The organism is Weizmannia sp. FSL K6-0777, assembly GCF_038593185.1.
Taxonomy (GTDB): domain Bacteria; phylum Bacillota; class Bacilli; order Bacillales; family Bacillaceae_C; genus Weizmannia; species Weizmannia faecalis.
In genome coordinates, this window is sequence record NZ_CP151971.1 from 2,190,005 (window position 1) to 2,305,347 (window position 115,343).

Consider the following 115,343-nt stretch of genomic DNA (forward strand, 5'->3'; position numbering starts at 1 on the left):
TACTTCGCGAAACGTTACGCCGTTTTCAAGCGCTGTTCCGTAAACCGGCACTGCCGCTTCGTTCAGTTTTTCAATCCACATGTTTAAATCGCCTTTTAAAAGCCCGACGTGGAGATGGCTTCCTTGTGCCGCACGCAACACTTTCGGGCTGTACGGATCCGCCGTGCCCTTGCCGAAAATAACGGCATCAAACCCGGCTGCGTCCGCCGTCCGGATCATCGTTCCTGTATTGCCGGGATCCTGCACGGCATCAATTAAAAGATAACGCCTGCCGATGATTTTGGACGGCTGTTTTTTCATCCGGCACACGGCAAAAATGCCTTGCGTCGTTTCTGTATCGGCAAGCGTTTTGCTGATTTCATGCGTGACAGTGGTTACCGGCACCCCTTCCGTATTCCAGCGGTTTGGCAGGTCCACGCCTTCTTCAACAATAATTTCTGTCACTACTTCTTCTTTCAGCGCTTCTTCGACGAGATGGAACCCTTCCAGCAAATAAGTAAATGTTTTTTCGCGTTCTTTTTTCGCGGTGAGTTTTTTCCAATGCTTTACTTGCGGATTTTGCAAGGATTGTATGTATTTCAACGTGTTTGCTCCCTTTTCGTTAAGTTTTCCTTGGAATAGTATACATAAAAATTGTGGCCATGTGAAATGCTAGCAGTGAAAGTGATCAAAGGAGCTGAACCGAAATGGATTTGGACTTGCGGAAAGCAGTCATTCACAATGTAAAAGAGGACACGCAAGATCAGTTAAAAGATACGATTGTCGATGCCATTCAAAGGGGCGAAGAAAAAATGCTCCCGGGGCTCGGCGTCCTCTTTGAAGTCATTTGGAACCATGCGGATACACAGGAACAAAAAATGATGCTGGAAACGCTCGAGCAGGGGCTGAGCCAGGCGTAACAAGGGAGCGGAAAAAGCCGCTCCTTCTATATGTGCACCGGCTCTTCCAATCCGTTTACAGTTGCAATGAATGACGGCAAATTTCTTTTATGCCAGCCGTAACCGATTAGCACTTTGTTTAATCGGAAAACAGCCGTACCATCCGAAGTCCCAACATACAGTCTGTGGTAAGTAAGCTTCGGAACAGTTTTCATGCTTGTGATCTTTTCTCCCGGAATAAATGCCGTTTCGTCCGGTAACATATTGCCCGTAATATTATTGATTGGAATGACGGTCAGCCCTTGTTCACTATAGCTGATCACATTATACTTTGTCCCCAGTGCTCCCGCCGGCCCTCTCAGCAAATAATCCGAAAACGATGGCAAAATGATCCCGCAAACCGTACACTTCTCCGCTGTTTTATCATATCTGCCAGCCTCTGTTAAAAAAGCAACAAAATCCTTTTCTTTCAACTCAACTTTCGCAGAGTGAAATTGGCAAATAAGCTTTGATATAACTAGGTAGGCCAGAGATCCACTGTTCCAGTTGACTTTGAATTAACTTTTTAAATCTTTTATTGGTCTGTTTTAGTGCGTCTTGAAGAAGCTCGATTAACTGCTGCAATGCAACAGCCCAATCAAGTTCATTTACTTCGTCGCAAAGTTCATAAAACAGCCTGCCTATTGTTCTTTGATCGGTGTTGCAGCGGTTTTGCCACGATAGCACGATAAAACGTGCAAATACAATAGTGGTATGGCTGATTAACCCATCATACGAGCGACTTTGGAGCTCTTTTTCAAGTTTTAAAAGCGATTTTGTCGTCTTAAAGAACACTTCAATATCCCAACGCATCCCATAGATTCGAACAATTTCCTGTTCGGAAAGGGTGCAGTCCGTACTGAGGAGGGCAAGCCATTCACTTTTCTTGTTTCTGTTTTGAACGAATATAACTTTTACAGGAGTTCCATTCGCCATAACGGTACGGATAGAGCGAAGGATACCCTTCTTCGACTGTAGGGGTTGAGCCAGGCGATAGAGCTGCTTTAACGAAACCAGCTTTCCGTCAACGTTATATCGTTGTTTTGTTTCCTTGACCATGCCAATCACGTCTAAACCTTGTTCCACAATGGCTTTGACAAGTGGAGGCAAAGTAAACCAAGAATCCATTAGAACATAGCTTGCATTTATTCCACTGGCAAGCGCTCGTTTGAGCATACTAGGGATCTGTTCGGGTTCTGACTGTAAAGCATTTTTACGGCGTTTATACCCACAGGTACGTTTATCAATTTGTTCAGAGATTCCATTAATCTGAGCCTTCTTGGAACTGAGTAAAGAGAAGTCAATGGGCATGAAGGTGTAGCCGTCCGACCAGCCTAAAGTTAACATGCGAAATCCTTTATAAAAACGCATTTTAAGAGAAGCGTGGTCAAAGCAACGAGCCAGCAGTTCTACTTTTTGACTACGATTTCGATAAAACGATGAGTCATCAACAATGAAGACTTTAGGACGACTTTTGTCAGTAAGGCGTTCTACTTTGCGAATAGTAAATGTGCTCAAAAGAAGTAAAAACTGCCGCCAGTTGAACGTCGATTGGTTTAAGAAACGATACACGGCATCCTTGGCTGGGAATTGATCTGCTTTCTTTGACTCAAGAAGAGAAAACCAATTCTTGTGTTGGAAAATCAAGCAGAAAACAAGTTGAAACAAATAAGAACAACTAAAACCAAAGGATTTTTTTATGCCAGCATGGCGTAAGTGCTTCTTCATTTCAAGCTCAGAAAAAACAGAATCAAGTTCTTTTGGTAGTTGATTGTATTGGCAATTTTGGTCTATCATGTAGAGGACACCTCTTCTATGTGGTAGTGATTTTTTGTCAATCTCACTATACCAAGGAACGAGGTGTTTTTCATTTTATATTCATTTTGTCAAACAACATAATGGATAGACTTAAAGTTCAATACAGCCAACGATTAGCACTTATTTTATTGGTGCGAAAGTTGAGTTTCAACATGAAAAATTCCTCCCTCTATAAATGTTGATGTATCAACGGTTTAAGCCGTTAGTGGGGTGTCAAAAAAATATTTTTTGGCACGCTTCCTAACAAAATTTTTATATTATGTGAAACTATTCCAACATACGGGTACGCTACGCGGTCACTACTGGATAATAATGGGAAGTAGTGATAGGAAATTATACGATGCACAATGGATCTCTGCGTAACTTATGATGACGTACCCTCCCATGTCTCTGGGCATCTGTGTGCCTACATTCCTTCGTTCGGTCTAGTCATAAGGCAGAGGCTAGCGAAGCTCCTTTAGGGACCCGAGGTCGAATGGAAAAAATAGTGCCAGCTTCTCCGTGTCATCCTGTTGTCTAGCTCTTACTAAGGATGTGAGGCCTTATTCAGCCTCTGCGAGACCAGGAATATCCCTCATCATTCGCTGTGCGTCGAACGGTTTGTGCTTCGTGCTAATTCCGTGTAACACTTTTAATAGCTTACCGCATAGAACCACAATGGATTGTTTCTTGCGTAACGGATTAACCTGACGGTTTGTGTAGTATTCATGTAGCTTTCTAAAGGCTTCATTATGGCGAATCATCGGCATCATTACCCGGAAAAGGAGGGCACGCAGTTTTCTTCTGCCTCTTTTGGAGATGCGTTTTTGCCCTTTGTGCAGACCGGAGGAGTTTTCACGTAACGTTAATCCCGCGAGTTTAATTAATTGGCGTGGATCTTGATAATGTGAAAAGCTTCCGATTCCAGCTAATAAGTCGACAATCGTTGTATCTCCAAGCCCTGGTACCGTTGATAGCCATTCGTACTCTGCAGATATTTTTACAAGTTCAATTAACTGCCCTGTAATACTTTCGATATCTTGTTCTAGCTGATGGTAACGGCGGACAAGTGTGGCAATTTCAATACGGGCCATCTCAAGTCCTTCTGTTACTCCGATAGAGCCAGCCGCGACTTCAATAAGACGGACTGTTTTTGGTCTTTGAGGGGATTTTAGCCCCTCAACCTTACGAAAAAGGGATAGAACTTCATCGGGCTGTTTCTGGTAAAGATCACTTGGAAATGGTGTGCATTCAAGTGCAGCTAAAGCCATCTTCCCAAAAGACGGAAACACCTGTACAAACTCTGGGAAATAGCGATCTAACCAACGAATAATCATGTTTTTGACAGCCCCTAATTCCTCTGTCAATTTACTTCTGAACGTCGACCCAACGCGAAGTTCGGCTTCCATGCCTTTTAAGATACGTGGGTAACTGAAACGTCCATCCTTAACTAAACGGGCAATAACCAATGCATCTTTGCGGTCATGCTTGGTTGGCAAATTGTCGTCCAACTCCTTTGATCGCTTTACATGCATAGGGTTTACCATGACCAAGGGAATACCCCTTTCCTCAAGAAAGTAGGCCAAATTGAGCCAGTAATGCCCTGTGGGTTCAATTCCCACAATGACTTCCGATTTCTCGTGTTCTTTCATTGCGGCTAAAACGCGCTGATAGAACAGTTCAAATCCATTTCCTGCTTGGGGCACAGAAAATGATTTTTGGAGCACTCGCCCACGGTCATCTACAATGCAAGCGTAGTGTGTACGCTTGGCAATATCAATTCCCACTACAAGTGTTTGTTCGGTGACTTGATTAATTTTCTAATTTTGTTTAAAATCCATTATGGAGTCCTCCTTGGTTACAAATTAGGGGTCATTCGTTGTGAGATGACACCCCGCATCATACCAGGAGGGCTCTTTTTGTTCAAGTCTCCGAAAGTCCTTCTAACAGGAATGCTCCTTATAAATCAGTTCCCTTTATAAGAATTATAAAACTTGAGTGAGAGAACTTTTTGTTAAACATAGAGGAAATAATAGCATCGTTTAGGAACCTTGAGTTAACAGATGATCTCTTATAACCTTTACAAGCATTTGCCAGCACTATAAACAATAAGGTTTTACCCTCTCACCCCTGATGATTCCTGCTAAATTCAGCATTGGTATTCCTGTGCGAAGAACTACCCGTTAAACTCCTGTCCCCGGCTTCCATGAGCTTCTTCATCGCCCTGTCACATCGCGGCGGCTTTCTTCAACGAGTTGGAGGGCTTTTCGGTCGAATGCATGGAGTTTTTCATTCCACTCGTCTGCAAATTTCCGTGAAGCTTCCGCGCTTTCATATAGCGGTCCAAGTCAGGAACGGGAATGGATACTAATCTAGGGCTGCCTGCCTTGTTTGGCTTTCCTCAAGTTCCATCTTTGCCATTTTGCGGATGAGATCACCTTTTTCCACTATCCGCTCCCCTTTCACAGTAAAACATTTCCACCGCCGGCGCGCAAACCGGCGGTGTTTCCGTGTTAAGCCGTTTTTCTTCTTTTCTTCCTTACCGTGAGTTTTCTCAAATAATAAGTGAGCACAACAAATGCGGACATGATGCCTGTATATGTGAGAAGGACAGTCAAGACATTCGCGCTGCCACCATCATGATCCCCTCCTCCCCTGCGGTCACCGTCTGCAAAATCTGGCTTCTTTTCATTTGCAAAAGCCGGTTTCTGCCCGTTCGTGAAATCCAGCCTTTGCCCGTTTGTAAAATCCGATTTTTGGCCGCTTTTGCCATTAAAATCGTGATGCCCTTCCATTTCACTGTTGCCCGTGCTTCCGCCAAAAATAGAGGCGGCGCTTGCCATGCGGTTCAGGAACCCTGTTTGTATGATTTCGCAGGAGCTGAACACAAGAATCAGGGTAGCGGCGACTTTTGCAACATAACCTGCCCATTTGTTTTTCGCCTTGAAATGGACCATCCTTTTAAATACATTGACCACCCAGTGCCAATGCAGCCCGACATGCACGCCAACAAGAATCAGCACAAGGAAAGAAACGGAAATATGTGTTGTTTTGAACCAGCCTTCATTTCCAAGGTTGATGTTCGGAAAAACAACGCGTGAAATAATGATGCCGCTGATAATAATGAAACACATGGAAATCAGCAGCAACAGATTGAGCGCGTAACTCCCGCGCGCTTTCCACGGTAACCTTTTGTCAAACATTTTCAGCGTAACATTTTTTACCCAGTTTAAATTCAGGCAGACATGCGTCAAAAACACGACGCCGAACACAAGCCCTGCAATTTCATGGTACGCAAGTCCGCCTAAAACATTTTTGTTAAAGAACAAAACAAACATGATTGCCATGAACAAATCAATGGCAAATTTAGCATAATTTTTTTCATCTTCAGCTCCACCCCGGCACATTTGATATCAAAAATATAGTGCCATATTCTTAAATTCAACTTAAAAACATAATTTTTTGCAAAACAACCTTTGACAAAGTATGTGTCAAGTTTTTCTCGATAGTATTTAAATATCGGGTTTTCAAGACACTCTTTTTTGTACACTTTTCGGCTACCGCGCTTCGCTTGCTCTCCTGGATAAGTGGCAATAATTTTCCAAATTAATGCCACTTATCTAGGCTGAAATTAATACCCAAGAATTTTGCTTAAATGCCCCATTGCAGATGAATGGCTTGTATATAAAGCGACAGATCCATGTTTCACCCCGATTGACGGACGTACTGGCTGTTTAATTAGCTCTGATAACCTTATTGCTTGTTTTAATTCCCTTTGTTTTTTCCCACTTCTTGTACGGTGTTTCAAATAAGCTTCCCTCAATGTCTGGTTAAGAATCCCTTGTTTAATTTTCACCATGGCTTCTGCGCCTTTTTTGCTCCAATGCATGCCCCTTTTCTTCATTCTGAATGAGATATGCCTTTGGTTTGATTCCATCGCCCCTAGGCCTCTTGCACCTTCTGGCACGTTTTCAACCTTGTCTCTCCAGTCAAAAATGCGTTCCCAATTTTTCAAGATATACGAACGGAATTCCTTGATTTTCTTAAGGCTCTTTTCATCAGTCAATGTGCTCTCATACGTATCCAAATATAACGTGAATCGGTCACAGTCACGCGTTTTAATTGCTTTTCTAGTTTGCTCTTTAATCTCGCTTTTTCCGCCCCCAAATGTCCTTACAATGGCTTGTGCAACGTGGTAGGTATCCAGCTGGTTGAGCACCGGATATTCCGACTGTGAGAATGCTGTTTGAAACCGTTCAGCTGTGTACCCCGCACCTCCATCACTATTTGTAATGACACGAGCTTTTTCTAGGGAATAGGTGTTGGCTGCTACAGCTTGGACTTCATCCCAAAATGTCTGGATGGATTTCGTCGTCATGATAACAACGGGATGGTGTAGAGAGACTCTTTTGCCATTGGTTTCCCATCCTTCATAGAGAATGGCGTGGTGGACTTCCAAACCCTGTTTCTTTTCTAGTCCCCGGACGAATATACCATCAGCTTCGGAAAACAGGTAATCTACCTTCTTTCCCTCAGGTAGTGAATCAGCTATTTCTAGCTCTTCTACAAGTGCCTTGTCGGCTTCAGCTTGCGTTTTCCCTACGTGTTTCACCATGTTCCCTACAGTTGTGTGACTCAGACTTATTGCTGTCCATTCTTTTAAAATATCAGCTACCTCCCGATAGGTGTTCTCACTTGCCAACTCTGCCACCTTTAACTCCACTAACGGGCTGTATCGTTGGTATGGTAAAAGCCCTAACCATTCATCCAGAGGATAATGTGAATTCCCTTTCTGGTCATGCATTAGTGAACGTTTAAAGGTCACATTTCCAAATAAAAACTGAATGCTTCTGTTATCACTCCGGCAGTACTCCCAGCCATCCTCCAGCTTTTTCTGCTTAATTGTTTTATCTAACGTCTCAAATATTTCCCCAACCCATTGCGTAAAGGCATTCTGGATCAGAATTTTAACTTGTTCTTCAAATTCAATAAGACTTTTTGTATCCTTTAATAATCTAGCAATTATTGATATAATATCCATAGGAAGACCTCTTTCTAAATGTATTCGCCCACAAGCGTACATTTAAATGATAGAGCGTCTTCCCATTTTTTTCCACTCATCTGCCCTTCGAGTAAAATTTTACACATACTTTGACAAAACGTATACAACTGTATACAATTACTTGTGTATACAACTGTATACAGAAAGGAGCACATATATGAGATCATCAATTGGACCGGGAGGAAAATTTGAAGGGCCTTGCCATCCGGGTGAAGAGGAACATGGCAGAAGAAAACACCATCATCACGGTGCGAAAACATTCCGCCGTGGAAGGGCAATCGAGTTTCTAAACAGGCTGAACATCAAGCGGAACACATTGAAAGAGCAGCTTGCAACACCGGAACTGCAATCCATTAACCCGGTGATTGTCGGCGAGTTAAAGGCAATCGAAATGGTCATCAACGAATTTACAGAGCTGTTTGAAATCCGCGAAGAGGAAATCAGAGAGAAAGCAGCCGGCGCGGAAGAAAAATCAGATAACGAAGAAAAACCGGACAAAGAAGAAAAAGAGGGGTGAACAAGGTTTTATGTTTGTACAATTACGAAGAATGACGGTAGCAAAAGGACATGCAGATCAGGTTATCGAACGATTCAGTAAACCGGGAATCATCGAACAACAGGAAGGCTTTGTTGATATAAAAATCATGCAGAAAAAACAAGGGCGCGGCGAAGAAGAAGTGATTGTCATGATCACATGGGAATCAGAAACGCACTGGAAACAGTGGGAAAAGAGCGATGTCCATATCGCAGGACATAGGGCAAACCGCGGCAAGTCAAAACCGGACTATATGCTCAATATGGAACTCGGCATGTATGAAGTGAAAGCGGTGAAAAAAGCAGCAGGAAAAGCAGAAATTTCCGAGTGAAAAACTCGAGCGAAAAGGGAAGGCCGGCTGTAAGCCCTTTTAATAAAAAGCTGGCGAACCAATTCTAATCAGAGCCCCAAGTAGCCGAACGGAGAAAAAATGAGACTGAACGCCAAATAGATAGGCCGACCCGCATTTTGTCCTTCATTAATCTGATGAAGGACATTTTGCTAGTTGCCGCACCAGCATTTTGTCTTTCATCCACCCGGTGAAGAACATTTAGAAGATCGCAGCCTCTCGAACTGTCTTTCATCCACCCGCTGAAAGACAGTTCAAGAATCCTGGCCGACCATTTTGTCTTTCATCTCCCTGAAAGAAGATATTTCACAGTCCCCGCTGTTTTTTTGCAATACCTTTACGCACAATTGCGTGCAACATAGTTGGCGCATGCAAAACCCGTGGCGAAACCGCACACGGGCTTTTGAACAACAGATTTATTGCACGCTAGAACTATATCCCCCGGGACTTTGCTGCTTTCTCCCAGCTATAGTAAACCCCTAAACTCACCACACCTAAAACGAGCGGCAACCACCACGGATAAGAAAAGGACGGGCCGATTTTCGGCATGAATTTATCCAGCAAAATAACGCCGCCCAGAAAAACAAAGATTACGGCATCTATTTTCAAAAAAGTTAGGATTTGCACCTTTTTTGTCTTTTCCTTAAACAAACTCTTTTTCAAGATACGAAAGATATACCAAATGGCAAAGATCACGTATAGCCCGGCAATGAAAAAGTTCAGGGCCGCGGGTACAGGATAAAACGGCGGCAAAGGTCTGGAAAAGAACCGTTCAACAACAAAAGCAGTAATGCCATTAATGACCAAATCAATCCCCAAAAGCAAGATCATTATCCTGATTGTAAAAGAAACCATATTGCGTTTGTTTTCTTTCGGCAGCTGCCTGATGATTTCGTCGGCAAATGCTTTCGGGTCACCGCCGAACATTTGCGCAGCTGTCTTGTTTTCTTTTTGGCCTTCGAGCAGATGGTCAAGCAGTTCCATCAGCACTTCTTCTGTTTGCTGCTCGGACAAAACGGTTTGCAGGCGAAGGTAGTCAAGCATATCGTTGTAAAATTTTTTGTTCTCAGGTGCCAGTTCCTGCCGTTTACGGTTGTTTTCCTCAATCAACTGTTTTACACTAAGCATCCTCACTTCTTCCTTTCAATAAAAGATTTACAGGGGCTGCGATTCGCTGCCACTCTGCCGTAATCTCATCCAGCGCGGATTTTCCTTTTTCCGTCAATTCATAATATTTGCGGCTCGGCCCAGAATCGGATGGCTGCATCTCTCCATGGATCCAGCCGTTCTTTTGCAGGCGTAACAGAACCGGATAGAGCGTCCCCTCGCTAATTTCCTGGAGGCCTAATTGCTGAAGTTTTTTTGAAAGAATGTAGCCATAAACCGGTTCTTTTTCAATCACAGCCAGCACACAGCCGTCTAAAATGCCTTTCAGTAACTGGCTTCGAATGGACATCCCTCCACCCCCATTTCAACTACTTTGTTATGCAAGTTAGTTTATCAAAAAATGAACTACTTTGCAATGCAAAATAGAAAAAAACAATAATAAAATCCAGCGGCAGGCTAACCGCTGGAAAAATTTTATGATTGCTTTTTTCGCTTGGAAAAATAATGAAGGAAAAAGGACAGAATCATATAGGCTAAAATCAAAAATACGACATAATTGGCCCAAAAATTTTCAAGGTTCAACACATTCAGTGTGCTCAGCCCTTTCTGGATGCCCATTACAATGAGCACCGTCACCGCAAACATGAAAAATAATTGCACATAGCGTTTCATAGCCGTCCCTCCCAAATAAAGATAATCACTATGATTATCTTAAAAAACGGTCCGGCCGATGACTGTGATCTGGATCATAGCAAAGCCGGTTGTTTATGGCATTTATGTGAAAAATGTCGTACTCCGAAAAAGAACGGATGCTTTAAAAGATGGCGCCTGTTCCATGGTATAATCAATTGGGAAGAATCCTTCATTTATGGAAGAGGTTTTTAGAAAACCCTCTCTAAAAAACTAAGAAAACAGCATCCCTTTTCGGTGCTGTTTTGTGTGAAAGGACGATTATCAATGAAAAAAGAAAAAGCAGTCGTTGTTTTCAGCGGCGGCCAGGACAGCACCACCTGCCTTTTCTGGGCAAAGAAAAAGTTTCAGGAAGTGGAAGCCGTTACGTTCGATTACGGGCAGCGCCACCGTCTTGAAATAGAATGTGCAAAGAATATAGCGGAAGAGCTCGGGGTAAAGCAGCATATTCTGGATATGCAGCTGTTGAACCAACTCGCCCCGAACGCGCTGACGAGGGAAAGCATTACCGTGAAAGCAGGGGCAGACGGGGAGCTTCCGAATACGTTTGTGCCCGGGCGGAATTTGCTGTTTCTTTCTTTTGCCGGGGTGCTTGCCAGCCAAATCGGCGCAAGGCATATCGTAACCGGTGTGTGCGAAACGGACTTCAGCGGTTACCCGGACTGTCGCGATATTTTCATCAAATCTTTAAACGTCACCTTGAACCTTTCAATGGACCAGCAGTTTGTCATTCATACCCCGCTCATGTGGCGTAACAAAGCAGAAACATGGGCGCTCGCGGATGAACTCGGGGCATTTGATTTTGTCCGTGAAAAGACGCTGACCTGCTATAATGGCATCATCGCTGACGGCTGCGGGGAATGCCCGGCGTGCAAATTGCGCAAAAGAGGGCTGGAGCAATACCTGGCCATCCGGAACGGGCAGTCTGAATGACGATTTCGTTGGAATTGTGGTAAAATAATGAAAAAAGGAGGCGGGGGAATGGCTGAAATCAAAACAGTATCGATCATTGGGTTAGGCGCGCTCGGTATTTTATTCGGGCATCATTTATCGAAAAAAATGCCGGCGAAAAACTTGCGGATCATCGCTGACCAACAGCGCATTGAACGATATGAGCGGGAAGGCGTTTATTGTAACGGCGAAAAATGCCACTTTCATTATGTCACACCGGAAGAAACAGTGGAGCCGGCAGATTTGGTGCTATTTACGGTCAAATTCAACGGACTGGACGAGGCAGTTGAAGCAGTCAAACAACATGTCGGGCCGGATACGGTGATTTTGTCTGCCTTAAATGGGATCTCAAGCGAAGAAATCATTGGCCGTACATATGGAATGGACAAAATGTTATACTGTGTCGCCCAGGGGATGGATGCCGTCAAAACCGGAAACCAGCTGACATATGCGCATATGGGCATGCTTTGCTTCGGCGAAAAAGAGCCGGGCCTTTTTTCGGACAAAATGAAAAAAGTGGCCCGCTTCTTTGAGCAAACGGATTTGCCATACGAAGCCGATACCGAAATGATGAAAAGGCTTTGGGGCAAATTCATGCTCAATGTCGGCGTCAACCAGACCGTCGCCGTTTACAAAAGCAATTACGGCGAAATCCAAAAAGACGGCCCTGCACGCGAGATGATGATTGCCGCCATGCGGGAAGTTGAGGCATTGTCCGAAAAAGAAGGGTTTCCGCTTACGGAAGAAGATCTCCGTTACTGGCTGAAAGTGGTCGGAAACCTGAGCCCTGCCGGTAAGCCGTCAATGGCGCAGGATGTGGAGGCAAAACGGTACAGCGAAGTCGGCCTGTTTTCCGGAACCGTCATCAAACTCGGCAAAAAATACGGCGTTCAAGTTCCGGTTAACGAGGAACTGAACCGGCGCATCCGGGAAATCGAAAGCACTTATACCGCAGTACATTGACACGGATCACCAAAAAGGGGAGCTTTCAGGAAAGCTCCCTTTTTGGTATGGCATACAATTGCCTGCTGTTTGTAGATGGAGGCTAGGGAAGGCAGTCATAGAAGCGCCCTATATGAAGAAAGGAAACTTTTTTCTGCGTTTCCTTAACTTAGAGGTCCTCTATGTGAAGGAAGAGCCTCGTTTTTGCTTGCTTCCTTAACGTAGACGCGCTCTACGTGAAGATAGACCGTCTTTTTTCCGCGCTTCCTTAACATAGACACGCTCTATGTTAAGGAACAACCTCAATTTCCTTCGCTTCCTTAACGTAGACGCACTCTATGTGAAGATAGACCGACTTTTTTCCGCGCTTCCTTAACATAGACACGCTCTATGTTAAGGAACAACTTCAATTTCCTTCGCTTCCTTAACGTAGACGCACTCTATGTGAAGATAGACCGACTTTTTTCCGCGCTTCCTTAACATAGACACGCTCTATGTTAAGGAACAACTTCAATTTCCTTCGCTTCCTTAACATAGACGCGCTCTATGTAAAGAAAGGACTCATTTTTTCCACGCTTTCTTAACGTAGACGGGCTCTAGGTTAAAGAAGAGGACCATTTTCCTTCGCTTCCTTAACATAGACGCGCCCTATGTGAAGGAAGGCTGCCTTTTTTCCACGCTTCCTTAACGTAGACGCACTCTATGTGAAGAAAGACCCTCAATTTCCCCCGCTTCCTTTACGTAGATGCCCATGCCGCAAAGAACATGGCGTTAGCAGAAGGCAACGCGACTTGCCAGAATCACGCACGGCTACATGAAGGTTCCATAGATAATTGCCGTCTTCTTTCATTTCGTCGTCCTTGCTGCAAAGAACGCGGCACGGCAGAAGAATGAAGCGTGACTACTTTCGTCTGCTGATTGAATGCGTGAAACCTAAAGGGCAAGGCGTTTTGTATTTGCCTCGTGGACCATCCCGTTAAAACCGAAAATGTTTGGGCAAAATCGGTCCTTTATTTTTGATTACCATAAGGAAGACTGGTCAATACTTTAATCGGGGAACAAAAAACCGAGAACAATCATTGACCTTCGATTGCTTGTGGTTGTCACCAAGAACATCCGGAAACCGCCAGCTGGCTTGAATGGCACATAGCAACATAGCAAGCAGGAATTTTGACTTTCCGGAGTGGTTTTCTTATCATGATCTAGCATAAAATATAAATGGAAGCAGGTCGATAGAATGACAAAAGTTGGAATTTTGCTTGGTTCTTTGCGGAAAGCATCTTTTTCAAGAAAACTTGCGGAAAATGTAGCAAACCTTTTTCCTGAAGGGTATGAAACGGAATTTGTCGAGATTGGAAAGCTCCCTTTATACAATCAGGATTTTGATGACCATAACCAGGTTCCGGCCGAGTATACGACATTCCGGGATACAGTAAAAGGGCTCGATGCGGTGCTGTTTGTAACACCGGAATACAACCGCTCCATCCCGGCTGTATTAAAAAATGCAATCGATGTTGGTTCGCGCCCGTACGGCCAAAGTGTATGGGATGGGAAACCGGCGGCGATTATCAGCCAATCCCCTGGAAACTTAAGCGGGTTTGGTGCCAACCATCATCTGCGCCAGTCGCTTGTTTGTCTGAACATGCCAATCCTCCAGCAGCCTGAAGCTTATATCGGCAATGTTACTGCACTGTTTGATGAAAACGGAAAAATTGTGAATGAAGGCACAGTCCGGTTCCTGCAATCATTTACAGATGCATTTGTTGATTTAATTAAAAAATACAAAGGCTGATGTACCCATCGGAAGCTGAAAAACAGCGGGATCCCTTTTCCAAAAGGGTTCCCGCTGTTTTTCGCCATTGGGCCTTTCCTTGATTGTTTAAAAGCAGGGGAAAATTTTACTTTATTTTATTTTCCCCATTAAAATTTTTCTCCTTTTGCCGATCAATTTATTAGGGATTCCGCAAGCAACAAAAAGATTAAATCTTTTTTAAGTCTTTTTTTCTACACTACATACAGATTTAAATGATGGAGGATCGTTATGTTAAAGAATGTTAAAAAGATTTCATTCAAGATCATTATGCTCTCAGTGCTCAACTCTGTGATTGTGATTGCCATTAATATTGGGGCATCGGTTTACGGAAATATCGGCAAGGGAAACAGCGGCACCGGAAACCACGTGCCCCCGGCCGGAATCGCAATCATACCGACAAATGTTTTAATCGGTCTTTTCATTTCCCTTATCATCGGTATCATTCTTTCATACATACTGGGTAGGGTAATCTCAAAACCGATCCTGCAAACGGCCGAACTGGCAGAACAGACAGCGGCACTTGATTTACGGGAAGAAAATGGGTCTTTCGATAAAATTCAGTCTTTTCAGGATGAAACGGGCAAGCTTGCCAGGGCGCTCAGGCAAACGAGAATCTCTTTAAAAGAAGTGGCCAAACGGTTGAAGGAATTTTCATCAAAGGTCGCTACCCATACGGATACCCTCTCAAAAAGAACGGAAGAAAGTTTTCAATCTATCAATCAAGTAGCCTCTTCCATTGATGAATTTGCGCAAGGGAACAGCCAGCTGTCGGAAACCGTCCATGACATCAATAAAACTTTAAACGAGGTGATCAATCTCATTGAAACCATTACGCAGGAAGCTGCCAACGGGGCAGAACATGCAGCTGCTTCGCTTGACGCCGTAAAAGAAGGGCAGAATACGATTGACCATCAGTTCAAAAAAATAGATCAAAATATTGAAATCACAGCGACGGCAAACGAGTCTATTACAGAACTGAGCGGGATGATCGACCAGGTCCAGGCATTTGTCAATGTCATCACTTCCATTGCAGAACAGACGAACCTGCTTGCATTGAATGCTTCCATTGAGGCGAGCCGGGCCGGGGATGCCGGAAGAGGTTTTGCGGTTGTTGCCGGCGAAATTCGCAAACTGGCGGAAGGATCATCAAAAGCAGCCCGGGAAATTAAAGACCTGATCGCCACGACAACGAAAAAGTCGAATGCAGCTGTTGAAAATATTAGCAAAGCAAACGCCTTTATACATGAACAAAAAGATGCGTTCCACAAAACGGAAGCTGCTTTTCATCAGATTCAACATACTTACAGCAACATTGTTGGCAGTTTTCAGCATACCGCAGAAGGGATTGAAACGATCAACGAAAAATCAAAACAAATTTCGAAGCGGATTCAGGAGATAACTTCTACAGTTGAAAATTTTGCGGCAAGTTCCGAAGAGATGTCTGCTTCCGGCCAGGAACAGCGGGCCTTTACAGAGATTATTTCACAATCAGCGAAAGAATTGCAAGAGCTGGCTGGCAAGCTGGATACCGAAATGAATAAATTTAAAGTCAGCTGACGATAAACAGGCAGTGTGATCAACATGCAAGATGTGACCACACTGCCTGTTTTGATGTTCATATTTGAATGGGAATGGATCAAATCCGGCAAAAATCAGGAATGTTCCCGCTTGGGGTACCCGCAAGTCCGGCAGCGGGCGCTTTTAGAATCATGCTTCATGCATTCTGACAATGATTTTTCCTCGTACGTGGCGGCCTTTTAAGGTTTTCAAACCGGCCGGCAGTTCCTCACGCGGGAGCACTTGGTTGACCATCGGATTCAGCGTCCCTTTTTTCACACGCTGCATCAATTCATCCGCCATAAAAGCCAGGTTTTGCTTTGCCCGGACGGAGCCGCTCGCATGGGCTGCACCGAGGGCGACTTCATGAATCGATGGCGCAAGCGTGAACGGCTTTATGCCGGATAAGTCCGGGGCGCCTGCAATATATGCGAGCTGGCCGGAAAAAGCGAGCCGCTTCAAATCTTCGGTCGCTTCGGCGGAACTGACAGTGTTCAATATCAGGTCCATCCCTTCCCCGTCCGTCTCTTCCATGATTCTTTTTGTGACATCTTCTGTATGATAGTCTATCGCTGTATCTGCACCGAGCGATTTGACCCATTCGTGATTGGCGGCGGAAGCGGTGGTGAATACTTTTAACCCGAGTTCTTTCGCGAGCTGAATGGCAAATCCGCCAACTCCGCCGGCGCCGGCATGGATCAAAATCGTTTGCTTGTCAGTATGGTTTAATTTTTGCACCACTGCCTGATATGCGGTCATCCCGGCACAAAGCACAGCTACCGCTTCGTCATAAGAAACGCCATCAGGGATTTTTGCGGCTGCATTTGCATCAATGGCCGCAAATTGTGCAAATGCCCCTTTCCGGTTCAAATCGGTGTGGCATGCTATCCGGTCACCTGTTTTAAAACCAGACGGATCCGGGCCAACTTCAACAACTTCCCCCGCAAGATCGACACCGGTTATATGCGGATACACCCAGTTCGGATTGCCGGATTCAATCAATTGGTAGTCAACCGGGTTTAAAGCGGTGCTCATCACTTTCACAACAAGCTGTCCTTCACCTGCACGGGGATCCGGCACTTCTCCCCATGTGAGGTCGTCAATGCTTGCAGGTTTCCCGATAAGCCATCCTTTCAATTTCCGGTTCCTCCTTAATAAGCGCCTTCTGAATATGTCAATTCATAACTGTGGCTGTAAATTTCCACTAAGTTGCCGAACAGATCTTCGCAGTAAACCATCCAGTAAGGCTTTTTCCCCGGATAATATTCACGGATCGGCATCCGTTGTTTACCCCCGTGCGCTTTTATTTTTTCCACGAGGCCTTCTACATCCGGATCCTGGACGGCATAATGGAAAATGCCCGTTTTCCAGTACTCGAAGTTATTGTCAGGTGTTTCATTGTTTTTGAACTCAAACATTTCAACACCTGTTCCGTCGCCCATTGCCAAGTGTGCGATGCGGAACGACCCCCAGCCAGAGCCGAAAACATCTTTGCACATGATGCCAATGGCGCTGTCGTCTTCTTTAATTTCAGATGGTTCCATGATCACGTACCAGCCCATCACCTCGGTATAAAATTGAACGGCTTTGTCCAAATCAGGAACGGAAAGGCCGATATGTGAAAAAGATCGTGGATACGTCATTTTTTTATCACTCTTTTTTTGGTTACTATACTAGTATAGTATGCGACAATCCATTTTAAAAATGAGACGCATTTTTTCTTGATCCTGTTCTTGAACATTTACGCAGGCCCATTTTCATTCTTTTACCGGTTCCAATCCGTTTAGAAATGGCTCGGTCCATGTCCTCTCCCGCAGCCTATTCTGTGGACCCGAATTCGCCTTTCCCTCTTTTGGGTTCAGCTAACCGTTTCCAGGGCGCGATCGTCATTTGGGCAATTCGTAACCCTTTTTCCACTTTGAACGGATTCCCCATCCTCAACCTATCTTGAACAGCTAGCCGGCAAATCTGCAAACGCTCCTGAAAACATCTGTAGGGACGTTTTTTGCCTGTTGGAAAGCAAGTTTGATCATGCAGTGCCACTTCACACGACAGATATGCTTGTCCCTCTATTCGTTTTCTTTATCCGGTGTTTTATCACTCAGCTCTTTGTCCGGCGTTTTTTCGTCCGGTTTGCCCCGATTGTTCCTGACTTCTTTTTTGCAGATTTCAAATGGCTCTGCCGTTTCATGGACCACGGATTCAATCGCTTTTATTTCTCCCGTGATAGCCCGGCTGATAGACTGCAGTTCCGGTTTGGGAAGCTGCCGTTTTAATATGTTGTGTTTGACGTTCAGCCTGTTTAAAAACGCGACATGCGGTTGAAACATTCGCTTTGAATACCGCTCCCAGTAGGATAAAAGCACTACTGCCAGCATCCCGATTTGGGGCGAGAAAACTGGTTCATCGAGAAAGCCGGTCAGGACGATTACCGGCAGGCTGAGCAGAAAAATGTTCAAGTAACGATAATTTCTTTTTATGAAAAATAATCTGCCCAATTTGCACACCCCCATGGCTAACACAGCAAGAAAAGCAATACCGCCAATTGCCCCGTATTCGACAAAAAAACCGATAAAAATATCATGGGCGTGGTAAATATTTTTATGGAACAGGCTGGCATATACTTTCCCGAAACCAAGTGGTGTTGTGCCAAACAAAAAGTGGGTTTCAAAAATTTTATAGGAATGATACCAGATCTTTTCCCTGCCCGTTAGAGAACCTTCAATGGAATGAACTCTCGGGATGACCGCCGCAAGCTTGCCTGCTCCGAGCGCCAGAAACAGAAGCCCGCCTCCAAAAATCCATTTATTCCATCTGAAAAAGAAAATAAAATAAATGCATATCATCGAAATAAAACCGGCCCGTGATCCAGTATCAAAGACGCCTTTACTAAGGAAAAAAAGCGGGATACATTTCCAAATCAAGTTTTTCCAGTCTTTCTTGCCCGCGTCTTTCAGCATCTCCGCAAACAGAAATGAAATCCCGATCAGTAGCAGAAACATCGTGAAATTCGGATTGTAAGTACTGCCGATTAATCTGTTGTAATGTTTAAAACCGAACAGCTCCGTGCCGGTCAGAAATGCCAGCACTGGGTCATCCGACAACATTTTTGGAAGCCAGCCAATGAAAATACCATAAAGGCCACAGCCGATCACAATCCAGCGGAAATGCTTGAATCTGCCCCTTGTTCCGCTGTCCATAATTTTAAGGAAAATTCCCCAGTAAAACAAAATCCTTAAGCTTTCAGCAAGAAGGAGCGGTTCTCCCATTTGCACAGCCGCTCCGGTGGTTGCTGCCAAAAGACAGAGAAAGAAAAAGGAGACAGGGGAAGATGAAAACAACCGTTTATTTTTGATATGCCTGTACAGTTCCGAAAGGCTGAATACAAGCATGATAAACAGACCAACAGGCGGGAGCGCAAAACACAATACTGCAGCCAGTTCAAATGCATGCTCTTTTATAAAGTGTATTAAACTGTTCATAGGATTCCTCGTTATTCGGATCTAATTGCTCAGGAACCACTATACCATGCACAGATTAAATTTCGTTGAAAAAATCTCATGAAAAGAAATTTTATTTTTCATTTATTTTGGCAATCCCAGTGGATCCGAACCCGCCTTCCCCTCTTTCGGATTCTGCTAACTGTTCCGTAACACTTACGGTGACAGACATGACGGGTGCGATAATCATTTGGGCGATTCGCATCCCTTTTTCAACTTTGAATGGCGTCTTTCCAAAGTTGATTAAAATGACTTTAATTTCTCCTCTGTACCCCTCATCAATCGTACCCGGGCTGTTTAAAACGGTGACCCTGTGTTTTAAAGCGAGCCCGCTTCTCGGCCTGACCTGCGCCTCTGTTCTGCGCGGCAGCTCGATGGCAATGCCGGTACGGATCAGTTCCGCTTCCCCCGGTGCAATGTTTTTTTCTTCGATGGAATATAAATCCAACCCTGCATCTCCAGGATTGGCCCTTTGCGGCAGTTGTGCATCAGGATGCAATAATTTTACCTTTAAAACATCATCCATTGAAATCGCTCCTCGTATAGTTCTTCCATGATTATATCAAACTAAAACAGGTTTTTACTTTTTTCCGGGAATCCGGAAATTTTTTACCAGAAGGGGGACTATTCTTGGTTAAAATGACGAAAAAGATGCCAAAAATTCCGGCAGAGCCTGAAATGACAATCGCATCCGACCAAAAAGAATTTCAGCCGGGCGAGTCAGTGGACGAACATGCCAATTTGGAAGCTACAAACGAAACTTTGAACCAGGAAGAAATCAGACAGCAGACGGAAAATTTATAATGCTTTTTTTAAAAAACAGAGCCCCCGGCATGCCGGAAGCTCTGTTTTTTGATTATAATGCTGCTTTTGCTTTGTTTGCCAGTTCGGCAAATGCTTGTGCATCGTTCACAGCGAGGTCGGCAAGCATTTTGCGGTTCACTTCAATGCCTGCCTGTTTCAAACCGTGCATCAAACGGCTGTAGGAAAGGCCATTGATTCTTGCCGCAGCGTTAATACGGGTAATCCACAGTTTGCGGAAATCGCGTTTTTTCTGGCGACGGTCGCGATACGCATACATGTAGGATTTCATCACTTGCTGATTGGCAACTTTAAATAATGTATGTTTTGAACCATAATAACCTTTGGCTAATTTCAGAACTTTTTTGCGTCGTCTGCGGGTAACTGTACCGCCTTTTACACGTGGCATAATCTTTTCCTCCTAATTGAAAGCTTTGTTTTCTTACAGATTGTCGAGCATTTGGCGGATGCGTTTCATGTCGCTTTCGGATACAAGCGTTGATTTACGCAGCTGGCGTTTTTGTTTTGTCACTTTATTTGCGAACAAATGGCTTCTGTAAGCGTGGGAACGTTTCAGGCTGCCGGAGCCGGTTTTCTTAAAACGCTTGGCAGAGCCGCGGTGTGTTTTCATTTTTGGCATGATTAGTCCTCCTTAAGTTGACGTTACTTCTTCTCTGTTTTTGGTGCGAGCACTAAGAACATGCTCCGTCCGTCCATTTTCGGTTTGGATTCGACCGTGGCGACTTCGGCACATGCTTCTGCAAACCGGTCGAGGACGCGCTGCCCGATATCTTTATGGGTAATGGCGCGGCCTTTAAAACGGATCGAGGCTTTTACCTTATCGCCTTTTTCCAAAAACTTAATGGCATTGCGGAGTTTTGTATTAAAGTCATGTTCTTCGATGGTCGGGCTCAAACGAACCTCTTTTACGTTAATGATTTTTTGCTTTTTCCGTGCTTCCCTGTCTTTTTTCTGCATCTCGAAACGGTATTTTCCGTAGTCCATGATGCGGGCAACAGGCGGTTTTGCGTTTGGCGCAACAAGTACAAGGTCAAGGTTGGCACGTGCCGCAATCTCCAATGCTTCGTTCCGGGATTTAACTCCCATCTGTTCGCCGTTTTGGCCGATTAAACGGACTTCGCGGGCACGAATGCCTTCGTTCACCATCATGTCTTTGCTAATAATGAGCCACCTCCAAGATAATTTCAAACAAACGTGTGAATATTTCGCTTGCGAAAAAGCCCTGAACGTACTGCACACGAAAAAAAGCGCAGGGAACACACCCGCGCTTATGATCACGATCATTGATAGATACCTGACAACTGCACCATTGCGTCAACAGGTGAGAAGCGGGCTGCTCCTTCTTTTCACAAACTTATATTCAATTTCACTCAATTATTGTATCACTTTACCGTATCCATGTCAATTTGCAAGAATCCCGGAAAATCTGTTTAACTTTTTTTGGCTCAACATGCGTTATTTTATCAAAACGGCAGAGAAATCGCAAGTGTTTTTTTGGTCTCCTCTCTGAAGTGCTTAATGAAAATGCTTGTCTTTGTTGAAACAAAAGCTTCTAAAAATAAAGCTTTTACATCAAGCCTGAGCATCTATTTACATGCTTTTTTCGGTAGGCAAGAGAGCGGCATTTTATATAAAATGAACGGAAATTGGATCAAATGTAAATCAATTTTTCATTTTCCCCTCCTAACCATGCCACCGGTTTCAATCCATTTTTCTGAATGATGGTTGTACCTTCCATTTATCTCCTTTTTTATCTACTTAATTTCACATACGTATGGTCAATCTCCACAACTTTTGGCAGTTTTCTCATTCTTCCGCTTCCCATATAAAACAGTGCCAGGACAAACAACCCTATTCCAAAAAAGCTCATGGTAAGCTGGACAGAAGTGATCTTGGCCATCACGCCGCCGATCAATGATCCTGCCGGCATCGCAAGCGATAGCAAACTCACGTTGATGGTATTGACCCGCCCTAACATTTGTTCATCAGGCAATTGCTGAAATATGGCAGAAAACAAAACATTGATGGCACCAATAGATAACTCGGAAATAAACATAAGCGTATAAACATACCATATCGAAACATTGCTCAATAAAATCATGAAAAGCCAGGACAACCCGGAGAGCAAAAAGCCTGCAGCCAATATTTTGCCAAACGGAAATATCCGGCTGATTTTATCCGCGCCTGCCGCTCCCGCCAAAGCCCCTAAACCCAAAGCCGCTGTCATGATGCCGTAGGATGAAGCGCCTTCGCCCGCAGTATTGGCGAAAGAAGGCAATACGACCATTACAATTGCGAAAAAAAAGTTTAAAAACAGCAAGGGGATTAATAATTGCAAGATGAAAGGCTGTTTGACAAACGATAGGCCTTCTTTAAAATCCCGTTTGTACGCCTGCCATTCTTCCCGTACGCTCCCGGTTTGCTTGCTTCTTTTTACCTGTACTTTTAAAAACAAAAACAGAATGGATGAGAGTATAAAAAGAAGCGAATTCATCCCGAGCACCATCGACATCGAGAAAGCGGCGAGGATAAACCCGGCAATCCCATTAAAGAAAAAATCCGAACCCTTATATGCAATGGACATGAGTGAATTGGCCTTGACGAGATCTTTCTTTTCCACGGCTTTCGGCAATAATACGCTTTCTAACGGGTAAGTCAGTTCCGATAAAAACGAAAGAACCGGGATGGAAAGCAACAGCAGCCAGACATTCATGATGCCAGACTTGCTTAAAACAACAAGAAAAAGCAGTAAGCCGGCTTGTAAAAAGCTTGCTGTAACCAGCAATTTTTTTGCATTTATTTTATCAAGAACCGGGCCGTAAAATAAACTCAGCACCTCTGTCATTGAAAATAAGAATCCGGCAAATCCGGTATAAACCGTCGAGTTCCCCCCTAATTTTAAAACCATCCACATCATCGCAATATAATAAACACTATCCCCGATATTGGTGAACAGCCTGCCAAAAAACAACGCATTAAAATGACGATTCCGAAATAAGTCCATTAGGCTCCGTCCCCTTCCCCTGTGCCAACCCATTTTTTCCTCTATTATATAATAAAAAGCACCCTGCAAACCTTTTTGTGGTCCTTTAGGGTGCGTGATTTCTTGTCTGTTTTACCGTTTTATTTCTTCTTTTATCTTGCTGAGGAATGTGTCCACCGGCACCGTTTCCGTTTGTTTCTCGCCGTATTTGCGAACATTGACCGCATTGTCTGTGGCTTCCTGGTCGCCGACAATGAGCGCGTACGGGATTTTTTGCACTTGGGCTTCACGGATCCGGTAGCCCAATTTTTCATCGCGGGCATCAAGTTCAGCGCGGACCCCTTCCGCCTTGAGCGCTTCTTGGACTTTCCGCGCATAGTCATAATGGGCATCCGGTGATACCGGGATCACTTGTACTTGAATCGGCGCAAGCCATGTCGGAAACGCCCCTTTGTATTCCTCGATTAAATAAGCGACAAACCGTTCCATTGTCGAGACAACGCCGCGATGGATGACAACCGGGCGGTGCGGCTTACCGTCTTCCCCGACATACGTCAGGTCAAACCGTTCCGGGAGCAGGAAGTCAAGCTGCACGGTTGACAATGTTTCGTCTTTGCCAAGCGCCGTGCGGACCTGGACGTCGAGCTTCGGGCCGTAAAATGCGGCTTCGCCTTCCGCTTCGTAATAGTCAAAACCAAAATCATCCATCGTTTCTTTCAGCATCGCCTGTGCCTTGTTCCACATTTCATCATCATCATAATACTTGTCCGTATTTTCCGGGTCACGGTACGACAGGCGGAACGAGTAGTCGGTAATGTTGAAATCTTTATATACCTCAAGAATCAGTTCGACCACGCGCTTGAATTCTTCTTTAATCTGGTCCGGACGCACGAAAATATGGGCATCATTCAATGTCATGCCGCGCACCCGTTGCAGGCCGGAGAGCGCACCTGACATTTCATAACGGTGCATGAGCCCGAGTTCGGCAATCCGGATCGGCAATTCGCGGTAGCTGTGGATCGTATTTTTATACACCATCATATGGTGCGGGCAGTTCATCGGACGCAACACGAGTTCTTCATTGTCCATTTTCATGACCGGGAACATATCTTCCTGGTAATGGTCCCAGTGGCCGCTCGTTTTATACAGGTCCACGCTGCCAAGCACCGGCGTATAGACGTGGTCATAGCCGAGTTTGACTTCCTTGTCGACAATATACCGTTCAATGGTGCGGCGGATCGTTGCGCCTTTTGGCAGCCAGAGCGGCAGGCCTTGTCCGACTTTTTGCGAGTTCGTGAAAAGTTCGAGTTCTTTCCCGATTTTCCTGTGGTCGCGTTCTTTTGCTTCTTCCAGGAATTTCAAATGGGCTTCGAGATCTTCTTTCTTGAAGAAAGCCGTCCCGTATATGCGCTGCATCATTTTGTTGTTGCTGTCGCCGCGCCAGTATGCACCGGCAATGTTTAATAACTTGAATTCCTTAATTTTTCCGGTTGATGGCACATGGACGCCGCGGCACAGGTCAACAAATTCGCCCTGTTCATAAACCGTGACCGTTTCGTCCGGAATCGCATCAATCAGTTCAAGCTTGTATTCATCATGTGCAAATATTTTTCTGGCTTCGTCACGGGATACGACTTTGCGGACAATTTCAAGATTTTCCGCAACAATTTTTTTCATTTCCTTTTCAATTTTCGGCAAGTCTTCCGGCGTGAGCGACACTTCAAGATCCATGTCGTAGTAAAATCCGTTTTCAATTGCAGGGCCGACGCCAAACTTGACATTGCCATACAGGCGGCGGACAGCCTGTGCCATCAAGTGTGCCGTGCTGTGGCGCAAGATTCCGAGCGCATCTTCATGCTCAGGGGTGACGATTTCAATTGCGCCGTCTTCTTCAATCGGTGTGCGCAAATCGAGCAGTTTGCCGTTCAGTTTGCCGGCGAGCGCCTTTTTCCTGAGGCCCGGGCTGATCGATTGGGCAATCTCTTCCGTTGTTGTTCCAAATGGAAATTCCTTTAAAGCACCATCTGGAAAAGTGATTTTTACGATCTCTGCCATATGTCCCACTCCTTTAAAAATTAAGCTGTCACGCGGGCGGCCTGCACGAGGCTGCTTTTTGCAGGCATCCGTACGAGCACGTCCGCACGAAAACACAGCCAAAAAATAAAAAACCCGCCCCCGGCAAGGGACGAGTTTTGTACACGCGGTTCCACCCTCATTTCCGCACGTCTTTACGCGCGGCTTGAGTATGATAACGGAAATATCCGTCAGCCGCTACTGATTTTGTTCACGACTGAAGTTCGGAGGCGGTAAGCATCCTGTCCGTGCCGGAAAGCTTGCAGCCTGAGGCTTTCCTCTCTGAAAGGCGGTAACAGAATCCTGTTGTCCTCGTCATCACATTGACTTTTTCATTTCCAATTGATTATGTAAGTAATTATAGAAGTTTGCAATGAAAAAATCAAGGGATGGCGATTGATTTTGTTGCCGTGCTGCATTTGCCCCCGGTTCAAGCCCCCTTTTTATTCACTGGCGGCGAATTGATCGTGCATAAAATGCATCCGGCTTTTCACGGCCACCCGTTCTTCAAAAATATTGCATATCGTACGAATCAAAGCCTGGTCCGGCGTATCCGTATAAATTTCAATCCGGCTGGGCGCAATCGATAAAAGCGGTGCAATTGTGACTGAGTCAATATAGACAGGGTGGTTGGACAGAAGCCTGCGGTCAATCAATCCGTTCAGTTCTTCCCTCGTCATTTCCCGGAATTGGCCGTTGTAAAATTTCACCTGTTCCCCGAGGCAAAGCTTTATTTTTTCCCTTTTTGGTTCTTTTTGCTTTAAGTAATCCCTAAGGCTTTGCACAAAAATCTGGTATTCCTGTTCCATTTTGTATTCGTCAATCGCAATGCCGATGTATCGGTCAAGACAGTCAAAATAGCCTTTTAAGCGGAACGTCAGCACGGAAGCGAGCGGCAATGTGCACGATTCGCCAACCAGCGGTGCGACCGCTCCTTCAATAGCGGCGCGTTCGTCGATCTCACCCGCCAGATCCGTCAGCTCCGGCCGCTCTCCTTTCAGCATGCCGTCTACGATTTCGAGTATCCGGTTTTGCTCTTCTTCCGCCTGAAAAAAATAGGCTTGTTTCAGTTGGTTACAAATCCACTCGTTTCTTTTTTTCTTCATGATGAAATTTGCAACGGCTGCCTGCAGTTCCTGTTTATTGCCGGCCGCTTCCACAACATAATGTATTTTCCCATGCAGCACTGCTTCCCGGATTTTCACAGTGCGCCGTTTTTCCTTTGCAAAATATGCTTTTATCCATAATGCATCATCCTTGTCCCTGATCAGGAATTCCAATCCAAGCCCCCCCTGTACGGTAAAACATTCTCGTTTGCTTTACCTTATGTATATGAAGCGGCATCAGCAAATAGAAGACGGGAAAGCGTTACGAAATGAAAAAAGCGGGCCCCCTCATGCAAGGGTCAGGCCCGCTGGTTCGGCCCCTCCATCCGGACAGGGGCGCTTAAATATTTGATGCGCTCGAGAATGCGCGCTGCTTTCAATTCTTCCTTTTCCCCGCGCTGGGTATAAGTGAAATGGTACTCTAAATCCTCATAGCTGAAATTGGATGTAAAAAAAGTGGGAAGGTCTTCCTGCATCCTGTATTGGAGAATCGGGCCGAGCACTTCATCCCGCGTCCAGCTCGAGTTCGTTTCCGCACCGATATCATCCAACATCAATACGGGCACTTGCTTCACCGTATCCAGCTTTTCCCCGGTGGAGTGGTCGCCGATCGAGTCCTTCATTTCGCGGAAAAACTCAGGCACATACACGATTAAAGAAGAGACCTGTTTCCGGTCCGCCAGCTCGTTCGCAATTGCACCAAGCAAATACGATTTGCCGACGCCGAAATTGCCGTATAAATATAGTCCCTTCATTTTTTTGCCCGGCTCGTATTCACGGACAAAGCGATGCGCAAAATCGTATGCATCAAGACGCCCCATTTGTTCAAGGAAAAAATCACCAAAGGACGCCTCCAATATTTTTTTCGGCATGTGCATGCTTTGGATCAGCCTGCGCGTTTTATTGCGCTCATCCTCCAATATTTTCTTCTGGCACCTTTTATAGTGGATCTCAATATTGCCATGTTCAATAACGAGTTCCGGCACATACCCTTTCATCATATTCACGCATTCGCCAAGGCTTTTGCACCGGCTGCAATTTTTTTCCTGTGAAATGAATTCGTACAGTTTCATCCAGCTTTTTTCAATCATCGATTTTGTGACTTCACCGTGGTGTGCATCCAAAAAAGCGCGGATGTCGGGATGCGTGATGATTTCCTGCTTCATTTCTTCATAACGCTTGCGGAAACTAGGATTGGATGAAAGCCTTTTGAGTGTCTCATTTATGTTTTCCACCGCCTTCACCCTTTCTTGTATTGTTCACGTATTTTTTCAAGCCTTTTTCTTTTTTCTTCCATTGACTCGCCATCGGCTTGGACCGCGGTCGCAGTGGTTTTTTGGTCTTCTTTTTTAAACCAGTCCGGCAGCTTTTCAACCCGGACCGGCTTTCTCCGTCCGGTGCCGTTCTTCTCTTTATTGTTCAGCCATTGTTTGTACTGGCGGTCTTCTTTTTTGGCAAACGCCATCGCTTCCTTGGCGGTTTTCAGTTTTTTGCGCGCCCAGTGGGAAGCCACTTTTTCTAAATAATTTTTCGACAGCTTCATATCGGTTTTAAATAAAACATATTGGATTAGTACATTTACAACCCCAAGGGGAAGCTGCTGGGCAAACATGACTTCTTCAATGGCGGCAAGATCTGCTTTCGCCGGTTCGCTGCCGCCCGAAAAATCGATCAGCATTTGTCTCGGAGAAGTCGTTTCCAGGTAGCGGAGGAATTTCTCCTCATCGTTTTCCGGCTCTTTTTGTTCTTTCGCATCCGCTTCTGGCTGGAAGCGGTCAACAAGGCGTGGCAGTTCGTCATGATGTTCAATCTGGTACCAGCTGCGCGCGATTTTCCGCAAATCCTCCACCCGGATTTCCAAGTCTGCCGTCAATGCCTGGAGCAAAATTTTCTTTATGTCCAGCTCATTTAAACCGTATAAAAATGAAAGCTTCACAATCGCTTCTCTGACTTCCGGCGTAATGGCACGCAGCGGAATCAGTTCATCACGTAAGTTTGCATATAAAAGGTCAAAATTAAAATGGGTGTTTTCGATTTTTATGACCGGGGCGGCGGTTTTTTCGATATAGCGGCGGTTTTCTTCCAGCCGGCTGAGTTGCTGCGCTTCCGCCTCATTCAGCACTTCGGGGCCGATTTTTGCGGCATACACATCCTGGAATGAGCGGGTGATGTCCCGGTACTCACCCGGTTCTACGGCGCGGTCGGAGAAGAAGTGTTTCAACCGCTGGAAATGTGTTCTGCCGAGCTGCCGGTACAGGAAAACATTTAACAAACCGTCGTTGAAAAACTGTTCCGGGGACAGGGGCGGCTGCAGTTCGTATATAAACATGCGGATGTCGTCCGTTTGTTTCATATATGTTTTCAAAAGCCCAATGCCTTCAAGCTTCAGCCGGGCTTCGTAAATTTCAGACAAATTCATGGATAAAAAGCTCATCAGATGGTAATGGTTCCAGTCTTCGGACCAGAGCCGGCCGACTTCCACTTCATTCCATAATGTCATATACAGGCTGTAACATTGCGGCCCGATTAACGGCTGGTACAGGAGCGAAATGACCTTTTGATCGTAGTCCTGAAGCAGGCCGTTTGACGATGCACGATAACGGTCAGCTGGCTGTATTTCATTCCAAATCGGTTTCATAAAAGGCACTCCGTTTAAGCATTCTTGTTGAGCAATTCTTTCAGTTCATCGAGAAAAACATTCAAGTCTTTAAATTGGCGGTAAACGGAAGCAAAGCGGACATAGGCCACTTCATCCACTTTCGACAGCCTGTCCATCACCATTTCCCCGATCAGGGTGGAACTGACTTCTGTATATCCTTGCCTGCGGATTTCTTTTTCGATCTCCATGGAGATTTTTTCAAGCTGGTCCAGCGACACAGGCCGTTTTTCACACGCTTTAATCAGCCCGCGCAAAATTTTCTCACGGTTAAATTCTTCGCGGTTGCCGTCTTTTTTCACGACAATGAGCGGGGTTTCTTCCACTTTTTCAAACGTGGTGAAGCGGTACGAGCAGTCTTCGCATTCACGCCTTCTGCGGATGGAACGGCCTTCGTCCACCGGCCTTGAATCGATCACACGCGTATTGTTGCTATGGCAAGACGGACATTTCATATGAACCCCCCGTTCTGATACATTCTTACTACCATCATATATAAAAGAAGGCGAATAGACAACAGAAAGGTTTATCCTATTCCCGAAAGAAATTTATACATGCAGAACATATTGGATGTATCTTCTGTTTGTATATCCGGAAAAGTCCTCACTTTTCATCTATCCATCAATAGAATAGAAAGGTTTACACTTCTATTTCGTCAGCGTCCCGCACAAGTCATCCTCCGGCGCGGCTCTGAAAACTGGTAACGAAAACGGAGCAGGCTGGTGCTGCTCCGTTCGGCTTAGGCAATATTGATTTTCCCGGTTTCTTCCATTTTTTCCGCGACGAGCTGTGCCAGTTGTACGACGCGGCAAGAATAGCCCCATTCATTATCGTACCAGGCCAGCACCTTGACTTTGCTTCCATCCATGACCATCGTGGATAAGCCGTCGACAATGGCCGAGTACGGATTTGTCGTATAATCCGAAGAAACGAGCGGCACTTCTGTATAGTCCAAAATGCCTTGCAGCGAGCCTTTCGCCGCCGCCTTAAATGCATCATTCACTTCTTCCGCCGTCACTTCTTTTTTCAAATCGACGACAAGGTCCACTAGCGATACATCCGGGGTCGGAACACGCAGCGCCATGCCGTGTAGTTTCCCTTTCAGTTGCGGGAGAACAAGGCCTAACGCTTTTGCCGCCCCGGTTGTCGTCGGAATGATCGATTTGCCACAGGCCCGGGCACGCCTTAAATCTTTATGCGGATTGTCGATATTGTTCTGGTCATTCGTATAAGAATGGACTGTTGTCATCAGGCCGTTTACGATCCCGAATTGTTCATCAAGTACTTTCGCGACCGGTGCCAGGCAGTTTGTGGTGCAGGAAGCGTTCGAGATAATATGATGCCGCTCGATATCTAAAACGTTTTCATTTACCCCTAAAACAATCGTGACATCTTCATTCTTCCCGGGCGCTGTCAACAGTACTTTTTTCGCGCCTGCCTGAAGATGGAGCGCGGCTTTTTCCCTTGCATTGAATTTTCCGGTTGCTTCAATTACCACATCAATATCCATTTTTCCCCACGGCAGTTGGGCCGGATTGCGTTCCGCCAAAAGCCGGATGCGTTTGCCGTTCACAATGAGTGCTTCCTCTTCTTCCACTTCCACTTCTCCGGGAAATACGCCGTGGATGGAGTCATATTTAATCAAATGTGCCAGTGTTTCCGCCGGATAGCAGGCATTCACCGCCACAATATTTAAAGCGTTATCCATCATGGCTTTTCTGAAAACCATTCTGCCGATGCGGCCGAAACCATTAATCGCAATTTTTGTTTCCACAGTGCAGACAACTCCTTCGAATAATAAATGACATACTTTTAATCCATTATTCATCAATTAGTATATCATATTTTAAAAGTTATGTAGCGTTATTCCCCTATTTTTGCATAAAAAAAACCATGATGTACCCATCATGGAACGAGCTGCCAATCTGACACGATTTTTTCAAGCTGCTGTTTTGTTTCCTCCAGGCTGCCATTGTTGTCGAGCACCGCATCCGCCAGTGCCTTTTTTTCGCTCAGCGGCATTTGCGCCCGGATCCGCATCTGCGCTTCTTTTTCTGAAAGGCCGTTTCGGGTCATTAATCTCTTTAACTGCGTCTCTCCATCCACGTAAACGAGGATGGTGCGTTCAACCATATAGGTAAGCCGGCTTTCAAAAAGAAGCGGGATATCCAGAAAGACAGTTTTTTTCCCATTTTCAATTGCCCGGTCCTTTTCCCGCGTCATCCAGGCCCGGACTGCAGGGTGGACAATGCTGTTTAGTTTCATCCGGAGTGCTTCATCCGCAAAAATGAGTGCCCCGAGTTTTTTCCGGTCAAGCGTGAGATCTTGCAGCAAAATCCCTTCGCCGAACGCTTCAATGATTTGTTCATACGCAAGTTCGCCGGGTTCGACCACTTTTCTTGCGGCAATATCCGCATCGACAATCGTAAACCCTTTTGTTTTCAGCATATTGGACACCGTGCTTTTGCCGCTTGCAATCCCGCCTGTTAAGCCGATAATCTTTGCCATACTCCCACCTGCCTTGTTAAAACTTGCATATACCGATCAAAATGAGGAGAACACCTGGTATAAAGGAAATTTTCCGGATCCATTGCAGCCGGGAAAACAGCATGCCGAGCCGGATGCCGGAAGAGACAAGCAAAAAGCTCATGCCGGCAACAAGGAAACTGAGCAGAAACGGGGAGTAGCCCATGATGCCCGCACCGATCCCGGCACCGAATGCATCGAGCGAGAGCGCAATCCCAAGCATGACCGCTTCGATTCCCGTAATGGCCCCGGAACGGTCAAAATCCGCGCTCGTCGGTTTTTTCAAAATATGGATGACGACGCCCAATGAGCGGATTTCAAAGTTGAGCACGACCTTTTCCCCGGGTTCTTCTTTTTCGTCGTTTGACCGGAAAAACTGGACCATCACCCATGCCCCGATCAAAATTAAAATCACGCCGCCAATCCGGTTTGCCGTTTCCGGGCGAATCCAATGGAGTAGGCTCTTCCCGAACAGCACGGAAAGAAATAAAGACGCCCCCGAACAAACGGCGATGATGAGGAGGGACTTAAGCGGAATCTTCATCTTCCGCAGCCCGTATGTAAAACCTGTGCTGAAATTATCCATGCTGACCGCCAATGCCAATAGCAAAATCGAAAGCCGGAAACCCACGGCCATCGCCCCTTCCGTTTTGCATCGCTGCTATTAGTGTATGGAGGGGGCCTGGCCAATGTTCAACCTGTTATCTGCGTTTCTTTTGGCAATTCGGGCAGTAATGGGTGCCGCGGCCTGCTGTAACCATCTTTTCAATCGGGGTGCCGCATTTCCGGCACGGCTCCCCTTTCCGGCCGTAAACATACAGCTCGAGCTGGAACATGCCCATCTGCCCTTGCGAATTCACATAGGAACGGACCGTGCTGCCGCCTTTTTCAACGGCTTCCTGCAACGTTTGGACGATCTCGCTGTGTAAAAGATGTACGTCTTTTTTTGTCAGTGACTTTGCTTTCCGCTCCGGATAGATGCGGGCACGGAACAAGGCTTCGTCCACATAAATATTCCCGAGCCCAGAAATGACCGTCTGATCGAGCAAACAGGTTTTGATATTGCGTTCCGTTTTCTTTAATTTGTCGTATAAATATTTTTCCGTAAACGCATCGGATAACGGCTCAGGGCCGAGTTTTGAAAGCGGGAGAGAGGACAATTCCTCCCCCTTTAAAAACAAATGCATCGTCCCGAATTTGCGGACGTCTTTATACCTTAGTTCCTTTCCGGATTGAAAATGAAAAATCATATGCGTATGCTTTTCAACCGGTTCATTTTGGTCATAAACCCGGTACCGTCCTTCCATGCGCAAATGGGAGACAAGCGCGTAATGGTCCGTGTAAAAAATGAGAAATTTGCCGCGCCGCCCGAGCGAACGGATCGTTTCACCGGCCAGAGCATCGGCAAACGCCTCTGTGTGAAGCGGCTTTTTGACCATTTTTGGCAAAAGCACCGTTACGCTTTCAATCGTTTCGCCGGCAACGAGCTGTGCCAGCGTTCTTCGTATCGTTTCCACTTCCGGTAGTTCCGGCATGCTTGATTCCTCTTTCCTTTCTTTGTTGCCTGCAGCTATTTTGCATCAAACCAGGTCGGCCCGTATGCGGAATCCACTTTCAGGGGAGCGGCAAGATCTACGGCATGCTCCATCACTTCCGGCACAATTTCTTTCAGCACTTCAATCTCTTCTTCCGGCGCTTCGAAAATCAGCTCGTCATGGACCTGCAGCAGCAGCCGCGCCCGCAGTTTTTCTTTTTTCAGCCTTTTTGCCATATCGATCATCGCTTTTTTAATAATATCAGCTGCACTTCCCTGGATCGGTGTATTCATGGCCGTCCTTTCAGCAAAGCTGCGCAAGTTGAAATTCCGGCTTGTAATTTCCGGCAAGTAACGCCGCCGCTTTAAAAGGGTGGAGACATAGCCTTTTTGCTTGGCTTCCCTGACAATTTCATCCATATATTCCTTAACGCGCGGGTAGGACGCAAAATACCGTTTGATAAATTCGCCGGCTTCCTTGCGGGAAATGCCGAGATTTTGCGAAAGCCCGTAGTCGCTGATGCCATATACGATCCCGAAGTTGACCGCTTTTGCCTGGCGCCGCATCTCAGACGTTACTTCTTCCGCTTTCACATGGAAAACTTCCATCGCCGTTTTCGTATGGATATCCATGCCTTCGCGGAACGCTTCAATCAGCTTTTCATCGCCGGAAATATGGGCGAGCACCCGCAATTCCACCTGCGAGTAATCCGATGAAAAAATAAGCCAGCCTTCTTCCGACGGGACAAACGCTTGACGAATTTTCCGGCCTTCTTCCATGCGGATCGGGATATTTTGCAAATTCGGATCCGTCGAGCTGAGGCGGCCGGTCTGCGTCAATGCTTGGTTAAAACGCGTATGGACTTTGCCATCTTGGTGGACCACTTTTAAGAGCCCCTCAATATAGGTGGACTGGAGTTTCCCAAGCTGCCGGTAATGAAGGATTTCCCTGACGATTTCGTGGGCAGGCTCCAGTTTTTCGAGCACATCGGCAGACGTGGAGTATCCCGTTTTTGTTTTTTTAATGACAGGCAGCCCCATTTTTTCAAAAAGAATGACGCCAAGCTGCTTCGGCGAATTGATGTTGAATTCAGTGCCGGCCATGCTGTAAATCCGCTGCTCAATTTCATGAAGCCGGAGTTTAAATTCTTCGCCCATTTCTTTTAACCGGTCGGTATCGACTTTCACGCCGGTGTATTCCATATCCGCCAAAATAAGGGAAAGTGGGAGCTCGAGTTGTTCAAACAGTTCAAGCTGGCCGTTGTTTTTGAGCGCTTTTGTGCAAGGTTCGCAAAGGGCATCTATCGCTTCCGCTTTCCGGGAAATATGCTCGGCGTACCGTTTTTCCTCGGGCAGCTTCCGTTTCGCGCCTTTTCCGTAGACAGCCTCATCCGTTTCCACGTTCCCATAATCATGCGTTTTTGCCACCGAGGCAAAATCTTCGACCGTATCGGAAGGATTCAAGAGATAGGAAACGAGCAGCAAGTCAAAGTCGGTCCCACGCAGGTCTATGCCGTACCGTCTCAAAGCGACAATTGAACGCTTTGCATCGTAGACGTGTTTGATTTTGCTTTCATCTTCCACCCATTTTTTGAACGCTTCGGAAGAAAGTGCGTCTTCCGCCCGGAGGAAAAAGAGCCCTTTTTCGTTTTTTAAACCGAACCCGATGATCTCGCCAGTATGGTAATTTTCATCGAGAATCTCCACATAAAAAGAAGAAACATCGGCAAACAAGTTGTCCGTAATGTCTTCGGCAATGGAAAAAGAAATGGCTTCCAGTGCCGGTTTTTCTTCCGTCGGGGTGTCCCCGCCCATTTTTTCAAGCATTGATTTAAAGCCCAATTCCTGGTACAAATGCCGTAATTTTTCCGGGTCGGCGTGCTTGTATGCCGCCTGTTCAATGGAAATGGAAAGCGGAATGTCACGGTGAATGGTGGCGAGTTCTTTGCTCATCAGCGCCTGTTCTTTGTTCGCCTCCAATTTTTCCTGCAGTTTTTTCCCGGATACTTCCCCGATATGGTCAAGCAGCTCTTCCACCGTCGGGAACTGTTTTAACAGCTTAATGGCTGTTTTTTCCCCGATGCCCGGCACGCCGGGAATGTTATCGGATGAATCGCCCATCAGCCCTTTCATGTCGATGATCTGATGCGGCGTTAACCCGTATTTTTCCTCGACATGCGCCGGCGTGTAGGCTTCCATATCGGTGATCCCTTTACGCGTAATCATTACCGTTGTTTTCGGCGAAACAAGCTGCGTCATATCTTTGTCGCCGGAGATGACTTTCACAATAAACCCTTCTTCTTCCGCTTTTTTCGACAGGGTGCCGATGATGTCATCCGCTTCGTAATTTTCCAGTTCGTACCGTTCAATCCCGTGGGCATCGAGCAGTTCCCGAATCAGCGGGAACTGTTCGGACAGTTCCGGCGGAGTTTTTTGGCGCGTTCCTTTATATTCGCTGTATGTTTCGTGGCGGAAGGTCGTTTTGCCGGCATCAAACGCCACCAAAATATGCGTCGGCTTTTCCTCTTCCAATATTTTGGAAAGCATCATCGTAAAGCCGTAAACCGCATTCGTATGTATGCCTTTGTCATTGTTCAAAAGCGGCAAAGCAAAAAACGCCCTATAGGCAATGCTGTTTCCATCAATTAAAATCAATTTTTTCAAAACCAAAACCTCCCGGAAAAATGGAGAATATCCGTTCATATTCCTTTCCCCATTTTACCATGATTCGGCGCAAAGGAAAAATCGCGGCGCTTTTAAAAAAATAAATGAAATATTGCCGCTAAAAAAGGCGCGATCATCACCTTTTCCAGCAATTTTTAGAGGATCAGACGCGAAAAAAAGCCCCAAACCCTTCATGCGGATTTGGAGCAGGATTTTCTGTTTATGCGAGGGCATCCATGACTTTCCGGACGGAGGCGGCGGATTTGTCAAGCGCTGCTTTTTCTTCCGGTGTCAGATCGAGTTCGATGATTTTTTCAAGGCCGTTGCCGCCCAAAATGACCGGAATGCCGAGATAAATGCCGTTGTAGCCGTATTCGCCTTCGAGATAAGCAACGGCAGGCAGGATGCGGCGCTGATCTTTGGCAATGGCTTCCACCATTTCCGTTAATGCTGCTGCGGGCGCATAATAAGCACTGCCGTTACCAAGCAGGTTCACGATTTCCCCGCCGCCTTTTCTTGTCCGTTCCACAATTTTATCGAGGCGCTCTTTGGGAAGTAATGTTTCGAGCGGAATGCCGCCTGCGTAAGCGTAACGGACGAGCGGCACCATCTCATCGCCATGGCCGCCGAGCACAAAACCGGTAACGTCTTTGACGGAGACGTCCAGTTCCTCTGCGACGAAAGCGCGGAATCTTGCCGTGTCGAGCACACCCGACTGGCCGATTACGCGGTTTTTCGGAAAACCGGATGTTTGATAAACCGTGTAGGTCATTGCATCAACCGGGTTCGTCAGTACTATCAGCACGGCGTTTGGCGAGTATTTCACAATTTCCTTTGTCACGTTTTCCATGATCTTTTGGTTTGTCTGCACAAGGTCGTCCCGGCTCATCCCCGGTTTGCGCGCAACGCCCGCCGTGATGACGACAACATCGGAATCCTTTGTGTCTGCATAATCGGACGTGCCGGTGATCTTTGCATCAAACCCCTGTACCGGGGATGCTTCAAACATGTCCAAGGCTTTCCCTTTTACCGGGTTTTCCATTTGCGGGATGTCAACGAGCACCACATCCCCCAGTTCTTTTTGGGCAATCAGAAACGCCGTTGTCGCCCCTGTAAAACCGCCGCCAATGACCGATATTTTTTTCCTTTTCAGCATGACGAGCCCCCTTTGTTTAAATGTCAGCCGGCTGTAAAAAGGCAGCCGGCTTGCCGTAAATCATTTGTCCGTTATTTCCCCATGTTTTTAATCAGTTCATCGCCAAATTCAGAGCATTTGACTTCTCTTGCGCCATCCATCAGGCGGGCAAAGTCGTATGTGACCACTTTGGATGCGATCGTTTTTTCCATCGAACCGATAATCAATTTTGCCGCTTCATTCCAGCCCAAATGTTCAAGCATCAAAACACCCGACAAAATAACGGATGAAGGGTTCACTTTATCCAAGCCGGCATATTTCGGTGCCGTTCCGTGCGTCGCTTCGAAAATGGCATGGCCGGTTTCGTAGTTGATGTTCGCGCCAGGGGCAATCCCGATGCCGCCGACTTGTGCAGCGAGCGCATCCGAAATGTAGTCGCCGTTTAAGTTCATCGTTGCGACGACGTCAAATTCGCGCGGACGGGTCAAAATTTGTTGCAGGAAGATATCGGCAATCGCATCTTTGATAATGATCTTGCCGTTTGCTTCTGCTTCTTTCTGCGCCTGGTTGGCAGCATCCGCGCCTTTTTCTTCTTTAATGCGGTCGTATTCGGACCAGGTGAAGACTTTATCGCCGAATTCCCTTTCCGCCAGTTCGTAACCCCAGTTTTTAAACGCGCCTTCCGTAAATTTCATGATATTGCCTTTATGTACCAGCGTAACGGATTTGCGCCCTTCTTTGATCGCATAGTTAATCGCAGCGCGCACCAGCCGTTCCGTTCCTTCTTTCGATACCGGTTTGATGCCGATGCCGGAAGTTTCCGGGAAGCGGATTTTTTTCACGCCCATTTCATCTTGCAAAAACGAAATGACTTTTTTCACTTCCGGTGAACCTTCTTGATATTCAATGCCGGCATAAATGTCTTCCGTGTTTTCGCGGAAAATGACCATATCGGTATCCTGCGGGCGTTTAACCGGGGAAGGGACGCCATCAAAATAACGGACAGGGCGCAGGCAGACGAATAAGTCGAGTTCCTGGCGCAGCGCAACATTCAGCGAACGGATCCCGCCGCCGACCGGAGTGGTTAATGGCCCTTTAATGGCAATGAAATATTCGCGGATCGTGTCAAGCGTTTCCTGCGGCAGCCATTCCCCTGTTTTATTGAACGCTTTTTCCCCTGCATAGACCTCTTTCCAGACAATTTTCTTTTCGCCTTTATAGGCCTTCTCAACAGCCGCATCCAATACGCGCTGTGCAGCCGCCCAAATATCAGGGCCGGTGCCGTCCCCTTCGATAAATGGAATAATCGGGTGATTCGGTGTGTTTAATACGCCGTTTTCTACGGTGATCTTTTCTCCTTGTGCCATTTCAAAATCTCCTCCAGTCCCAATATCAGTTTATACTTGTGGTGTACACGGAATGAACCGGCCCCGCGCATGGTCCTGAGCCGGTCCTTCCCCACCAGATGCACGCTTGCCCATCCCCAAATACTTCCAGGAACGGGCGGGCGTTTTAAGAAAATAACGGATAAATTCAGCCGGGATGGTTCCCCGCCAAGGTCCCGTTACCGGTCTTCAAGCGGAACGTACTGGCGCATGCCCGGGCCAATATATTCCGCGCGTGGGCGGATAATCCGGTTGTTGGCGTATTGTTCCAAAATATGGGCGATCCATCCGGAAATGCGGCTGACGGCAAAAATCGGCGTGAACAGGTCATGGTCAATGCCGAGGCAATGATAGACAGATGCAGAATAAAAGTCTACATTGGCAGGAATGCCTTTTTCGCTCGTGACAATTTGCTCAATTTTTACCGACATATCATAATATTTACGCTGCCCGGTCAGCTCTGTCAATTTTTCCGACATTTTTTTCAGGTGTTTTGCGCGCGGATCGCCTTTTCTGTAAACGCGGTGGCCAAAACCCATAATTTTTTCTTTGTTGATGAATTTTTCATGCAGGTAATCTTCCACTTTATCGACCGAACCGATTTCCGTGAGCATTTTCATGACCTGCTCATTTGCGCCGCCGTGGAGCGGGCCTTTTAATGCGCCGATTGCAGCGGTAACGCCGGAATAGATGTCGGAAAGCGTCGCAACACAAACGCGTGCAGTAAAAGTGGATGCGTTCAGTTCATGGTCCGCATGCAGTACAAGCGCTTTGTTAAAGGCTTCCACTTCAATCGGTTCCGGTTCCTTTTCTTTTAACATGTACAGGAAGTTTGCGGCAAAACCGAGATCTCTGCGCGGTGCGACAGGTTCTAGGCCTTTCCTGACCCTTGCGAAAGCGGCAACAATTGCCGGTATTTTTGCCTGCAGCCGGATGGCTTTGCGCAAGTTTGCTTCCCGGTCCATTGCATCTGCTTCATCATCGTAAAGCGCGAGTGCGGAAACAGCGGTACGGAGCGCGGCCATCGGGTGCACTTTCCCGATCGGGTAAGTTTTAAAGCTATCCAAAATTTCTTTCGGCAATTCCATATGATCCGCCAGTTCCTGCTTAAATGTTTCCAGTTCGGATTTTGTCGGCAGTTTTAAATGCCACAGCAGGTAGACGACTTCTTCAAAGCTGGCTTTTTCTGCTAAATCATCAATGCCGTAGCCGACATATGTAAGCGTGTCATCGATGATCGAGCTGATTGAAGTTTCACTTGCAACGACCCCCTCTAGACCTCTTGTTGCTGTCATGCTTATCTCTCCTTCTCCTTAAGGTTGTTTCCCCCATCTCAAACGTAGATAAGTTGATTTCGGGGTATATATTTTTCTGCGGAATAAATAACGGTTGCCGGCCGGCAATATGCAAGCGATCACATACTCTATTATAATATAATAATTATATTTGTCTATTTTTTGACGTACATGCGCCCGCTTACATAAATCATTATAAACAATTTTCAAACACATTGGTACAGAAAAAAGCCAAATTTCTTCTTTTAGTATAGCGCTTTCGCAGCCGTGCTGGCAATCATTTTGATTTTAGCATATGCCCTTCTGTAGCAGCAGGAGAAAAACCGTTGAAAAATCTTTCTTCCAACGGTTTTTACATGTTTAAGCAAATTCCACCCGGCTAAAAACTGTTTGTCACCCATTCGACGATTTTCATGGCCATCCAGGCAATGCCGGCGCCGATCAGCGGCCCGACCGCAACCCCTTTAAACAAAGAAACGGCGAGAATGGTGCCAAGCACGAGCGCCGTCGTAATTTGCGGATCGCTCGCAAGCAGGGTGATACCGTTTTTGGCCAGAAGCGCGACAATGATACCGGATGCAAGTGCAATCCATGCATACGGCGATTTGAGCGATTCATACAAATCTTTAAAGCCGATCTGTCCGGTTGCAATCGGCACAAGGACGGCGATCGTAATAATGGTGACGCCCCAGTTGATCCCTTTCGACTGGACGGTTGAAAAAATTTTCGCATCCAGCCCTGCCACTTTCAGGACAAGTAGCACGATAACAGAAATGATTAACGATTGGTTTTTTGCCGCAAATCCGATCGCTAAAAGCAGCAGCAAAAATAAATACGGCTGGTACATAAGCATCCCTTCTTTCATGCTGAAAATCTTTTGGTGCCGGGTATTTTTTCTGAATTTTTGGCGAAGATAGAAATAGAAAATCTATCAAAAAAAACGGCTTTTTCTTTGTTTTACGCCCCCCGCCGTGTAAAATAATAACATATTAACGAATACAGGAGGGTCAGACTTGAATTCTGTTTACATACACCGCGCGCTGCGGGGCCTTTTTGTTGCACTGTGCATCCTGGTTGGCTTTTTTGCGGTTTATCTGGCTGTAAAATACGCTTATCCGTTTATTATTGCGCTGTTGATCGCGCTTATGATCAACCCGCTCGTCAATTTTCTGGACAGAAAGGTAAGGCTTCCGCGGGCGCTTGCTGTTTTGATATCCCTGATTCTGATCATTGGCGTCTTTGTCGGCATCATTACGCTGCTTGTTGCCGAGATCGTAACGGGGGCGAATTACCTTGCTGACGTTTTGCCGGAGCATGTCCAGACGCTTGTCAATTATTCGGAATCGCTTGTCACCGCCCAAGTTTTACCGCTGTACGACCAGCTGGCGGGCCTCTTTAAAAATCTCGATGCAGGCCAGCAGGAAACGATCGTGCAAAACATTCAGGCGGCCGGGCAAAAGATCGCTTCTTCAGCAGGTGATTTCCTGTCCGGGCTGTTTAAAAAACTGCCGGGGCTTGTTTCCTGGATTCCAAATGCGGCAACCGTGCTGATTTTTGCCCTGCTTGCAACGTTTTTCATCAGCAAGGACTGGAACCAGTTGACAGGCAAAGGAAAGCTGTTACTGCCGAAAAAAGCAAGAAAAAGCGGGATCACCGTGTTTGCCGACCTCCGCAATGCGCTTTTCGGTTTTGTCCGTGCTGAATTGACACTGATTTCCATGACACTTGTCATTGTGCTGATCGGGCTTTTGATTTTACGCGTGGATTACGCGATTACAATCGCCCTTGTTTGCGGCATTGTCGATATTTTGCCGTATTTGGGAACGGGCGTTGTGTTTGTCCCCTGGATCATTTACGAATTCATTACCGGCAGCCTGCCGCTTGCGATCGGGCTTACCGTCCTTTACATTGTCGTGATCGTGCAAAGGCAGATTATGGAGCCGAAAATTTTATCGTCCAGCATCGGAATGAATCCACTCGCGACGCTTATCGCCCTGTTTATTGGCTTTAAAACAGTCGGGTTCCTTGGCTTGATTCTCGGGCCGATTACACTCGTGTTGCTGACCGCGCTGATCCGCGCCCATGTATTCCATGACATTTGGAACTATATTATGGGCAAAAAAACAATATAAAAAACGCAGAGGCCGGATGCCTCTGCGTTTTTTTTTGCTTATTTACAATACAGTCGCATGGCCGTTGTAAACCGAGCCGGTTGCTGCATCTACCGTAACTTCCTGCCCGTCTTTAAAAATGGAAACGGCTTTTTCAACGCCGACAATGACCGGAATGCCGACATTGATGCCAACAACTGCAGCATGGCTTGTCAAGCCGCCTTCTTCCGTAATCAGCGCGGCACATTTTTCAATGGCCGGCATGATTTCTTTGTCGGTCGTTCTCGTGATGAGCACACAGCCTTCTGTTGCTTTTGCGTTTGCTTCTTCTGGGCTTTCAGCAACAACGACCGGACCAAATGCCGATTTTCTGCCGATTCCCTGGCCTTTTGCCAATATATCGCCGATCAGGTGCACTTTCATCAGGTTGGTTGTGCCTTTCCCACCAACAGGGACGCCGGCTGTGATAATCACAAGGTCGCCGTGATGGACGATATCGGATTTCAATGCTTCATCCACTGCGATTTCAAGCATTTCATCCGTATTGTTTGCCTTTGTGCCCAATTGCGGGTATACGCCGGACACAACGGTTAAGCCGCGCTGCACTTTCGGATCGCTCGTGACAGCAATAATCGGGGCTGCCGGGCGGTATTTGGAGATCATGCGCGCCGTATAGCCGCTTTCGGTTGGCGCAATAATGGCATTCACATCAAGATTTAAAGCCGTATGGGCAACGGACTGGCAAATGGCGTCTGTCATATTATGGTCCGTGCTCTTGCTGCGTTTGTTCAGAATATCGCGGTGGTTAATCGCTTTTTCCACATGGACCGCGATATTGTACATCGTCTTAACCGCTTCAGCAGGATATTTTCCGGCTGCTGTTTCGCCGGAAAGCATGATTGCATCCGTGCCGTCGAAAATGGCGTTGGCCACGTCGCTTGCTTCTGCGCGGGTCGGGCGCGGGTTGCGCTGCATCGAATCCAGCATTTGCGTTGCGGTAATGACCGGTTTGCCGAGCGTATTGCATTTTCTGATCAGCTCTTTTTGCACGAGCGGTACCGCTTCGGTCGGAATTTCAACGCCGAGGTCACCGCGGGCAACCATTAAGCCGTCCGATACAGCTAGGATTTCATCGATGTTGTCGACGCCTTCCTGGTTTTCAATTTTAGGGAAAATTTTCACATGTAAAGCATCGTGTTCTTCAAGGAGCTGGCGAATTTCCAAAACGTCAGACGGCCGGCGTACAAATGAAGCCGCAATGAAGTCAATGCCTTGTTCAAGCCCGAACAGGATATCGCTCACGTCTTTTTCGGTAATGCCCGGAAGGTTCACGGAGACACCCGGGACGTTGACACCCTTTTTGTTTTTCAAAACGCCGCGGTTCAGCACTTTTGTATGGATTTCACCGGCGTTTTTATCGATGGCCGTCACTTCCAGTTCAATCAAACCATCATCAAGCAGAATTTTAGAGCCAACGTGCACATCATCAATCAGCCCTTCATACGTGACCGAAAATTTTTCCGTTGTCCCGAGCACTTCTGTCATTGAAATGACCGGCGTCATGCCTTCAACGAGCTCAAATCCGCCGTCTTTCATATCGTGGGTGCGGATTTCCGGTCCCTTTGTATCAAGCAAAAGCCCGATCGTTTTGTTTTGGTTTTTTGCAGCTTCGCGGATATTTTTAATCCGGGCAAGATGTTCCTCGTGGCTGCCGTGCGAGAAGTTCAGGCGGCAAACATCCATCCCGTTTGCCATTAATCTTTCAAGCATTTCCACACTTTCACTGGCAGGCCCGATAGTACATACAATTTTGGTTTTTTTCATTCTATTTCCTCCTAAACAACGTTAGATCGACAATTCTTTCGACAGCTTATACATGTTTTGATTAATGGCGTGCGGTTTCCCGAGAATCTCAAGGATGTCATGGTCAACCAGCTGGTTATTTTGAATACCGACAGCGCGGCCCCCTTTTCCTTCGAGCAGCAGTTCAACAGCCCTTGCGCCGAGGCGGCTTGCAAGCACGCGGTCAAATGCAGTCGGAGAACCGCCACGCTGGATATGGCCGAGAACGGAAACGCGGGTATCACCGATCGCACCAGTTTTTTTCAATTTTTCCGCAAACTCGTTACCACTCATCACGCCTTCCGCGACGATGATAATGCTGTGGCGTTTGCCACGTTTTTTCCCTTGTTCAAGGCGATCCACGACATCTTTCAAATCAAACTTTTCTTCCGGCACAATAATTGATTCAGCCCCGCCGGCAAGACCGGACCAAAGCGCGATATCCCCCGCATTTCTGCCCATGACTTCAATAATAAAGGTACGTTCGTGGGAAGAAGCGGTGTCGCGAATTTTGTCAATCGCATCCAGAACAGTGTTCAGCGCTGTATCAAAACCAATTGTAAAATCCGTACCTGGGATGTCGTTGTCGATTGTCCCCGGCACACCGATGCAGTTGAAACCTTGTTCTGTCAGTTTTTTCGCTCCCTGATAGGAACCGTCCCCGCCGATCACAACGAGGGCTTCAATGCCATGGTCTTTCAGCTGCCGGATCGCTTTTTGCTGCCCTTCCGGCGTTTTGAATTCTTCGCTTCTTGCCGACTGCAAAACCGTGCCGCCGCGTTGGAGAATATCACCGACAGATCCTGCTTCAAGCTTTTGGACGTTACCATGAATCAACCCGTTATAGCCCTGGTGAATACCGTAAACTTCCAGGCCGTGATAAATCCCTTTACGGGTAATCGCGCGGACTGCGGCATTCATCCCTGGTGCATCGCCGCCGCTTGTTAATACTCCAATTCGCTTCATATTATTCACCTCTGTATATGTAATTCTCTTGGCAGGCCGGTATTTCAATCAAGCAAAGTAATTATAGTATCTCCAAGTCTGCCTTCGAATATATCTAAAATACCACTTTAAAAGCATGTTCACAATCGATCATGAAAAAGTAAAAATTTTAAAAATGTGCGTTTATGAACAAACTGTGTCGGAATAGTATGAATACGTTACCAATTCTCCTGTCTTCCCTGCCTGCCATGCAAACGGCGTTCTTTTTTCTTTTCCCGGTTTCCATGCCGGTAAACCAGGATCTGAATTTTCTTTTCAACCACTTAGAAGAAAGGGGATCCTATATAACTTGAACTAAACATTACTACTTGTTTATGTGCTGCCATCCTGATCGTCATTGATTTTGGTACGAAAAACTTAAGTTCATTTTATATAGTTAGAAAGCAGAACGCCAAAATTTTGGCCTGCATCCGTTACACCATGTAAAAAGCGAGGCAACCGGTGATGGGTGCCGGTTGCCTGGGTGCTTTTTTCGGCTATTGGCGGGCAAACTGTTCGAGCGTTGAAAACACGCCAATTTTACGGTATTTTTCGTACCTTTTTTCCACCAGTTCTTTAGGGGCATATGCCCGCAGCTCCTTTAATGATGCGGCAAGCACAGGGCGCATCAGCTCTGCCTGCGCTCTCGGATCTTTATGTGCGCCGCCTTTTACTTCCGGAATCAGTTCATCGATAATGCCCAGTTCTTTCAGCTCGGGCGCGGTCATCTTCATAGTGGCGACGGCTCGTTTTGCCTGCGACGCATCTTTCCATAAAAGCGCCGCGGCGGATTCCGGTGAAATGACCGAGAACCATGAATTTTCGAGGACATGGATATGGTCGCCGACGCCAATGCCGAGCGCCCCGCCACTGGCCCCTTCACCGATAATCAGGCAGATGATCGGAACGCTCAACCCGGACATTTCAAACAGATTGCGCGCGATCGATTCAGCGATGCCCCTTTCTTCCGCTGCTTTTCCCGGATACGCGCCTTTTGTGTCGATGAAGCTGATAATCGGGCGTTTAAATTTTTCCGCCTGCTTCATCAGCCGCATTGCTTTCCGGTAGCCTTCCGGGTGTGGCATGCCGAAATTGCGGCGGATGTTTTCTTTTGTGTCTTTCCCCCGCTGCTGGCCGATCACGGTGACAGGAAGACCCTCAAATTTTGCGATCCCGCCGACAACCGCCCCGTCGTCGCCGTATACACGGTCGCCGTGGAGCTCAAGAAAATCGGTAAAAAGATATTGAATATAGTCCAATGATGTCGGCCGTTCGGGAAAACGCGCAATCTGGATTCTGTCCCACGGATCCATATTTTCGTAAATTTCCTCTTCCAGCCGGGAAAGCCTTGCTTCCAGTTTTTCAATCTCGCTTGACAAATCGACATCCGACTGTTTTGTAAAATCCTTTAGCTCGGCAATTTTGCGTTTCAGCTCAATGACCGGTTTTTCAAATTCAAGTTCATTCACCATTGTAGTTCACCTGCGTTTGTTGGTTGATGGATGTCCAGAATGCCTGCCAATGTTTTTTTCAGGTCATGGCGTTTCACAACCGCATCGAGCTGGCCGTGTTCAAGAAGAAATTCTGCAGTCTGGAAATCTTCAGGAAGTTCTTCGCGGATCGTCTGTTCAATGATGCGGCGGCCGGCAAAACCGATCAATGCGCCAGGCTCCGCAAGATTGATATCCCCGAGCGATGCAAAGCTTGCGGTCACGCCGCCTGTTGTCGGATGGGTCATCACGGTTACCGTTAACCCGCCGTGACGGCTGAACCTTTCGAGCGCTGCGCTCGTCTTCGCCATCTGCATTAAAGAATAGATCCCTTCCTGCATGCGGGCGCCCCCTGAGGCCGTGAAAATGATAAACGGCACATGGAGCCTGTCTGCTTCCTCGATGGCGCGCGTAATTTTTTCACCGACAACCGAGCCCATGCTGCCCATCCGGAATTGTGCATCCATGACACTAAGCACGACCGGCCTTTCCTGAATGTTGCCCTTACCTGTCAGTACCGCTTCATTCAAGTTTGTTTTTTTGCGGTCTTTTTCCAGTTTTTCAAGGTAACCCGGAAACGCAAGCGGGTTTTTGGAAACAAGCCCGCGGTCGAACTCTTCAAACGTTCCTTCATCCAGCAGGCTTTCCACCCTTTCATAAGCGGTCATTTGATAATGGTAGCCGCAATGGAGGCAGACTTTTAAATTCTTCTGCAGTTCTTTTGTATACATAATTTTGCCGCACTTCGGGCATTTTGACATGATCCCTTCAGGAACTTCCTGCTTTGTATGGTCTGAAGGGATAGTCGCATATTTTCGCTTTTTCGGTTTAGGAAAAAAATCTTTCAGCAAATCTTACCCCTCCTGTATCTGGCACCGGAACCACCGGGCAAGCCGGCGGTTTTTCTGCCGAAGTACCGGCAAATGGCGTTTTCCCGTACCGGCAAAAAGGCGGCTTTTTTTCCGGCATCTGATGCTTATTTGCCAATTTCGGAAAGCTGTTTCGTTTTTTCGCGGATTTCTTCCGGGCTCACCTGGATGCGGGCGACACCGGTTTCCATCGCCGCTTTTGCAACAGCTGCCGCAACCGCCGGCGCAACACGCGGATCAAACGGGCGCGGAATGACATAATCCGCATTCAGTTCATGTTCATCAATTAAACCGGCGATCGCGTGGACAGCGGCTTGTTTCATCTTTTCATTAATATGCGTGGCGCGCACATCCAATGCCCCCCTGAAAATACCCGGGAAGGCGAGGACATTGTTGACCTGGTTTGGAAAATCAGAGCGGCCTGTGCCGATGACTTTCGCGCCGGAAGCTTTGGCATCTTGCGGCATGATTTCCGGATTCGGATTGGCCATCGCAAAAATAATCGGGTCTTTTTTCATCGACTGCACCATTTCTTTTGTCAGTGCCCCCTCTACAGAAACGCCGATAAAAACATCCGCATCTTTGATTACATCCGCCAGGCTGCCTGCTGCTTTATCACGGTTTGTATATTTGGCCACTTCGGATTTCACCTTGTTCATTCCGAACGGGCGCCCTTCATAGATCGCCCCTTTAGAGTCGCACATAATAATATCGCGGACGCCAAAGTTGTAAAGCAGTTTGATAATCGCGATGCCGGCAGCGCCCGCGCCGCTTGCTACCACTTTAATTTCAGACATTTCTTTGCCAACGAGTTTTAAAGCGTTCACGAGCCCGGCAGCCGTTACAATCGCCGTCCCGTGCTGGTCATCGTGAAAAACAGGAATATTCATTTCCTTCTTCAATTTTTCTTCAATGACAAAGCAGTTCGGCGCGGCGATGTCCTCCAGATTCACGCCGCCGAAAACCGGTTCCAGCCGTTTCACCGTCTCCACGATTTCATCAATATCTGTCGTATCGAGGCAAATGGGAAAGGCATCGACGCCGGCAAAGCTTTTGAACAAAATCGCCTTGCCTTCCATGACCGGGAGTGCGGCTTCAGGGCCGATATTTCCAAGCCCGAGAACGGCGGTGCCGTCCGTTACGACCGCGACCATATTGCCTTTCATCGTATATTCATAGACCGTTTCCGGTTTGTCGTAGATCATTTTGCAAGGCTCAGCCACACCGGGCGAATAGGCCAGGCTCAGATCCTTTGCATTTTTGACGGTGACTTTTGACTTGGATTCCAATTTCCCTTTGTGTTCGCGGTGCATATGTAACGCTTCTTCCCGCAATGACATGAACCTCACTCCCCCGTTTTCACTGCACGATATGCGGTTTCTTACTCACAAGCCTATTAAACAATATAACATATTTAATCTAGAGAGAAAAACTTATTTCAATATGACATTTCCTTCACCAAGCAGTTCCGTAAGCTTTCCGAGGCATGCTTCCTCCGCCCGGACCCGGTTTTTTTCCGGAAGCCGGATCGTTTTCCGTTCCGCTTCATAATGAAGAATGACCGGCGAGTCCCCCGGAAAAGCGTCAAGCACCTGCTTCACTTGAACAAGCAGCATGCGGTCCTTTCCAGCCGGAATCTTTAAATATAACGTGGCACCGGTCGGCATGCTGCGGAACGGGCTGGCATCTTCGAGCGCCCGGGCAATCACCTGCTTTTTGCCGTTCCTGTTTTCAACATTTCCTTCCACGACCACAATCAACCCTTTTTGGCATAACGGGCTGTATTTTTTAAAGACATCCGGAAAAACAACACATTCTATCTCATCCGTTTCGTCACTCATGCGCAAAAATGCCATCAGGCTGCCTTGTTTTGTGCGGATCGTTCTTGTGTCCGTAATGCAGGCGCCAAACCGGATTTTTCTCATGCCGGGTTGAAGCTTGCTTACTGCAAGCACGCCGGCTTCGTCCCAACCCGGGCGGTACTGCCCGGCCGGATGCCCGGATAGATAGAGCCCCAAATATTGCTTTTCAAAGGCAAGCTTATCCATCAGTGAAATCGGCTCGGTTTCCACATAATTTGGTTCAATGCTGAACGCTTCATCCTCAAAGAACAGATCCGCCTGCCCGTCATCCGGCTTCATAATCTCCGCGTGCTCAAGGGCGACATCAATGCTGGCAAGCAAAACTGCTCTGTCTTTTCCAAACTCATCCATCGCGCCTGAGAATGCAAACGCCTCTAAAATTTTCCGGTTCAGCCCTTTCACCCGCAGGACAAGATCAAACAGGCTTTTAAACGGGCGCCGTTTTCTTTCTTTAAGCAGCTCTTTGATGGAGGCGTATCCGATCCCTTTTATCGCAGCAAGGCTATAACGGATGGCGCCGTTTTCCACGGTAAACGGATAATGGCTGTGCTGCACGGAAGGCGGCAAAACCCGGATCCCCATCTGCTGCGCTTCGCGAATATACTGGGCAATTTTATCCTCGTTGCCGATCACGCTCGTCAAAAGGCTTGCCATAAAATAGAGCGGGTAATGGGCTTTTAAATAGGCGAGCCGGCAAGCGAGCATGCTGTAAGCGACGGCATGGCTGCGGTTAAAACCATAATTGGCGAAGCGGACGATAAAATCATAAATAGTATTCGCCGTTTTTCTCTCATATCCTTTTTTTTGCGCGCCATTTATAAAATGCAGCCGCTGTTCGTCCAGGATTTCCCTTTTCTTTTTGCTGACGGCACGGCGGAGCAAATCCGCCTCCCCGAGTGAAAAGCCCGCCATCTTTGAAGCGATCTGCATAATTTGTTCCTGGTAGACAATCACACCGTATGTTTTTTCCAAAATCGGCTGGAGGTCGGGATGCGGATATTCGACCGGTTTCAACCCGTGTTTCCGCTCAATATAGGCCGGGATGTTTTCCATCGGCCCGGGCCGGTACAGCGCATTGACCGCGACAATGTCTTCAAATTCAGTCGGTTTAAGCCGCTCGAGCACTTTCCGCATGCCGTCCGACTCGAACTGGAAGATCCCGGTCGTATTGCCCGAACTAAAAAGGCGGAATGTCTGTGGATCATCGAGCGGTACATCCTGGAGGCGGATTTTTCTCCCCGTCCCCTTTTCAATCCCCGTGAGGATATGCTCAAGGATGGTTAAATTCCGCAAGCCGAGAAAATCCATTTTCAAAAGCCCGATTTCTTCGAGATGGTTCATCGGATACTGGGTTAAAAAGATGCCGTCATGCCCTTCCTGCACCGGGATGATTCCCGTAAGCGGTTCCCCACTGATAATGACGCCGGCTGCATGGGTCGAAACATGGCGCGGCAATCCTTCCAAAAGCAGGGCCGTTTCAAAAAGCTTGCGGTGCTGATCCGATTGGCCGATCCATTCCCGAAAGGCGCTTGATGCTTCATACGCTTTTTTAAGCGTCATGCCAGGCTGTGACGGGATGAAGCGCGACAACTGTTCAAGTTCTTTTGCGCTGAGACCGAATATCCGGGCTACATCCCGGGCTGCGGCTTTCGCAGCAAATGTGCCGAATGTAATGATCTGCGCGACATGCTGTCTGCCGTATTTTTCCGCAACGTAGCGAATCATCTCGTCCCGCTTGTGATCCGGAAAATCGCTGTCAATATCCGGCATGGAAATGCGCTCCGGATTTAAAAACCGTTCAAACAAAAGCCCGTATTGCACCGGATCGACGTCGGTAATATAAAGCGCGTATGCGACAAGGGAGCCGGCAGCGGAACCGCGCCCCGGCCCGGTAAGAATCCCGTGCTCCCTCGCATATTTCATAAAATCCCAGACAATAAGGAAATAGTCGCTGAACTGCATTTCCTGAATGATTTTTAATTCATACTCCAGCCGGTCTGTATACCGTTCTTCCAGATTCGGAACGCGTGCTGCAAGGCCTTTTCGGCATACTTCTTCTAAGAAGGCATCCGCCGTCTGCCCGCCCGGAACCGGAAATGCCGGCAGCAGCCGCTGTCCCGTTTTGATTTCCACAGAGCAGGCATCTGCAATTTTTTCCGTATTGGCCAAAGCTTCCGGGAAATCGGCAAAAAGCTGTTCCATTTCCTCTTGCGGCTTAAAGTCGTGCGTGCCGCTTTCCGGGCGCGGCCGGTTTTCATCCGTCAGTTTCACCCCGGCTTTGATCGCGCGCAACACTTCATGAGCAAAAGCATCTTCCTTTTTTAAGTATTTCACATTTGCGGCCGCCACTTCTGGGATACCCAGTTTTTCCGAGAGCGCGTGCATATCGGGAAGCACTTTCTTAGCTTGCACTGTCCCGTTGTTTTCAAGTGCAAGATAAAAGCTCGGCCCGAAAATGTCCCGGTATAAAACTGCAACCTCTTCTGCGCGCGCTTCATCTCCCCTAAGTAGCGCCTGTTCGATTTCCCCTTCAAGCCCCGGCGTAAAGGCGATCAGGCCGTCGCTGTAGGCGCGCAGCCATTTGATAAAAATGCCGGGTTCGGGCCTCGTCTGGATGGCACTTGAGATTTTCATCAAATGCCGGTAGCCGGTTTCGTTTTTGGCAAGCAACACAACCGGATAGGCTGTGTCAGGTTCAAACGAACTCATGATATCCGCTGTCATGCCGATAATGGGTTTAATGCCATTTTCGCGGCAAGCCTTGTAAAAAGGAAAGGCCCCGTACATCACATTGCGGTCCGTGATCGCAAGGGTGTCGTAATGAAGCGCTTTTGCGTACGCCGCCCATTCAGGGATGGAGATCGTACTTTCCAGCAGGCTGTAGGCCGTTTGGACCTGTAAATGGACAAAACGCATGGTAAACTGCCTCCTATTCGTACCTGTACATGATTCTTATTATACATGTTTTCCAGCGGACAAAAAAGAAGATACGTTCGATTTCATACAGGCATACATTGTCCCATATATTGTTTAGTAATGAAGAAAAGATGGGGATGGTTCGGTTGAGCGAAGGATTTTTTCCCGCATTTTTCAACAGCTATTTTATCGCATTCGGCGTAATGTTCGGCGGCGCCTTGATCGGGGGACTCGCTTCGTTCATTACCGGCGAGCCGCTTTTGACGGAAATTTCGAAGATTGCGCGTGACCTCCGCATCTGGGCGATCATTGCCGCCATCGGGGGGACGTTCGATACCGTTTACAGCTTTGAAAAAGGATTTTTGGAAAGCGAGACGATGGTATTGTTCAAGCAGCTGCTTTTAATTCTGTCGGCCATGGGCGGTGCCAAAACGGCCGCGCTCATTATTTCATGGATAACCCAGGAGAATGTGCTATGAGAATCCCGCCGCTTTACCGGAAACCGGGCTGGCAGCGGTTCATGGCCGGATTTATCGTGGGCGGGTGCATCTGCTGGCTGATTTTTCTGTACATGTTCGGTGTCATGCAGGAAAGGCAGGCGCAAATGATTGAACGACAGGAAAAAACGATCCAGGATTTGCAACAGGAAAAGGCGATCTGGCAGGAAGACTATAAAAAGCTCAATCAAAAAAATGAAAAGCTCCTGACCATCCAGCGTATTGACGTGAAAATCAGCAACTACGAAAAATATGACATTCACGATTCACAAAGCATTTTTGAAGCAGAAGAGGATATTAAACATGACTTAAGCCCGCTGATTGCAAAAAATTTAAAAACCGCTTATTTGAACAAAGACTTGATCACCCGCATGCTTGAAAACAAAGTCATTAAAATCAACCACCGCCGCTATACTTTCGAAGTGCGGGACATTTTGTTTTACTCCGTTGTCCGCGTCCACCTGAATTTAAAGCTGGCAGACTAAAAGAAGGCAAATCCGCTTTTCCGGCGGTTCTGCCTTCTTTTTTTACCCTTCCTTGCAGAGCGCGATTAATTCCTTTTTTACCGCCTCTGCCGTTTCCCACGAATACGCGGTGGCCCCGGCCGCAAGCGGATGCCCGCCACCGCCGTATTTGCGGGCCAGCTCATTGATGGCAGGGCCTTTGGAGCGGAAACGGAGGCGGATTTGGCCTTCTTCTTCGATAAAGAAGCACCAGGCTTTAAGCCCTTTAATATCGCCGAGCGTGGTGACAAGCTGGGAGGCTTCGCGCACCGTTACGCCGAATTTTTCAATCAGTTCTTTTTTCAGCACGACGATGGCCGCCCCGTGCTCAAGAATGTCCAGGTTCTGGTAGATATACCCTTGCAGCCTGGCCACACTTGGTTCAATCTCGTACATCTTGTTAAAGAGCGCTGTCCGGTCAAAATGGTAATGGATCAGTTCTCCGGCATAGTCAAATGTTTTTTCCGTCGCACTCGGATACAAAAACCGGCCCGTATCCCCGACAATGCCGGCAAACAGCAGCCTTGCCGCGGCATCTGTCATCCTGAGCCCTTCTTCTTTCCCCGATAAGTAAAACTCATAAATCATTTCGCTGACAGAGGACGCATCTTCATCGACCCACTGCAAATCCCCGTAAGCATCATGATTCGGGTGATGGTCGATTTTGATCAGCCTTTCCCCCAGATGGAAACGCTGGTCGCTGATCCGCTCGCGGTTCGCGGTATCACAAACAATGACAAGCGCCCCGCGATACGTTTCATCGGAAATCCTGTCCATCCTATTCAAGTAGGCGAGGTCCGGTTCATCATCGCCCACGATATAAATGTTTTTATCCGGAAAAGACGCCTTCAATATTTCCGCAAGTCCCCCCTGCGATCCATATGCATCCGGATCAGGCCGGACATGGCGGTGGATGATGATCGTGTCAAAAAGCTTGATCGTCTGTAAAATTTTTGTTTTCATCTTACTCCCCGTTTCTCTGGCAAGTTCTTTTTTCATTTTGTAAAATAGAAGAAAATACGGACAACCCGATTTGGAGGTGCACGATGCCGATCCTTGCCGTTTTGATTCTCGCATCCCTTTGCGCGTATGTATATTTTAAACTAAAATACATCCGCAGCCTGTTGGAGATGGAAAAAAAGGTGTTCTCTGCCAAAGCCAATATGGCGCTCGGTTCGTTTATTTTTTTGTTCGGCGTGAATGAATTGTTTCTGTTTCACACTGCCATCACCTTTGTGATTGCAGCCGTTTTTATCGCGCTCGGGCTTTTCAATATCGCAGGCGGTTTCAAAAGGCTGCGGTTTTACCGGCCCGAAATGCAAAAAGAAAGGAACGAATTGCGGCGTACACCGTAAAAAGGGGTGGCACATTCCCTTATCTTTCAATCAGCTGGCACATCAGCAGGGCTTTACCGACAAGGCTGCCCTGGTTGAAGACTTCGACATCAATTTTGGCAAACTTCCGGCCGGAATCGAGAATTTTCGGTACAATCCGGATCATGCTTTCGAGCTGGACCGGTTTGATAAAATAGACCGTTAAGCTTTCGATGATCATTTCGCCTTTTTTTCTGGAGCGCAAAAAGCGGTTGGTCGTTTCGTGTACGAGTGTCGTGAATACACCATATGAAATCGTCCCTAAAGGGTTGGTCATTTGCGGCGTCACTTCAAACTGGTAATCATCCGGGTCTTCCGTTTTGGCCGATGATGCATCAAGCTGGGTCGTGACGATATTGTCGATCGTTTCCCCGACTTGCGGCTGGCGCTGTGTCATTTGCAGCTCCTTTAAGACGTCCTGGCGGCTGACAATCCCCCTCAGCCGGTTAAAATCGTCGGTCACCGGCAAGATTTCGATCCCTTCCCAGACCATCATATGGGCAACAGATGTAACGCTTGTTTTTTCGCTGACCGTAATCGGATTTTTCGTCATCACTTTCTCGATGCTTAAGTGCGTGTCGGTTTCCATCACGTCTTTTGAGGTAATAATACCCGCCACCTTTAAATTGCGGTCGACAACAGGAAAGCGCGAGTGGCCTGTTTCCCGTTTTTTGCGGTACCAGTCCTGAACCGTGTCCGTTGTATTCAAATAAGCCGTTTTTTCAATCGGTGTTAAAATATCTTCAACGAGAATAATTTCTTTTTTGATCAGCTGGTCATAGACAGCACGATTAATCATCGTCGCAACGGTAAACGTGTCGTAGCTCGTCGAGATGATCGGCAGCGATTTTTCATCCGCAATTTTTTTTACATAATCTTTCGTATCAAATCCGCCGGTGATCAAAACGGCAGCTCCTGACCTTAACGCCAGTTCATGCGCGTCCGTGCGGTTTCCGACAATGAGCAGGCTCCCCGGATCCGTATACTTCGACATCGCCTCAAGCTCCATGGCGCCGATTACGAATTTTGTAAGCGTTTTATGCAAGCCGGATTTTCCGCCCAGCACCTGGCCGTCGATAATATTGACGACTTCCGAAAAGGTCAGCTTTTCAATGTTCTCTTTTTTCTTCTGCTCAATCCGGATAGTGCCGACCCGTTCAATCGTGCTGACATACCCTTTTATTTCAGCATCTTTAATGGCGCGGTAGGCGGTCCCTTCACTGACATTCAGCGCTTTTGCAATCTGGCGGACGGATATTTTTTCCCCGACCGGCAGCTCATTGATATATTGTAAAATCTGTTCGTGCTTTGTCGCCATTTTTTCACCTTCTTTCCGTTTTTGTCCGCTTTCAAGGAATATGTATGGAGCAATCTGTATATTTCTATTATAGATGGAAAAAGGGGGAAAGGGCAATCAGGCACCTTTATCTTTCCATAATGGAAAAGGGGGAGTGCGGCCGGCATATTTTCAGTACATGCCGGCTGCAAGCGAACCCCTGTATTTTCCAATCTTGGGCCTCTGTTACAATTCGATCGCATCTCCGGCTTTCATCACTTTGCCGTTTACGCCGTCGAGCAAATCGATAAATTTCTGCGGATCCTGCTGAATGAGCGGGAACGTGTTGTAATGGATCGGCACGACCGTTTTCGCCTGCAAAAATGTTGCCGCCACTGCTGCGTCTTCCGGTCCCATCGTGAAGTTGTCGCCGATCGGAAGAAATGCAAGATCAATCGGATGGCGTTCGCCGATTAATTTCATATCCGAGAACAGCCCGGTATCACCGGCGTGGTAGATCGTTTTCCCTTCCGCCATCAGCAAAACGCCCGTCGGCATCCCGAGGTAAACGATTTCTTTCTTTTCGTCATCCACAACCGCCGAGCCGTGGAACGCCTGGGTAAGCTTCACTTTCCCGAAATCAAACTGGTACGAGCCACCGATATGGAGCGGATGCGTATTCAACCCTTTCCAGGCAAAGTAATTTGCGATTTCATTATTGGCAATAATAAGCGCATTCTTTTTGCGGGCAAGCGTTTCTGTATCCCCGATATGATCGCCGTGCCCATGTGTGAGAATAATCACATCCGGGCTTTCTTCCTCCACTTTCAGGTCTGTCTGGCTGTTGCCGGTAATAAATGGATCAAAGAGTATCGTTTTGCCCTCCGTTTCCACTTTTACAATCGAATGGCCGTGAAAAGAAACTTTCATCAACATATCACTCCTTTTAAAAATTTGTACGGCTTTTAGGGGCCACTTTCATTATATTATTTCTTTGCCCCGTAATCCTGCCTCGCGCTTCACCTGTAGCATCTTAACTTGTTTTTTGCTATGCTAGTAACGTCTGATAAGGAGATGAATGGAATGAATAAGCGTTTAGCAAGTGTGGCGGCGTGGCTGAAAGCGGAAAAGACCGATGCCGCTTTTATTACATCGCCCGACAATGTCTTTTATTTGAGCGGTTACCGCAGCGACCCACACGAAAGGCTGCTCGGCATTTGCGTATTCCAGGAAAAAGAGCCGTTTCTCGTCTGCCCGGCAATGGAGGCATATGACGCGAAAAAAGCTGGCTGGGAATATGACATTCTCGGCGTCCAGGATACGGATAACCCGTGGGATTTGGTTGCGGAAGAAATACGCGGGCGAATCGGGGATGTCCATACGTTAGCGATTGAAAAAGAGCATTTGAACGTGGAACGGTTCGAAGCGCTGAAAGAACGGTTTGGCGGCGCCCGCTTTACCGCTGCTGAAGAAAAACTGCGCATGATGCGCCTTATTAAAGATGAGCATGAACGGAAGATTTTAAGGGAAGCGGCTGCTTTTGCCGACCTGGCCGTTGAAACGGGCATCCGCGAAATTAAAGAAGGGAAAACCGAACTTGAAATCGTGGCAGCCATTGAATTTGCAATGAAAGAAAAAGGGATTTCAGAAATGAGCTTCGCCACCACCGTCCTCTCAGGTGCGAAGGCGGCTTCCCCGCACGGCGTCCCCGGCCTTGACAAGATCGAAAAAGGGAATTTTGTCCTGTTTGACCTTGGCGTTGTGCATCAAGGCTACTGTTCCGATATTACAAGGACGGTTGCATTCGGGGGACTCAACGAAGAACAAACCCGGATTTACGAAACGGTATTAAAAGCGGAAGAAGCGGCCGTTGCGGCAGCAAAACCGGGGGTAAAGGCAAAAGAGCTCGACTTGATTGCACGCCGCATCATTGAAGACGCGGGATACGGCGAATATTTTACACACCGGCTCGGCCACGGGCTCGGCATCAGCATCCATGAATATCCTTCTGTGACCCATACAAATGAGATGGTGCTTGAAGAAGGGATGGTCTTCACGATCGAACCGGGGATATACGTGCCAGGGGTTGCCGGCGTCCGGATTGAAGATGACGTCTGCATTACCAAAACGGGTGCCGAAGTACTGACAAAGTACCCGAAAGCCTTGCAGTATGTTTAAAAAAGAAGCACAAGCGGCTTTCATGCTGCTTGTGCTTCTTTTTTTGTTCCGGCAATTCTTGCAGCCGGCTTTTGAAAGCTTATTTTAAAAGCGTTTTCACATCTGTATAGGAGAGCCCGATCGAATCGGCCACCGCTTTATACGTCACATGACCGTTCAGCGTATTGACCCCTTTTAACAGCGCTCCATTTTCCAAAACCGCTTTCTCATACCCCTTATTGGCAATTTGCACCGCGTACGGCACCGTCACATTGGTAAGGGCAATCGTCGATGTGCGGGCAACCGCGCCCGGAATATTTGCGACTGCATAATGGACGACATCATGCTTGATATAAACCGGATCATCATGTGTCGTGGCACGGTCTGTCGTTTCAAAACTGCCACCCTGGTCAATCGCAATATCCACGACAACAGAGCCCGGCTGCATCGCTTTGATCATCTCTTCCGTTACCAGTTTTGGCGCTTTTGCACCCGGGATCAGAACGGATCCGATGACAAGGTCCGCATCACGCACTGCTTCCGCAATATTGTATGGATTCGACATCAAGGTTGTAATTTTGCTGCCGAAAATGTCATCAAGCTGGCGCAAGCGATCCGGATTCAATTCGACAACGGTCACATCCGCCCCAAGGCCGATCGCGACTTTTGCCGCATTCGTTCCGGCAACCCCGCCGCCGATAATCGTAATCTTGCCTCTTTTGACGCCCGGTACGCCGGAAAGCAGGATCCCTTTTCCACCGTTATTTTTTTCAAGAAACTGTGCGCCAATCTGCGGCGCCATTCTGCCCGCCACCTCGCTCATCGGCGTCAGAAGCGGCAGCGAACGGTTGGCAAGCTGCACGGTTTCATAAGCAATGCCGGTCACTTTCTTTTTCAGCAGTTCTTCCGTAAGCTTTGGTGCTGCAGCAAGATGCAAATATGTAAATAAAATCATGCCTTCACGGAAATAGCGGTACTCGCTTTCGATCGGCTCCTTCACTTTCATAACCATTTCAAAAGACCACGCCTCACGAGCGGTCTCAACGATCCGGGCACCGGCTTTTACATATTCTTCATCACTAAACCCCGATGCAAGGCCCGCATTCTTTTCAATAAAAACTTCATGCCCCGCTTTGGTCAGGGTCACAACGCCGGCCGGGGTCATGGCCACACGGCTTTCATTGTTTTTAATTTCTTTTGGTACGCCAATTCGCATAGAAAGTTCCTCCTCTTGTTCGTGTTTTGCAATCCGTTTTCTTATTATTGTAAGAAAACATATCAAACGGTTGAAAACTTTCTTAAACATCTTTAGTGTAGCAAAAATTCCCTCTTTTTCCTATGCTTTTTTTGCAAATTTCTTATTCGCGCCCGGGAACGGGATAGCGTTTTTATTTTTCCTGGCTTCCGCCCTTTTTGATTAAAAAATAGATCGCCAGGTTTTTTCATTTTTCGCACACAAACCCGGAAAATTCTAGTAAAATAGACATGAAAGGCAGGCAGTTTATAAAGGAGATGAAAGAAGATGGGCACACAATACCGGAATATTTTAGTAGCGGTAGATGGCTCCAAAGAAGCCGACTGGGCTTTTACGAAAGCGGTTGAAATCGCCAAACGGAATGGGGCCGAATTATCGGTTGTCCATGTGGTCGATAACCGAGCACTCGCCACTTTGACCCCGATTGATTCAACGCTCTATGAGCAAAACGAAAAATTTGGGGATGAACTGTTAAGCAATTATAAAGACCGCGCCGCAGAAAAAGGGATCAAAGTCCAGACGATCATCCAGCTCGGCTCTCCAAAACTTCAAATCACAAAAAATGTCGCGCCGAAAGTGCATGCGGATTTAATTGTGTGCGGCGCAACCGGTTTAAACGCGGTGGAAAGGCTCCTGATCGGAAGCGTTTCCGAACATATTGTCCGCACTTCCCCCTGCGATGTGCTTGTCGTGAGAACGCCTAAGGAAGAAGAAGGCAAAGGGGAAAATTAAGCAAAAACCAGCCTTTTACGGGCTGGTTTTTTAACGGCCGCTTTTTTCTGTTAAAAACCGGTATTGATAATATTTCTCCGCAATTTCACAAACCCTTTTAGAAAAATAGTAGTTTGTAAGAGCCCCGATGGCCATCCCGGCCCAGCTGTTTTCTCCCCGCTTTTTCGGCCGGAGCAGCGCCAGAAAAGCGAGTTTGCCGGCATGCCCGATTGCCCCCGGCCACAAATACCGGTGGAATAACTTATCGTTTCCCACATAGAAGCCGGTCTCGCGCGCTTCCAGTTCATCCATCAATTCTTCCCAGAGCGCATATTTCACCATGTCCGGGGCAGCGGCCATCAGCACCATTTTCAGCGCCGCCACGAGTTCGCCGGGCGTTTTTGTTTCAAATCCGTAAGCTGCACCGGTGAGCTGGACCGCCCGGAGATTCACAGCCAGCAGGAAAAACGGATCCGCCGCGGCAAAAACAGCTTTCCCCGTCCCGCTCAATGCTCCTTCGAAGAGTGAGAAACGGCGGTATTTTGCCTGCTGCCGCGCCGCAATAAACCCTGCCTGGTCGATGGTAAGCTTCCTCATATCGGGAATCGTTGCAACAGAACTGTCAAAAAGCCGCCCCGCAGCAAGTATTTTTTCGATTTCATGCCCATAAGGCAGATTTTCATCGGCAAATGAACAGATTTGAAACAAAACAGCATCTATTTTTTCATGAATATTTTCGAGCGCCTCATCCGGAAAATGGGCAAAGAGCGCATCCAGTTTTTGCTTGCGCCCGTCCCCTTCTTTTCCGGCCGTTTTTAGCTTCTCCGCCCAGTCGTTGATTTCATCCAGTACAATTTTTTCCCTGCCTGTCCATTCCGCCATTTTCAATCCGCTCCCTAACGCTGTTTTACAGCCATTATATCATAAAGTTCATGGACGGCTGTTCGTTTATGCCATGCCAAAGTGACCCTGAAACAATTTATTCGGGCACGGGCAGCAGGAAAGCAAACTGTCGGCGCCAGCCGTTAAGATTCCGCGGTCATGAAGAGAGCCGGACAACATCGCGTGCGATCATCAGCTCTTCGTTTGTCGGGATAACGAGTACTTTTACAGGGGAATGCGGATAATTGATAAACGCTTCCGTCCCGCGGATCTGGTTCAAAGTCGGGTCCCAGTAAATGCCCATAAATTCCAGTCCCGTTAAAATTCTTGCGCGGATGGCATCGCTGTTTTCCCCGATGCCAGCCGTGAAAATAATCGCATCGACGCCGGCCATTTTCGCCGCATACGACCCGATGTATTTATGGATGCGGCTTGCAAAAATGTCAAGCGCCAGTTCAGCCCGCTTGTTCCGCTCGAGTTCCGCCGCCACCTGGATATCGCGCAAATCGCTGGAAATGCCCGAAATGCCGAGAAGCCCGGATTCTTTGTTTAACACTTCGAGCACTTCTTCTGCCGTTTTGCCTGTCTTCTCCATAATAAACGGGATCAGTGCGGGGTCGATATTGCCGGAGCGCGTGCCCATCGTCACGCCGGCCAATGGCGTAAAGCCCATGGACGTATCGATTGACCGGCCGCCCTGGATCGCCGCAATGCTTGCCCCGTTGCCCAAATGGCATGAAATCAGGCGCAGCTGTTCAATTGGCCTGCCGAGCAGCTCAGCGGCACGCATCGCCACATATTTATGGGAAGTGCCATGAAACCCGTATTTGCGGATCCGGTATTTTTCGTAGTATGCATAGGGGAGGCTGTATAAGAAAGCACTTTCCGGCATCGTTTGGTGGAAAGCGGTATCAAACACGGCCACTTGAACCACATCCGGCAGCACGGCACGGAACGCCCGGATCCCCGTTGCGTTCGCCCGGTTATGAAGCGGCGCGAGTTCCGCCAAATCTTCAATTTGCGCGAGCACCTGGTCATTGACGACAGCAGAATCATTGAAAATTTCGCCGCCGTGCACAACCCGGTGGCCCACGCCTTCTATTTCATCCAAAGACCGGATAATGCCGGTTTCCGTTAATTTTTTTAATAAAAACTGTACAGCAATTTCATGGTTCGGAATATCGGTAATTTCCTTCACCCTGTCCCCGTTTACCGTAATGGAAAACAAGGCATCGTTTAACCCGATCCGTTCAATCAGGCCTTTCGTTATAACGCTTTCATTCGGCATCTCAAATAATTGAAATTTTAAGGAGGAGCTCCCCGCATTAATTGCCATAATTTTTGCCATTGCTCGTCTTCCCTTCGCAAAATCAAATGAACCCTTTTATTTTTTTAAAATAGTGATCTCATTTTCTCATTTTGCCATTCTATCCGGTTTTTTTCAACTGGTTTTTGGTTTCGTCTCCCGGGAACATATAAAATGATACCATAAAAACACAAACAAATGGGGGCCGGAACGCAATTTCCTGCTTTCCGGCCCTCATTTTTCCCAATTCGTCAAATTTTGCCGCTTTGGATATTTTCTTTGCACCAGGCGTCCATTTTTGCCATCAGCTGCCTGAGCGACCTTTCGTTAGACAGGGACGGGAGCGACGCCAGCAGCACTTGTTTCGGCGCCTTCACGCCTTCCGCTTTCTTGCGGATGACAAAAATGCTTTTGGCAGCCTGTTCGTTTTTGAAGATGGTCATCGGCAATTGCAAAATCGCCTGGATATCCGCCTCTTCTTTTAAAAACCGGCGAAGTTTCGGGGCTTCTTTTGTTTCAAATAATCCGTTTGGGATGAGAAAAAATAAAAATCCGCCCGGGCGCGCCGCTCTCAGGCTCTGCTCGATAAACAAATGATGGGCGTACGAATGCCCTTCATCTGCCTTCAGCTTGTAATCTGCGGCGCCCGCATCATTCGGGTAGTATCCGACCGGCAAATCGCAAACAACGATATCGACAGGGTCAATGAACAATTGGGACAGGGCATCCTGCGTAAACAGTTCGATTTCATGGTGCAGAAGGTTCGCCCCCGTGTATGCGAGCCGGATCAAAACATCATCGATATCCACACCGTAAGCAGTGATGTTTTTCCCGCTGAGCTGGTTCAAAATGGTCGCAAGCAAATTGCCGGTGCCCACCGCAGGGTCCAAAATCGAAAACGAACTGGTATCTTCTGCAAACTTGCCGATAAAATAGCTCATCAGCAGTCCGATCGAATCCGGCGTCATTTGGTGGTTTGCCTGGACGTTTGCTTTCATCCCCTTCAGGATGGCGAGCTGGTAGGCTTTCCGGATTTGCTCGCGGGTAAAGTCCCCGAGGCGGACCGTTCCGTATATGTTTTCAAGGCGTTTTTCATCGCGCGCATCAATCCCATTTTGGCGGATGCTTCCGGTGAATAAATTTTCCCCGGTCATCGCCACGGCTTCCAAATACGGGACAGAGAGGCGATTTTCCAAGATTTGCGCGGATTCGTTAAAAACGGTAAAAAGGGTTTCAACAGGAGAGGCCGACATTCATTCTCCTCCTTCATATTCTTCTTCCATATAAAATCCCCGATGGAGATCGGGGATTTTATCGCAGTATAGCAAGCGCTCTTCGCGTTTCCCGGCGCTATTCAATGCCTGTTTTACTCTGCATCTTTTGCGGCTTGCAATGCTATTTCGTAGTCAGGATGGTTGGTGCCTTCGCTTACATATTCCACATATGTAACCGTATCATTGGAATCTACGACAAATACGGCGCGGGCAAGCAGGCGAAGTTCTTTCATCACAACCCCGTAAGCTTTGCCGAATGACAGGTCGCGGTGGTCGGACAACACTTTTACATGGTCAAGCCCGGATGCCGCACACCATCTTTTTTGCGCAAAAGGCAGGTCACAGGAAAAAGTATAAACGTTGACTTCTTTCCCGAGTTTTGCCGCTTCTTCGTTAAAACGGCGCGTCTGTGCATCACAAACACCGGTATCAATCGACGGGACAACGCTGAAGATGCGGACGCCGCCTTTTGTATCCGAAAATGTCACCTCATTCAAATCATTATCCAGAACCGTAAAGTCCGGTGCCTTATCGCCGACTTTCACTTCTGTCCCTTCCAATGTGACTGGATTTCCTTTAAATGTAACCGAAGCCATGAGATACCCTCCTTATTTTTACCGGGGCTTTCAATCCCCCGTTTTTCAACTGTGCTCATACCCTATCATAATGGACAACGAAAAAAATTTCCAATTTAAAACCCGCGAATCATGCGGGTTGTTAAAAATCAAGATCCTGTTTTTGCTGGTTGGCCGGCTGTTGCCCGCCATTTTGGCCACCTGCATTTTGGCCGTTTTGTTTCAGCATGCTCTGGATTTTTTCGACAACGCCCGGTGCGACATCCATAATTTTTTCAATCAGATGTGTGTTTTGGTCCAGATGCAGCATTTTCACGCCTTGTGCGCCAACAACCAAAAAGGCAATCGGCATAATCGAGACGCCGCCGCCGCTGCCGCCCCCGAAAGGCAGCTCTGCCGGGCGGGATTCGCCGCTGCCGCCGGATCCGGATGGCCCGTTAAATTGGCTGCCGCCTGCCGCAAACCCGAAACCGACTTTGGATACGGTTAAAATGACGCTTCCATCTGGCGTTTCCACCGGATCCCCGATAATCGTATTTACATCAATCATTTCTTTTAAATTTTCCATTGCGGCCGTCATCAGGCCTTCAATCGGATGTGAACCCATTGTTGTTTCCTCCTGTCATTCGTTTCTGCCGGGATTTAAGCATGCCGGCCGTTTTCTGATTCGGAAATCGGTTTAAGCGCGATTTCCGCTTTTCCTCCCCGCCAGTATTTCAACACTTTAAATGCGGCCAGTATAGCTTTCCCAATCTGGATTTTCACCATACATTTTAACTGCGTTTCAGAAACCGGATTTTGGAAAAAGGGTGTAACAGAGAGGACAGGATCCGTTTTTACCCGCAGATTTGTGGTTATGAGGCTTAGTATTCCCCCTTTTACCGCCCAAATACTTCCGGCGGCAATTCCCGTCCACGCGGCGTCATGCAGCCCGATTGCTGTATGCCATTCGAATTTTCTCAACTGGACACTGCGGATGAACTTGCCTACAATCGCCTTTAAACCGATGACGCGCTCCGCAATTTGTTTCACATCTTCAATCCGCTGTTCGAGCACATCCGGCGTAATGCTCCTTTCATACTCTGCATGTTTTGTCTCTTTTTCATATACGACGCCGGGTTTTTTCCTGTCCACTTTCACTGCCGGGATTTTCACGGTATAGCGGATGATGCCCCAAACCCTGATTTGAATAAAAATTTTATCATCATCCCGGCGGTGCCCGTATTCAATGAGGACGGACAGGGAAGAGAACCAAAGAACCGCAACGATTGCGGCAATGCCGAGAACCGCGGACAGCCACCATATCATTTCCATCATCAGCCTTTTTTGCCATCATTATCGCCAACAGGGCAAAAAAATAAACCTGCCTTTAAGCAGGTTCATAATAAGGATAGACCGGTTCCTGGGAACGTTCATGAATGACGACCGTATCGGCAAACAAATCGTGCACCCCTTGTTTTTTCGGCGTAAATGCAACGATAATATAGATGACCGAAATGGTGACACAAACATAACGGACGATCCATTCCCGGAATAAAACGGTGCTCCATTTCAGCGGCCCGGGATGGTTCACCGGCACAACCCTGAGGCCAAATACCATTTTTCCAAGCGTCTGGCCGAAAAATTTCGTCATCAGGACAAAGTACCCGTAAAATACAACGGCCGATGCCACCGTAATCGGTGCATAAATTTTATCTTCTGTGAGAGACAAGCCGGAAAACCGGAAAATGGGATGGATAACCAGCCACTTCACACTTACCACAACAAGCAGATCAAGCAAATAGGCCCAAAACCGCATCCAGAACCCGGCATAACGGGCCCCGAATAACTCCTCCCGTTTTTGTTCCTTCCCGGGGTTCACCGTTTCAGGCATTTGGTTTTCGTTTGAATTCATTCAAGCTCCCCCCTTACTCAGCCCCGGAATACAGGTACATCAGGCGCGGTGCGTTCGATTGCGACAATAAACGTGCAAGCCCCGAGGCTTCTGCTTCTTTGCCGAGCATTTTTTGCGCTGAGGCGGAAAACAGCGACCCAAACCCGCCACTTGTTTCATATTCCACAACCTGTGCTTTTCCGAGATGAAGATCTTTTTTCATCGCCGCAATGGTGTCATCCAGGTAACCGTATTTGTCAATCAGATGCAAATCCAGCGCCTGCTTGCCGTCGTATACACGCCCGTCCGCAATTTTGCGCACCTGTTCTTTCGGAATGTGGCGCCCTTCAGAGATGACTTTGACAAAACCGTTATACGAATTGTTCACCATTTTCTGCAACATTTCTTTTTCGCTCTTCGTCATGTCCCGGTAAGGGCTCATAATGTCTTTATACTTCCCGCTTTTGATGACAGGAAAATCAATGCCGTATTTTTTGGCAAGCTTCCCGTAATTCACGCTTTCCATGATCACCCCGAGCGATCCGGTCAATGTTTCCGGACTTGCGAATATTTTATTGGCCGGCGTTGAAATATAATAAGCGCCGGATGCGCAAGTCGGCCCCATGGACACATAAATTTTCTTCTTCGTATCTTTTTTAATTTCCATCAGATGGTGATGGATTTCTGCCGACTCGGCCACCCCGCCGCCCGGTGAATTAATATGTAAAATGATCCCTTTTACATCGCTGTCTTTTTTCGCCTGATCCAGTTCTTTCAAAAAACTTTGGTGGTTATATTCACCGGTGTCAAGCAGTGATGGTGTCGTGCCGGTATCCTGAATTGTCCCGTTCACATTCAGCACGACGATTTTCTTTGACTCATTCCCATCCTGCAATACATTTTCGGAAACATCCCCTTCCCCAGCTTCCACGGTCTCTTTAAAGATTTTGGAAAAGTTGGTTGATGCCGCCATGCTCGCCAAGTTCACAATAATGGAAACGACGAACAGCCCGCCTGCCAAAGCAAGCGCTCCCCATCTTTTTTTGTTCATGCCAACATTTCATCCTTCCACTTTTTTGGTTTTTCTTTTATTCTACTTGAAGATCCGGGACATTAAAACAAAAAGCCGGGCATTTTTTTAAAAAAATGCCCGGCTTTTTGTTTCTTATCTATTCCATTCCTGCTGCCTGAGCTCGACACGGCGAATTTTGCCGGAGGCCGTTTTTGGCAATTCCTTGATAAATTCAATTGCACGCGGATATTTGTACGGCGCGGTCAGTTGTTTGACGTGGTTTTGCAGTTCTTTTACAAGCCCCGGCAAATTCTCGCTGATGCCGTCTTTTAAAACGACAAAAGCTTTCACAATGCTGCCGCGAATTTCGTGCGGGCTTGCAACAACGGCACATTCTTTCACATACGGATGCTTGACAAGGGCATCTTCGACTTCAAACGGTCCGATCGTATAGCCGGAAGAAATAATGATATCATCCCGCCTGCCTTCAAACCAGAAATAACCGTCCTCGTCTTTTCTTGCCCTGTCCCCTGTAATGAAGTAATCGCCGCGGTACTGCTTGGCCGTGCGCTCTGGCTCTTTATAATAGCCTTTAAAAAGCGCAGGCGTGTCTCTATGGACGGCAATATCGCCGGTTTCACCCGGTTTGCACGGCTTCCCGTCATCATTTACGATTTCGACTTCATTCCCGGGAAACGGTTTGCCCATTGAACCCGGGCGCAACGGTGTATCAAGGGAATAACCGACGAGCAGCGTGCTTTCCGTCTGGCCGTAACCGTCGCGGATCGTGATGCCGAAATGGTTTTGGAAAACATCGATGACTTCGCGGTTCAGCGGTTCTCCGGCTGAGACCGCGCTCCTTAAGCTTTTCAGATGATACTGGGACAAATCATCGACTTTTGCCATTAAACGGTATTCAGTCGGTGTGCAGCAGAGCACATTGATTTCATATTTATCTAAAAGGGACAAATATTTTTCAGGGTCAAAACGGCCGTTGTAAACAAACCCGATTGCGCCTGAACCGAGAACGGAAAGGAACGGACTCCACACCCATTTTTGCCATCCCGGTGCGGCCGTCGCCCAAACACGGTCGCCTTCTTGAATGCCAAGCCAGTTCGGGGCAGCCGTGCGCAAATGGGCATATCCCCAGCTGTGCGTATGGATAACGCCTTTCGGATTGCCGGTTGTCCCGGAAGTATAGGACAAAATGGCGATATCATCTTTTGACGTTTTGAAGATTTCCAGTTCACAAGGGGCTGCTTTTTTCTTTTCATCCAGGAACGCCCATCCCTGTTCCGGTTCTCCAATCACGAATTTTTCCAAATTTTCAATACCGCGTACATCTCTAAACTGTGCAGTGCATGAATAATGGGCGACAACGCCTTTTACATCCCCTGCTTCGATCCGGTAGTCAAGGTCTTTTGTCCGCAGCATTTCCGATGCCGGCAAAAGAACGATGCCGCATTTCATTGCAGCGAGATATACTTCGTATGCTTCTACAATACGCGGAACCATGACAAGTATGGTATCTCCCTTTTTCAGCCCGCTTTCCAAAAAGACATGGCCGGTCCGGTTTGCATTTTCAATTAATTCTTTATATGTGACTTCTCTGTGCATGCCTTCTTTGTCTTCCCAAATCAGCGCAACTTTGTGCGGGTCCCGGGCATATTTCTCAATTTCTTCGGCTATATTGTATGTTTGTGGCGCAATCAGGTCACTACGACGCAAGCGAATCGCCTCCAGAATTTTTTAGTACCTCATTATTATACCTGATATTAAAAAAATATGATACAAATTTACGCCAAAAACAAGTAGAAGCGGACCCGATTCAGGCCCGCTTCTCTATCCATTCTTCATTCAGTTATCGGGAAGTACCGCCTAATTGTTGTTCAGCCATCGAAACAAGGCGTTTCGTGATTTCGCCGCCGACAGACCCGTTTGCGCGGGAAGTCGTATCAGCACCAAGGTTTACGCCAAATTCCTGAGCGATTTCGTATTTCATTTGGTCCAGTGCTTGTTCAGCACCGCTTACAAGCAATTGGTTGCTGTTGTTGCTTTGTGCCATGTGTCTCACCTCCTTGTGAGTATAGATTGCGCATAAACACATGGCATCATGTTGTAAGTTTATTGGCGGTGCTGCCAATTACTGGATTTTATAACAGCTCAGAAAAATCTTCTTCCTGCGCCGTTTCATTTGGTGTAATAAAGACGTCCTCCGTATTTTGCACCGCTTCTTCAATCAATGGTTCCAGGTCGAGGCGGCTTTCGTAAAGACGCGCAAGCTCGAGTTTCGGCCGTGTTTTCGGCGAAGGCGGCGTGAAAATCGTGCAGCAGTCTTCATACGGAAGGCTTGAGATGTCGTATGTGCCGATTTTTTGGGCAATATCAATAATGTCCAGCTTATCCATCGAAACAAGCGGCCGCAACACTGGTGTCGTTGTGACATCATTGATTGCAACCATGCTGTCGAGCGTCTGGCTGGCAACCTGGCCGAGGCTTTCGCCGGTTACAATCGCAAGCCCGTTATGAATTTTACGGAGCCGGTCGGTAATCTCAAGCATCACCCTTCTCTGCACGGTCATCGAATAGCCTTCCGGAACCCCTTTATGGATCGTTTCCTGGATTTTTGTAAAGGGGACAATATGCACTTTCATGGAGCCGCTGTAGGCGGAAATTTTTTGCGCAAGGTCAAGCGCTTTTTGCTTTGCACGCGGGCTTGTAAACGGCGGGCTGTGGAAATGGACCGCTTCCACTTTCACGCCGCGTTTCATCGCGAGGTATCCTGCAACCGGGCTGTCAATACCACCCGAAAGCATGAGCATCGCTTTGCCGGATGCACCGACCGGAAGCCCGCCGGATCCTTTTATCACTTCAGTGGACAAATAAACGCCGTTTTTCCGGACATCCACAAGCAGCTCGATATCCGGCTGTTTTACATTGACTTGAATGCCGTCCAGTTGCTTTAAAATATAGCCGCCGACGAGATGGTTCAAATCATTCGAATCGTATTCAAATGTTTTATCGCCGCGGCGGGCCGACACTTTGAAGGTTTTGCCTTTCGCAAAGTTTTGCCGGACGAGTTCGAGCCCCGCCTGCTCGATGTCTTCGAGCTGTTTCCGGGTGCGGACGGCCGGACTGAATGACTGGATCCCGAAGATTGATTTTAAAATATCGATGACTTGCCCGCCGTCTGCGCCATGCAAGAGCACGTACATGCGGTCGTACAGCGCCTGGACTTCAATGCCGCCAAAAGGCCTGAGCGCTTTTTTGACATTGTCTTTTAAATGCCGGATAAAAAACTGGCGGTTATGCCCTTTTGTCGAAAGTTCCCCATAACGGATTAAAATGCGGTCATAGTTCATTGATTTCTCCCCAACACTTGTTGTAAATTTGTGATTGTTTGCCTTAATATGCGGATAAAACGTTCCGCTTCCTCCATTGTATTTTCATAAGAAAGGCTCACGCGCACCGCCCATTCGGCTTCGTCTTTGGAAACCCCCATGGCAAGGAGCGTGCGGCTCAGTTCCCGCGTTTTTGAAGAGCAGGCGCTTGTTGTGGAAATATAAATGCCTTCCTCTTCAAGCGCATGCACGAGCACTTCGCCGCGGATGCCGCGGACGGAAAAGTTCAGGATGTGCGGCGCTGAAACAGCCGGATTGGTATGGACTGTCACAGCAGGCATCTCCTGAAGCTTTTCGATCAGGGCATCCCGGATGCGGGACGTTCTTTCTGCCGCCCCGGCTTCAAATTTTTCATGGACCAGGCGGAGCGCTTTTCCGGCTGCAACGATTCCGCCTGTATTTTCGGTGCCGCTGCGCAAGCCCCTCTCCTGGTGCCCGCCGGTTAAAAGCGGTGACAGGCGGAGATTTGCCCGTTTATATAATATCCCGGTTCCCTTTAAGCCATGGCATTTATGCGCGGAAACCGTACAAAGATCGATGCCGGCATCATGCAGGGAAAGCGGAACTTTTCCGCAGCCCTGGACATCGTCTGTATGAAACAGGATTTTCGGGTAAGTTTTGAGAAGCTGCCCGATTTCTTCCACCGGCTGCACTGTTCCTACTTCGTTATTCACATGCATCACGGAAACAAGAATCGTTTCATCCGTGATGGCCTGTTTTAAATCGTCCAGCTTGATTCTTCCGCTCCTGTCAACCGGCAAATACGTGACGCGAAAGCCCCATTCTTCCAGCTGCCGGCATGTTTCAAAAACAGATGCATGTTCAACAGCCGTCGTAATGATATGGCGCCCCCTTGAACGGTACTCGAGGGCTGTCCCTTTAATCGCCAGATTATTGCCTTCCGTGCCGCCGGATGTGAAAAAAATTTCGTTCTCGTCTGCGCCGAGAAGACTCGCAATTTGCCGTCTTGCCTGCGTGAGAAGTTTCTCTGTACGCGCGCCGAGGCTATGCAGGGAAGAGGGATTTGCAAAATAGTTTTCCGATGTTTTCACAAAAGCATCCAGCACTTCCGGATAAGGCCTCGTTGTGGCACTGTTGTCAAAGTAAATCATTTGAACACCCTCTGTTGGCATAAAATTGGATCCAAACCTGCATCATTGCCTAATATACCATGCCGGATACCGAACCTACAACCGATATACTCCCGTTATGCGCCGCCCATCCCGGTCTCCGCGCCGCTTCTTTCGCGGCACTGGTCTTTAATCTCCAGGATGGGGCGGAAATGGCCCTGCGACCGTGCGTGTTGTACCCGTTCAGACAGAAAATGAGTTGCTTAAGGCTCAAAGGTCTTCACCCGTGCCTGTTTACCAGGTTAAAGAACCAGGCGCCAAAAAGCGAGTGCATCTGTTTGGCATCAGCCGCATGAAAGGCCTGCCTGCCGGCTGAAAGGCGCAGAAAAAAGCAAACGAAAAAAACGGGGAGCGCTCCGTATTTTTTCCGTTTGCTTCAAAGTAATTCTTCAGTTTCCAGCATTTTTTCAATTTTTTTCAATGCGCCGGGCTCCACCGCTTCCACTGTCGTTGCGGCTTCTTCAAGCGCCTTCTCATAATCATAGCGCCGGAAAGCCACTTCTGCGCGCTCTAGCCCGTCCGCCACTTTCTTATATTTAGCGCGGTAACGGTTGCCGTATTGAATCACTTTTTCAGCAAGCTGCACATTTTCCATTAAAGCTTTCGTGCTTTTTTCAAAGTTTCCGACTTCCTGTTCCGCCTCCAGCAGATGGCGGTTGACCTTCTCCATGTTTAGCGGCGTGGCATGGAGGCTTTCGGCAGTGTCACGAATCGCGTTCCAGGCCGCTTCGTACAGGGTACGGTACGAGTCCGGCAGCCCAGGAATATTGCTTCTTTCGACAAGGCGGCGCATATCCTGGATTGTCCGCTTCAATTCCGCGATCTTCGCGCGTGCTTCCATTTCTTCTTTCCGCAGGTTCTGCAAAAATTCGTTAAACGTCTTCTGGTCATCCCGCAGTTTTTCAATCTGCCCTTCCATTTCTTTGAGCTGTTCGCTTAACACGGAATAAATCGTTTTGTTTTCGGGAATTTTTACTTCAAGGACCGCCAAACGCGCGGCCAGTTTCTCCAATTGTTTATCGAGCTCAGCTGGAACGGCCATGTTTTCCTCATGCAGCTGGTATGTCTTTTGCACGGATTCTGTTTCTGTTTTGAGGCGCTTGTTTTCTTCCCGTACTTCATCCAGGATATCCTTCACTTCACGGAAATGCTTGAGCACATAGTTTTTCGCGTACGCTTCTTTTTCTAAAATATCGTAAATCGTTTCTATTCTTTCCTTGATTTCCCGGATGCCTTCCTCGACATCCGCTGTGTCAGCCTGTTCAAGTTGTTTCCGGTAAGCCGAAAGCTTCTCTGTAAGTTCCTTCATTTCTTCATCAAATTGCAGGTGATCGAGCGCAAAGCCTTGTGCAGCCATTTCTTTGTAGCCCTCTTTTAATTCTGCAAACTGCATCGGCAAAAGCGATTCCGTTTCCGCCAGCAAATCCGGAATTTTCCCGGCATCCTCCTGCAACATTTCTGTTTCGGCTTTCAGTTCATCGGCTAATTTCTTTGCCTCCAAATAGTTCCCGGCTTCCGTCAGTTCATGGTAACGGGCAAATTTCTCCGCCAGGCTGTCCACTCTCAAATCGAGGCTTTTAATGGCTTTTCCGTATGTATGGCGCCGTGTCAGAAGCTGTTTCTTCAAGTCTTTGAAGATTTTCCCGAGTTCTTCCACTTCTTTCCGGGATTCTTTCTCGGCATCCATCAGTTCATTGACGCCGTCCAGTATATCTTTTATTTTTTGTTCCGCATTTTGAAGAATCGCCTCTGCTCCCGCCTGTACTTCTTTCGCCTTTTTGAAACGGTATTTGTCAGTGTGCTCCTCGATTTCAAAGAGCTTATCTTCCACTGCCGGCAGTTCCTCGTTTAAAAGGTCCTCCCAGTCTTTGCGCCAGCCTTCAAATAAACTTTCCGCCTCCCCGCCCATATTGAGCCGTTTGACTTTTCCCAGCTCTTCAGTGACAGGCCGGTTCATGATTTCAATTTTCCATGCTTCAAGCTTGTCAATCTCTTTGTAAAACTGCCTCCTGATAAAAAAACCGCAAGTCAATAAAACGAGCAACAAAAGAATAGCGCCAATGATGCCATACATCATAAACTTGAAAGCCTCCCGTTCGTCCACAAATCAAGCCTTAATATCCGCTCATTATGTATGTATGAATACCGGAACAATCCTTCCCGATACCCACAGGCATGTATGTTTATTTTTATTCTATGATACCATGTAATGACAATATTTGACTATGAAATTCGAGATTTTTCGATTCATTTTGGGGAAGGTTTTTTCCGTACCCACAATAAAAAAAGCCGGCGCTTATTTTTTGCACGTCGGCGGGCTTTTTCGGAAAGCTGCCGGCATTTTAAAAACAGCCAGCCCGCTCCGGCCATTAAAAAGCGGTTTCAAGCAGCAGCGGTTCCGGCTGCGCCCCCGCGTTTTGCCGGATGCTGTCCAGCCATTCGGCAACCGATTTGCCGTATTTTTCGGCAAAATACGGCTCTTCCGGCTGCATGCCCCATACTTCGCGGATATACTGGCTGTTTAAATACGGCATCGACAGCATGCTTTTCAGCTGGATCATGAGAAAGTTCAGTTTGCCCGCCTGGATTCCGGGACCGCACCAAGCTTTGACGAGCTTTTTTAATAAATAACGCTCTTTCATGAAGTAAGTGGACAAAATTTCGCGGACAATTTGCGAATCAATGGTGACTTCCCGCCATACAAATCTGGACAGCAGGTGGTTTTCGCTTTGAAAGTGCAGGATGCGGAAGGCCGCCCGTTTTAATCCATCCTCCGAAAGATTTTGCACTTCTTCTTCAAGGCAGGCAATATACGGTTCAAAAAAGCGGATAAAACACGCTTCCAATAGCCCCTGTTTGCCGTTAAAGTAATAGGAAATATTGGCCGAATTGACTTTTGCGGAAGCCGCAATCGCCCTGATTGTTGTTCCTTTATAGCCCTTCGTATGAAATAAAGCAATCGCCGTATTGAATATCTTTTCTTTTGTTTCACTGCTGTTTCCGTCCATTTGTTCCACCCTCTCCTCTTTTTTGCTTGCCGGGCTTCCCCTTTTGTGTTAAAAATATTCTATTCCGTACTATTCCATATGCCGGGCCGGGGTTCCTTTAAAAACTTTCCGACAAAATCCCGCCCCGTTTTTAAAAAATTTGCTGATGTAAGGATGATGGCGATGTTTCATGTAGAAAATCCCCAGGGAACGAAGAAAGAAAAGTATGATCTTGTCGTAAAACAGCTGATCGCGCTCACGGAAGACGAACCGGATAAAATTGCCAATTTAAGCAATGCTGCAGCGCTGTTAAACCAGTTTCTTGACCGGGTAAACTGGGTCGGGTTTTATTTCGCAAGCGGGGATGAACTCGTCCTCGGCCCGTTCCAAGGTTTGCCAGCTTGTGTGCGGCTTCCGTATGGGAAAGGGGTGTGCGGGACAGCCTGGAAAGAAAAACGGGTGCTCCGGGTCGCCGATGTCCAGCAGTTTTCAGGCCATATTGCCTGTGACGCCGCTTCCCAGTCTGAAATTGTCGTACCGCTTATGAAAAACGGGGAAGTGGTCGGCGTTTTGGATATCGACAGCCCGGAAAAAAATCGTTTTGATGCAGAAGATGAGGCAGGGCTGGCAGCTTTTGCCGCTGCGCTGGAAAAAGTGCTGTAAGGCCGGTTTCGCAGGCTGAAAAATCAGGGCGGCAAAAGATACTGGCTGGCAAAGCCCCATGCCCAAACCCAAAATCCGCAGGCCGGACGAACTTGGCACAGGCAGCCGGGGTTGGCGGCCTGAAGCAGATATTACAACAATAACGAAATGCATAAAAAATGCCCCCCTTGCCGGATCCGGCAAGGGGGGTTTTAAAGGCGGCTGACAAAAGAAATCAGCTGCAGTGCGCCCTAATTGGTTTTCATTTCCATATCGCTGATGACAACCTGGTTTTTCCCGAGGCTTTTCGCATGGTACAATCCGGCGTCCGCCCTGTTAAAGAGGGACTCCACCGTTTCATTCATCTCTTTATTCCAGTACGACACCCCGCAGGAAATGGTAACCGGAGGATTTGTATTTTTCCGAACAGCCGCAAGCACCCTTTTGGCGACCTGCACCCCTGTTTGAAGCGGCACGCCGGGAAGATAAATCGCCATTTCCTCTCCGCCCCATCTTGCTCCGATATCGGTTGAACGAATGTTTTCTTTGATCAGCTTTGCAACCTGGATCAAAATTTCATCCCCGGTTTGATGGCCGTATGTATCATTGACTTTTTTAAAGTCATCAATATCGAGCAAAATCAGCGTGCCCTGCTCATCTTCACCGATAGAAGTTTCCATCCGGCTGTTCAAGTAATTTTTGGCAAACAGCTGGGTGAGATGATCGGTAATCACCATTTTTTCAAGCCGCTCGCGAAGCATGGAGTTGGTTAAGGCCATGCCCGACTGATAAATAAGCGACTGAAAAAGTTTGAACCTGTCGAAAGAAAAATGGTAAGGCGCTTCATGAAGAACAAGGCAAAACCCCTTTAAATCATCTTCCTGGATAATCGGGACAGCCATCAGCGAAGAAAAACGATAGTTCCTGCCGGGAAAGCGCCGGTTTAAATTGCTGATAAACAGGGATTCTTTCGTTTCGGCAAAAGAACGGTTTGCAAATTCAAGATAACGGGCGCCTTCCTTTTCTTCAAAAATGGGGCTGCTGCCTTCAAGCAGGTCAATTTTCCCATTCTCCATCATCACGAACCCGATTGCCTGGGTATCAAATGAACTGGAGATCTGTTTCATTAAAAAATCGATGGTTTCTTTTAAATTCGCGCTTTTATTTAACTGGCGGGAAACCGAATTGATCAGGCGGAGTTCTTCAATGGACTGCATCGACTGCTGGTACAGCTTGGCATTTTCAAGCGCACTTCCCGCCGTATTGGCCAGCAGGCTGATAAATTCCAAATCGCTGCGGTTAAATTCATAGTTGGCAAAAGTGATGACCTGCAGCACGCCATACACGCCCTGCTTTCCCCTTAGTGGCGCATAAAGCATCGTTTCGTTTGTCTGCCATACCGTGGCAAGGTGGACCTGGCCGTTTACATATGATTCGAGCGCCATTTCGTCGACCGCATCATATTGCAGCGACTTGATCGGCAAATCAAGATTGTGGTGGTAATCGTCCGACAGCATTAAGGTGTAGTCAAAAACCGGGTACAGCCTTTTCAGCGTGTAAATGATTTCTGCAAGGATCGTATCCGTATCCATGGAAGAATGGAATTTTCCCGTCACTTGGAATAATTCGATGTAACGCTTTCTGTCGGCTTCGACAACAGACAACTCATACTTCAGCTGCAGGAAGTTCCGGCTTTCCCTGACAAACGCCTGCAAATCCGCGTCAGACAGCTCCCCGAACAGCCTGTTTGGAATGGAAAGAAGCAGGCAGCCGTCCTCCATGTTTTTTTCCGGAATAAAAAAGGCAATGTTAAACTGTTTTAAATAGGGCTTGCTGAACGAATCAAATTTGGTCAGATACAAGCCAAATTCCGATTATCAAAATATAAAATAGTGTTGTGTAAAAATTTCAAAAAAAGAACCCTGAGCTTGCGCTCCAGATTCAGTATGAGGAATTGAAGGGCTACTACTGTTTCGCTGGTCTCCTGAAGGCGTGCTCGAATAAGGCCCAGCCCATACTTGCGCTTGCCTTCGCCAAATTTGCCTTCAACGGCATTACGTTCAGAGGCATCCTGCCTTGCGACGCGTTCCAAGGTTTTGTCTTCCGTTCTGGATGGGCGTCCTAACCTTGGCCCACTCAGACGAATGCCAAGAGATTTGCAGTATGCCAGATTATTACGGTTTCGGTAAATTTTATCTGCCAAGATCGCTTCCGGATAAAATCCGAACCGGTTGTAGTAGTTTTCAACAGATTCCTTGAGAGTGGTCCCTTCATTGTAATTTTCCCAGTCGAGGTGCTCAATCAAGGCATAACCATCTACGACACTGATGGCGACTTTTGAACCGAACTCCACGTTCGCTTTTGCCTTGCCGCGCACAATTGGACGGACATGTGGCTGGGAAATGCTTACAATCCGGTGGTCAACCCGGTGTGTTTTCTTTTTGTACATTTCTGCCTGTTGGCGGTAAAGTTCATGAATCACGAGAAGTTGCCTGTATTCATCTTTGCTTAAAAGAGACAGAGAGCTTTGGGAAACAAGATTTTTAATGATCTCCAGATCTCGTTTCACATATCCGAGCTGTTTGCCTACAGCTTTCCGGATTTTCCGGGCGCCAGCTTTACGTTGCTTAGCGACAGAAAGATAGTCCTTGCGGGCTCTTTTTCTGTAGGTCCGTGGCTTACGTAATTTCCCTTTGTGTGGTTCATGCAGGACATCAATGATATGTTCCAATTTCTCACGGGCTTCGTTCAACAACCCGAGGTCTGTAGGGTAAGCAATATCAGCCGGTGCACAGGTTGCGTCCAAAATGAGCTTTCCTCTGTTCTTCGTTTTGGGAGAAGCCGATTCAGTTGAATGCTTTTCTGAATCGGAACCGGAAGGCTGAAGATCGCCACGATCATGATCATGATCATTACGATCTTCATCATCATGATCGTCATCGTCGTGATCCTGATCATCATTGTTGTCGTTTTCCTTAGATGCTTCTTCCAATTGGCGTTTTTGTTCTTCCAGAACGATCCATTCATTCAGTTCGTTGATGATATTTGCGCCCAAACGTTTTCTAAAACGAGTCATCAGAGAATGGTCGAATGGGGCTTTTTCCTGGAATTCAGGCAAGCCGATAAAATACTGAAGATACGGGTTTTCTGTGATCTGTTCGACTGTTTCCCGGTCAGACAGCCCAAGCCGTTCTTTGATATAAAGAGCCCCAAGAGCGATTCTGACAGAATAAGCCTTTTCGCCTTTGAATTTCTTCTTGAAGGACTTGGCATACTTTTCTTCGGCCATCCACCAAGGAATCATTTCAGCAAGACGGACCCAGCGATTTTCTTTATTTAATTTCCCACCGAATGGTAGAAAAAAATCATCTACAAAAGTTAATTGATGTTCGGTCTTTTTGTACATCGTAACAGCCTCCAAGTGCAAGGTTTTTTACGTGTTTCCTTTGAAATCCTTACACTTTATATTCGACAAAAGTAGCCAAAATCCTTGTCAAATCTGGAATTTTTGCTTATTCAGCAAGCCCTAAATAAGGATCCTTTTTCAGTTTCCCATTTGTGACAACCTGGGAGGCTGTTTTTAAAGCTTTGATTTTTCCGGAGGGCACGACGAGTTCGACGTCATGCCGGAAAGGATTATAAAAGCTGCATATTTTGTAGAACTTCGTGTTTTCGCTGTCCGGCTTATAATATACGATATGATCGGCGCTGAGCACATCCGCCACGACCGCCACCCAGTCATCCAGGCTGCTTGCTGCCTCAAGATTCATTAAATCCAGTAAACGGGACTTATAATATAGGATTAAATGATTTTCTTTCTTTTTTTCCATTTCCTAATCACCCTGACCCTGTTTCCGTATAAAAGCGAAAAAAAGCACTAAAAAGTGTGAACCTTGAAAATGAAGAATTTTAAAACAAAAAACCGCACGGGAGACGTAAAAATGTAAAAACCGGTCAAATTAATACCATTATAATGCAAAAGTACTATAAATGTACAGCCCGCCTGACCGATATACAGTATGTGTTGTATCTTAAGTCCTGTTATGAACCCGGCAAAACCGGTATGTAAAATTTTTTTGGCATGGCATCCCGATTTGCATTTGTTGTTGACTTTTTTTCTCTGAAAACATATAATCAACGTTGTGTAAAATAATGCAGCCTTATTGGACGGCTTTGTGTTTGTATTTTGTTCCTTGCCTGAATGCAAGGTGTATCGTGTAACCCTCTGCTGCTGGGGCGATGGTACATGAAAACAAAATACGCATGAAGAAGTGTCCATGATATCTGTTTTTATTTTACAACAAAATAAAAACAAAGGAGGAGTCTTTCATGGCTCGTTATACAGGTCCAAGCTGGAAATTGTCCCGCCGTCTCGGGATTTCTTTAAGCGGTACCGGAAAAGAATTGGAGAAGCGCCCTTATGCACCCGGGCAGCACGGCCCGAATCAGCGCAGAAAATTGTCTGAATACGGCTTGCAATTGCAGGAAAAACAAAAGCTTCGCCATATGTACGGCTTAAATGAACGCCAATTCCATAACACTTTCTTGAAAGCCGGCAAAATGCAAGGGAAACATGGTGAAAACTTCATGGTGCTTTTGGAATCACGCCTTGACAACCTTGTTTACCGTCTGGGTTTGGCCCGCACACGCCGCCAGGCACGCCAGCTCGTAAACCATGGGCATATTCTCGTTGACGGCAAACGCGTCGATATCCCGTCTTACCGTGTAGAACCGGGGCAAACGATCGGCGTGCGCGAAAAATCCCGCAACTTGGATGTCATCAAAGAAGCGATCGAAACGACAACTTTTGTGCCGGATTACCTTTCTTTTGATGCAGACAAGCTTGAAGGGACTTACAGCCGCCTCCCTGAACGCTCGGAACTGCCGGCTGAAATTAACGAATCGTTAATCGTCGAGTTCTACTCAAGGTAATGTGTAAAACCCCGAAACCGCTGTGGTTCCGGGGTTTTTTATATTCTGAAGGTAACCGGTTGTTCAGCAAGCCATCCCGGCAACCAAGTTAAACATGAGATACAGTCTGGCCATGCCAACGCCAAAGAGAATAGCAAAGCAGCGTCCCTCAGCCTTGACCAAATCATGATGACCGAGGCATCAAAAGACGAACAGCAAAGTATAATGGGAAGCAACACAAATATCGTACGAACGTATTTAAAAATCGGCCGTGTCATGGTCATAGCCCTCCCTATAAATGTTTTGTGTGCGCACCACGGCTTTCGCTTTCGGAATCCCCGCGGCGGGCTTCATGGTTCATTTTTCTTTTTCAATATTCAGATTCATTGTATAGAAAAAATTTCCCAAAAGTCCACATCATTTATTCGACAAATTGCGGGACGGTTAGAAGGATGGACCCCTTAACCGGACGGGAAAATGAGCAGAGATGGGTCTGTGCCATTGGTTTCCGCTGTTGCGGCACGATTTGCTGATAGCTTGCCCATGCCGGGTTAGGCACGGCGCGGCCGGGATAGAAATACAAATCAACAAAATGAAATAGAAAAGGCCGCCCGGGGCACGGTTGCTTTGCGGAGCGGCCTTTTTCTTACCTCTTCCTTTTGCGTCGCCACAGCATGAAAAGCGAAGCGGTCAGGGCAGCGGTGAGAAGCGGTTCTTTTTTCAATTTATTATCTTTTGTATACAGTGCATCCTTTACAATAAGGTTCACATTTTGCGGGCGTTCGGCAAGGCGCCGCATATAATAGCCGAACCAGTCATTTCCGAACGGCATGTACGTCGTGAAATGGTATTTTTTCGCCAGTTCATACTGCATCTCCTGGCGAAATCCGTACAGCATCTGAAACTCAAACCGGCTGTGTGGGATTTGGTTTTCTTCAATAAATGCTTCCAGTTCGCGAATGATGTGGTGGTCATGGGTGGCAATGGACGTATATGCCTCGCCGAGCAGCCGTTTTTTTACAAGCTTTACATAGTTCCGGTCAATTTCCGCTTTTGACTGAAAAGCGGCTGTCTCGCTTTCTTTGTAAGCGCCCTTTACAATCCTGAGCCGGACATCCTTCAGTTCATCCATAACCGCTTCGGCGTTGCGCAAATACGCCTGGATGACTGTCCCGACATTTTGGTACGTTTCAAGCAGGGTTTTCAACACCTCTATTGTAGCATGAAAATGGGTATAATCTTCCATGTCAATATTGATGAAAATCCCGTATTCCGCTGCACGCGCCAAAATGTCTTCCATATTTTGCAGGCAAAACGTGCGGTCAATATCCAGCCCGAGCTGGGTCAGTTTCACCGAGATATGGCAGTCCAGGTTCTCCTCATGGATCCTGTCCAGCATTTGCAGGATGCGCTGTTTCGCCGATGCCGCTTCCGATTTTTCCGATACGAATTCGCCCAGATTGTCAACGGTGCAGCTGATTCCGCGGGCATTCATTTCCCGGATGGTCCGGGTGACGGAATCAATATCCGTCCCCGCAACAAATTTTTCAGCACCGAACCGAAAACCCCATTTTTGCGCACTTTTATTTAAAAACCTGCTGTTTGAAAGGCCGATGAAAAAATCCCTCGTCAAATTTGCCATATCGCCTTTCCTCCCGTTAAAACATTTCCGATACAGACTTTGCTTCCATAAACAGCTTCAAATAATCCGGGCCGCCCGCTTTCGAATCGGTACCGGACATTTTAAAACCGCCGAACGGCTGGTAACCGACAACGGCCGCCGTGCATCCCCGGTTAAAATACAGGTTGCCGACATGGAATTCGTACCGGGCGCGTTCCAAATGCTCCCTGTTTTTCGAAATGACGGCGCCTGTCAGCCCGTATTCCGTATTATTGGCAATTTCAAGCAGTTCGTCAAAATCTTTTCCTTTCGCAAAAGCGACAACCGGCCCGAAAATTTCTTCCTGCATGATCCGTGCCTTTGGATTTACATCTTTAAAAATCGCCGGGTAAACGAAAAATCCTTTTTCACCATCCGTTTCCCCGCCAAAGACGAGTTTGCCCTCTTCTTTGCCGATTTCTATATAACTTTTAATCTTGTTAAACTGCTTTTCGTTAATGACAGCACCCATGTACACATTTTCTTCGGACGGGTCGCCGACGGTTACGTTTTTCGCAAGGGCGATCGCCTTTTCGAGCACTTCTTCATATACGTCTTCATGCACGACTGCCCGCGAGCAGGCTGAACATTTCTGGCCGGAAAAACCGAATGCCGACTGGACAATCGCATCTGCGGCGAGATCGAGATCCGCTTCTTTATCGACAATAATCGTATCTTTGCCGCCCATTTCAGCAACGACCCGTTTTAAAAAGTGCTGGTCCTTCTGCACTTTCGCAGCCCGTTCATAAATGCGCAGGCCCGTTGCTTTGGAACCCGTAAAGTTAATCCAATGGGCAGACGGATGATCCACCAGGTAATCGCCGATTTCTGCCGGATCGCCCGGCACAAACTGGAGCACGCCTTTCGGAACCCCCGCTTCTTCCAAAATTTCAACGAGTTTGTATGCAATAACAGGCGTGCTTTCCGAAGGCTTCAGCAGAACCGGGTTCCCGGCAACAAGCGGGGCAACCGTCGTGCCGCAAACAATGGCGAAAGCAAAATTCCACGGCGGAATGGTCACCCCCGGCCCCATCGGCTGATAAAAATAAGTGTTGTGCTCATTTTCACGCTGTTCCATTTCCTGCCCCTTTGCAAGCTCAAGCATCTGGCGGCCGTAGTATTCCAAAAAGTCGATTCCTTCCGCCGTATCCCCGTCCGCCTGGCTCCACGGCTTGCCGGCATCAAACACAAGCCACGCCGACAGCTCATGTTTGCGGCGGCGCGCAATCGCAGCGGCTTTGAACAGCACATTCGCCCGCGCTTCGGGTGCCATTTTCCGCCAGCTGCGAAATGCCTCATTGGCGCCTTCGAAAGCTTTGTCAACCAGTTCTTTCGATGCTTTCGAAACTTTCCCGACAACCTGTTCTTTATTCGCAGGATTGACGGATACGAGCTTATCCTCTGTAAAAATCCGTTCTCCGTTTATTACAAGCGGGTACTCCTTCCCGAGTTCCGCACGCACTTTTTCAAGTGCCGCTTGAAACGCCTGTACGTTTTCAGGCTGGTTAAAATCCGTTAATGGTTCATGTTTAAAAGGCAAGACCAATGAAAAAACCTCCTTCATCCTCGTTCTGGCTTAATACCATGCAAGAATCATGCCAACTTCCGGAACACCCCTGTTTCCCTATATCCGCAAAAAAATAAACCGTTTTCTATGTACAATATATTTACACAATTGTAAATCGAATGTACAATACCTTTACACGACAAAGGGGAGGAAGACGGAAATGGCAAATGAACTGTCTTATTTGCAGGCGGTATTATCGGCGGAAAATGATGCGATTACGATCGTAAACGAAAAAAAGGAAGTCATTTATTGGAATGATGCCGCCGTCCGGACCTACAATATTCCAAAAGAAATGATCTTAACCAAAAAAATTACCGATTTTTTTCGCGATGATGATTTAATGGTGCTCAAAGTGCTGCGGACAAAAGCCCGTATTACCGACCAATATCATCGGCCCCGCCCCGACAAGCATGTCGTCGTCAATGCGCGGCCCATTTTTGACAACCGCGGCAGGCTGATCGGCGCGGTATCCGTGGAACGCGATATCACCCAGATTGTTAGGCTGAACGACAATCTCGTCTCCACTTCCATAGAACTGAATGAACTGCGCCAAAAAATGTACACAAGCTATGAAGAAACGCCTTTTTCCAAATTAAAGGGGAAAAGCCGCGCGCTCCGGGATACGATCCAAATTGCGGCGAAAGCGGCGAAAACGGATGCCGTCACGCTTATTCTCGGCGAGTCCGGCACCGGGAAAGAAATATGCGCGCGCGCCATCCATGAAGCAAGCGCGCGGAAAAACGGCCCTTTTATTCCGGTGAACTGCGGCTCGATCCCTTCCGCCCTGTTTGAAAGCGAATTATTCGGCTATGAACCTGGCACGTTTACGGGTGCGGAGAAAAAAGGAAAAGCGGGAAAAATTGAAGAAGCGGACGGGGGTACGCTGTTTTTGGACGAAATCGGCGAACTGCCGCTAGATATGCAGGTGAAGCTGCTGCGCGTGCTGCAGGAAAAAGTGATTTACCGCATTGGCGACGCTTCGGGCAGGAAAATCAATGTCCGTTTTATTGCCGCCACCAACCAAGACATTGAAAAAATGATGAAAGAAAAGACATTCAGGTCGGACCTTTATTACCGGTTAAATGTTATTCAAATTACGATGCCGCCATTAAGGGTGCGCACAGACGATATTCCTGTCCTCGCCCGCTACTTTCTGAAACAATTTGCCGTCCAGTACAAGATGCCTGAACCGGAACTCGCCCCTGATGCCCTTTCTTTCCTGCAAGCGTATCATTGGCCAGGGAATGTCCGGGAGCTCCGGAATTTAATGGAACGGATGGTGATCCTATCAGAAAAGCCGTTTATTGACCGCGCCTCCCTTCTCCGCTTTTTCCAGGGAAATGAAACCCAACCGTCCGGAAGTGCCATCCCGGAAAGCGGCACTTTGCCTGTGGAAAAAGAAAATATGGAAAAACAGCTCATTGAAAAAGCATTGCGCAAAGCAGGCGGGAACAAATCCGCCGCAGCAAAAGAACTTGGCATTTCAAGGGTCACCCTGTATCAGAAGCTGAAAAAATTTGGAATTGGGAGCTGACTTCCCCCGCCGGGAAAAACGAAGAAGGGCAAGCCGCGATCGGAGCAATAAAAAAGGGATGCACATTTCAGGCATCTTCATTGTGCATCCCTTAATATCCTCAATGTTTAATTAAAAAGTATTTTTTCTTCCCTCTTCTAATAACGGTAAATTCGCCGCCGATTTTGTCCTTTTCCTGCAACACAAACCCGAGATCCGTTACGCGGTCACCGTTTACGTAAATGGCGCCGTTTTGGATATCTTCGCGTGCCTGGCGTTTTGACGGGGAGATTTTGGCGGCAACGAGCAACTCCACAAGCTGCTTTTGTTCTTCGCTTTCAAGCTGGAATGACGGAACATCTTTAAATCCCTGCTTCATTTCTTCAGCCGACAGTTTCTTCACATTGCCGCTGAACAATGCTTCCGTAATATTCAAAGCCTGCTGCAATGCTTCCTCCCCATGGATCAGTTTTGTCATTTCCGCGGCCAGCGCTTTTTGGGCTTTGCGGAGATGCGGTTCGGTTTCAACCGATTTTTCCAGCTCTTCGATTTCTTCTTTTGGCAAGAAGGTGAAGTACTTCAAGTATTTTACGACATCGAGGTCAGCCGTGTTGACCCAGAACTGGTAAAACTCATATGGCGATGTTTTCTCGGCATCGAGCCAGACTGCGCCGCTTTCTGTTTTCCCGAATTTTGTGCCGTCCGCTTTTGTGACAAGCGGAATGGTAAGCCCGAAAGCTTTTTCTCCTTCCGGTTCGAGCTTGCGGATCAGCTCAAGGCCGCTTGTAATATTGCCCCACTGGTCGCTTCCGCCGATTTGCAGGCGGCAGTTGTATTGTTTATACAAGTTAAAGTAATCGACGGCCTGGAGGATTGTATATGTAAATTCCGTAAACGAAATACCGGTTTCAAGCCGTGATGCGATCGTGTCTTTTGCAAGCATGTAGTTGATGCCGATATGCTTTCCGTAATCACGTAGGAAAGTAACAAGGTCCATCGAGCCGTGCCAGTCATAGTTATTGACCATGATGGCGGCTGACTCGCCGTCAAAATCGAAAAATCGTTCCAGCTGTTTTCTCAATGCTTCGCCGTTTTGCTTGACCTTTTCAACCGTTAACAGCTTTCTTTCTTCCTTCTTGCCGCTCGGGTCGCCAATCATGCCGGTTGCCCCGCCGAGCACGACAATCGGCCGGTGTCCCGCCTGCTGGAAGCGACGCAGCGTGAGGTACGGGAGAAGATGCCCGATATGCATGCTGTCGCCTGTCGGGTCAATCCCGCAATACAGGGTCACTTTCCGGTTTTGAAGCAACTCCGCGAGCCCTTCTTCGTCTGTCTGCTGGTAAACAATTCCCCGCCATTTTAAATCTTCGAGTAAATCCATTTCAAACCACTCCTTTTGTGCCATTTCAAATGCCGGCAGCATTCAGGTTCCAGCGCCCGGCTTATATCCGGCGATAATGGGCAGGAACCTGTTGCTGCCTTCTTTTTCCTGTAAAACAGAAAAACGCCCCTCCGCCAAAACGAAGGGACGATTGTATCGCGTTACCACCCAACTTGAGAATTGCTTCTCCACTCATTTGGATAACGGCTGGGGGCCGTCTGCCGTATCCGGCAAAAGCTCCGGGGTGTAATTCGCCGCCTGCCTGTACCGGTTCGCACCAACCACCGGCTCTCTTGTATGCAGCAACAGGAAGCTACTTGATCCTTTCGACGCTTCATTCATCAAATTGTAAGTTATTTTTACCATATACATTTTGAAATGTCAACCTTGCCAAGCAGGCTGCACCAGCGCTTTCTTCAAATTCGGTAATGCCCATTTTAACCTTTCCTCATCCGGCAAAGGCCCTGTTCCGTCCCGAAGCACGCCTTCCAGCGTGTCTTCCCGTTTTCTTCCAACCCAAACCGTGCCTTTCCGATCGTATACACCCGGCAATCACCGGGCATGGGCGGCAACACCGGCAATCCGTTCCGGGCAGGTGTAAATATTCATCGACCCACCGCGGATAAAGCCGATCGTGGTAATGCCGAGTTCTTCAGCGGATTCCAGGGCGAGTGTGGTGGGTGCCGATTTCGATAAAATCACCTCGCAGCCGATTTTGGCTGTCTTCAATAAAATTTCCGAGGAAATGCGCCCGCTGAATGCAAGGATTTTCCCTTTTGTGGAAACCTGATTTTTCAAACAATATCCGTAAATTTTATCAAGCGCGTTATGGCGGCCGATATCCATCCGGCTGACAAGGATCCCGCCGGCATCGCACAGCGCAGCATTATGGACGCCCCCTGTTTTTTTAAACACTTCGGCATTCTCCTGCAATGCTTCCATCAGCCGGAAACAATCATCAACTGTAATTCGGACGTGCACACCGTCCATTTTTTTCGCCGCCAGAGCATCATTGACAAAAACAAACGCCTGCCTGCTCATTCCACAGCAGGAGGTGATATAACGTTTATTTTGCAGCTGTTCGTAATAAGGATTAAGATGATCGGTCCGGACATGGACGAATCCTCCTTTTTCATCCGTCCAGATGTCGCGGATATCTTCATAGCGCCGGACAACCCTTTCCGACACAAGATAACCGACCGCCATGTCCTCGATATATTCAGGTGTGCACACCATCGTCACCCATTCCTGCCCATTCACTTTTAATGTCACCGGGAATTCCGTTGCGACTGTATCCAGCGCCCGTTCGAGCCGCCCGTTCTTGAAACGGAGAATTTCCCTCTGCGTGTCCACATTTTTCATGGGTTCAACAGCCCCCTGTCTATAATGTTTTATTTTAAAGGAATCAGAGTGAACTACCCTCCACTTATCAACCTTACGGTTTGATTGAAGTGGGGGCTTCTCGACTTATCGTTGCTTTTACTAGCCAACGAAAACTGACCGAGCTAACCCTCTTGTTCCAAGAGTTTTGTTACTTATGATAACGCTAATAAGCGTAATCCCTCATTTTTGATATTGATTGCTGAATTGTGATCGCGATCTAATACAAAGCCGCAAGAACATTTATATACACGTTCAGATAATGGCATTTCTTTTTCCTTGCCGCAACATGAACACTTCTTAGTGGAGGGAAACCACTTATCAATTTTCACAAGTTGTTTCCCCTGTTCTTTTAGCTTATACGCTAAGAAAGTAGTGAACATCCCCCAGCCGTTGTCGTGAACGCTTTTCCCAAAGTGAAGGGCTTGAGACATCCCTTTCATGTTCAAGTCCTCAATCACGACAGCATCAAAGTTAGAAGCTAATTCTTTTGACTTATGATGAAGAAAATTCATGCGTTGGTTCGCCACTTTCTCATGTAACTTAGCCACTACTAGTCGTTGCTTGTTCCAACGTGCAGAACCTTTCTTTCTTCGAGAAAGAATTCGTTGTGCTTTTGCTAATTTATCTAAGGCTTGCCGATAGTAACGTGGGTAATTGGCTTTCTTACCCTGTTCACTCTCGACATATAGACCATCCATAGCAAAATCCAAACCAACAACTTTCTGTATTTTAACTGGACGAATATCTTTCTCATATTCTGTCAAAATTGAAATGTAGTATTTGCCTGTCTTTGTTTTAGAAATAGTGCAAGATTTGATTTTATAATCAGCAGGTATCTCTCTATGCTGTTTCATTTTTATTGGCTTTTTGATTTTTGGCAGTTTGATATGACCATTTTCTAGCTTAATATTTCCGTTGACCATATTAGTTGTATAGGATTGTTTTGCTTTACGATTTTTGAACTTTGGAAAATCCGCATTTCCTTCAAAGAAATTCTTATAAGCAGTCTGTAAGTTCATTTGTGCATTTGCCAAAGCTAAAGAATCCACTTCTTTTAGGAATGGAAATTCACTTTTATATTTTGCAGGGGTCGGAAACTTTTGCTTTTTAAGCAATTCTTTATCATCCTTGAACTTTTCATACGTTTCTTTGCGTTCAGCTAACATCTTATTGTAGACAAAGCGAACACAACCAAATGTCTTAGCTAATAATGCGGATTGTTCTTTGTTTGGTAACAAACGAAACTTGAAAGCTTTGTTTTGCTTGGCCATATCAATTCACCTCACTTTGTGCGGAAAAATTTCGTATATATTGATTATATCGTAAAAAATCCGTACAATCAATATGAGGTGATAATCATGAGAGAAGAGAAAGAACGTGTAGAAATTCGTATGCCTAAGACGATATTAGAAAAATTGGAGCAATATCAAAAAGAAAATGGGATTCCAACTAGAACAGCCGCAATCTTAGAATTGTTGAGAAAAGGATTGGAAAAATAACTTTGGCTAAAGCCAACCGAAATTCATCTCCCACCTACTCATTGGTGCGATTCGCACCTTCACATTCCTTGAGGATGGGAGACTTCTTTCGGAAAGACGTTAAAAACAAAAGCCGCCCGCTCAAATAGGCAAAACACTCTGATGGTTTGTTCATTTTTGCATCAGATGCTAGAATAAAAAAAGAGAATAGTAGTTTTATTTTTGCAAAGGTTTGGTATAAGTAACAGAGTTTCCGGTTTTTTGTATTCTTTTCTGAAGGCCTGCCTTCACTGTTTGCAAAAGGAGGAAAAGAAATGGAAACCAAATCGATTCACATCACGATTGATGGCCGGGATTATGAAGCCCGCCCCGGCGAGAAAATCATCGATGTGATCAACCGGAATGATATTTTTCATCCACAAATTTGCTATTACCCGGAAGTAGATCCGATCCAAACTTGCGACACGTGTATTGCGGAAGTGAACGGGGAACTGATGCGCACCTGTTCGACGGCGGCGGAGGACGGCATGGTGGTCCGCCTCAGCGATGACCGGTCGGAAGCGGCCCGGCATGAAGCGATGGACAGGATTCTCGCCAACCACCTTTTATACTGTACGGTGTGCGACAATAACAACGGCAACTGCATCGTCCACAATACAACGGAAAAAATGGGCATCGAACACCAGAAATATCCGTTTACGCCAAAAACGGACGCAAGCGGGGTCGACTATTCGCACCCGTTTTACCGGTACGACCCGAACCAGTGCATCGCATGCGGGAGATGCGTGGAAGCCTGCCAAAATCTGCAGGTGAACGAAACGCTTTCCATTGACTGGGAAGCAGAACGCCCGCGCGTCATTTGGGATAACGGCGTTCCGATCAACGAATCGTCATGCGTTTCCTGCGGGCATTGCGTCACCGTCTGCCCTTGCAATGCATTGATGGAAAAATCAATGCTCGGCGAGGCAGGCTATTTAACCGGGCTTGAAGAGGACCTGCTTAACCCGATGATTGATCTTGTGAAAAAAGTCGAACCGGGTTACGGCAGCATTTTTGCCATATCCGAAATCGAAGCTTCGATGCGCGAACAGCGCACGAAAAAAACGAAAACCGTTTGCACCTTCTGCGGTGTCGGCTGCACATTTGAAGTATGGACAAAGGGCCGGAAAATTTTAAAAATCGAACCGAAGCATGAAGGCCCGGTAAACGCCATCTCCACTTGCATCAAAGGCAAATTCGGCTGGGATTTTGTCAATTCCGATAAACGGCTGACAAAACCGCTTGTCCGCAAAGACGGTAAATTTGTAGAAACATCATGGGATGAAGCGCTCAGCGTGGTGGCAAGCCGGCTGAAAGAAATCCATTCGCAATACGGAAAAGATGCGGTCGGTTTTATTTCTTCTTCAAAAGTCACCAATGAAGAAAACTATTTAATGCAAAAGCTGGCGCGCCAGGTATTTGAAACCAACAATGTCGACAACTGTTCGCGCTATTGCCAGTCGCCGGCAACGGACGGCCTGCTCAGAACCGTTGGCATGGGCGGCGACAGCGGCACGATTAAAGATATTGCCTCAGCCGGTCTTGTCATAATTGTCGGCGCGAACCCGGCGGAAGCCCACCCGGTCCTTGCAACTCGCATCAAACGGGCCCATAAACTGCACGGCCAGAAACTGATTGTTGCCGATATGCGCAAAAACGAAATGGCAGAGCGCGCTGATCTTTTTATCCATCCGAACCAGGGCACAGACCAGGTATGGCTGATGGCGGTGACGAAATATATCATCGACCAAGGCTGGCACGACCAAAAATTCATTGCGGAAAAAGTGAACTTTTTTGATGAATTTAAAGAAACGCTTGAAAAATACACGCTCGACTACGCTGAAAAGATTACCGGCATCCCGAAGGAAACGCTGGTCCAAATCGCCGAAATGATCCATCAGGCAGACGGGACATGTATCCTCTGGGGCATGGGCGTCACGCAAAATACAGGCGGTTCCGATACGTCCGCCGCTATTTCCAATCTGCTCCTTGCCACCGGAAACTACGCGCGCCCGGGTACAGGCGCTTATCCGTTGCGCGGGCATAACAATGTGCAAGGCGCATGCGATATGGGCACGCTGCCGGGATGGCTGCCGGGCTACCAGCATGTGGAGGATGATGCGGCACGCGAAAAATTTGAAAAAGCGTACGGCGTCAAAATCAGCAACAAACCGGGGCTGAACAATATTGAAATGCTGCATGCGATTGCAGCCGGGCAGTTAAAAGCCATGTATATCATCGGCGAAGACATGGCGCTTGTCGACTCCGACGCCAACCATGTTAGCGAGGAACTTTCCAATCTTGACTTTCTTGTCGTCCAGGATGTCTTTTTCTCAAGGACGGCCCAATATGCGGATGTTGTTTTGCCTGCAGCCCCGTCGCTTGAAAAAGAAGGCACCTTTACAAACACGGAACGCCGTGTGCAACGGATGTACCAGGCACTCCCGGCTTTGGGCGAATCCAAACCGGACTGGTGGATTATCCAGGAAGTGGCAAAACGGCTCGGCGCAGACTGGCATTACAGCCACCCGGGCGAAATATTTGCCGAAATGGCCAGCCTGGCTCCGCTGTTTGCACAGGCGGACTACGACAAATTGGAAGGCTGGAACAGTTTCCTTTGGGGAAGCCTTGATGGCGCCAATACCCCGCTTCTTTACAAGGACGGCTTCCCGTTCCCGGACGGCAAAGCGCGGTTTGCCCTGACAGACTGGGTAAAACCGGCTGAATTTCCGGAACAATACGATTTGCATATTAATAACGGCCGGATGCTGGAACAGTTCCACGAAGGCAATCTGACCAATAAATCGGAAGGCATCGAATCAAAAGTCCCGGGCGTATTCGTTGAAGTGTCGCCGGAGCTTGCAAAAGAACGCAATCTCGACACCGGAGACCTTGTCCGCGTCACTTCCCCGTTCGGATCGCTGAAACTGCATGTGCTGGTTACAGACCGCGTGCAGGGCAATGAGCTGTACTTGCCGATGCACTCGACAGAAAAGGAATCGGCGATCAACTTCTTAACCGGGCCGATTTACGATAAACGGCAAAGCACACCGGCGTTTAAACAAACGAAAGTGAAGATGGAACTGATCCGAAAAGGTGGGGAGTCACCACTGCCGAAATCAAACCACCGCGATAAGAAACGAAATCCTACACGCGGCGTGGAAGTCGAACGCAAATGGCAGCGCGAAGGCTATCAACCATTAACAGACGTACACTAAGAGAGGGGGAAAAAGGATGGCCGCTCCGATCACAGAGATTGCAAGACAGCAGCCGACGGAAGAAGAAGTCACCCGGCAAAAGCTCGAGGAATTGGAAAAACTGGTTGCCGATCATAAAGATGCGTTTGAAAATTTGATCCGGCTGATCGATGATTTCAATGATACTGGCGCACTGGAAGCCGCAAATGCAATGATTCTCGCAAAAAATGATATTTTAAAAATCGTCCTTGAGCAATTATCCCGGGAACAGGTCGTCAACCTGATCAACATGCTGCTCGGCACGGCCGGCGTCTTTATGAAAGCCGACCACGACCTTATTATCCACTTGATGAACGGTGTAGCATCAGGCTTTGATGAAGGCAAACAATTCATTGGCTCGGAAGAAAAAGTGACATTGTTCGGGCTGCTGAAATCGTTGAGCGACCCGGACGTCAACCGGGCAGTCGGTTTCGCCATTTCCTTTTTGAAGGGCATGGGAAAAGCGCTCCAGGAACCGGTGCCGAAAAAAGAAGACGTGGATAATGAAACATTGGCAAATATTTAACGCCATTCGAAAAGGAAGCACGGAAATGCGTGCTTCCTTTTTCATTGAAAATATTTTTGGTAGAGCGAACGGGCCTCTCTCTTATCTTTCGTACCGTGAATGAGCATCCTGCCGTCCGGAAATAAAACCGTCCGGTGACCTTCAAGCGCGGTGATCATTAAGTAGCCGTTATACTCTACGGCAGCACCGCCCGCTTTCATCTCCCGCGCCATGTTTTCAAGCTCGAACGCGCCCGGATGACGGATTTGTACTGTATCCCGCCCGCATAGCACATCAGCCGATGATTGGGATTGTAGGGCCGGATAGACCGGATGCCCCCCGCATGACGGACAGTCCTTATTTTTCATTTTTCCTGCTTTGATGAAATGATGTTCACCTTGCCAAATATCAAAAACGGCAACGGAATCGCGCGGCTTTTCCCCGGAAAGCAGTTTTAAAGCTTCCGTTGTCTCGTAAGCCGCAGTCATTTGCACAGCCGGCGCGATAATGCCTGCTGTATCGCACGTCGCGTGGTAAGCGGGGAGATGGCCAATCAGGCAGCGGAGGCAAGGCGTTTCGCCGGGAATGATCGGAAACGAAACACCACAGCTGCCGACGCAGGAGCCGTAAATCCACGGGATCCGGTATTTTTGCGCCAGGTCATTCACATAAAAGCGCGTCTCAAAATTATCGGTCCCGTCAATGATCACATCAACGCCTTCTTCCAAAATAGAAAGCAATTTCGGATCAAATGCATCGATCACATGCGCCTCGATACGGATGGTGCTGTTGATGGCTTTAAGCCGGTTTTTTGCAGCGATCGCTTTTGGCAAATGGTTGCGCGCATCTTCTTCGCAGTACAAATTTTGCCGCTGCAAATTCGTTTCATCGACATAGTCGCGGTCCACCATCGTGATTTTTCCGACCCCCGCCCGCGCCAAGCTTTCCGCAACAGCGGAGCCGAGCGCGCCGGCGCCAATTATGAGTACATGGCCTTTTGAAATGTTTTGCTGTCCGTTTTCACCGATCGGGGCAAACAGTATTTGCCGGGAATACCGTTCCATGCTCATTCCTCCTGCCTGATAAAATGCCCGCTTTTTCCGCCTGTTTTTTCGATCAGATAGGTCGGCCCGATGACCATGCCTTTGTCCAGTGCCTTGCACATATCATAGACGGTCAGCGCACATACGGACGCCGCTGTCAAAGCTTCCATTTCCACGCCCGTTTGCCCTTTCGTTTTGGCCGTTGTTTCGATGTCAAGGCGATACCCGTCTTCCCGTTTTTGCCAGCTGAACGAAATGTCAACGCCTGTCAGAGGCAACGGGTGGCACATCGGAATGACATCCGCCGTTTTTTTCGCGCCCATAATGCCGGCCACCTGCGCGACGGCAAGCACGTCCCCTTTTTTGATTTTAAAGTTTGTAATCTGTTCATAGACTTCCTTTGAAACGAGCACACTGCTTTTTGCACGCGCCGTCCTGGAGGTTTCCGGTTTTGCCGTTACATCGACCATTTTGGCGCGGCCCTGTTCGTTCATATGCGTCAAGTTTCCCATTTTTCAACCTCCGCTGACCGGCGGAATGAGGGCAACGGTATCGCCGCTATGGACCATTTCCTCATCGCGGGCAAATTCTTCGTTCACGGCCACCATCACCGCGTCCTGCTGCAAAATCCCTTTTTCCGCAAGCGTCTCGCGCAGTTCGCCGACCGTCATATTTTCGCCATTGATTTCCATTTCAGAACGGCCAGCCTGTTCTTTTAAATGAGCAAATAACAATACTTTAATCATCATTCAAACGCCTCCGGTGCCCCTGATTCGTAAAAAACCGTTTCCTTTTGGTTGCCAACCCACATTTCGCCGTTTTCCCAATGTTCTTTTTTCCAGATCGGCACCATTTCTTTGATTCTTTCAATTGCGTACCGGTTTGCCCGGTAGGCCTCATCTCGGTGCGGGGCGGAAACCGCAATCGCAACCGCAATGTCGGAGATGTCGAGGCGTCCGATCCGGTGCACGATGGCCGTTTTGGCTGCCGGGAACTGCTGCCGGATTTCGGCACCGATTTGTTCCAATTTTTTCCGGGCCATTGGTTCGTATGCTTCATATTCCAGATACAATGTTTTCTTTCCTTTTGTCATTTCCCGGACAGTGCCGATAAAAGTGACAATAGCGCCCGCATTCCGGTCGGCAACCGCCTCGATCAGTTTGGAAACGTCCACCGGTTCTTTTACAATTTCAAACATCTTTTCACCCCTTTAAAAACGCTTCAACCCATTCAATGCAGCTTTTCCGGTCAAAAAGTTTTATGCAGCCGGATAACGCCGGATTCAGGCTGAAGGCGGCCCGCACATTCGGCAGGCTGAGCAAATCCCTGTCTTGTTCATCACGGAGGCAGACCACTTTCGGATAGGGCGCGTATTTGTAGCCTTCAATCAGCAGCAAATCAAGCGGCAATGTCTCGTACCAGCCGATGAGCTGCTCCAGTGCGAGTCCTTGATCGACATGCACAGCGAGAACAAACAAGCCGTCCCCTTCCACCCCGGCTGCCTGGGCGCCCGCTTCAAAGTGCCGCGTGGAATCTTTGCCGGGGGCGAGCAACGGCTTCCCGCCATGGCCGTGGTGTTTTAGTGTGCCGACCCGGTATCCGTTATCCGCCAACACCCGTGTCCAAAGTTCGGCAAGGGCGGTTTTACCGCTGTCTTTGCGGCCTGCGATCTGTAATATTTTCATCCCACAGCGGCGCCCCTTCCCCGTCTTCCAGCATCAGCACATCGACCATCGTCCCTTTTGTAAAGCCGCGGGACCCGCCCGGCAGCACAATCAAAGCATCCGCCTCTATTAAAGAGGAAACAATATTCGATTTATCCCTTCTTACCGGAAGCGCGTGCAGCAGGCCTTCCTGATAAGAAAGTTTGGCGCGGACAAAACGGGTGAACGGGTTTGGTTTCGGGAAATCCTCCCCAAGTACAGCCTGCGTTTTTTTCAAATAAACATTTCGTTCGCCAAGCATCGTTTTTAAGTACGGGCGGACGAACAGTTCAAAACCGACGTAGCAGGCGGACGGATTGCCGGAGAGGCCGAAAAGGATTTTCCCGTCCAATTCGGCCGCCGATGTCACGCTCCCCGGGCGCATCGCCACTTTATTGAATAAAAGCGTTGCCCCCAGCTTTTCGTAGACTTTCGGAATATAGTCAAAATCGCCGACCGAAACGCCGCCCGTTGTCATGACGATATCCGCTTCCTTAACCGCCTGCCTAACCGCTTCATATGTTTCCTCGAAATCATCTTTCACAAGCCGGTAAAAAACCGGTTCGCCCCCGGCGCGGATGATTTGCCCCCAGAGCATATAGGCATTGCTGTTACGGATTTTCCCTTTTTCGAGCGGTTCACCGACTTCAAGCAGTTCGGATCCCGTCGCAATCACAGCAGCTTTCGGTTTTTTTGTGACCGGTACTTCTGTCATCCCGAAAGTTGCAAGGGTCGCCATTACGCCCGGATTAACGATCGTGCCTTTCGGGACAAGCACTTCGCCTTTTTTCATATCTTCGCCAATGCCGACAATGTTCTCACCGGGCCGGACTTTCCGTTTTATCTGCACAAATGTTTTCCCATTTTGCACTACTTCTTTTGTGAGTTCCACCATAATCATGGCATCCGCCCCGTCCGGGATAGCGGCGCCAGTCATGATTTTCACGGCTTGATTCGGCTTTATCCCTTCATCCCATGTAAAACCTGCCCCGATTGTGGCGACCACTTCAAGGAGAACAGGGTGATCCGCGCCCGCTTCAAGCGTAGATCCGGAAAAAATCGCATACCCGTCATATGGCGACCGTTTAAACCACGGCACGTCATGGGTTGCAGCCAAATCTTCGGAAAGCACTCGGTTAAAACTAGTCTGAATCGGCACAAGCTCCTTTTCGCCTGTAAGCGGATGGGCCATCACTTTGCGGATGGCCTCCGCCACTTTGATCGGTTTTCTCATCAACATCACCGGCTTCTTTTTGTTGTAAAATATAATCTTCTTTTGTATTGATATTGGCAAACACCATTTCCTGCGCAAAATCGATACATTTCAGGCGGCAACGTGCAAAAAGTGCCCGCATGCTGAGGCGGTCTGTTTCCAGCTGCTCCCTTATTTTTTCTTTCACGCTGTTGTGAAAAACGGCAACGAGTGGCTGAATTCTCCCCTCTGTCCGGGCCACGATGGCGTCATATGCCGGATCGCGTTCTTGAAGCAGCCGGGCAACCGTTCTTTTTCCGATCCATGGCGTATCGCACGGCAACACAGCGTACCACCGGGCGTCCACTGCCATCATCGCCGAATAAATGCCGGCGAGCGGGCCTTTTCCCCGGTATCGGGGGAGATCACAAATCACCGCAATCGGCCGGTTGCGCGGGATTTTTTCCGCAAGCTCGGGCCGCGCCACCACAACGATCGCGTCAGTTCCGGCGAGCGCATCCACGCTGCGTGCGACCATGGCTTTGCCACCGATTTTCGCAAGCGATTTTTCGCCGCCGAACCGGCTCGACTTCCCGCCGGCCAGCACAATTCCGGCTGTATTCATTGCCGGTTGAGCTCCCAGACGATATGCTTTAATTCCGGCAAAATGAGTTTTTTCATGGCGAGGGACACGGCGTTGCTGGAGCCCGGCATCGAAAATACGGCTTTTTTCCCGATTGTGCCGGCAAGCGCTTTGCTGAGCATCGAGGCGCTTCCGATTTCTTCATAACTTAAATAGCGGAACAGCTCGCCAAAACCTGGCATTTCTTTATCGAGGAGCGGCCGGACCGTTTCCACCGTCACATCCCGTTTCGTAAAGCCGGTGCCGCCGTTCAGCAAAATGGCATTGATGGTTCCTTTCGTCTGTAAAACCGCCTGTCTGATTTGTTCCGCTTCGTCTTTTACGATGCTGTATTCCGCCGCTTCCATCCCTTCCTGCTTTAACAAATTGATCATCAGCCTGCCGCTTTTATCTGTTTCTTCCGTCCGGGTATCGGAAACGGTGATCACTTTGCACAGTACCGGAATATCGGCCTGTTGTTTATGTTCTTTCGTGCTCAACCCTTTACCCTCCAATATACGACATTTCGATTCGTTTTCCTTTCATCGTCGGGTTTTTCCCCCGTTCTTGTGAATAGCGGTCCACCCGGTTTTGCCATACGCCTGCAATGCGGGCAGCCAGCATTTCATCGCTTGCGCCTTCTCTTATTGCCCCAAGCAGGTCCGTGCCTTGTGCGGCAAACAGACAGGTGTATATTTTCCCGTCTGCCGACAGCCGCAAGCGTGTGCAGTCGCCGCAAAAAGGCTGGGATACGGATGAAATGAAGCCGACTTCCGTATCTGTCCCTTTGTAACGGTACCGTTTGGCAACTTCCCCGTAATAATTTTCTTTCAACGGTTCAAGTGGCATTTCTTTTGAAATCATGTTGAGAATTTCTTTGCTGGTCACGACTTCATCCAGCTTCCATCCGTTCAGGGAGCCGACATCCATAAATTCGATAAAACGGAGGGAAATCCCTTTTTCCTTGAAATAGGCGGCCATCGGTAAAATTTGCGAATCGTTCATCCCTTTTTTGACCACCATATTCACTTTGACTTTGATGCCCTGGCGGATGGCTTCCTCTATCCCTTCCAAAATTCTTGCCGGTTTTGCCCCAACGCCGTTGATGACTGGAAAGATTTCCGGATCGAGGGCATCCAGGCTGACATTGATGCGCGAAAGGCCGGCCTTTTTTAACGGTGCGGCATATCTTTTCAACAGAAAGCCGTTCGTTGTCACCGATAAATCTTCAAGGCCGTCGATTTGATGGAGCATGGCCACAAGCTGATCGATGTCTTTCCGCAGCAAAGGCTCCCCGCCCGTCAGCCGAATTTTCCGGACGCCAAGAGATACAAAAAGTCTCGCAAGGCGCGTGATTTCTTCAAATGTCATGAGTTCGGACCGGTTCATAAAACAATATTTCTGGCCGTTATCGGCAGGCATGCAGTACGTGCAACGGAAATTGCAGCGATCCGTTACCGAAATCCGCAAATCCAAAAGCGGCCGGTTCAGCATATCGGTCAGCATGTTCTCCATCATCTCCGTTTTAAATTCTGTTTCCCTGTTAAAAATGGACATTTACCAAATGTTTGCAGGCGCCCGGCTGCCATTCTTAACGCCAAAGTTCCACTGCCAATTGTGAGGCACACGCACTGTTCATGGTTTGTCATACGTCATGAACCCGGGCATCTGCCGGGTGGCACACCTCTTTCTTCGATCCCCGGCTTTCATGTTCTGATAGCTGCAGGGTTCCGGGCATCTTGCCGGGCGACGGCGTGTTTCAGCACCTCTTTTTTCGGGCCCTGCTGTAATACTTTCCCATTTCTGTACAAAATGACATTGTCACAAAGCAGATCAGCCTCTTCCATATTGTGGGTAACCAGTAAAACGACCCCGTGAAAATGATCGTGAAGAAACGATAAAAATTCTTCCATCACAAGTTCCTTCGTGTCCGGGTCCAATGCGGAAAAAGGTTCATCCAAAAGCAGGCAGGAGGGCTCGGTGATAAGCGTCCTCGCAAGTGCCACCCGCTGCTTTTGCCCACCGGACAGTTCAGCAGGGTAGCGGTTTTCAAAACCTTCCATTTTGATTTTTTTCAAAAAAGCAGCCGTCTTCTCTTCTATTTCCTTTTTTGGCCGCCCCTTTAAACCAAATGCAAGATTTTGTTTTACCGTTAAATGCGGAAATAGGGCGTAATGCTGGAACATATAGCCCGTATGGCGGTGCCGCGTCTTGATATCCATATGCTTTTCTTTATCAAATAATATCCGGCCGTTTAGTTCAATCTTTCCTTCATCGGGCTTGTCGATCCCGGCAATGCACTCCAGCGTCAGGCTTTTGCCGCTTCCGGACGGTCCTAAAATGCCGGTGACGCCGGGGCCCGCTTCAAACGCGGTATCCAGCTCAAATTCCGGAAATGTTTTTTTGATGTTTACGCGGAGCATGCCTGCTGCCACCCCTTCCCATCTTTTTTTCCATCCGCTTAATGCCGTACAGGACGGCCAGCGATAAAAACGTCATGATCGCAACGAGGAGCCCTGCCGTCCGTTCGTCCCCGTTCATCAGGCAATTGTAAATGGCAATGGACATCGTTTCTGTTTTTCCCGGAATGCTGCCGGCCACCATTAATGTTGCCCCGAAATCGCCAAGGGCGCGCGCAAATGCGAGCATGACGCCACTTGTGAGCCCCCGCCACGACAAAGGGATCATGACGGAAAAAAAGATATTCCATTCCGTTCGCCCCAAAAGGCGTGCAGCATGAAGGAGCGATTCATCAATACCGGCAAAAGCCGTGCGCGCCGACTGGATGAAAAATGGAATGGAGACGCACATTGCCGCAATGACCGCTCCTGTCTGCGTAAACACAATCGTCACGCCGAATTGTTGTTCAAGAAACCGGCCGAGCACACTTTGCCTTCCGAGAATGACGAGTAGATAGTAGCCGAGCACGGTCGGCGGCAGTACAATCGGAAGCGTCAGCAAAGCGTCTGCCACATCCGTCGCTTTTCCCTCCGACCGGCTTAAAAGATAGGCTGCCAACAGTCCGGGGATAAGGGAAAAAACGGTTGAAAGCAATGCCACTTTAAAAGACAGATAGATGGGAAATAAATCGATCTGCCCCACTTGCTACTGCCTCGCAGACACTGCATAGCCGTATTTTTTCATCGTATTTTGCGCTTCCCTGCCGGCTAAATAATGCACAAATTTCTTCGCGATTTCCTGCTTTTTCGAGCTTTTCACAACCGCTGCCGTCTGTTTCAGCGGATTGTACAGGCTGCTTGAAATGCTGGCAATAGCCAGCTTTTCACCTTGCGCAAGAGAAAGAGAAACGATGCCGGCTTCTGTATTTCCCGATTTTACGTATGTGAGGGTATCTGAAATATTTTTGGCGTAAACCAATTTTGATTTCACTTCATCCCAAATCCCCGCTTTTTGAAGCGCTTGTTTTGCCGCCAATCCGTATGGCGCTGTTTCCGGGTTGGCAATGGCAATTTTTTTCACCTCAGGGCGGGTTAAATCTTTAAGGCTGCGGATGGAAAGATGGCTGCCCTGTTTGGCGGCAATCCCGATTTTCCCGTATGCGTAGACGGTTTTTGTGCCAGGAACGAGCATGTTTTTATCCGCCAGCTGGTTGACGTAATCCGCGTTCGCCGCCGCAAACACATCATACGGCGCGCCGTTTTCAATTTGCTGCTCCAGCTCGCCGGATGCGGCAAAAACAAGTTTCACCTTGATGCCGGTCTGTTTTTCAAACTGTTTGCTGATTTGCCGGAAAGATTTTGTCAAATCTGAAGCTGCCGCCACATTGATTTCTGTTTGTTTCGATTGCTTCTTGGCTGAGCCGGATGCACTCCCTTGTGCGGAACAGCCCGCAAGCAGGAAAAGGCAAAGCAATACCATACCGAACCTTTTCATATCAAACACCAACCTTACACTTTTATAAAAGGATATGTTTTTATGATAGCCGAATATTTTTTCTTTCTCAATTTTTCCGTTCGGAATAAAAGTCAATCATGCATTTTTTCGAAACACAACTTGATTAAGGATAAGACAGATTGCTGCTAATCCACTAAGAAGAACGAAGCCAATCAAGTAAGAGCCTGTTGCTTGTTTAAAAATCCCCATTAATATCGGCGGAAAAAATCCGCCTAAGCCACCCCAGGCACCAACAATGCCCGTAACAGCTCCTGTTTCATTCGGATAGATTTGCGGAACTAATTTAAACACTGCTCCATTTCCTAATCCGGACATGATCGAAACGAATATGCATGCAATCGTCATGACCATAATGTTGTTCATTCCAAATGCAATGACAAGTGCGCCGGCAACCATACCGATAAAAACAACCGTCAATATTTTTGGTGCCCCTATTTTATCGGAAAGGCTTCCCCCAATTGGCCTTAGAATCGTTGCAACAACTGTAAAGCCAGCTGCTCTTAATCCTGCATCAACAGGGCTTAAATGAAATAGATCGACGAGCAATGTTGGCAAATACATTCCAAATGCTACGAATGAACCGAATGTAACAAAATAGAGTAAAGATAATGTCCACGTATGTTTATATTTTAATATTGATAAAGAACTGAGCATTGATTTCTTTTCATTTTGTTTAACGACATCTGTAGCCGGTGTACCGAACCAAACAAGAATAAGCATAATCACGACTGGTATAATGAGGCCCCAAAATGCCCACTTGACGCCAAAGCTTGCTGCGATTGTGGGAACCGAAAAACTTGCGATCGCAGTTCCGATATTTCCGACTGCATTAATCCCTAGTGCTGCACCTTGCTTCTCAGCAGGTGTTAATTTTGAAACAAAGGTGACAGATACGGCAAAAGAAGTTCCGGCCATCCCGATAAAAAAGGCCCAAATTAATAATGACTCATATGAATGAGCGAACCCTGCGCCCAACAATGGGAAAATAATAAACAGCAATAGCAGTGAAAATACTTTTTTCCCTCCGTAGCGGTCAGTGAATATACCGAGCGGAATCCGCATGACCGATCCAAGCAATACAGGTATTGCTACTAATATACTTTTCTGCACCGAGGATAAGCCGTACATTTGCTGAAACGTACTCGCTAACGGCGAAAATACGCCCCAGACTGCAAATGAAAACGTCATTGCCAGTGTCGTAATTGGTAAAAGGGCATGTTGCTTGTTCATGATCATTCCTCCAGAAATGGTTAATAACAAGCCCGGGCTTTGTTATTTACATAATAAGAGAACAATGAATATTTTTTTGTACCATTTATCACATTTTCATGCAGTTTCACATATTTGTAATAAGTTAGATGGCGCTGTACAGAGCGAGCATGGCGATAAAGAAATAGACTGCATTGATGATCTCTAATACACCAATTGTTTTAATCGGCAAAGAATGCCCATATAAAAAGAATGCCCGGATAACGCTGGGTATATAGGCAAGTGTCAAGATAGCATATCCCGAGAATATAAGGAAGATGATGAGAACAACATGGTATCCCCATGAATACCATTTGAAACGAATATTCTTTTTCTCTCTTATCATCGTTTTTACATAAAATGTACTTCCAATAAAAAAGAGCAGGCAAGAAGTATAAAGCTTAAAGGCTGTAATCGTCAATTCCCCTTTGCCTAAATAAAAGCTTACAAGCCCGCCTATACAAAACACTGCGATCGCTGCAACATCATTCATAAAGGCGCGGTCCTTTTTCTTTTTGGCAAAATATACATTAATGAAAAAGAACGGAATCATAGCAAGCCCAAAATAAATCAATTCAATATGGAAAAAAAGCGGAATACAAAGCAGCACGATTGCACCTGAAAAATAGCGGTAAAACCATGATATATATACCTTGTTTTTCTTTATTTTCAGTGCCATTAACAACGGGTATGTCGATAAGTATAAGAGCAGCCAGCCAATGAAACACGGAATTTGAAGCCAGGAAAAACCTCCTCTGCTGGCGCCTAACAAAAAAGGAATAAGCAGCATTGCCCATGCCCCATGCTGCTTCGGCAATAATATTTTTTTCGATGCGGCCATCATGATACTCCTTTCCGCTGCCGCCATATTCGATAAGAATGAGGCTGGAACAAAAGGATAGGAAATAAAGAAACCGAATATTGTACCCAACCTCCGCTCCGAAAGTATCTTTTGCTTTCCGCGGGACGATGGTGAGCTTCCCCATGTTCATACCGCAATGCGGGGTCTCATCGATCCATATCCTTCCGCAGGCGTCTACGGGTATTTCCAGAGCGGATATGTGCAATATTCGTCTTCAGTTAACCGCCTTTGCGCTTTTGTCCCAGCCTCCTATATCTATTATGTGGCTTTAAAAGCTTTGATGTTTCTTTTCTTCATTAGGCATTCTTTTACGATAAACGACATAGCTTCTGCTAAGATAGCGCAACGGCAAGCTGAATACGTGAACGAGACGTGTAAAAGGCCATACAGCGAAAATGCCAAACGCTGCGATAATATGAATTTTAAACCAAATTGGCACGCCGCTCATGTACGCTGGATCAGCCCTAAAAAGAAAAATGCTGCGAAACCATGGTCCGATCGTTGCCCGGTAATCAAAGCCTTTCGGATCGATATTCAAAAATGTAGAGGACAGACCGCTCAACATAATAATCGCTAAAAAGACGAGAACGAGAATATCTGATTTCGTGCTTGTTTTTAAAATTCGTTTTACACTAATGCGCCGATATAGCAATATGAAAAGACCGGTTATCGAAACGATTCCCGCTGGAACGCCAAAACCAATAGCGATCTTATGATAAAATTCCTCTGTGATTCCGAATGTGTCATAGACAGTTTTTGGAATGAGAATGCCCATGACGTGTCCGCCGGCAACAAACAGAAATCCCCAGTGAAACATTAAACTCCCGATCCGTAATCTTTTTTTCTCTAGAAACTCGCTCGATTTGCTCGTCCATCCGAATTGATCATATTGATAGCGAAAAATATGTCCGCCAATAAAAATCGTTAAAACGATGTATGGGAGATACCCCCAAAGGAATTGATTCACCATTGTTACCCGATCCCTTCAACGATGTGATCATTTGTAAGTTCATGAATGACTTGCAAAAGGATGGTGAACACAATCGCATATTCACTTTCCATCGTTTGCAGCTGCTGATGAATTTCAGCAATTTTGTCTGTGTATCTATGCAAAAGTTGGACTGTGTACTGTTCTTTGGCTTGTGCAGCAATTTCGAGCATCAGCGGCAAGTAATCCGGCAGCTCCTTATCTGTAACAGCAAATCCAGCTGATTGGTAAATTTGTTTTAAATCTAATAGTTCCATGCCTCGTTCGCGTTGTTCACCTGTAACCATATAGGTCAAATACATATTTGTTTTCTTTCCAAAATCAAAGGTGTATACATATGATTCAATGAATCTATCTTTATCTTGAGTTTGCACTTTTTCAATAAACTGTTTTAAACCCTGAGCAATCTGTTCGTCTTGCAAATCATCCAAAATGTTCAAACACTCGTTCAATCCTTCCTGCCATTCCCGATCTGGATAAGAGAGTAAGTAAGATAAGATTTCGAGTACATTTTGTGCTTCTTGATACTCCATACTTCACAGCCCCTTATTAAGAAATGACACCGCATGCTCCTGGTCCGCCAGCGAATGATAAGCCGCACGCACCTTGTTCTGAATATAAATCTGCCACTTGTTCACGATGAGACGGCGGAATAACAAAACGATCTTGATATTTGGCAATGGCCAAGAGGCGATACATATCTTGAATATCTGTTGTCGTTAATCCTAATGCTTCTACCATATCAGCATCCGGAGTTTGGTTCGTTTGCTCTGCTCTCATATAAATTCGCATTGCAGCCATTTTTTTCAGTACCGTACGAATGATTTGTTGATCACCAGCTGTTAATAAATTAGCTAAATATTCAATCGGAATGCGCATTTGATCGATTGCCGGGAAAATATCAGATTCGATTGCATTGCTTCCTTTTCCTTCGATCATATTTGTAATTGGACTTAATGGCGGAATATACCAAACCATTGGCAATGTCCGATATTCTGGATGTAATGGGAGCGCAATTTTCCAGTCGATAATCATTTTATAAATAGGCGATTGTTGTGCCGCTTTGATCCATTGTTCTGGAATTCCGTCTTCTTTTGCCTGTTTTATCACTTCTGGATCGTTCGGGTCTAAGAAAACAGATAGTTGTGATTCATATAAATCCTTTTCATCTGTAACACTTGCAGCTTCTTCCACTTTGTCAGCATCATACAGCATGACGCCTAAGTAGCGAATACGGCCTACACATGTTTCCGAACAAATTGTTGGCAATCCTGCCTCAATTCTTGGGAAGCAGAGCGTACATTTTTCCGCTTTGCTCGTTTTCCAGTTAAAATACACCTTTTTATAAGGACAGCTTGATACGCAGAAGCGCCATGCCCGGCATGTGTTTTGGTCAACAAGGACGATTCCGTCTTCATCGCGTTTATACATTGCCCCCGAAGGACATGCCGATACACACGATGGATTCATGCAATGTTCACAAATACGTGGCAAATACATCATAAACACATCTTCAAATTCCGCTTTTACATCGTTTTCCATCTTTTCAATGTTCGGATCTTTTAATGCTGTTTCCGGTGCACCTGCTAAATCATCTTCCCAGTTTGGTCCCCATTTTAATTCCATGAAGTCGCCAGTAATCGCTGATTTCGGGCGCGCAACAGGCTGATGTTTTTTCTCAGGACTATTTGTTAATGTTTCATAATCATAATTCCAGGGTTCATAATAGTCATCAATCGTTGGTAAATCCGGATTATAGAAAATGTTTTTTAGCCTGTTTGCTTTTGATCCCGATTTTAAGCGCAGTTCACCATTTTTCAGCTCCCAGCCTCCGCGGTATTTTTCTTGATCTTCCCATCGTTTCGGATAGCCGATCCCCGGTTTTGTTTCGACATTATTAAAATACATATACTCTGCACCTGCACGGTTCGTCCAAGTATTTTTACATGTCACACTGCAAGTATGGCAGCCGATGCATTTATCCAAATTCATTACCATTCCGACTTGTGCTTTAATCTTCAAGCCAATCAACCTCCTTCAACTTCCGGATAATGACATTCAAATCACGCTGATTTCCCGTCGGCCCGTAATAGTTAAATCCATAGCTTAATTGTGCGTAACCGCCGATCATGTGCGTCGGCTTCACATGAATTCTGGTAGGACTGTTATGTGTACCACCGCGATTATTTGTTAACTTCGTTCCAGGTACGTTAATATGCCTGTCCTGTGCATGGTGCATAAATGCCATCCCACGTGGAATCCGGTGGGAGATGACAGCCCGGGCTACAACGACACCGTTGTGATTAAAACATTCAATCCAATCATTATCTTTCAAGTCTGCTTCTGCAGCATCATCTTTGTTCAGCCAGATCGTTGGCCCGCCCCGGAAAAGGGTCAGCATCGGCTGAGAATCAAAATACATACTGTGAATCGACCATTTGTTATGCGGTGTTAAATAATTTAAAGTAATTTCTTTTCCTTCGATTCCCGGGCGCTTACTGTTAAACGGTTTATGCTGAAGAATCGGCTTGAATGTTGCCATTGCTTCACCAAATTCCTGCATTATTTCATGATCGAGATAATATGATTGCCGGCCTGTTAATGTCCGCCATGGAATAAGACGCTCCACATTCGTCGTGAATGGTGAATATCGCCGCCCGCCTTTTTCAGAACCGCTAAATGCCGGAGACGTAATAACCGTTCTTGGCTGAGCTGTAATTTGTTCAAATGTAAAGCATTCTTCCTCCCGTTCACTCGCTAAATCTTTTAAACTGAGGCTCGTTGTTTTCTCAAGTGATTCCCAAGCTTTGACCGCAACATGGCCATTCGTCGTAGAGGAAAGCGTTAAAATTGCTTCCGCCGCTTTTTTTGCTGTGCTAATATCCGGACAGCCTTCTGCAATCGTTGTGCCTTTTACCGTTCCTAATGTTTTTTTCAGTTTTTCGTATTCCTCTTCCACTGACCATGAAATACCTTTTGTTCCGTACGGCTTTTTGATTACATTTGGCCCTAATGCCGTCATTTTTTCATAAATCTTTGTAAAATCACGTTCTACAACATGAATTTGCGGCATCGTTTTTCCTGGGATTGGTTCTCCTTCGCCTTTGCTCCAATCTTTAACCCGGCCAAGCGGCTGTGACATTTCCCCGGCTGTATCGTGCTGAATTGGCGTTGCGACAACTTCTTTAATCGGGTCCATATTTAACTCTGTTGCCAGTTTAGATACTGCCTCAGCTAAAGAAGTAAAGATATCCCAGTCAGAGCGGGCTTCCCATGGCTCAGCAATTGCTGGATTAAACGGATGGACAAATGGATGCATATCTGTGCTGCTTAAATCATGTTTTTCATACCATGTTGCAGCTGGCAATACGATATCAGAATATAAAGCAGTTCCTGCCATCCGGAAATCTAAGTTAATAAGTAAATCTAATTTTCCTTCTGGTGCATCTTCACGCCATTCAATTTCCTCTGGACGTAAGCTTTCATCATCTTCATTCATTAAACCGTTTGTCGTACCAAGCAAATATTTCAAGAAATATTCATGCCCTTTTCCTGAGCTCGAGATGAGATTGGCACGCCAAACAATCATATTTCTTGGGAAGTTGTTCTCATTGTCAGGATCTTCTATTGAAAAACGCAATTTCTTTTCTTTCAATTGCTGTGCGACATATTGGCCGATTTCTTCTTGCGTCTTAGCCCCTTGCTGGACGGCTTCTTTGTATAAATCGATGCCGTTTTTTTCGAAAGTTGGATAAGATGGCAGCCAGCCTAATCTTGCTGCCAGAACATTATAGTCAGCAAAATGTTGGTATCTTGCCTTATCAACAGTTGGAGAAGCAAGGTCGCCAACAGGTGTATCCTCATAACGCCATTGATCTGTAGCAAAATAGAAGAATGATGTACCGTTTTGCAATTTTGGCGGCATTTGCCAGTCACGCGCAGACATGATTGCTTGCCAGCCTTCGACAGGACGCAATTTTTCCTGGCCGACATAATGTGCCCATCCTCCGCCATTTACACCTTGTGCACCTACAAACAAGACAAGATTTAAAACAGCGCGATAAATCGTATCAGAGTTAAACCAGTGATTAATACCTGCGCCAACGATAATCATTGACCGTCCATTCGTATCGATTGCATTTTGCGCAAACTCACGGGCAATTTTGATTGCTAACTCACGTTTAACCCCTGTCACTTTTTCTTGCCATCCCGGTGTGAAAGGAATGTCTTCTTCGTAATCTTTTGCAACATCTCCGCCAATTCCGCGATCTACCCCGTAGTTGGCAAGGACGAGATCATACACGGTTGTCACATACAGTTCTTCTTCTTCCGTTTGCACTTTTTTAACGGGAACCGCACGCTCAAGCACTTTATTTCCTTCCTCTGAAAAATACGGAATTTGGATATTTGTAATCTGGTCTTCCATTCCTAAAAGAGATAATCTTGGGTCAATCGCTTCTTCTGTTTCTTCATCATTCATGTTTAAATTCCATTTTCCTTTGCCATCCCATCTTGATCCCATCGTACCGTTCGGGTTGGCGAAATCATTAGTAAGCTCATTCCAAAGCACCGGTTTCCATTCGCCATTTTCGCCTTTTCTGCCAATATCGCTTGCATTTAAAAAACGATCGGCAACATAGTGACCATTCTCTTGCTTTTTCAAAGTGACGAGAAATGGAAAATCTGTATATTGTTTTGCATAGTTATGGAAATGAGGTACTTGCTGATCAACATAGTATTCTTTTAAAATGACATGTCCCATTGCCATCGCAAGAGCACCGTCTGTCCCTTGTTTCACGCTCATCCAGTCATCCGCAAATTTTGTTGATTCAGCATAATCGGGACTGACCGAAATAACCTTCGTTCCTTTATAACGCACTTCCGCTAAGAAGTGGGCATCAGGTGTTCGCGTTAACGGCACATTTGATCCCCATGTGATGATATAACCAGCATTGTACCAATCACTGCTTTCAGGTACGTCTGTTTGATCACCCCAAATTTGTGGAGATGCAGGAGGTAAGTCAGCATACCAATCGTAAAAGCTTAACATTGGTGCCCCCATCAATTGCATGAACCGTGAACCACCTGCGTAACTTACCATCGACATCGCTGGAATTGGTGAAAAACCAATATTGCGATCCGGTCCATATTTTAAAGTTGTATAAAGCAGTGAAGTAGAAATAAGCTTCAACACTTCATCCCAATCCGCTCTTACAAATCCACCTTTACCGCGAGCTTGTTTATAGCGTTTCGCCTTTTCAGGATTTTCAACGATACTTTTCCAGGCATCAAGCGGATTATCATGCTCTGCCAATGCTTCACGCCACATCGTTAATAAAATGCCGCGGACATATGGATATTTCACACGTAGCGGACTGTATATATACCATGAAAAGCTGGCGCCACGAGGACAGCCCCGCGGTTCAAAGTCAGGCATATCCGGTCCTGTTGATGGATAATCGGTTTGCTGCCCTTCCCACGTCACAATGCCATCTTTTACAAAGATGTTCCAGCTGCAAGATCCTGTGCAATTCACCCCATGTGTTGAACGAATTACTTTATCGTGCTGCCATCTTCTGCGGTATGCATTTTCCCACTCTCTGTCCCCATAGGTGACTTGACTATGTCCATCTGCATGTTTTTCAATTGGTTTACTATATTTAAAGCGTTTGAAAAGTGGTGACCTTTTCTTCACATCGCTCACTCCTAATTCAGTTCCTTTGATATGTTCAATATAGCGGGAAATGAACATAAGAAATGTGCAGTACGTCACATCTCTCATGTTATTCACATATTTGTAAAGATTACATACTTATCAGTCTGTTGCTTCAGTATTTTTGACTGTTCTTCCGGCATTTCATCTTCAGTTTGCAAAAAAAGCCCTCCGGAAGTTCGAAGGGGTTATACTTATCGTATTCTAATTCCTCTGTATGTGTAAAATTTTACTCGACGGGGCATATGAGTGGAAAAAAATGGGAAGACGCTCTATCATCTAATTGTACACTTCAAGATGAACATCTAGAGAGAGAGGTCTTCCCATGGATATTATATCAATAATTGCTGGATTATTAAAGGATACAAAGAGTCTTATCGAATTTGAAGAACAGCTTAAACTTCTGATGCAGAAGGCTTTTACACAATGGGTTGGGGAAATATTTGAAGAGTTAGATAAAACAATTAAACAGGAGAAGTTAGAGGAGGGCTGGGTGTACTGCCGGAGTGATAACAGAAACATTCAGTTTCTATTTGGAAGTGTGACCTTTAAACGCTCATTAATGCATGACAAGAGAGGAAATTCCCATTATCCTCTGGATGAATGGTTAGGGCTGGTACCACACCAACGATACAGCCCGTTAGTGGAATTAAAGGTGGCAGAGTTGGCAAGTGAGAACACCTATCGGGAAGTAGCTGATATTTTAAAAGAGTGGACAGCAGTGAGTCTTAGTCACACAACTGTAGGGAACATGGTAAAACACGTAGGGAAAACTCAGGCGGAAGCCGATAAGGCACTTGTAGAAGAGCTAGAAATAGCTGTTTCCCTGCCTGAGGGGAAGAAGGTAGACTACCTGTTTTCTGAAGCAGATGGTGTATTCGTTCGGGGACTAAAAAAGAAACAGAGTATGGAAGTCCACCACGCCATTCTCTATGAGGGATGGGAAACCAATGGTAAAAGGGTCTCCCTGCGTCAGCCCACAGTCATCATGACGACGGAAGACATTCAGACATTTTGGGATGAAGTCCAAGCCACAGCTGCCAACACCTATTCCCTCGAAAAAGCGCATGTCATTACAAACAGTGATGGAGGTGCTGGGTACACAGCTGAACGGTTTCAAACAGCATTCTCACAGTCGGAATTTCCGGTGCTCAACCAGCTGGATACCTACCACGTTGCACAAGCCATCATAAGGACATTTGGGGGCGGAAAGAGCGAGATCAAGGAGCAAATTAGAAAAGCGATTAGAACGCATGACCTGGACCAATTCACGTTATATTTGGATACGCACGAAAGCACCTTGACGGATAAAAAGGCCCTCAAGAAAATCAAGGAATTCCGTTCGTATATCTTGAAAAACTGGGACCGCATTTTTGACTGGAGAGACAGGGTGAAAAACGTGCCGGAAGGTGCGAGAGGCCTAGGAGCGATGGAATCGAATCAAAGGCATATCTCCTTCAGGATGAAAAAAAGGGGCATGCATTGGAGTGAACTTGGCGCAGAAGCCATGGTGAAAATCAAACAAGGCATACTCAATGGGACATTGAGAGAAGCCTATCTGAAACACCGTTCAAGAAGCGAGAGAAAGCAACGGAACTTGAAACAATCCATCAGGATGTCTCAACTACTCAAGCAGCCTGTACGCCCGTCAGTGGGCGTAAAGCACGGATCAGTTGCCCTGCATTCAAGCAGTTCATCGGCAATGGGACATTTAAGCAAAATATTAGAGCTTTCGTTTTAAGCCTGGCTCAGTGGGGACTGATCGTTGAGGCGCGCGAAATTTACGAGACTCCTGCGGGAAAAGCGAGCCAGGAGAGACCCCGCAGCGAGGTACGAGCGAGGAGGCTCGCCGGCCGCCCGCGGAAAGCGAGTGAATTTCGCGCGCCTCAACATCCCCGTTATCCATCTTTATACGGAAATATTACATCTTTTCCGAAAATTACACCGAGCAAGTAAAGCACGGTAGCCGAAAGTGTACAAAAAGAGTGTCTTGGAATACCCGATATTTAAACCTTGTCGAGAAAAACTTGACACATACAATTCCTCTTTTTCGCTTGCTGATCATCATTGTTCTGCCATTGGGAAAAGGATATCTTCCTCATAAATATTGTAAAAGACCATCAGGAAGAAGAAGTGGTTTACATCACGATGCCAGACAACGATCATAATAAAAGCGGGAAAGAAACCATTAAGAATATCCTTAACCGTTTCTTTCCCGCTGAAAAATGCTAATCAACGACACAGTATGATGCTGGACAACCTTCACAATTGATTTTTGATTTTAAGTAATCCAAACTGTGAATAATAATTTTTCTCCCTTTAAAAGAAATGACGCCTTTACTCTTTAAATCATTCAATTCCCTTGTAACACTTTCACGGGATGTTGAGCTAAAATTCGCCAATTCTTGATGGGTGATCGGCGCGTCCAACAAAATCCCGCCATCAACTTTTACACCGTAGCTATTTGAAATCCGAATTAATGTAGAGTATAACGCACCTTTTTTTCCATACAATACAAGATCACGGAATTTCGTATGCTGTTTACGGAAATGATCCGTCATCATTTTCAAAAACTCGAATGCGAAATCAGCATTTACAAGCAGTTCTTGTTCGATTACCTTATTTTTGATTACGAGAACCTCACTGTCTTCCAATGCACGGCCGTTAAAGAGGTATTTCCCATTATTCGAAAAGACCATTAATTCTCCAATTACTGCATTTTCCCCACAGAGGCGCAAGCATAGCTCTTTCCCATCCCCCGTCAATTTACTAATCTCAAATTTGCCGGATAGAACGAGAAAAAAGTTTTCTCCAGCTTGCCCTTCCCGAAAAACAAAAGTTCCTTTTGGTACTTTTTGTGTAGCATGTGCCATCGATTTCAGTTGCTTGAGATTCTTATCACTTAATAAATTGGTCAATGTTCATTCCCCCATTGTCAGGCGAAATACTTCTTTTGGCATAAGGCGTGTTTTCAACATGTCCTCCGATGTCCTCCGAGCCATGGATCATATATCGCGGGTGATGTCTTTTTCTTTTCTCCAGCATAATAAATACGAGGATATTATACTCGTCAAACTCCGGACAGGCAAGACTGCCAACTTTCGGCTATTTCCGGATGAAAGCAAGTTTTTCCAATTTAGGGGATTAAATGTCGATTTTATGGAATAAAGGGGTACCCCTGAAAACCGGATCTCCGGTTTTCAGGGGTGCTCTTTTTATCAATCTTCCATTGTCGAAAGGTCCCCGGCCGGCAGATCCAGTTCCCAGGCTTTCAGGACGCGGCGCATGATTTTCCCGCTCCGGGTTTTCGGCAGTTTTTCGCAAAACTCGATTTCCCGCGGCGCGGCATGGGCGGCCAGCCCTTTTTTCACAAATTGACGGATCTCTTCCTTCAGCTCATCTGACGGTTCGTATCCGTCCCTTAAAGCGATAAAGGCTTTAATGATTTCACCGCGGACCGGATCCGGCTTGCCGATGACACCGGCTTCCGCAACGGCCGGATGTTCGATCAGTTTGCTTTCCACTTCAAACGGCCCGACCCGCTCACCGGACGTCATGATAACATCGTCCACGCGGCCCTGGAACCAGAAATAGCCATCTTCATCCATATAAGCCGAGTCACCGGAAACGTACCAGCCGTTCGGGAAAAAGTAAGATTCATATTTTTGCGGGTTGTTCCAGATGGCGCGCATCATGGAAGGCCAGCCTTTTTTAATGGCGAGATTGCCCATCCGGTTCGGCGGAAGCGGGTTTCCCTGGTCATCAACAATGGCCGCTTCAATGCCAGGAAGCGGTTTTCCCATCGATCCCGGTTTGATATCCATGCAAGGATAGTTGCAGATCAGTTGTGCGCCGGTTTCCGTCATCCACCATGTATCATGGATGCGGAGTCCGAATACTTCATTGCCCCAGCGGATAACTTCCGGATTCAGCGGTTCACCGACACTTAAAATATGGCGCAAAGTCGAGAGGTCATATTGGTTAATGATTTCATTGCCGGCCCCCATCAGCATCCGGAACGAAGTCGGGGCGCTGTACCAAACAGTGACGCCGAACCGTTCAATCGTATTGTACCACGCTGCCGGGCTGAAGCGGCCGCCGACAACGACGTTTGTTGCGCCGTTTAACCATGGCGCAAACACGCCGTAAGAGGTCCCCGTTACCCATCCCGGGTCTGCTGTGCACCAGTAAATATCGTCTTCTTTTAAATCAAGCACCCATTTTCCCGTCTGGTAATGCTGGATCATGGCATTGTGGACATGGAGGACGCCTTTTGGCTTTCCGGTCGAACCGGACGTATAGTGGAGGATCAGCCCGTCTTCCCGGTCAACCCATTCGATTTCCAGTTTATCGGAAGCTGCGTTAAAATATTTCAGATAGTCTGCGTACTTTCCTTCTTCTTTGACATTTTCCCCGACAACAAAAATGGTTTCCAATGCCGGAAGTTGATCAGCCGGGACGCGCCCGACAAGGTCAGGGGTTGTCACAAGCACTTTCGCTTCACTGTCTTCAAGGCGGTCTTTTACGGCCCCTTCCATAAACGCTTCAAACAGCGGACCGACAATGGCGCCGAGCTTGATGGCGCCAAGCATGGCAAAATACAGTTCCGGCGAGCGCGGCATAAAGATGAAAACACGGTCACCTTTTTTGACGCCTGCTTTTTCTTTTAAAACATTTGCCGCCTTGTTTGTCAGCCTTTTCATTTCATAGTAAGTATATTTCTCGTTGCGTGAATCACTTAAATACATGAGCGCTACTTTATTTTTGCGGGAGCTTTCGGCGTGTTTGTCAATGGCTTCATACGCCAGATTGACACGCCCAGTTTCATACCATGAAAAATTTTTCTCGGCGTCTTTCCAGCTGAACGTTTTGCGGGCTTCTTCATAGTTTTTCAGATTGAAATCCCCTTGTACGGTTGGTAACGCTTCCAGTTGCATGTAATGTCCCCCTTTGTTTAGATTCACATATTTATTATATATGAAAACTGTTTTATTCACAATTTAAAACTTCTTTCCGCAAATGCCACCATTGTGAACAATTCTGGAATTTCCCTCTTTCCATATTGTTTTTGTTCTGTAAACATGAGATGATGAAATTGTGAAATGAACGGTCATTCATCATACGTTTTTCTTTTGATTTGTTCAAGGGATGGTGGAAAAATGGAACATAAGAAAACATACTACTCTATCGAATTGCCTACAAAAGCAGGGCCACTTGTGATTGAAGGGCCGGTTCCGGGGAAAAGGCTTGCGGAAATGGCATTCCATGAAGACTTAAAAGCTTTCCGCCCCGCGCCGAAACAGCATGCTGCCCTGATTGAAATTGCCGACCTGCCGGAGGGAAGGATCATTCTGGCACGCAGCGGCAATACAGTCGTCGGCTATGTCACGTTTCTTTTCCCGGACCCGCTCGAACGCTGGTCAGAGGGCCATATGGATAATCTTCTCGAACTTGGCGCGATCGAAGTCATTCCGAAATACCGGGGATGCGCTGTCGGCAAGCATTTGCTGAAAGTCTCCATGATGGACGACGCGATGGAAGATTACATTATTATTACAACCGAATATTACTGGCACTGGGATATGAAAGGGACCGGCCTGAACGTGTGGGAATACCGGAAGATGATGGAAAAAATGATGGCAGCAGGTGGCTTGAAATGGTTCGCAACGGATGATCCCGAAATTTGTTCACATCCGGCAAACTGCCTAATGGTGCGGATCGGAAAAAGAGTCGATCAGGAATCGATTGAAAAATTTGACCGGATCCGCTTTAAAAACCGGTATATGTACTAAAACTTCGGCAAAAAGGGGATGGGTAAAGATGATTGTGGAAGAAATCATGCAAAAAGACGTCAAGACGCTGTCACCCCGGCATACCGTACAAGACGCGCTAAAATTGATGCAGAAGGAGCAGATCCGCCATATCCCGCTACTCGATCAAAACGGCAAACTGTGCGGCGTCGTCACCGAACGGGACATCAAGGAAGTGGCGCCCAATCCGTTTTTCCCAGGCGAGCAGCTGGAAAAACTTTCGCTGCCGCTTGAAAAAATTATGAAA

106 protein-coding genes and 3 other annotated features (2 of these 109 running past the window's edge) are annotated in these 115,343 nt (G+C 47.1%); of the genes, 23 read left to right on the forward strand and 83 right to left on the reverse strand.

Annotated features, from left to right (window positions below):
• On the reverse strand, window positions 1-582 hold the 5' portion of the coding sequence (locus NST70_RS10490) for an RNA methyltransferase (protein WP_014097795.1). The gene continues 174 nt to the left of window position 1, outside the view; 582 of the gene's 756 nt are visible here — the first part of the coding sequence; its start codon is at window positions 580-582; its stop codon lies beyond the left edge, outside the window.
• Window positions 583-686: 104 nt separating this feature from the next.
• Here NST70_RS10490 and sspI point away from each other — a divergent pair, with 104 nt between their 5' ends.
• Window positions 687-899, forward strand: a complete 213-nt coding sequence (gene sspI / locus NST70_RS10495) for a small acid-soluble spore protein SspI (RefSeq protein WP_014097794.1) — start codon at window positions 687-689, stop codon at window positions 897-899.
• Window positions 900-925: 26 nt separating this feature from the next.
• Here the strand turns inward: sspI and NST70_RS10500 are convergent, their stop codons facing one another.
• The 5 genes from NST70_RS10500 to NST70_RS10520 form a co-directional block, all read right to left on the reverse strand.
• Window positions 926-1,351: a hypothetical protein gene (locus NST70_RS10500; RefSeq protein ID WP_100228781.1), complete on the reverse strand. Its 426-nt coding sequence runs from the start codon at window positions 1,349-1,351 to the stop codon at window positions 926-928.
• 1 nt (window position 1,352) lies between these two features.
• A complete protein-coding gene (locus tag NST70_RS10505; RefSeq protein WP_014097792.1) occupies window positions 1,353-2,714 on the reverse strand; it encodes a transposase in 1,362 nt (453 codons plus the stop codon).
• Between the two features lie 563 nt (window positions 2,715-3,277).
• Entirely contained in the window at window positions 3,278-4,531 is a 1,254-nt protein-coding gene (locus tag NST70_RS10510; protein ID WP_230951706.1) for an IS110 family transposase, read from the reverse strand.
• Between the two features lie 696 nt (window positions 4,532-5,227).
• The gene (locus tag NST70_RS10515; RefSeq protein ID WP_230090463.1) at window positions 5,228-6,061 is read right to left on the reverse strand and encodes a cytochrome b/b6 domain-containing protein; all 834 of its coding nucleotides are present in this window, start codon (window positions 6,059-6,061) and stop codon (window positions 5,228-5,230) included.
• A gap of 284 nt (window positions 6,062-6,345) precedes the next feature.
• Window positions 6,346-7,755 carry an ISLre2 family transposase gene (locus tag NST70_RS10520; protein WP_342474934.1) on the reverse strand — a complete coding sequence of 470 codons (1,410 nt, stop codon included), beginning with the start codon at window positions 7,753-7,755 and terminating at the stop codon, window positions 6,346-6,348.
• Window positions 7,756-7,933: 178 nt separating this feature from the next.
• On the opposite strand from NST70_RS10520, the gene NST70_RS10525 reads away from it, so the two are divergent.
• Both NST70_RS10525 and NST70_RS10530 read left to right on the forward strand, forming a co-directional pair.
• The gene (locus NST70_RS10525; protein ID WP_014097789.1) at window positions 7,934-8,293 is read left to right on the forward strand and encodes a hypothetical protein; all 360 of its coding nucleotides are present in this window, start codon (window positions 7,934-7,936) and stop codon (window positions 8,291-8,293) included.
• A gap of 10 nt (window positions 8,294-8,303) precedes the next feature.
• On the forward strand, window positions 8,304-8,642 hold the full coding sequence (locus NST70_RS10530; RefSeq protein ID WP_014097788.1) for an antibiotic biosynthesis monooxygenase: 339 nt from the start codon (window positions 8,304-8,306) through the stop codon (window positions 8,640-8,642).
• A gap of 450 nt (window positions 8,643-9,092) precedes the next feature.
• On the opposite strand, the gene NST70_RS10535 is transcribed toward NST70_RS10530, so the two are convergent.
• From NST70_RS10535 to NST70_RS10545, 3 genes are all read right to left on the reverse strand, one after another.
• Entirely contained in the window at window positions 9,093-9,788 is a 696-nt protein-coding gene (locus tag NST70_RS10535) for a DUF1129 family protein (RefSeq protein ID WP_014097787.1), read from the reverse strand.
• The gene (locus NST70_RS10540) at window positions 9,781-10,116 is read right to left on the reverse strand and encodes a PadR family transcriptional regulator (protein WP_014097786.1); all 336 of its coding nucleotides are present in this window, start codon (window positions 10,114-10,116) and stop codon (window positions 9,781-9,783) included. Before NST70_RS10540 ends, NST70_RS10535 begins: the two co-directional genes overlap by 8 nt.
• Before the next feature lie 125 nt (window positions 10,117-10,241).
• Window positions 10,242-10,439: a hypothetical protein gene (locus NST70_RS10545; protein WP_013859890.1), complete on the reverse strand. Its 198-nt coding sequence runs from the start codon at window positions 10,437-10,439 to the stop codon at window positions 10,242-10,244.
• A 267-nt stretch (window positions 10,440-10,706) separates the two neighbouring features.
• Here NST70_RS10545 and queC point away from each other — a divergent pair, with 267 nt between their 5' ends.
• From queC to NST70_RS10565, 4 genes are all read left to right on the forward strand, one after another.
• Window positions 10,707-11,390: a 7-cyano-7-deazaguanine synthase QueC gene (queC, locus tag NST70_RS10550; RefSeq protein ID WP_225620899.1), complete on the forward strand. Its 684-nt coding sequence runs from the start codon at window positions 10,707-10,709 to the stop codon at window positions 11,388-11,390.
• 48 nt (window positions 11,391-11,438) lie between these two features.
• Complete coding sequence (locus tag NST70_RS10555; protein WP_014097784.1) at window positions 11,439-12,371, forward strand: 2-dehydropantoate 2-reductase; 933 nt, start codon at window positions 11,439-11,441, stop codon at window positions 12,369-12,371.
• A gap of 1,216 nt (window positions 12,372-13,587) precedes the next feature.
• Window positions 13,588-14,142, forward strand: a complete 555-nt coding sequence (locus NST70_RS10560; RefSeq protein ID WP_026683623.1) for an NAD(P)H-dependent oxidoreductase — start codon at window positions 13,588-13,590, stop codon at window positions 14,140-14,142.
• 249 nt (window positions 14,143-14,391) lie between these two features.
• Window positions 14,392-15,720, forward strand: a complete 1,329-nt coding sequence (locus NST70_RS10565) for a methyl-accepting chemotaxis protein (protein WP_035188377.1) — start codon at window positions 14,392-14,394, stop codon at window positions 15,718-15,720.
• Window positions 15,721-15,870: 150 nt separating this feature from the next.
• Here NST70_RS10565 and NST70_RS10570 read toward each other — a convergent pair whose 3' ends face one another.
• The 4 genes from NST70_RS10570 to dut form a co-directional block, all read right to left on the reverse strand.
• Complete coding sequence (locus NST70_RS10570) at window positions 15,871-16,857, reverse strand: zinc-binding dehydrogenase (RefSeq protein ID WP_342475005.1); 987 nt, start codon at window positions 16,855-16,857, stop codon at window positions 15,871-15,873.
• A gap of 14 nt (window positions 16,858-16,871) precedes the next feature.
• On the reverse strand, window positions 16,872-17,363 hold the full coding sequence (locus NST70_RS10575; RefSeq protein WP_035188383.1) for a lactoylglutathione lyase family protein: 492 nt from the start codon (window positions 17,361-17,363) through the stop codon (window positions 16,872-16,874).
• 426 nt (window positions 17,364-17,789) lie between these two features.
• Window positions 17,790-19,202, reverse strand: a complete 1,413-nt coding sequence (locus NST70_RS10580; RefSeq protein WP_035188385.1) for an O-antigen ligase family protein — start codon at window positions 19,200-19,202, stop codon at window positions 17,790-17,792.
• A 91-nt stretch (window positions 19,203-19,293) separates the two neighbouring features.
• Window positions 19,294-19,746, reverse strand: a complete 453-nt coding sequence (gene dut / locus NST70_RS10585; protein ID WP_035188387.1) for a dUTP diphosphatase — start codon at window positions 19,744-19,746, stop codon at window positions 19,294-19,296.
• Window positions 19,747-19,850: 104 nt separating this feature from the next.
• Between dut and NST70_RS10590 the strand changes: the two genes are divergently transcribed.
• Window positions 19,851-20,024: a hypothetical protein gene (locus NST70_RS10590; protein WP_168986088.1), complete on the forward strand. Its 174-nt coding sequence runs from the start codon at window positions 19,851-19,853 to the stop codon at window positions 20,022-20,024.
• Between the two features lie 52 nt (window positions 20,025-20,076).
• Here NST70_RS10590 and rplT read toward each other — a convergent pair whose 3' ends face one another.
• From rplT to NST70_RS10680, 18 genes are all read right to left on the reverse strand, one after another.
• The gene (gene rplT, locus NST70_RS10595) at window positions 20,077-20,430 is read right to left on the reverse strand and encodes a 50S ribosomal protein L20 (RefSeq protein WP_013859897.1); all 354 of its coding nucleotides are present in this window, start codon (window positions 20,428-20,430) and stop codon (window positions 20,077-20,079) included.
• 33 nt (window positions 20,431-20,463) lie between these two features.
• A complete protein-coding gene (rpmI, locus tag NST70_RS10600; RefSeq protein WP_014097776.1) occupies window positions 20,464-20,661 on the reverse strand; it encodes a 50S ribosomal protein L35 in 198 nt (65 codons plus the stop codon).
• Window positions 20,662-20,684: 23 nt separating this feature from the next.
• The gene (gene infC, locus NST70_RS10605; RefSeq protein WP_071646874.1) at window positions 20,685-21,206 is read right to left on the reverse strand and encodes a translation initiation factor IF-3; all 522 of its coding nucleotides are present in this window, start codon (window positions 21,204-21,206) and stop codon (window positions 20,685-20,687) included.
• A 71-nt stretch (window positions 21,207-21,277) separates the two neighbouring features.
• Window positions 21,278-21,393: a sequence feature (ribosomal protein L20 leader region), on the reverse strand.
• A 399-nt stretch (window positions 21,394-21,792) separates the two neighbouring features.
• A complete protein-coding gene (locus tag NST70_RS10610) occupies window positions 21,793-23,046 on the reverse strand; it encodes an MFS transporter (protein WP_017551256.1) in 1,254 nt (417 codons plus the stop codon).
• Between the two features lie 111 nt (window positions 23,047-23,157).
• Window positions 23,158-25,080, reverse strand: coding sequence for a threonine--tRNA ligase (gene thrS / locus NST70_RS10615; RefSeq protein WP_035188390.1), 1,923 nt, complete (start codon window positions 25,078-25,080; stop codon window positions 23,158-23,160).
• 123 nt (window positions 25,081-25,203) lie between these two features.
• Window positions 25,204-25,426, reverse strand: a binding site (T-box leader).
• A 115-nt stretch (window positions 25,427-25,541) separates the two neighbouring features.
• On the reverse strand, window positions 25,542-26,378 hold the full coding sequence (locus NST70_RS10620; RefSeq protein WP_035188393.1) for a putative sporulation protein YtxC: 837 nt from the start codon (window positions 26,376-26,378) through the stop codon (window positions 25,542-25,544).
• Window positions 26,379-26,503: 125 nt separating this feature from the next.
• A complete protein-coding gene (gene dnaI, locus NST70_RS10625) occupies window positions 26,504-27,448 on the reverse strand; it encodes a primosomal protein DnaI (RefSeq protein WP_026683631.1) in 945 nt (314 codons plus the stop codon).
• Window positions 27,445-28,842, reverse strand: coding sequence for a replication initiation and membrane attachment family protein (locus tag NST70_RS10630; protein ID WP_035188397.1), 1,398 nt, complete (start codon window positions 28,840-28,842; stop codon window positions 27,445-27,447). Before NST70_RS10630 ends, dnaI begins: the two co-directional genes overlap by 4 nt.
• 14 nt (window positions 28,843-28,856) lie before the next feature.
• Window positions 28,857-29,315, reverse strand: a complete 459-nt coding sequence (gene nrdR, locus NST70_RS10635; RefSeq protein ID WP_013859905.1) for a transcriptional regulator NrdR — start codon at window positions 29,313-29,315, stop codon at window positions 28,857-28,859.
• 284 nt (window positions 29,316-29,599) lie between these two features.
• The gene (locus NST70_RS10640) at window positions 29,600-30,634 is read right to left on the reverse strand and encodes a glyceraldehyde-3-phosphate dehydrogenase (RefSeq protein WP_035188398.1); all 1,035 of its coding nucleotides are present in this window, start codon (window positions 30,632-30,634) and stop codon (window positions 29,600-29,602) included.
• A 131-nt stretch (window positions 30,635-30,765) separates the two neighbouring features.
• Entirely contained in the window at window positions 30,766-31,368 is a 603-nt protein-coding gene (gene coaE, locus NST70_RS10645; RefSeq protein WP_035188400.1) for a dephospho-CoA kinase, read from the reverse strand.
• A 16-nt stretch (window positions 31,369-31,384) separates the two neighbouring features.
• Window positions 31,385-32,023 carry a sporulation membrane protein YtaF gene (gene ytaF / locus NST70_RS10650; protein ID WP_014097756.1) on the reverse strand — a complete coding sequence of 213 codons (639 nt, stop codon included), beginning with the start codon at window positions 32,021-32,023 and terminating at the stop codon, window positions 31,385-31,387.
• A gap of 64 nt (window positions 32,024-32,087) precedes the next feature.
• Complete coding sequence (gene mutM, locus NST70_RS10655; RefSeq protein WP_035188402.1) at window positions 32,088-32,921, reverse strand: DNA-formamidopyrimidine glycosylase; 834 nt, start codon at window positions 32,919-32,921, stop codon at window positions 32,088-32,090.
• Between the two features lie 35 nt (window positions 32,922-32,956).
• A complete protein-coding gene (gene polA / locus NST70_RS10660) occupies window positions 32,957-35,623 on the reverse strand; it encodes a DNA polymerase I (RefSeq protein WP_052123268.1) in 2,667 nt (888 codons plus the stop codon).
• A 181-nt stretch (window positions 35,624-35,804) separates the two neighbouring features.
• Entirely contained in the window at window positions 35,805-36,740 is a 936-nt protein-coding gene (gene mdh / locus NST70_RS10665) for a malate dehydrogenase (protein WP_014097753.1), read from the reverse strand.
• A gap of 71 nt (window positions 36,741-36,811) precedes the next feature.
• Complete coding sequence (icd, locus tag NST70_RS10670) at window positions 36,812-38,086, reverse strand: NADP-dependent isocitrate dehydrogenase (protein ID WP_014097752.1); 1,275 nt, start codon at window positions 38,084-38,086, stop codon at window positions 36,812-36,814.
• A 197-nt stretch (window positions 38,087-38,283) separates the two neighbouring features.
• A complete protein-coding gene (gene citZ, locus NST70_RS10675; protein ID WP_014097751.1) occupies window positions 38,284-39,399 on the reverse strand; it encodes a citrate synthase in 1,116 nt (371 codons plus the stop codon).
• 379 nt (window positions 39,400-39,778) lie between these two features.
• Complete coding sequence (locus NST70_RS10680) at window positions 39,779-40,246, reverse strand: DUF441 domain-containing protein (RefSeq protein WP_014097750.1); 468 nt, start codon at window positions 40,244-40,246, stop codon at window positions 39,779-39,781.
• A gap of 166 nt (window positions 40,247-40,412) precedes the next feature.
• On the opposite strand from NST70_RS10680, the gene ytvI reads away from it, so the two are divergent.
• Complete coding sequence (ytvI, locus tag NST70_RS10685; RefSeq protein ID WP_014097749.1) at window positions 40,413-41,531, forward strand: sporulation integral membrane protein YtvI; 1,119 nt, start codon at window positions 40,413-40,415, stop codon at window positions 41,529-41,531.
• A 42-nt stretch (window positions 41,532-41,573) separates the two neighbouring features.
• Here the strand turns inward: ytvI and pyk are convergent, their stop codons facing one another.
• The 6 genes from pyk to dnaE all read right to left on the reverse strand — a co-directional run bounded on the left by pyk (window position 41,574) and on the right by dnaE (window position 51,473).
• The gene (gene pyk / locus NST70_RS10690; RefSeq protein ID WP_014097748.1) at window positions 41,574-43,334 is read right to left on the reverse strand and encodes a pyruvate kinase; all 1,761 of its coding nucleotides are present in this window, start codon (window positions 43,332-43,334) and stop codon (window positions 41,574-41,576) included.
• 21 nt (window positions 43,335-43,355) lie between these two features.
• A complete protein-coding gene (pfkA, locus tag NST70_RS10695) occupies window positions 43,356-44,318 on the reverse strand; it encodes a 6-phosphofructokinase (protein WP_035184376.1) in 963 nt (320 codons plus the stop codon).
• Window positions 44,319-44,833: 515 nt separating this feature from the next.
• Window positions 44,834-45,808, reverse strand: a complete 975-nt coding sequence (gene accA / locus NST70_RS10700) for an acetyl-CoA carboxylase carboxyl transferase subunit alpha (protein ID WP_035188404.1) — start codon at window positions 45,806-45,808, stop codon at window positions 44,834-44,836.
• Window positions 45,802-46,677, reverse strand: coding sequence for an acetyl-CoA carboxylase, carboxyltransferase subunit beta (accD, locus tag NST70_RS10705; RefSeq protein ID WP_035188406.1), 876 nt, complete (start codon window positions 46,675-46,677; stop codon window positions 45,802-45,804). The genes accA and accD overlap by 7 nt, the downstream gene beginning before the upstream one ends.
• Window positions 46,678-46,802: 125 nt before the next feature.
• Window positions 46,803-48,035, reverse strand: a complete 1,233-nt coding sequence (locus tag NST70_RS10710) for a malic enzyme-like NAD(P)-binding protein (protein ID WP_035188408.1) — start codon at window positions 48,033-48,035, stop codon at window positions 46,803-46,805.
• 93 nt (window positions 48,036-48,128) lie between these two features.
• A complete protein-coding gene (gene dnaE / locus NST70_RS10715) occupies window positions 48,129-51,473 on the reverse strand; it encodes a DNA polymerase III subunit alpha (protein ID WP_014097743.1) in 3,345 nt (1,114 codons plus the stop codon).
• A 146-nt stretch (window positions 51,474-51,619) separates the two neighbouring features.
• On the opposite strand from dnaE, the gene NST70_RS10720 reads away from it, so the two are divergent.
• A complete protein-coding gene (locus NST70_RS10720; RefSeq protein ID WP_013859924.1) occupies window positions 51,620-51,952 on the forward strand; it encodes a YtrH family sporulation protein in 333 nt (110 codons plus the stop codon).
• Entirely contained in the window at window positions 51,949-52,455 is a 507-nt protein-coding gene (ytrI, locus tag NST70_RS10725) for a sporulation membrane protein YtrI (protein ID WP_014097742.1), read from the forward strand. The genes NST70_RS10720 and ytrI overlap by 4 nt, the downstream gene beginning before the upstream one ends.
• 42 nt (window positions 52,456-52,497) lie before the next feature.
• Here ytrI and NST70_RS10730 read toward each other — a convergent pair whose 3' ends face one another.
• Window positions 52,498-53,436: a bifunctional oligoribonuclease/PAP phosphatase NrnA gene (locus NST70_RS10730; protein ID WP_026683646.1), complete on the reverse strand. Its 939-nt coding sequence runs from the start codon at window positions 53,434-53,436 to the stop codon at window positions 52,498-52,500.
• A gap of 83 nt (window positions 53,437-53,519) precedes the next feature.
• Here NST70_RS10730 and NST70_RS10735 point away from each other — a divergent pair, with 83 nt between their 5' ends.
• Complete coding sequence (locus tag NST70_RS10735) at window positions 53,520-53,828, forward strand: YtpI family protein (protein WP_328221366.1); 309 nt, start codon at window positions 53,520-53,522, stop codon at window positions 53,826-53,828.
• Between the two features lie 19 nt (window positions 53,829-53,847).
• On the opposite strand, the gene NST70_RS10740 is transcribed toward NST70_RS10735, so the two are convergent.
• Complete coding sequence (locus NST70_RS10740; protein WP_014097739.1) at window positions 53,848-55,164, reverse strand: CBS domain-containing protein; 1,317 nt, start codon at window positions 55,162-55,164, stop codon at window positions 53,848-53,850.
• A gap of 204 nt (window positions 55,165-55,368) precedes the next feature.
• Complete coding sequence (locus NST70_RS10745) at window positions 55,369-56,052, reverse strand: metal-dependent hydrolase (RefSeq protein WP_035188411.1); 684 nt, start codon at window positions 56,050-56,052, stop codon at window positions 55,369-55,371.
• Window positions 56,053-56,205: 153 nt separating this feature from the next.
• On the opposite strand from NST70_RS10745, the gene NST70_RS10750 reads away from it, so the two are divergent.
• Window positions 56,206-57,300, forward strand: coding sequence for a Xaa-Pro peptidase family protein (locus NST70_RS10750; protein WP_035188412.1), 1,095 nt, complete (start codon window positions 56,206-56,208; stop codon window positions 57,298-57,300).
• A gap of 79 nt (window positions 57,301-57,379) precedes the next feature.
• Here NST70_RS10750 and ald read toward each other — a convergent pair whose 3' ends face one another.
• A complete protein-coding gene (gene ald, locus NST70_RS10755) occupies window positions 57,380-58,495 on the reverse strand; it encodes an alanine dehydrogenase (RefSeq protein WP_035188414.1) in 1,116 nt (371 codons plus the stop codon).
• 306 nt (window positions 58,496-58,801) lie between these two features.
• On the opposite strand from ald, the gene NST70_RS10760 reads away from it, so the two are divergent.
• On the forward strand, window positions 58,802-59,266 hold the full coding sequence (locus tag NST70_RS10760) for a universal stress protein (protein ID WP_013859933.1): 465 nt from the start codon (window positions 58,802-58,804) through the stop codon (window positions 59,264-59,266).
• Between the two features lie 30 nt (window positions 59,267-59,296).
• On the opposite strand, the gene NST70_RS10765 is transcribed toward NST70_RS10760, so the two are convergent.
• The 14 genes from NST70_RS10765 to refZ form a co-directional block, all read right to left on the reverse strand.
• Entirely contained in the window at window positions 59,297-60,127 is an 831-nt protein-coding gene (locus NST70_RS10765) for an EcsC family protein (protein ID WP_014097735.1), read from the reverse strand.
• Window positions 60,128-60,284: 157 nt separating this feature from the next.
• A complete protein-coding gene (locus tag NST70_RS10770) occupies window positions 60,285-61,475 on the reverse strand; it encodes an acetate kinase (RefSeq protein ID WP_035188416.1) in 1,191 nt (396 codons plus the stop codon).
• Window positions 61,476-61,684: 209 nt separating this feature from the next.
• Window positions 61,685-62,686, reverse strand: coding sequence for a class I SAM-dependent methyltransferase (locus NST70_RS10775; RefSeq protein ID WP_035188418.1), 1,002 nt, complete (start codon window positions 62,684-62,686; stop codon window positions 61,685-61,687).
• A 113-nt stretch (window positions 62,687-62,799) separates the two neighbouring features.
• A complete protein-coding gene (gene tpx / locus NST70_RS10780) occupies window positions 62,800-63,303 on the reverse strand; it encodes a thiol peroxidase (RefSeq protein ID WP_017551279.1) in 504 nt (167 codons plus the stop codon).
• Between the two features lie 121 nt (window positions 63,304-63,424).
• A complete protein-coding gene (gene ytfJ / locus NST70_RS10785) occupies window positions 63,425-63,889 on the reverse strand; it encodes a GerW family sporulation protein (protein WP_013859939.1) in 465 nt (154 codons plus the stop codon).
• A gap of 35 nt (window positions 63,890-63,924) precedes the next feature.
• A complete protein-coding gene (locus NST70_RS10790) occupies window positions 63,925-64,596 on the reverse strand; it encodes a DUF2953 domain-containing protein (protein WP_035188420.1) in 672 nt (223 codons plus the stop codon).
• Between the two features lie 55 nt (window positions 64,597-64,651).
• On the reverse strand, window positions 64,652-65,176 hold the full coding sequence (locus NST70_RS10795; protein WP_017551281.1) for an RDD family protein: 525 nt from the start codon (window positions 65,174-65,176) through the stop codon (window positions 64,652-64,654).
• 13 nt (window positions 65,177-65,189) lie between these two features.
• Window positions 65,190-66,206, reverse strand: a complete 1,017-nt coding sequence (sppA, locus tag NST70_RS10800; protein WP_017551282.1) for a signal peptide peptidase SppA — start codon at window positions 66,204-66,206, stop codon at window positions 65,190-65,192.
• A 114-nt stretch (window positions 66,207-66,320) separates the two neighbouring features.
• Window positions 66,321-67,895, reverse strand: coding sequence for an acyl--CoA ligase (locus tag NST70_RS10805; protein WP_017551283.1), 1,575 nt, complete (start codon window positions 67,893-67,895; stop codon window positions 66,321-66,323).
• 133 nt (window positions 67,896-68,028) lie between these two features.
• On the reverse strand, window positions 68,029-68,232 hold the full coding sequence (locus tag NST70_RS10810; RefSeq protein ID WP_013859944.1) for an alpha/beta-type small acid-soluble spore protein: 204 nt from the start codon (window positions 68,230-68,232) through the stop codon (window positions 68,029-68,031).
• Between the two features lie 88 nt (window positions 68,233-68,320).
• A complete protein-coding gene (thiI, locus tag NST70_RS10815; protein ID WP_035188423.1) occupies window positions 68,321-69,529 on the reverse strand; it encodes a tRNA uracil 4-sulfurtransferase ThiI in 1,209 nt (402 codons plus the stop codon).
• On the reverse strand, window positions 69,526-70,680 hold the full coding sequence (locus NST70_RS10820; RefSeq protein WP_017551285.1) for a cysteine desulfurase family protein: 1,155 nt from the start codon (window positions 70,678-70,680) through the stop codon (window positions 69,526-69,528). The genes thiI and NST70_RS10820 overlap by 4 nt, the downstream gene beginning before the upstream one ends.
• 394 nt (window positions 70,681-71,074) lie before the next feature.
• The gene (ezrA, locus tag NST70_RS10825) at window positions 71,075-72,775 is read right to left on the reverse strand and encodes a septation ring formation regulator EzrA (protein WP_017551286.1); all 1,701 of its coding nucleotides are present in this window, start codon (window positions 72,773-72,775) and stop codon (window positions 71,075-71,077) included.
• Window positions 72,776-73,067: 292 nt separating this feature from the next.
• Window positions 73,068-73,706, reverse strand: a complete 639-nt coding sequence (gene refZ, locus NST70_RS10830; RefSeq protein ID WP_017551288.1) for a forespore capture DNA-binding protein RefZ — start codon at window positions 73,704-73,706, stop codon at window positions 73,068-73,070.
• Window positions 73,707-73,868: 162 nt separating this feature from the next.
• Between refZ and NST70_RS10835 the strand changes: the two genes are divergently transcribed.
• Window positions 73,869-74,348, forward strand: a complete 480-nt coding sequence (locus tag NST70_RS10835) for a GAF domain-containing protein (RefSeq protein WP_017551290.1) — start codon at window positions 73,869-73,871, stop codon at window positions 74,346-74,348.
• A 230-nt stretch (window positions 74,349-74,578) separates the two neighbouring features.
• Here the strand turns inward: NST70_RS10835 and NST70_RS10840 are convergent, their stop codons facing one another.
• The 3 genes from NST70_RS10840 to NST70_RS10850 form a co-directional block, all read right to left on the reverse strand.
• Window positions 74,579-76,189, reverse strand: a complete 1,611-nt coding sequence (locus tag NST70_RS10840; protein WP_342475019.1) for a diguanylate cyclase — start codon at window positions 76,187-76,189, stop codon at window positions 74,579-74,581.
• Window positions 76,180-77,733: an IS5 family transposase gene (locus NST70_RS10845; RefSeq protein WP_265114716.1), complete on the reverse strand. Its 1,554-nt coding sequence runs from the start codon at window positions 77,731-77,733 to the stop codon at window positions 76,180-76,182. Before NST70_RS10845 ends, NST70_RS10840 begins: the two co-directional genes overlap by 10 nt.
• Window positions 77,734-77,839: 106 nt before the next feature.
• The gene (locus NST70_RS10850; protein ID WP_342475022.1) at window positions 77,840-78,157 is read right to left on the reverse strand and encodes a hypothetical protein; all 318 of its coding nucleotides are present in this window, start codon (window positions 78,155-78,157) and stop codon (window positions 77,840-77,842) included.
• 499 nt (window positions 78,158-78,656) lie between these two features.
• On the opposite strand from NST70_RS10850, the gene rpsD reads away from it, so the two are divergent.
• Entirely contained in the window at window positions 78,657-79,259 is a 603-nt protein-coding gene (gene rpsD, locus NST70_RS10855; protein ID WP_013859951.1) for a 30S ribosomal protein S4, read from the forward strand.
• Between the two features lie 625 nt (window positions 79,260-79,884).
• On the opposite strand, the gene NST70_RS10860 is transcribed toward rpsD, so the two are convergent.
• Complete coding sequence (locus NST70_RS10860; RefSeq protein WP_017554570.1) at window positions 79,885-80,880, reverse strand: proline dehydrogenase family protein; 996 nt, start codon at window positions 80,878-80,880, stop codon at window positions 79,885-79,887.
• Between the two features lie 16 nt (window positions 80,881-80,896).
• On the reverse strand, window positions 80,897-82,444 hold the full coding sequence (pruA, locus tag NST70_RS10865; protein ID WP_014097717.1) for an L-glutamate gamma-semialdehyde dehydrogenase: 1,548 nt from the start codon (window positions 82,442-82,444) through the stop codon (window positions 80,897-80,899).
• A 181-nt stretch (window positions 82,445-82,625) separates the two neighbouring features.
• Here pruA and NST70_RS10870 point away from each other — a divergent pair, with 181 nt between their 5' ends.
• Window positions 82,626-83,999, forward strand: coding sequence for a sigma-54-dependent Fis family transcriptional regulator (locus NST70_RS10870; protein ID WP_014097716.1), 1,374 nt, complete (start codon window positions 82,626-82,628; stop codon window positions 83,997-83,999).
• 100 nt (window positions 84,000-84,099) lie between these two features.
• Here NST70_RS10870 and tyrS read toward each other — a convergent pair whose 3' ends face one another.
• From tyrS to NST70_RS10885, 3 genes are all read right to left on the reverse strand, one after another.
• Window positions 84,100-85,359: a tyrosine--tRNA ligase gene (gene tyrS, locus NST70_RS10875; protein ID WP_026104603.1), complete on the reverse strand. Its 1,260-nt coding sequence runs from the start codon at window positions 85,357-85,359 to the stop codon at window positions 84,100-84,102.
• A gap of 140 nt (window positions 85,360-85,499) precedes the next feature.
• Window positions 85,500-85,698: a binding site (T-box leader), on the reverse strand.
• Between the two features lie 213 nt (window positions 85,699-85,911).
• Window positions 85,912-86,721 carry a formate dehydrogenase accessory sulfurtransferase FdhD gene (gene fdhD / locus NST70_RS10880; RefSeq protein WP_014097714.1) on the reverse strand — a complete coding sequence of 270 codons (810 nt, stop codon included), beginning with the start codon at window positions 86,719-86,721 and terminating at the stop codon, window positions 85,912-85,914.
• A 173-nt stretch (window positions 86,722-86,894) separates the two neighbouring features.
• Window positions 86,895-88,013 carry an RNA-guided endonuclease TnpB family protein gene (locus NST70_RS10885; RefSeq protein WP_014095882.1) on the reverse strand — a complete coding sequence of 373 codons (1,119 nt, stop codon included), beginning with the start codon at window positions 88,011-88,013 and terminating at the stop codon, window positions 86,895-86,897.
• A gap of 87 nt (window positions 88,014-88,100) precedes the next feature.
• Here NST70_RS10885 and NST70_RS10890 point away from each other — a divergent pair, with 87 nt between their 5' ends.
• The 3 genes from NST70_RS10890 to NST70_RS10900 all read left to right on the forward strand — a co-directional run bounded on the left by NST70_RS10890 (window position 88,101) and on the right by NST70_RS10900 (window position 92,021).
• Window positions 88,101-88,241: a ribbon-helix-helix protein, CopG family gene (locus NST70_RS10890; RefSeq protein ID WP_003352379.1), complete on the forward strand. Its 141-nt coding sequence runs from the start codon at window positions 88,101-88,103 to the stop codon at window positions 88,239-88,241.
• Between the two features lie 293 nt (window positions 88,242-88,534).
• Window positions 88,535-91,477, forward strand: a complete 2,943-nt coding sequence (gene fdhF / locus NST70_RS10895) for a formate dehydrogenase subunit alpha (RefSeq protein ID WP_342475039.1) — start codon at window positions 88,535-88,537, stop codon at window positions 91,475-91,477.
• 16 nt (window positions 91,478-91,493) lie between these two features.
• The gene (locus tag NST70_RS10900) at window positions 91,494-92,021 is read left to right on the forward strand and encodes a DUF1641 domain-containing protein (protein ID WP_017550278.1); all 528 of its coding nucleotides are present in this window, start codon (window positions 91,494-91,496) and stop codon (window positions 92,019-92,021) included.
• Window positions 92,022-92,062: 41 nt separating this feature from the next.
• Here NST70_RS10900 and NST70_RS10905 read toward each other — a convergent pair whose 3' ends face one another.
• The 18 genes from NST70_RS10905 to NST70_RS10990 form a co-directional block, all read right to left on the reverse strand.
• Window positions 92,063-93,064 (reverse strand): ThiF family adenylyltransferase, encoded by a 1,002-nt coding sequence (locus tag NST70_RS10905; RefSeq protein ID WP_014097711.1) that lies wholly within the window; start codon window positions 93,062-93,064, stop codon window positions 92,063-92,065.
• Window positions 93,065-93,066: 2 nt separating this feature from the next.
• Complete coding sequence (gene moaC / locus NST70_RS10910; protein WP_014097710.1) at window positions 93,067-93,555, reverse strand: cyclic pyranopterin monophosphate synthase MoaC; 489 nt, start codon at window positions 93,553-93,555, stop codon at window positions 93,067-93,069.
• Between the two features lie 3 nt (window positions 93,556-93,558).
• A complete protein-coding gene (gene moaD / locus NST70_RS10915; protein ID WP_026104495.1) occupies window positions 93,559-93,789 on the reverse strand; it encodes a molybdopterin converting factor subunit 1 in 231 nt (76 codons plus the stop codon).
• The gene (locus NST70_RS10920) at window positions 93,789-94,241 is read right to left on the reverse strand and encodes a molybdenum cofactor biosynthesis protein MoaE (protein ID WP_017550277.1); all 453 of its coding nucleotides are present in this window, start codon (window positions 94,239-94,241) and stop codon (window positions 93,789-93,791) included. The genes moaD and NST70_RS10920 overlap by 1 nt, the downstream gene beginning before the upstream one ends.
• A 4-nt stretch (window positions 94,242-94,245) precedes the next feature.
• Entirely contained in the window at window positions 94,246-94,728 is a 483-nt protein-coding gene (gene mobB, locus NST70_RS10925) for a molybdopterin-guanine dinucleotide biosynthesis protein B (protein WP_342475042.1), read from the reverse strand.
• Complete coding sequence (gene glp, locus NST70_RS10930) at window positions 94,688-95,986, reverse strand: gephyrin-like molybdotransferase Glp (RefSeq protein ID WP_193352495.1); 1,299 nt, start codon at window positions 95,984-95,986, stop codon at window positions 94,688-94,690. Before glp ends, mobB begins: the two co-directional genes overlap by 41 nt.
• Window positions 95,889-96,563 carry a molybdenum cofactor guanylyltransferase gene (locus NST70_RS10935; protein WP_035189041.1) on the reverse strand — a complete coding sequence of 225 codons (675 nt, stop codon included), beginning with the start codon at window positions 96,561-96,563 and terminating at the stop codon, window positions 95,889-95,891. Before NST70_RS10935 ends, glp begins: the two co-directional genes overlap by 98 nt.
• On the reverse strand, window positions 96,560-97,060 hold the full coding sequence (locus NST70_RS10940) for a molybdenum cofactor biosynthesis protein B (RefSeq protein ID WP_035189038.1): 501 nt from the start codon (window positions 97,058-97,060) through the stop codon (window positions 96,560-96,562). Before NST70_RS10940 ends, NST70_RS10935 begins: the two co-directional genes overlap by 4 nt.
• Before the next feature lie 4 nt (window positions 97,061-97,064).
• Window positions 97,065-98,066: a GTP 3',8-cyclase MoaA gene (gene moaA / locus NST70_RS10945; protein ID WP_035189051.1), complete on the reverse strand. Its 1,002-nt coding sequence runs from the start codon at window positions 98,064-98,066 to the stop codon at window positions 97,065-97,067.
• Between the two features lie 200 nt (window positions 98,067-98,266).
• On the reverse strand, window positions 98,267-98,995 hold the full coding sequence (locus NST70_RS10950) for an ATP-binding cassette domain-containing protein (protein WP_235801678.1): 729 nt from the start codon (window positions 98,993-98,995) through the stop codon (window positions 98,267-98,269).
• Window positions 98,943-99,662, reverse strand: a complete 720-nt coding sequence (gene modB / locus NST70_RS10955) for a molybdate ABC transporter permease subunit (protein WP_035189037.1) — start codon at window positions 99,660-99,662, stop codon at window positions 98,943-98,945. The genes NST70_RS10950 and modB overlap by 53 nt, the downstream gene beginning before the upstream one ends.
• Before the next feature lie 3 nt (window positions 99,663-99,665).
• A complete protein-coding gene (gene modA, locus NST70_RS10960) occupies window positions 99,666-100,454 on the reverse strand; it encodes a molybdate ABC transporter substrate-binding protein (RefSeq protein ID WP_179234523.1) in 789 nt (262 codons plus the stop codon).
• Between the two features lie 96 nt (window positions 100,455-100,550).
• A complete protein-coding gene (locus NST70_RS10965; RefSeq protein WP_061577125.1) occupies window positions 100,551-101,705 on the reverse strand; it encodes a nitrate/nitrite transporter in 1,155 nt (384 codons plus the stop codon).
• A 124-nt stretch (window positions 101,706-101,829) separates the two neighbouring features.
• The gene (locus NST70_RS10970; protein WP_061577126.1) at window positions 101,830-102,564 is read right to left on the reverse strand and encodes a YwiC-like family protein; all 735 of its coding nucleotides are present in this window, start codon (window positions 102,562-102,564) and stop codon (window positions 101,830-101,832) included.
• Window positions 102,565-102,853: 289 nt separating this feature from the next.
• Window positions 102,854-103,555, reverse strand: coding sequence for a respiratory nitrate reductase subunit gamma (gene narI, locus NST70_RS10975; RefSeq protein WP_061577127.1), 702 nt, complete (start codon window positions 103,553-103,555; stop codon window positions 102,854-102,856).
• Window positions 103,556-103,557: 2 nt separating this feature from the next.
• Window positions 103,558-104,106, reverse strand: a complete 549-nt coding sequence (gene narJ, locus NST70_RS10980) for a nitrate reductase molybdenum cofactor assembly chaperone (protein WP_061577128.1) — start codon at window positions 104,104-104,106, stop codon at window positions 103,558-103,560.
• 16 nt (window positions 104,107-104,122) lie between these two features.
• Complete coding sequence (narH, locus tag NST70_RS10985) at window positions 104,123-105,595, reverse strand: nitrate reductase subunit beta (RefSeq protein ID WP_061577129.1); 1,473 nt, start codon at window positions 105,593-105,595, stop codon at window positions 104,123-104,125.
• Entirely contained in the window at window positions 105,585-109,325 is a 3,741-nt protein-coding gene (locus tag NST70_RS10990; RefSeq protein WP_342476212.1) for a nitrate reductase subunit alpha, read from the reverse strand. Before NST70_RS10990 ends, narH begins: the two co-directional genes overlap by 11 nt.
• A 286-nt stretch (window positions 109,326-109,611) precedes the next feature.
• Between NST70_RS10990 and NST70_RS10995 the strand changes: the two genes are divergently transcribed.
• A complete protein-coding gene (locus NST70_RS10995; protein ID WP_100183691.1) occupies window positions 109,612-111,027 on the forward strand; it encodes an ISLre2-like element ISBco6 family transposase in 1,416 nt (471 codons plus the stop codon).
• A gap of 487 nt (window positions 111,028-111,514) precedes the next feature.
• On the opposite strand, the gene NST70_RS11000 is transcribed toward NST70_RS10995, so the two are convergent.
• Both NST70_RS11000 and acsA read right to left on the reverse strand, forming a co-directional pair.
• Window positions 111,515-112,204 carry a Crp/Fnr family transcriptional regulator gene (locus NST70_RS11000; protein WP_081106220.1) on the reverse strand — a complete coding sequence of 230 codons (690 nt, stop codon included), beginning with the start codon at window positions 112,202-112,204 and terminating at the stop codon, window positions 111,515-111,517.
• 300 nt (window positions 112,205-112,504) lie between these two features.
• A complete protein-coding gene (acsA, locus tag NST70_RS11005) occupies window positions 112,505-114,223 on the reverse strand; it encodes an acetate--CoA ligase (protein ID WP_035189033.1) in 1,719 nt (572 codons plus the stop codon).
• A 222-nt stretch (window positions 114,224-114,445) separates the two neighbouring features.
• Here acsA and NST70_RS11010 point away from each other — a divergent pair, with 222 nt between their 5' ends.
• Together NST70_RS11010 and NST70_RS11015 are read left to right on the forward strand one after the other, a co-directional pair.
• On the forward strand, window positions 114,446-115,078 hold the full coding sequence (locus NST70_RS11010; protein ID WP_017550269.1) for a GNAT family N-acetyltransferase: 633 nt from the start codon (window positions 114,446-114,448) through the stop codon (window positions 115,076-115,078).
• A 28-nt stretch (window positions 115,079-115,106) separates the two neighbouring features.
• Window positions 115,107-115,343 carry the 5' end (the start) of an acetoin utilization AcuB family protein gene (locus NST70_RS11015; protein WP_017550268.1) on the forward strand. Its footprint extends 411 nt past the window's final position, so the window shows 237 of its 648 coding nt (coding positions 1-237); its start codon is at window positions 115,107-115,109; its stop codon lies off the right edge, out of view.

Excerpts from the sequence above, each read along its gene's own strand:
- sspI (WP_014097794.1), top strand. The coding sequence starts at position 687 with ATGGATTTGGACTTGCGGAAAGCAGTCATTCACAATGTAAAAGAGGAC.
- NST70_RS10505 (WP_014097792.1), bottom strand. The coding sequence starts at position 2,714 with ATGATAGACCAAAATTGCCAATACAATCAACTACCAAAAGAACTTGAT.
- NST70_RS10515 (WP_230090463.1), bottom strand. The coding sequence starts at position 6,061 with ATGGCAATCATGTTTGTTTTGTTCTTTAACAAAAATGTTTTAGGCGGA.
- NST70_RS10520 (WP_342474934.1), bottom strand. The coding sequence starts at position 7,755 with ATGGATATTATATCAATAATTGCTAGATTATTAAAGGATACAAAAAGT.
- NST70_RS10525 (WP_014097789.1), top strand. The coding sequence starts at position 7,934 with ATGAGATCATCAATTGGACCGGGAGGAAAATTTGAAGGGCCTTGCCAT.
- NST70_RS10530 (WP_014097788.1), top strand. The coding sequence starts at position 8,304 with ATGTTTGTACAATTACGAAGAATGACGGTAGCAAAAGGACATGCAGAT.
- NST70_RS10535 (WP_014097787.1), bottom strand. The coding sequence starts at position 9,788 with ATGCTTAGTGTAAAACAGTTGATTGAGGAAAACAACCGTAAACGGCAG.
- NST70_RS10540 (WP_014097786.1), bottom strand. The coding sequence starts at position 10,116 with ATGTCCATTCGAAGCCAGTTACTGAAAGGCATTTTAGACGGCTGTGTG.
- NST70_RS10545 (WP_013859890.1), bottom strand. The coding sequence starts at position 10,439 with ATGAAACGCTATGTGCAATTATTTTTCATGTTTGCGGTGACGGTGCTC.
- NST70_RS10555 (WP_014097784.1), top strand. The coding sequence starts at position 11,439 with ATGGCTGAAATCAAAACAGTATCGATCATTGGGTTAGGCGCGCTCGGT.
- NST70_RS10560 (WP_026683623.1), top strand. The coding sequence starts at position 13,588 with ATGACAAAAGTTGGAATTTTGCTTGGTTCTTTGCGGAAAGCATCTTTT.
- NST70_RS10565 (WP_035188377.1), top strand. The coding sequence starts at position 14,392 with ATGTTAAAGAATGTTAAAAAGATTTCATTCAAGATCATTATGCTCTCA.
- NST70_RS10575 (WP_035188383.1), bottom strand. The coding sequence starts at position 17,363 with ATGACGTATCCACGATCTTTTTCACATATCGGCCTTTCCGTTCCTGAT.
- NST70_RS10580 (WP_035188385.1), bottom strand. The coding sequence starts at position 19,202 with ATGAACAGTTTAATACACTTTATAAAAGAGCATGCATTTGAACTGGCT.
- dut (WP_035188387.1), bottom strand. The coding sequence starts at position 19,746 with ATGGATGATGTTTTAAAGGTAAAATTATTGCATCCTGATGCACAACTG.
- rplT (WP_013859897.1), bottom strand. The coding sequence starts at position 20,430 with ATGCCACGTGTAAAAGGCGGTACAGTTACCCGCAGACGACGCAAAAAA.
- rpmI (WP_014097776.1), bottom strand. The coding sequence starts at position 20,661 with ATGCCAAAAATGAAAACACACCGCGGCTCTGCCAAGCGTTTTAAGAAA.
- NST70_RS10610 (WP_017551256.1), bottom strand. The coding sequence starts at position 23,046 with ATGGACTTATTTCGGAATCGTCATTTTAATGCGTTGTTTTTTGGCAGG.
- thrS (WP_035188390.1), bottom strand. The coding sequence starts at position 25,080 with ATGGCAGAGATCGTAAAAATCACTTTTCCAGATGGTGCTTTAAAGGAA.
- NST70_RS10630 (WP_035188397.1), bottom strand. The coding sequence starts at position 28,842 with ATGAAACCGATTTGGAATGAAATACAGCCAGCTGACCGTTATCGTGCA.
- nrdR (WP_013859905.1), bottom strand. The coding sequence starts at position 29,315 with ATGAAATGTCCGTCTTGCCATAGCAACAATACGCGTGTGATCGATTCA.
- coaE (WP_035188400.1), bottom strand. The coding sequence starts at position 31,368 with ATGGCAAAGATTATCGGCTTAACAGGCGGGATTGCAAGCGGCAAAAGC.
- ytaF (WP_014097756.1), bottom strand. The coding sequence starts at position 32,023 with ATGGCCGTGGGTTTCCGGCTTTCGATTTTGCTATTGGCATTGGCGGTC.
- mutM (WP_035188402.1), bottom strand. The coding sequence starts at position 32,921 with ATGCCGGAACTACCGGAAGTGGAAACGATACGAAGAACGCTGGCACAG.
- polA (WP_052123268.1), bottom strand. The coding sequence starts at position 35,623 with ATGAACGGATATTCTCCATTTTTCCGGGAGGTTTTGGTTTTGAAAAAA.
- mdh (WP_014097753.1), bottom strand. The coding sequence starts at position 36,740 with ATGCTGAAAAGGAAAAAAATATCGGTCATTGGCGGCGGTTTTACAGGG.
- icd (WP_014097752.1), bottom strand. The coding sequence starts at position 38,086 with ATGGCACAAGGAGAAAAGATCACCGTAGAAAACGGCGTATTAAACACA.
- citZ (WP_014097751.1), bottom strand. The coding sequence starts at position 39,399 with ATGACAGCAACAAGAGGTCTAGAGGGGGTCGTTGCAAGTGAAACTTCA.
- NST70_RS10680 (WP_014097750.1), bottom strand. The coding sequence starts at position 40,246 with ATGTACCAGCCGTATTTATTTTTGCTGCTGCTTTTAGCGATCGGATTT.
- pyk (WP_014097748.1), bottom strand. The coding sequence starts at position 43,334 with ATGAAAAAAACCAAAATTGTATGTACTATCGGGCCTGCCAGTGAAAGT.
- pfkA (WP_035184376.1), bottom strand. The coding sequence starts at position 44,318 with ATGAAGCGAATTGGAGTATTAACAAGCGGCGGCGATGCACCAGGGATG.
- accA (WP_035188404.1), bottom strand. The coding sequence starts at position 45,808 with ATGGTGAATGAACTTGAATTTGAAAAACCGGTCATTGAGCTGAAACGC.
- NST70_RS10710 (WP_035188408.1), bottom strand. The coding sequence starts at position 48,035 with ATGTCATTGCGGGAAGAAGCGTTACATATGCACCGCGAACACAAAGGG.
- dnaE (WP_014097743.1), bottom strand. The coding sequence starts at position 51,473 with ATGCGTTTTGTCCATTTACAGGTCCAAACGGCCTACAGCCTGCTGGAA.
- ytrI (WP_014097742.1), top strand. The coding sequence starts at position 51,949 with ATGAGAATCCCGCCGCTTTACCGGAAACCGGGCTGGCAGCGGTTCATG.
- NST70_RS10730 (WP_026683646.1), bottom strand. The coding sequence starts at position 53,436 with ATGAAAACAAAAATTTTACAGACGATCAAGCTTTTTGACACGATCATC.
- NST70_RS10735 (WP_328221366.1), top strand. The coding sequence starts at position 53,520 with ATGCCGATCCTTGCCGTTTTGATTCTCGCATCCCTTTGCGCGTATGTA.
- NST70_RS10740 (WP_014097739.1), bottom strand. The coding sequence starts at position 55,164 with ATGGCGACAAAGCACGAACAGATTTTACAATATATCAATGAGCTGCCG.
- NST70_RS10745 (WP_035188411.1), bottom strand. The coding sequence starts at position 56,052 with ATGAAAGTTTCTTTTCACGGCCATTCGATTGTAAAAGTGGAAACGGAG.
- NST70_RS10750 (WP_035188412.1), top strand. The coding sequence starts at position 56,206 with ATGAATAAGCGTTTAGCAAGTGTGGCGGCGTGGCTGAAAGCGGAAAAG.
- ald (WP_035188414.1), bottom strand. The coding sequence starts at position 58,495 with ATGCGAATTGGCGTACCAAAAGAAATTAAAAACAATGAAAGCCGTGTG.
- NST70_RS10760 (WP_013859933.1), top strand. The coding sequence starts at position 58,802 with ATGGGCACACAATACCGGAATATTTTAGTAGCGGTAGATGGCTCCAAA.
- NST70_RS10765 (WP_014097735.1), bottom strand. The coding sequence starts at position 60,127 with ATGGCGGAATGGACAGGCAGGGAAAAAATTGTACTGGATGAAATCAAC.
- NST70_RS10770 (WP_035188416.1), bottom strand. The coding sequence starts at position 61,475 with ATGGCAAAAATTATGGCAATTAATGCGGGGAGCTCCTCCTTAAAATTT.
- NST70_RS10775 (WP_035188418.1), bottom strand. The coding sequence starts at position 62,686 with ATGTCGGCCTCTCCTGTTGAAACCCTTTTTACCGTTTTTAACGAATCC.
- tpx (WP_017551279.1), bottom strand. The coding sequence starts at position 63,303 with ATGGCTTCGGTTACATTTAAAGGAAATCCAGTCACATTGGAAGGGACA.
- ytfJ (WP_013859939.1), bottom strand. The coding sequence starts at position 63,889 with ATGGGTTCACATCCGATTGAAGGCCTGATGACGGCCGCAATGGAAAAT.
- NST70_RS10790 (WP_035188420.1), bottom strand. The coding sequence starts at position 64,596 with ATGGAAATGATATGGTGGCTGTCCGCGGTTCTCGGCATTGCCGCAATC.
- NST70_RS10795 (WP_017551281.1), bottom strand. The coding sequence starts at position 65,176 with ATGAATTCAAACGAAAACCAAATGCCTGAAACGGTGAACCCCGGGAAG.
- sppA (WP_017551282.1), bottom strand. The coding sequence starts at position 66,206 with ATGAACAAAAAAAGATGGGGAGCGCTTGCTTTGGCAGGCGGGCTGTTC.
- NST70_RS10810 (WP_013859944.1), bottom strand. The coding sequence starts at position 68,232 with ATGGCACAAAGCAACAACAGCAACCAATTGCTTGTAAGCGGTGCTGAA.
- thiI (WP_035188423.1), bottom strand. The coding sequence starts at position 69,529 with ATGAACTATGACCGCATTTTAATCCGTTATGGGGAACTTTCGACAAAA.
- NST70_RS10820 (WP_017551285.1), bottom strand. The coding sequence starts at position 70,680 with ATGATTTACTTTGACAACAGTGCCACAACGAGGCCTTATCCGGAAGTG.
- ezrA (WP_017551286.1), bottom strand. The coding sequence starts at position 72,775 with ATGATGTATGGCATCATTGGCGCTATTCTTTTGTTGCTCGTTTTATTG.
- refZ (WP_017551288.1), bottom strand. The coding sequence starts at position 73,706 with ATGGACGGAAACAGCAGTGAAACAAAAGAAAAGATATTCAATACGGCG.
- NST70_RS10835 (WP_017551290.1), top strand. The coding sequence starts at position 73,869 with ATGTTTCATGTAGAAAATCCCCAGGGAACGAAGAAAGAAAAGTATGAT.
- NST70_RS10845 (WP_265114716.1), bottom strand. The coding sequence starts at position 77,733 with ATGTACAAAAAGACCGAACATCAATTAACTTTTGTAGATGATTTTTTT.
- NST70_RS10850 (WP_342475022.1), bottom strand. The coding sequence starts at position 78,157 with ATGGAAAAAAAGAAAGAAAATCATTTAATCCTATATTATAAGTCCCGT.
- rpsD (WP_013859951.1), top strand. The coding sequence starts at position 78,657 with ATGGCTCGTTATACAGGTCCAAGCTGGAAATTGTCCCGCCGTCTCGGG.
- NST70_RS10860 (WP_017554570.1), bottom strand. The coding sequence starts at position 80,880 with ATGGCAAATTTGACGAGGGATTTTTTCATCGGCCTTTCAAACAGCAGG.
- NST70_RS10870 (WP_014097716.1), top strand. The coding sequence starts at position 82,626 with ATGGCAAATGAACTGTCTTATTTGCAGGCGGTATTATCGGCGGAAAAT.
- tyrS (WP_026104603.1), bottom strand. The coding sequence starts at position 85,359 with ATGGATTTACTCGAAGATTTAAAATGGCGGGGAATTGTTTACCAGCAG.
- fdhD (WP_014097714.1), bottom strand. The coding sequence starts at position 86,721 with ATGAAAAATGTGGACACGCAGAGGGAAATTCTCCGTTTCAAGAACGGG.
- NST70_RS10885 (WP_014095882.1), bottom strand. The coding sequence starts at position 88,013 with ATGGCCAAGCAAAACAAAGCTTTCAAGTTTCGTTTGTTACCAAACAAA.
- NST70_RS10890 (WP_003352379.1), top strand. The coding sequence starts at position 88,101 with ATGAGAGAAGAGAAAGAACGTGTAGAAATTCGTATGCCTAAGACGATA.
- fdhF (WP_342475039.1), top strand. The coding sequence starts at position 88,535 with ATGGAAACCAAATCGATTCACATCACGATTGATGGCCGGGATTATGAA.
- NST70_RS10900 (WP_017550278.1), top strand. The coding sequence starts at position 91,494 with ATGGCCGCTCCGATCACAGAGATTGCAAGACAGCAGCCGACGGAAGAA.
- NST70_RS10905 (WP_014097711.1), bottom strand. The coding sequence starts at position 93,064 with ATGGAACGGTATTCCCGGCAAATACTGTTTGCCCCGATCGGTGAAAAC.
- moaC (WP_014097710.1), bottom strand. The coding sequence starts at position 93,555 with ATGGGAAACTTGACGCATATGAACGAACAGGGCCGCGCCAAAATGGTC.
- moaD (WP_026104495.1), bottom strand. The coding sequence starts at position 93,789 with ATGATTAAAGTATTGTTATTTGCTCATTTAAAAGAACAGGCTGGCCGT.
- NST70_RS10920 (WP_017550277.1), bottom strand. The coding sequence starts at position 94,241 with ATGTTTGAAATTGTAAAAGAACCGGTGGACGTTTCCAAACTGATCGAG.
- mobB (WP_342475042.1), bottom strand. The coding sequence starts at position 94,728 with ATGAAAATATTACAGATCGCAGGCCGCAAAGACAGCGGTAAAACCGCC.
- glp (WP_193352495.1), bottom strand. The coding sequence starts at position 95,986 with ATGTTGATGAGAAAACCGATCAAAGTGGCGGAGGCCATCCGCAAAGTG.
- NST70_RS10935 (WP_035189041.1), bottom strand. The coding sequence starts at position 96,563 with ATGAATACAGCCGGAATTGTGCTGGCCGGCGGGAAGTCGAGCCGGTTC.
- moaA (WP_035189051.1), bottom strand. The coding sequence starts at position 98,066 with ATGCTGACCGATATGCTGAACCGGCCGCTTTTGGATTTGCGGATTTCG.
- modA (WP_179234523.1), bottom strand. The coding sequence starts at position 100,454 with ATGAAAAGGTTCGGTATGGTATTGCTTTGCCTTTTCCTGCTTGCGGGC.
- NST70_RS10965 (WP_061577125.1), bottom strand. The coding sequence starts at position 101,705 with ATGAACAAGCAACATGCCCTTTTACCAATTACGACACTGGCAATGACG.
- NST70_RS10970 (WP_061577126.1), bottom strand. The coding sequence starts at position 102,564 with ATGGCCGCATCGAAAAAAATATTATTGCCGAAGCAGCATGGGGCATGG.
- narI (WP_061577127.1), bottom strand. The coding sequence starts at position 103,555 with ATGGTGAATCAATTCCTTTGGGGGTATCTCCCATACATCGTTTTAACG.
- narJ (WP_061577128.1), bottom strand. The coding sequence starts at position 104,106 with ATGGAGTATCAAGAAGCACAAAATGTACTCGAAATCTTATCTTACTTA.
- NST70_RS10990 (WP_342476212.1), bottom strand. The coding sequence starts at position 109,325 with ATGTTCATTTCCCGCTATATTGAACATATCAAAGGAACTGAATTAGGA.
- NST70_RS10995 (WP_100183691.1), top strand. The coding sequence starts at position 109,612 with ATGGATATTATATCAATAATTGCTGGATTATTAAAGGATACAAAGAGT.
- acsA (WP_035189033.1), bottom strand. The coding sequence starts at position 114,223 with ATGCAACTGGAAGCGTTACCAACCGTACAAGGGGATTTCAATCTGAAA.
- NST70_RS11010 (WP_017550269.1), top strand. The coding sequence starts at position 114,446 with ATGGAACATAAGAAAACATACTACTCTATCGAATTGCCTACAAAAGCA.